Source organism: Streptomyces sp. NPDC028331, assembly GCF_055565775.1.
This window is the reverse complement of record NZ_JBVHTR010000025.1, coordinates 1-85,377: the sequence shown is the minus strand read 5'-3', so window position 1 is coordinate 85,377 and position 85,377 is coordinate 1. Positions and strand designations below refer to the sequence as shown.

Genomic DNA, 85,377 nt, shown 5'->3' with positions numbered 1-85,377 from the left:
CAAGAAAAAAAAAAAAAGGAGAAAAAGAGAGAAAAGAGGGGGGGAGGGACCCCCCCCCCCCCCCCCTCCACCCCCCCCCCCCCCCCCCCCCCCCCCCCCCCCCCCGCTGCCGTGTGCGCCGTGTGTGCCCTGTGCGCCGGACGGGCCGGTCGGTCGTCGGCGCCCGGTCGTCGGCGTCCAGCCGTCCGGATCCGGTCGTACGCGTCCGGCCGTCGGCGTCCTACCGTCCGGGTCCAGTCGTCCTGACCCGGTCGTCAGGATCGGTCGTCGTGCGCGCGCCTGGCCGCGACCGGGCCGCGACCGGACCGGCCGCACCGCCGAACCAAGCGATGGCCGGTTCAGCCGCTCGCGAGGAGCTGCTTGACCACGGCGGCGACGCGGCCGCCCTCCGCCTGGCCGGCCACCTTCGGGTTCACGATCTTCATGACCTGGCCCATGGCACGCGGGCCCTCGGCGCCCGCCGCCTTCGCCTCCTCCACGGCCTGGGCGACGATCTGCCGCAGCTCGTCGTCGGACAGCTGCTTGGGCAGGTACGCGGCGAGCACCTCGCCCTCCGCCTTCTCCCGCTCGGCCTGTTCGGCGCGCCCGCCCTGCGCGAAGGCGTCCGCGGCCTCCCGCCGCTTCTTCGCCTCACGGGTGATCACCTTGGTGACCTCCTCGTCGGAGAGCTCCCGCTTCTCCTTGCCCGCGACCTCCTCCTTGGTGATCGCGGCGAGCGTCAGCCGCAGCGTCGAGGAGCGGAGCTCGTCACGCTCCTTGATCGCGGCGTTGAGGTCTTCCTGCAGCTTCGACTTGAGCGTGGTCATGCCTCTGATTGTCGCAGGTGCGGTGGGACGGCTGCCCGCACATTTCCCGGGGCACGACCGGCCACCGGGGCCGTCGGTGGCGCCCGGCGCCGACCGCCCTCGGGCGACCCCCAGACCGGGAAGTCCACAGGTGGGCGTCGCGGCTGTCCACAGGTGTGCGTCGAAGTCGTCCACAGGTGAGCGCGGGGCCGGCGCCGGTTCTGACACGATGGTCGTATGCGCGCGCGATACGGAGTACCCCTGGGAATCACGGCGGTTGCCGCCGCCGGACTGCTCTACTCGGCCGGGTTCGAGGCCCGTTCCTTCCGGCTGCGCCGGGTGACGGTCCCGGTGCTGCCCCCGGGGGCGCACCCACTGCGCGTGCTGCAGGTCTCCGACATCCACATGGTGAGCGGGCAGCGCAAGAAGCAGCGCTGGCTGCGCTCACTGGCGGGCCTGCGCCCCGACTTCGTGATCAACACCGGGGACAACCTCTCCGACCCCGAGGGCGTGCCGGAGGTGCTGGACGCGCTGGGCCCGCTGCTGGAGTTCCCGGGGGCGTACGTCTTCGGTTCGAACGACTACTACGGCCCCAAGCTCCGCAACCCGGCCCGCTACCTGGTGGAGAAGGTGAGGGGCCACCACGGCCTGAACGGCAACCCGCCCGCGGTCGGCGCCATCCACAACCCGTGGGAGGAACTGCGCGACGGCTTCGACGCGGCAGGCTGGCTGAACCTGACGAACACCCGGGGCACCCTCAAGATCGACGGCCTGGAGATCGAGCTGACGGGCCTGGACGACCCGCACATCAAGCGCGACCGGTACGCGCGCGTGGCAGGCGGCCCGTCCTCCTCGGCGGACTTCTCGATGGGCGTGGTCCACGCACCGTATCTGCGCAGCCTGGACGCGTTTACGGCGGACGGTTACCCCCTGATCCTGGCCGGCCACACCCACGGCGGCCAGCTCTGCATCCCCTTCTACGGTGCCCTGGTCACCAACTGCGACCTGGACACGGACCGGGTCAAGGGCCTGTCCCGGCACACGGCGGAGGGCCGGACCGCGTACCTGCACGTGTCGGCGGGCTGCGGTACGAACCGCTACACGCCGGTACGGTTCGCCTGCCCGCCGGAGGCGACGCTGCTGACACTGGTGGCGAGGGAGGCCGAGCCCCAGGCGTAAACCGACCCATACCCCACCCGGAGTATCCTGCATCGCCCGTTATGCCCCCATCCGCTTAGCGTGAAGGCATGATCGCGCCGATACCCAAGGAGATCCCGGAACTCCCCGCGGTGCCGGGCAAGCCGACGCTGGCGCCGTCCGTCGTCCCCTCCGCGGCCGTGGTGGCTCCCGTACACCGTCCGAAAGCAGCCCGCTACCGCCTGCTGGTGGCGCTGACGGCCGCGGCGGCGGTGGCCATGGACCTGGCCCTGGGCAGCCCCGCCCGCGTCCTGAGCTACTTCACGATCCAGGCCAACCTGCTGTTGGCCGTGACCTTCACCCTCTCGGCGTGGCGGGCCCGAACGGCCCGCCGCCCGCTGCCGCCGCTGATCACCGGCGGCACGCTGTTCTACGCCCTGATCGCGAGCCTGGTCTACCACGTGCTCCTGGTGCACGAGCCGGGCCCCTTCTCGATGACGGACCGGCCCACGATCTGGTCCGCGCTCTCCGGCCAGGTGCTCCACACCGTGACACCGATCGCGGCCCTGCTGGACTGGCTGCTCCTGACCCGCCCGGCCCCCCTGGCCCTGCGGCACGCGACGCGCTGGCTCCTCTACCCCCTGGCCTACCTGATCTTCTCCCTGGCCCGCGGCGCACTGCTCCCACCGACCGCGCAGGCGCGCTACCTGTACCCGTTCCTGGACGTGGCCCACCTCGGCTACAGGAGCACCCTCGCCAACGCGCTCCTGCTCGGCCTGGCCTTCTTCGGCCTGGCCCTCCTCCTGATCACCGCCGACCACGTCCGCCCCGACCCGACGCGCCGCCGCCCGAAAACCGGATTTCGTCTCCAGCCACCAGTGGGCTAAAGTAAACGACGTCGCCGCGACAGCAGCGACACCGGGGTGTAGCGCAGCTTGGCAGCGCGCTTCGTTCGGGACGAAGAGGTCGTGGGTTCAAATCCCGCCACCCCGACAGCCGTAACAGCAGGTGAGGCGCCTACTAGTCGCTAGTAGGCGCCTCACCTGTTTGGTCTGCGTGTCCAATTGCGTGACCACTGCTTTTCGCGTGTCTACGGGCGCCGCTCCTGCGCTCCGAAGATCTTGTCCATGACCACAGCCACAGTCTGGATCACGGGCCGGATCTGCTTCCGGTAGACCTCCTCGGTCATGGCGGTCCCGGCCGTCTCGCATACCTTCCTCGGCCCGGCCGTCGAGTCCGGCACCCGCTCAGGGGTCGGCGTGGCCGCTTTTCACCGAGGCCCGGTGGCCGAGTCGGTGGGGGCCCAGCAGCCGATCAGGATGCCTCCATCGCCGCGCGCGCCGATTCGACAAACCTCCCCTGGCACCGCAGATACGCCTCCCTCACTTCGTCGAAGCGGGCTCGCGCATCCGCGTCACCGCGGGTGATGTGCCACAGGCACCGGTTGACCTTCAGCGCCGCGTCCAGGACGGCCTGGGCCGCTGTGGCGGTCGCGGACGGCCCTTCCAGAACCACGACACGGACGCTGTGCATCAGATGCGCGTAGGCTTCGCGTAACTCCGTACGCAGGTCCTCAAGGCGCGTCAGCTGCTGGTCCGCACTGGAGCTCTCGTGAAACGCGTCCAGGACCCTGCGGTACAACTCACCGATGACATGGGCGCGTTCCATCAGCTCAAGGTACGCGGCCCGCCGCAACTCCCGCACACGTCCGCGGTGCTGGGCCTGTGCCGAAGCTTCGGCCTGGACCCGGGCGGCCCGCACGTTCCCCAGGTTGGTCACCCAGCTCGCGAAGACGGCCGTGCCGCCGGTGAAAGCTGCGACCCACATCGCACTGTCCCCCACGGCGATCAGTGTCGTTGAGGTGCCGAACGGCTGTCGAGGGCGTCGTTGGACCTGCCCGGCGGATCCTGTCGGAGAGGCGGGCGCTGGCACGCACGTTTGCCGCGTTGTCACGGCCGCCCACGTTCGGCGCTGCGGGTACGGCTCCGCCGTCCTCTCCGCTGCCGAAGAGTTCGTCGCCCGCGAGAGCTGGACCTCTCTCGGCTTGAATGTCGCCGGGGACAATGAGGCAGCCATTGCCCTGTATCGCCGCACCGGCTATGCCGTGTCGTCGGTGTCCCTGCGCAAGACCGTGCAGCAGGCACCCGGCACCAACGGCTGACACCGGCAACCGCGACAGCACCGGCCGACGCCGGACCCCGAAGGACGTACCCCCGAGACGCCCGCCGGTTGGCCGGTGGCCACGGAGCCCGGTGATCGGCGGTCCGCACGGAAACGGGCCGGGCGGATCCGCGGTCAGAACAGCCACACCCCGAAGGCCGCGACCGTCAGGCCGACGGCCAGGAAGACGCCCGTCGTGACGGTCAGCGGAAGCAACTGCTTGCGCCGACGCGGTGGGTCGAGGCCGCGCCATGCGCTGCGCACCGCGTATGCCCCGACGAGCGCGATCACACAGCCGAACACCACGGCCGTCAGCCCGAAGAACTCGGCCCAGGTGTAGGGGTGGTCCGGGTTCGGCGTCCACACCGCGGCGAGGTCGGCGGCGCTCGGTACTCTCACTCCTCTCACCCCTCATCAGGTCCTGGAGGCCGGACTCCATTGCTCTGGGCGTGCCCTCGGCCATCTCGCACGGGCGACGGCGCAGGCCCACGCGGGTGAGCCGGCGCCGCGCCTGACCTCAGACCTCGATACGAGCGACCTTACGGCCCACCTTGAGGTACAGCTCGGCACCTTCCAGGGGTCCGACCTCGCCCACGACCCCACCGAGCGTCTGCTGAACGGCAGCCTCCGTGAGCGGCGTGGGCTGCTGATTCCCGTTCGATTCCCGGATCAGACGGAGACCGTTCTGCTGAGCCACACGCCGCACGGCGGAGATGCTGGGAGCGAAGTCCAGCGTGCGGCTGATCAGCACCCCGAGCGTGTCCTCGGCGTGATCCTTCAGGGAGACCACGGGAAGGTGCCGGGTATCCCGGAAGGAGCGCTTGGAGAAGCGCGCCGTGAACTCCGCGCGGGCGGCGGCAGCGGCGTGCAGGCCGTGCAGCGCGGCCACCACCTCGCCGGCCAGGATGCGCTTGACCGCCATGGGGTGTGCGGTTCCCGCCTCCAGTCGCCTGGCGACGACGCGGATCTCGTCGTCCGTCCACTCGGTGAGCAGTTGCAGGTACGGCTCGGTCAGGTGGTCGGGGATGGACATCAGCCGGCCGTAGACCTCGTCCGGCGGCGCCGTCAGCGCCACGTAGTTGCCCTTGCTCTTGCTCATCTTGGCGCCTGTGCCGTCGGTGCCCTCGATCAGCGGGGTGGTGACGACGACCTCGGGGGTCTGGTCCGAGATCTCCATGACCTTGCGGCACATCTGGAGGTTCAGCAGCTGGTCCACGCCGCCGAGTTCGACATCGGCGTCGATGGCCACCGAGTCCCACGCCATGACGACGGAGTAGACGAACTCGGCGACGGACAGCCCGTGGCCCTCGGCGAGCCGGGTACGGAAGTCCTCGCGCTGGAGCGACATGGAGACCGGCACCCGGGCGAGAACCCCGACGAGTTCCGGCAGGGTGACCTTGTTCAGCCATTCACCGTTGAAGCGCAGGTCGGCGCGCTGGAAGTCGATGAACGGCGCGACCTGCCGCTGGTAGCCGCTCAGGTTGCGCTCGATCTCCTCGTCGGTGAGGGGCGGTCGCTCCGAGGACCGTCCCGACGGGTCGCCGATCTTCGCCGTGACGTCGCCGATGATGAAGACGACGTGGTGACCCATCCGCTGGAAACGGCCGGCGATGATGATCGGCACCGCATGGCCGAGGTGCACATCGGGCGACGTGGGGTCGATGCCGTACTTGATGACCAGCGCACGGCCCGCCGCCTGCGCGGCTTCGATCTTCTCGGCGAGCACTGCGGCCGAAGGGATCAGGTTGACGGCGCGCCCCTCGACCAATGCCGCCTGCTCCTGGGGAGAGAGGTCGGAGAGGTCCAGGGAGCGCCTGGCTATTGTCTCGCCGAGCAGCGCCGCGACCGTATAGTCCGCGCCCAGGTCCGCTCCACCGAGGATGTGCATGACACGGGAGACGGACTCACTCAAACGGCTCATAGCACCTATACGTTCCTGGCTCGGACAAGTGGCCTGGCCAGTATGGGATTGAAAGCGCCCCGCCGCGAGTGAGTTCTCCGGCCGGCCCGCTGCGCGCGTCAGGTCGGTGGAGGCGGCACCCTGGTGTCGCCCCCACCGGTGGGCGTGCGTCAGGCGACGTGCAGGGTCAGTGCGGCGGTGTGGAGCTTGCCGCCCGTCTGGAACTGCAGGAACAAGCGCCAGTTGCCCGCCTTGGGCAGCATGGCGTGGAACGACAGGTCGGGCCCGCCGTGGTCACCGTCGGCCTTCGTCTCCGGGTGCAGGTGCGCGAACGCCTGGTCGCCCTCGTGGAAGGCCGTCAGGTGCGCGTAGGTGTCCAGGTAGGGCTGGAGATCGGTGACGGGCTTGCCGTCCCTGCTGATGCCGACCGTCATGGGGTGCGCCATGCCGGCCATAAGGTCCGCCTTGACCGTGACCGTGTAGCCGTCGACCTGTGTGCTGTCGGCGGCTGCCGGGAGCGTGGAGGGCCGGGCGGCGCCGGGGACGGTGAGGGTGCGGCCGAGCACGAAGTCGCCGCCTTCGCCCCTCCCCTTGTCGGGGGTGAAGGAGGCGAACATCCGCCAGGTGCCCGGCTTCAGCGCGGCCAGGTCGGCGGTCCAGGTACCGTCTGCGGCCATCGTGGGGTGCAGGTGCTGGAAACCGGTCAGGTCCGAGCGGATGGCGTAGAAGTGCATCCGCTTCGTCTGGTCCACGGCGAAGCCGGTGACCGGCTTGCTGTCCGGGCCGGTGATCCGGAACGTGTACCGGCCGGGCCTGCCCGCGGGCAGTTCGCCGACGGTCGAGGTGAGCGTGTAGCCGTCCTTGCCGTCGGCGAGACCATCGCCGGAGGCCATGCCCCCGTGATCCATACCCGGCATCGACGAATGGTCCGTCCCCGGCATCGACGAGTGGTCGACGCCCGCCGTGTCGCCGGGCGACGACGTCGCGGACGTGTGCGAACCGTGGTCCATGCCGGGCATCGACGAGCCGGAGGACCCCTTCGACGAACCGCAGGCGGCCAGCGCCACCGCGAGGACCACGGACGTGCCGGCCGCGGCCAGGGCACGGCGGCACAGGGGGAACCGAGAGGTGAAAGACATGATGTGAGAGCCTTCGAGGCGTGCACGCCGCATGGGCGCGCAGGTGATCAGGACACGTGGCCCGGCACCGAAGAACGGGCCGGGCAAGGTCCTGTCACGTCCGCGCGATGCAGACCCTCAGCAGCAGCTCCCGCCCGCCACCCGGCGGCCCGCGCCGACCGACCCTTCCGGCAGCCGGCCACCGTCCGGCTGCCGTCCACAGGCAGAACACCGCGGTGACGAGGGCAGGCAGGAGCAACACGGTCGGGAGCGGGTTGCGGTCCCGGGCCGGAGTCGCCACGCAGACCGTGCCGTGCCCGTCCGGCGCCGCCTGCGGCGCGGCATGCGGTGAGCCCGGGACGGTCGCCGGGGCCATCCCGGCCGCGGCGTGTGCGCTCTGTGCGGCTTGCCGGCCGTGCCCCACCGGGGCGGGCGTCGACGTGGTGTCGTGACAGCCGCCGGCGGCACTGGCCGGTGCACCGTGCATGAGGAACAGTCCGAACAGCACCGCGCACACCGCGACCAGGCGGGCGACAGCCCGTCCGCGTCCGTGCTCGGTCTCCGTCACTGCCCCGTCCTCACTGACCGACTACACCGCCGGGGCGACAAGCACACCGGCGCGAGAAGTACGCCGGCGCGACAAGTGCGCCGTGTGACAAGTACGCCGGTCTGACCATACCCCATACCCCCACCCGGTACCCTACGGCGATGCCTCGGTCGGCCGGGCGCCGGTCGCGGCGGCCGTCGTCGCGACGGCGTACAGGCCGGAATCGGCGATTCCCCTGGTCAGCGGAGTGCCGCGGTCAGGAGGCTGCTCCCGTCAGGCCGAGGAACTCGCTGCGGGAGCGGGCGTCGGAGCGCAGCAGGCCGAGGAGGGTGGAGGTCATGGTGCTGGATCCGGTCGCCTGAACGCCCCGCAGGGTCATGCAGCAGTGTTCCGCCTCGATCACCACGCCGACGCCCTTGGGCTCCAGATGGGTCTGCAGCCAGTCGGCCACCTGTTTGGTCAGGCGTTCTTGGACCTGCGGGCGGCAGGCGAAGTGCTCGACGACGCGCGCCAGCTTGGACAGGCCGAGGATCCGGGCGCCGGGCAGGTAGCCGACGTGGGCGGTGCCGACGAACGGCAACAGATGGTGTTCGCAGACGCTCCGGACCGGTATGCGACGGGCCAGGACGAGTTCGTCGTAGCCCTCGTCGTTGGGGAAGGTGGTCAGGTCGAAGGGGCGCGGGGTGAAGAGTTCCGCGTAGGCGCGGGCCATCCGGCCCGGTGTGCCGCGCAGGCTCTCCGAGGCGGTGGAGATGCCGAGCGCGGCGAGGAACTGGCCGGCCGCTGCTTCCGCGGCGGCCAGGTCGATCCCGTCGGGCTCGTGGACGACCCGCAAGGCGGGCCGCCCGGGTATCGCCTCTTGCTCGACGAGGGGGTCCATGCGGGCGGTGGTGCGGTTCCGGCGGTCGGTCATGTCAGCCGCTCCCGACGCCCAGAGCGGTGAGCAGCACCAGGACGAGGGTGACCACGGCGAGCAGACCGTGAGCCAGCACGACCGGCACCGGGAAGTGCCGTTCGGCAGGGACGGCACCTTCGGCTCCCGGGCCGGTGGCGGCCGCTGTCGCGGCGGCCGTGGCACGGTCGCGGTGGACGGGGATCCAGCGGGCCAGCATCACGAAACCCAGCAGCGCGACCGGCAGCAGCAGGCCGAACGAGGCCCAGGCCAGGGCGCTTTCGTCGGCCACGACGTAGACGATCCACACCACCAGTCCGATCGCGGCCAGGGCGAAGTGGCCGAAGACCACGGGTGCGGGCAGGCGGCTGGTGCCGGTCTGCTGCTGGCGGATGCCGCCGCGTTGGATCCAGGTGCCGAGCAGGTAGAAACCGCCGAGTGCGGTGATCACCCAGGTGATCAGTGCGGCGATGTCCATGGGGGACTCCGAGGGGACGGGGTGAGGGCAGCCGGAGGACACCGGCCGTCAGGGTGGGTCTGGGGGCGGGTCACACGGCCGAGCGGGTGCCGCTCCGGCTGCGGCCGGGTGTGTATCCCTCGGCCTGCGTGTTCTCGTCGGCGACGCGTACGCCGTAGCGGTAGGCGAGCTTGCCGCCGAGGAATCCGGAGACGCCGAGCGCCGCCACACCGGCCGCGGACAGGATCAACCTGCCGATGCCGACGCTTCCGCCGGCGGCGTGATCGCCGTAGCGCCACAGGAAGTTGACGACGTAGGCGGCGGTCACCAGCAGGTTCAGCGTCATGTGGACCAAGGCGGTGCGAAAGGCCGGGGTGCCGGCCGGGATCGCGAACAGGTCGAGGAATCCGACCATGGCCGCCAACAGCGCACCGATCACGCCGACCGCGATCAGCCACTGCGAGGACTGGGCCAAGAAGCCCGGACGGTGCACGACGTGGGATGCGATGTCGAACACCAGGCTGGTCACCCAGGCGCCGATCGGCACGGTCACCAGGATCGGGTGGAACGGGTGGCCGTACGGGCCGGCGAGCGAGGCGCTGACGGGGCGCTTCGCCTGAAGCTGTGACTCACTGGCCATCGCAACCTCCCACTTGTTTCACCAACAAACCTTGGTGTTATTCGGGAGTGGCGTCAAGACATGCAGGACAGCGGGCCGAAAGAACACTTGTGCCCGCGCAGGTGGGAGTTACCGTGGTGCCGTGGCTTCTGATCCGACTGCGCAGGCCGACGGTGCCGACAGCGCCATCGACTCCGTCAGCGTCCTGAGCGAGGACTCGCGCCGGCGCATGTTCACCTTCATCCGGCGGGCCGGCCGCGCCGTCACGCGGGACGAGGCCGCCGCCAGCGTCGGCATCTCCCGCAAGCTCGCCGCCTTCCACCTGGACAAGCTCGTCGACGCCGGCCTGCTGCGGGCGCGCTACGAGACGCCCGGCGGGATCCGCAAGGTCGGCAGGCAGCCCAAGGTGTACGAACCCACCGACGCCCAGATCACCGTGAGCATCCCCGATCGGCGCCACGAACTCCTGGCCGACCTGCTCCTGGACGCCGTCCTCACCGAGGGCGCCGACGAAACCGCCGCGCAGGCGGCGATGCGGACCGCCGAGCACCGCGGCCGGCGGTTGGGCGAGGCCGCGCGGGACGAGACCCGCCCTGGCCGCCTGGGCCCCGAGCGCGGCCTGACCGCCTGCGAGCGGCTGCTGGACCAGTACGGCTACGAGCCCGTCCGGGAAACCCCGACCCGGCTCCGGCTGCGCAACTGCCCCTTCCACCCGCTGGCCGCGAGGGCCCCGGAGCTGGTGTGCGGCATGAACCAGGCGTTCCTCTCCGGCTACCTGCACGGCTTGGAGGTCAACGGGGTACGGGCCGTCCTGGCCCCCGAGCCTGGGGAGTGCTGCGTGCGGCTGGGCCCCGGCGACCCCGACCCTGCCGACGACACGGCGCGGGACCGCTGACGCGACGCCGGACGCCTGCCCGCGCGGGCCGCCGCCGAGGTGCACTCACCTGGAAGCACAGGACGGCGAGGCAATGACTTGGCCAAGCTTTCCCGAACCGGCCCCCCGGGGATTGTTAGGTAAGCCTTCCCTGACTTAACTTCTGTGCGTTCCTCTGCACGTCAGACCGGAGAGTCCCCATGTCCAGCGCCAACATCGCACTGCTCGGCGCCATAGCAGGCTTCACCATCTACCTCGGTCTCCCCCTCGGCCGCCTCCGCACCCCCACCCCGCGCCTCCGCGCCGGGCTCAACGCCGTGGCCATCGGCATCCTGGTCTTCCTCGTCTGGGACGTCCTCACCCACGCCTGGGAGCCGACCGACGAGGCGCTGAGCAAGCACGACTGGGCGACCGTCGCCTCCGGGGCCGCCACACTGGCCGTCGGCCTGACCATCGGGCTGGCCGGACTCGTCCATTACGACGCCTGGATCGCCCGCCGCCGTGCCGCCGGATCCCGGCAGGCCGGACCGGGTGCCGCCGTCAGCACGGACCCGGCACTGCGGACACGCAGCCAGGCCGGTTCGCTGGCACTGATGATCGCCACCGGCATCGGTCTGCACAACTTCGCCGAGGGCCTGGCCATCGGAAACTCCGCGGCCCAGGGCGAGCTGTCCCTCGCCGTGCTGCTGATCACCGGCTTCGGCCTGCACAACGCCACCGAGGGATTCGGCATCGTCGCCCCGCTGGCCGCCGAGGGCGAACGACCGTCCTGGCCCTCGCTGCTTCTGCTCGGCCTCATCGGTGGCGGTCCCACCTTCCTCGGCACGCTCGTCGGCCAGCACCTCGTCAACGACACGCTGTCGATCGCGTTCCTCGGCCTGGCCGCCGGCTCCATCCTCTACGTCGTCATCGAACTGCTGGCCGTCGCCCGCAAGAGCGGACTGAAGACGCTCACCACCTGGGGCGTCCTCCTGGGACTGCTGCTCGGCTTCGCCACCGATGCCGTGGTCACGGCTGCCGGCGCCTGACGCCCGGGCAGCTCCGCGACACGTCACGATCGCCCGCGTCCGGCCCCGCTGCCGTCCCGGCCCCACCGGCGTGGACGTACCCACCGGCAGCGGCGTCCGCCAGGAGACGGGCTGCCACGTCGACGTCCGCCGCGGTGGTCCAGCGGCCCAGGGAGAGCCGAAGGGCCGACAGCGCCCGTTCGTCGTCAACACCCATGGCCCGCAGCACCGGTGAGGGCGTGTGGCTGCCGCTGTGGCAGGCCGAACCGGTGGAGAAGGCCACGTCGGGCACGGCGGCCAGGAGTTCGTGGCCGCGGATGCCGTCGATGCCGATGTTGAGGGTGTTGGGCAGGCGGGATTCCGCGGGGCCGTTGAGGTGGACGCGGCCCGGCAGCGCCTCCGTCAGCCGCGCTTGGAGGCGGTCGCGCAGGTGCCGGACGCGGTCGTGGCCGCCGGCCGCCAGTTCCCCGGCGGCGAGTTCGGCCGCGGCGCCCAGGGCGACGGCGAGGGCGACGTTCTCGGTTCCGGCGCGCAGCCCGCGCTCCTAGATCGGACCGCCCTCGAGTCCAGCGGGTACGGGGATCATGCGGCATTCTCCGTTCCGACGACTGGGCTCGGCCAGCCGCCACTTCGGGCTTCCGCCCATCCGCCCCATCCGCCGGGTTGCCCCGCGGTCGCACGCCTGATGCCTGGCCGCCCTGCGCTCCCGCGCCGAATTTTGCGCCATGCAAACAAACCCAGCCGGTAATCGCCCAGGTGAACTCAGAGAGCCACGCGAGAGCCACGCGAGAGTCACGCGAACGACGCACGGATCACCTAGCCGCATTTGGCATGTTGCAATCTTTACCTATGGCAAAGGTTCGGTGGCGCCCTACAGCCGTACCTCCTGACGTCCACGCGATCCACGTCGCTCGCACCGGGAGGCACCGTGCCCTTTTCGCGCACCACCGTCGGAACCGTCGTCGTGGGCGGCGCGCTGAGCCTGACCCTCGCCGCTCTCGTGTACCCGAGCATGCTCGGGCTCCAGAACGTGTCCACCAACGCCTCGCGCGTGATCGCCAACACGCCGTACGGCCCGCTCACGGAGGCCGACCGCAACTTCGTCGTCTTCGTGCGCTCCGCGGGACTGTGGGAGTACCCCTCCGGAGAGCTGGCTCTCAAGAAGGGGACGACCCCGGCCGTGCGCACCGCGGGCCAGCACCTGGTCATCGGTCACGCGGCGCTCGACGCGGCCTGCCGCAGGATCGCCCCCCAGCTCGGCGTCACCCTGCCCAACCAGCCCACCCCACAGCAACAGGGCTTCCTCAACAAGCTGACATCGGACACCGGCAAGCAGTTCGACTCCGACCTGGCCAACATCCTGCGCATCACCCACGGCTCGATCTTCAACACCATCGCCAAGATCCGCTCCACCACCGAGAACACCCTCGTGCGCCAACTGGCCGACCAGGCCAACGACGTGGTGCTGGACCACATCACACAGATGGAGAAGACCGGGCTGGTCAACTTCGACCAGGTCAACTTCCAGGAGACCACCCCGCCGAAGCTCCCCTCCAACCAGGTCACGCCACCCGTGCCCCAGCCGGGAGATCCGGTCGTGGTCCTCACACCGCCTCCGGGGGTACCGACGGACGGAGTGCCGACGGGCCCGTCCGTGAATGCCCCTACGGCCTCCCCGAGCGCGGGATGACGGCCACCGAGGGAGTCGTCAGCCTTCGTGCGCCAGCGGCGCGCCGTCCACCACCCAGCCCAGCGGGTGCGGCTCCGGGTCGTCCGCCGTGGGCGCCGGGGGCTCCGCGCCCGCCTCGTTGAAGGCGCCCAGGGCCTCGATCAGCGCGAGCCGTTCCGTCGGGCGGAGCCGTTCGACGATCGCGGCGATCTCGGCACGGCGCCGGGCGGTGACGTCCTCGACGATGCGCCGTCCTTCCTCGGTGAGCTGCAGCAGGGTCTCGCGCCGGTTGTCGGGGTTGGCTCGCCGGTCGGCGAGCCCCGCCGCGATGAGCCGGTCGACCATGCGCATGGCCGTGGACGGCGCCACCTGGAGCAGGTCGGCCAGCGTGACCAGTTTGGTGGCACCCCGGGTGGACAGCACGACCAGCATCCGGAACTGCGGGACGGTCACCCGCTCCTCGACCTCGGCGAGGGAACGGGCGGAGATCGCCACCAGCAGCCGGGAAGCCGTCAGTACCGCCCGGGTCACCGCGTCGACGTCGTCCATGGCCCCTGCGGGGTTCTTGGGTTCCGGCATGCGTCCTTTCTACCGTGTCCGGTTCGAGGGCCTGGTGCCGGTCACACGGTCGTCGTCCTCGGCGCCGCCGGCCGCGACGAGGGGCAGGACGGCCGGGCTGCCGCCACTGCGGCGGTGCGTACGGCGAGGAGGGCGGCGCGGCCCCGGTCCGGGTCCCGAGGGGGATCGAGTGCCCGTGCCTGGGAACCGTGCCTGGATGGGTGCTCTCCTCGCGCTGGCCTCGGCGGTCTGCTACGGCGCCGTCGACTTCGCCGGCGGAATGCTGTCCCGCCGCGTTCACTTCACCGTGGTCACCTTCCTCGGGCAGGTCGGGGGGCTGCTGTTCGCCCTGGTGGCCGCCTTTCTGGTGCCCGCCGAGACGGTTCGGCCCGCGGATGTGGCGTGGGGAGCCCTCTCGGGCATGGGCAGTGGAACCGCCATGCACTTCCTCAACCGCGGGCTGAGCCGGGGGGCCATGAGCATCGTGGTCCCGGTGAGCGCCGTCACCGGGGTCGCGCTGTCGGTGCTGAGCGGTGTGCTCTTCCTGGGCGACCAACCGACGCCGCCGGCCTGGCTGGGGATCTCCCTCACGCTGCCCGCCCTGTGGCTCGTCTCCGGCGGCACGCGCCCCGGCCGAGACGGGGACGGCGACGACGACGGCGACGGGAGGCAGGCGTCGGTGGACGGGCTGATCGCCAGTTCCGGGGTGGCCCTGCAGTACATCGGGCTCGCTCAGGCCGCCCCGGCGAGCGGTCTGTGGCCCGTGGCCGCCGGGCGTCTCGCCGCCGTCCTGCTCCTGTCACCGAGCGCCTGGCGCCGGGCTCCCCGGTTCCGGCAACCCGCGCGGCGGCTGGGCGAGGCGGTCCTCGTCGGGGCGGGGGCGAGCTTCGGCCTGATCCTGTTCCTGTGGGCGACCCGTCGGCAGATGATGGCCATCGCCGTGGTCCTGGCCTCCCTGTACCCGGCGATCCCGACGGTCCTCGGGCTTGCGGTACTGCGCGAGCGGGCCACCCGGGCGCAGATGGTCGGCCTGGTGGGCTCGGCCGTCGCCGTCGTTCTGCTCACCCTGGGGTGAGGACCGCCTTCGCGCCCGGCTTCACGCGCGGCGCAGTGCCACGAGGACGACCAGGAGCACGGTGGCGCCGGCGCTCGTCCCGTGTGCCACGACGGCGGCGAGGGGGAAGTGGCGTTCGGCGGTGGTGCCGCCGTGCGAGTGCCGTCCGGAGCTGGGCAGCCAGCGCAGCAGCATCATGAAGCCGAAGGCGGCCACGACCAGGACGACCGCGCACGCCGTCCAGGCCGAGGCCCCGACCCCGCCCACGAGGTACACCGTCCACGCCGCGAGCCCGGCCACGGCGAGCGCCACATGGCCCACGACGAGCCACAGGGGCAGTCGCGTCACGCCGGGCGTGCGCTGCCGCAGCCCGCCGTGACGGATCCACACGGTGGCGAGGTAACCGCCCAGACCGGCGGTCAGCAGCCACGCGCACAGCACGAAGACCCGCATACACTCCCCCTCTTGTTCCCCTCTTCACCGGCCCGGGCCCGGCATGCGTGCCTCAGGACACCGCACCGAACGGGGGCAGCCCGGACATCCATCCAACTATTCACCCTTTGGGGTGAATCAGGGCTTGCGCACGAGGGGTTCACGCCGCCGATGCGCCGACGCGCGGCACGACCACTCCGATGCGACCGGGACCATCGGGGAGGCTTTCTTACCTTTTTTCCTGAAATCGCCATCCAACCCCCGCCGCCACGCGTATCCGATACAAGGCATGTCTCAGCAGGAGGAACACAATGGCGATCTTCAGAGATCTCTTCCCCGCCATGCGTCGCGACCGCGACGACGACACGTCCGAGCGTGACGACAGCAGGCACGGTCACGGCCACCGTCACGATCACGATCACGGTCATGGGCACGGGCACGGGCACCACGACCACGATCACGACCACGACCACGGCGGCTACTGAAGGACGAGCGGACCGGTGAACGGAGGACCCGGGACCGGTCCGCCCCAGAGTCGATCCCCCGGGGACGCGAGCCATGGTGCGGCTTCTGCGGCATGCCCCGCGGCCCCTGCTGTCCGTGGGCGAGGACGACGGTGCCGTCGTCGCCGCAGCGCCTCGGCTGTCCCCGCGTGAGGTGTTCCGGCGGTTCTGGCCGTACACCCGCGGCCGGCGGCGCTGGCTCGTGCCCCTCGTGCTGTTCAGCCTGATCGGCCCCCTCATCGACGCGGCCGAGCTCTGGCTGTTCAAAGTCGTGGTCGACGAGGTGCTCGTACCGAGGGACCTCACCCCCCTCGTCTGGATCGCACCCGCCTATCTCGGCCTCATCGTCGGCTCCGGTGTGCTGGGATTCGCCGACGACATGACGTCCACGTACGTCAGCGAGCGTTTCCTGCTGACCCTGCGCGCCGACGTGTTCCGGCACGTCCAGGGGCTCTCGCTCGGGTTCTTCGAGCGGCGGCGGCTCGGGGACGTGCTCTCCCGGGTCACGGGAGACGTGGACGCCGTCGAGACGTTCCTGCTCTCGGGGGTGGCGGACGGCCTCTACCACGTCCTCCGGCTGGGCGTCTTCCTCGGTCTGCTCTTCTACCTCCGCTGGGACCTGACGCTCCTCGCGCTCGTCATCGTGCCGCTGTTCTGGCGCGCGGCCCGTCACTTCTCCCGGCTGATCAAGGATGCGTCCCGGGAGCGCAGGCGCCGCAGCGGTTCGCTCAGCGCCGTCGCCGAGGAGGCGCTGGGCAACGTGGTCCTGGTGCAGGCGTACAACCGGCAGGAGTGGGAGGCGCGCCGCTTCGAGCGGGAGAGCCTCGGCAGGTACCGCGCCGCCCTGGCATCGGCCCGGATCCGTGCCGTCTACCGGCCGCTCGTCGAGGTCATCGAGGTGTCCGGCGCCCTCGCCGTCATGGGCCTGGGCACCTGGAAGCTGGCCCAGGGGCAGCTCACGCTCGGCGGACTGCTGGTGTTCCTCGCGCTGATCGGCAAGCTCTACAGCCCGATCCGCGACCTGTCCCGCCTCGGCACCAGCTTCTACGCCGCCTCGGCCTCCGCCGAACGCATCGTCGAACTGCTGGACCAGCGCCCCCAGGTCACCGAGTCCGCCGGCGCACGGCGGATCGGGCGGGCGCACGGCGACATCGAGTTCGACGGCGTGTCCTTCCGCTACCCCGGCACACCGCACCAGGCGCTGTCCGCCGTGTCGTTCCACGTCGCCCCCGGCGAGACCCTGGCGCTGGTCGGAGCGAGCGGCGCCGGCAAGTCCACGGTCGCCAAGCTCCAACTGCGTTTCTACGACCCCGATCGCGGCGCCGTCCGTCTCGACGGAACGGACCTGCGCGACCTCGCCCTGTCCGACGTACGGGAGAGCGTCGCGGTGGTCCTCCAGGAGACGCTCGTCTTCCACGGCACCGTGCGGGAGAACATCGCCTACGGCCGGCCCGGCGCGACGGACGCGGAGATCGTCGCGGCGGCGCGCGCGGCGGACGCCCACGAGTTCGTCCAGCAGCTCCCCGAGGGCTACGACACGATGGTCGGCCAGCGCGGCCGCACGCTGTCCGGCGGGCAGCGGCAGCGCCTGGCGATCGCCCGCGCGATGATCAGGGACGCGCCCGTGCTGCTGCTGGACGAGCCGACCACCGGCCTCGACGTCCGCTCCGGCCTGAGGATCATGGACCCGCTGCGGCGCCTCATGGCCGGGCGGACGACGGTCGTGATCTCCCACAACCTGCTCACCGTCCGGGACGCCACCCGGATCGTGGTGCTCGACCACGGCCGGGTCGTAGAGTCCGGCACCCATGACGACCTGCTGCTGCGCGACGGTGCGTACGCCCGGCTGCACCGGATCGCCGCCGTGTCCGCCGCACCGCCGGGGACGGTGCCGTCGTGACCGGCCCGCCCCCTCCCCTGCCGCCCGGCACCCGCCCCGTCCCGGGCTACGAGATCCTGGCCCACCTCACCCGCACGGGATGGCTGGACGTCTACGACGCGTGGAGCGAGGAGCGGGCCTGCCGGTGCGTCGTCAAGATGGTGCGCGCCGACCGCCGCGCCGAGGCGGGACTGGGCGACCGGCTGCTGCGGGAGGGGCGCCTGCTGCGGGACTTCACCCATCCTCATCTGGTCCGCGCGTACGACACCTTCGACGCGCCCGAGCCGCTCGTCGTCCAGGAGGCGCTGACCGGGGAGACGCTCTCCCACCTCCTCGACCGGCTACGGCGCCGCCCGGCCGCCGACGACGTGGCGCTCCTCGGGGTGCAACTGTGCTCCGCGGTCCACTATCTGCACGGCCGGGGCCTGCTGCACCTCGACCTCAAGCCGTCCAACGTCGTCGTCGACCGAGGTCACGCGAAGGTCCTCGACCTCAGCGTGGCCCGGCCGCCCGGAGTCGCCCCGCCCGGCGTGGGCACCCTCTCCCACCTCTCACCGGAGCAGGCGCGCGGGGGCCTGCTGACGGCCGCGGCCGACGTGTGGGGCATCGGCATCACGCTGTACGAGGTGGCGAGCGGCGACGTGCCGGCCGGGGCACGGGACCGCTGCCGTGCCCGACTGCGGGCGCCCGCCCCGCCGATCGCCACCCGACGGCGGTTGCCCCGCGCCCTCGCCGCGGCCATCGACGGCTGTCTGCGCACCGATCCCTCCGCCCGGCCCACGGTCCCCGAACTGGCCACCGCCCTCCGCGACGCCCGCACCTGAAGCGCCGCCCTACGCCAGACCGGCCGCGCCGAACTGAGCCGTGGCCAGCACCGTCCCGTCGGGCGCCGTCAGCCGGGCGCCCGCCAGTGCCGAGGGGTCGAAGGAAGCGGGGCCGCCCCAGTAGCCGTAGCCGTTGTGCAGGGTCAACTCGCCGACGCGCACCGTCCCGCCGTCGTGCCGCACCAGCAGACAGGTGACCTTGCCGTTGTATGGCGACCCGGCGTCGGCGAGGTCGACGGACATGTAGACCCAGCCCGGGGACCCGGGGTGGGCGTAGATCTCACCCGCCGGCTTCCCGAGGGCCCGGGCCGAGACCAGTCCGGCCCACAGCATGCCCGAGGGTGCCTCGGCGGCGTTGGAGGGTCCGGCCGTGACGTCCTCGATCGCCGTGCCGACCGCCCAGCCGCCGAACCCGAGGGCGACGGCGAGCACGGCCGCCGCGGAGGCGAGCCGCAGCCGGACCCGACGGCCGCGCCGGCCCCGCCGCACGATGCCGGCCTCGCGTCCATGCGTTCGCCCTTCGGGCGCCGCCTCGCCACTCGCCGGCTCTGCGCCGACCGGCACCTCCTGAGCCGGCGCTCCCCGAACCGGCCCCCCTGGAGCCGGCGCCTCCTCGGCCCGCGCCGCCTCGGCACGCCCGTTCCGGGTCTGCGCACCCTGCGCCTGTGCGCTCCGCGTCAGCGCCTGGGCCACCCGGGTCTCGAACCCGACCGGAGGCTCCCCGCACGGCAGCAGTCCGATCAGCCGGTCACCGGCGAGGGTGAGCTGCGCGATGTACTCACGGCAGTCCGCGCATTCGTCCAGATGCGCGACCGCCCCGGCACGCTCACGCGCGGGAAGGACGCCGAGGGCCAGCTCGGCGCCGATGTCCCGCAGCTTCTCGCAGGTCACGTCAGTGGGCATGGTCGCTCCGCTGGGGAGTGGCGAGGGTGGTGCGCAACTTGCCCATCGCCGTCCTGATGCGTGTCTTGGCGGTGCCCAGCGGGATGTGCTCCCAGTCGGCGATCTGCTGGGCCGTCATGCCGTAGATGCCCGCCATCACCAGGGCACGGCCCTGCTCACGCGGGAGCTGCGCCACCGCGGCCCGCAGCCGCGAGGACGCCTCGTCGGCCAGCGCGTAGTACTCGGGCGTCTCGCTGACGACGCCCAGGATGGCTTCGAGGTCGTCGGGGGCCACCGGCTCCGGACGCCGGGACCGGACGGCGTCGATGGCGAGGTTGTGGGCGATGGTGGTCAGCCAGGTCGTCACGGAACCCCGGCGCGAGTCGTAGATCTGCGCATGGCGCCACGCCCGTTCGAACGTCTGCTGGGCGATGTCCTCGGCGAGCTGCGGGTCCCCGGTGACGGCGACGGCGACACCGAAGACCTTGTGCTGGAACCTCCGTACGAAGGTGACGGCGAGCTCCGGATCACCGGTGGCCAGCCCGGACAGCAGAGCCTCGTCCGGGAGGCGGCCCACAGGGAACCGAAACCTCTGCATACCGGTATATACGGCCCGCTCGCACCGGGGGATTGCCCGGCCGCGCCGGGGGCTCGTCCGGCCGTCACGGAAGGTCATGTCCGTGTCCGTGTGTCCGTGTGTCCGTGTGCCTGTTCGCATGCGTATGCGGGTGCGTGGCCGCGGCCGTGGCCGTGGCCGTGTCAGCAGCGGGAGCCGAGGGGGAGAGCCCTCCGGCAGGCGGTGCGCGCTTGCCGTACGGCGGCGCCCCGGCTCACCGCCCGCAGGCGGTTCCCGGTTCCGCGGAGCCTCCCGCGCCGTCCTGCGCGCGCAGTTCGACGCAGCACGCGTCGGGCTGCGGGGTGAGGACCGCTGTGGTCTTGTCGCTTCCGAGGCCGTGCAGGTAGCCGGCCAGAAAAGCCTGGTTGACGGCGCAGACCAGTTCGGGGGCCTTGGCCGCCAGGGGGTGGAAGGGGCAGTTGCGCAACCGCAGCAGGGTGGGCGCGGCGCGCTCCGGCTCGAAGCCGAACTCCTCGAGCGTGTCGGCGGCCAGGCTCAGCCCCCGCTCCGCGCCGAGCCGTCCGGGGCGCACCCGTGCGCGTTCGGCGCCGCCCAGGGACTCCCCGCGCCGGTACGCCACGCGGAGCGCGGCGTCGCGGGCCGACTCGGCGTCGGTCTCGGTCAGGACGGCCTCGGTCAGGACGTCCGCGAGCATGCCGTAGCGGCGCTCGGGGATGCTCACCGCGATGGCCCCGGCCACCGGCTCGTAGACCTTGGGCCTGCGGCCGACCTTGCGGATGCCCGCGGGGGATCCGTAGTGGGCCTGGAGCAGCCCGGCCGTGACCAGCTTGTCCAGGTGGAACGCCGCCAGCTTGCGGGAGATCCCGACACTGTCGGCCACCTCCTCGCGCGTGACCGGGCGCCGCTCCTGCCGAATGAACTCGAACATACGGCGGCGCAGATCGTCGCCGAGGGCGGCCAGGCTGGTCAGGGAGGCGTGATCCAGTCCCACACCCCCATCGTATCGCCCATCGGTTTGGGTGAAATGGACCGTCCGGCCCGAGCGCCGGCGGCCGCGATGTCGGCGCCCCCGAATGGGGTATTGTCCCGATATGGCCATGGGTGGGGACTATGAGCCGAAGGACAGTGCCGCCCCGCCGGGCGATGCTCTCGGGGAGCTGGAAGTCGCCCTGGACGCGGTTCTGGCCGCCACGGTCCGCCGCACCGGAGCCTCCATCGGCGGCGTCTACCTGATCGAGGAGGCCGAGCCGGTGCTGCGGCTGGTGGCCGTGTGCGGGATGCCGCTGGAGTTCACCTCCCCGTGGCGGCGGCTGTCGCTCGCCGCCCCCGTCCCGGTCGCCGACGCGATCCGCGAGGACCGTCTGGTGTGGGTCGGGGACCAGAGCGAGATGGCCCGCCGTTACCCACGGGTCGCCGCGGTCCTGCCCTACAGGTTCCCGCTCGCCACGCACCCCGTGAACGGCAAGCGCCGCTGCTGGGGCGGGCTGGTGCTGATGTGGCCCGCCGACCACGCCCGGAAGCCCACCTCCCGCGAACGCCGCCACATCACCTCCAGCGCCCGCCGCCTGGCCCGACTCCTGGACGACGCGCCGCGCCCGCCCACGGTGCCCGACCAGCCGCGCGTCGTCCCCGTCGACTCCCCGCACCATCCCGCCTACGCCGGACTCGCCGCCGTCGACTACGCCGAACGCCTCCCCTGGGGCGCCCTCGCCCTCGATCTCGAGGGCACGATCACCTTCCTCACCAAGACCGCCGCCCACCTGCTCGGCCGTGACGCCGGCCGGCTGCTGGGCACCCGGCCCTGGCAGTCGCTGCCGTGGATGGACGACCCCGTGTTCGAGGACCACTACCGCACCGCCGTGGTCAGCCGCGCCGCCCTGTCCTTCACCGCCCTGCGCCCACCGGACCAGTGGCTGAAGTTCGAGCTGTACCCGGACGCCAGCGGCATCAGCGTCCGTATCACCCCTGCCGGGGAGCAACCGACGCCGAGCACCCGTCCCCAGCCGGTCGCGGTGACCCCGACCGGCCGTTTGTACCAGCTCGTCCACCTGGCCGCCGCGCTCACCGAGACGGTGGGCGTGCGCGACCTGTTCGAACTGATCGCCGAGCAGATCCTGCCGGCCTTCCGCGCCCAGGGGGTGATGCTGTCGGCCGCCGACGCCGGCCGTCTGAAGATCCTCGGCGCCTACGGCTACGCACCCGAGGTCGTCGAAGGCCTCGACGGGCTCAGGATGGACACCGACGTCACCCCCGCCGGACAGGTCCTCGCCACCGGCACCCCCGCCTTCTTCGCCAACCCCTCCGAACTCGCCCGGGGCTACTCCGATGCGCCCTTGATCAGCGGCAAGCAGGCCTGGGCCTTCCTCCCCCTGATGATCACCGGGCGACCGGTGGGCTGCTGCGTCCTCTCCTACGACCGGCCCCACGCCTTCTCCGCCGACGAACGGGCCGTCATGACCTCCCTGGCCGGGCTGATCGCGCAGGCCCTGGACCGCGCCCGGCTGTACGACGCCCAGCACGGCCTCGCGCACGACCTGCAGCAGGCGCTCCTGCCGCGCGCCCTGCCCGCCGTGGCCGGACTCGACGTGGCCGCCCGCTATCTGCCCGCGAGCCGGGGCGTCGAGGTCGGCGGCGACTTCTACGACCTGCTGCGCCTGGACGCCACCACCGCGGCCGCCGTCATCGGCGACGTGGAGGGGCACAGCATCGCCGCGGCCGCCCTCATGGGCCAGGTGCGGACCGCCATCCACGCGCACGCCACCGCCGGCGCGCCCCCCGACCAGGTCCTGGCCTGCACCAACCGGCTCGTCACCGACCTGAGCTCCGACCTGCTCGTCTCCTGCCTCTACGCCCATCTCGACCTGGCCCGGCAGGAGATCGCCGTCGCCAGCGCCGGCCATGTTCCGCCGCTGCTGTGCCACGGCTCCCAGGCCCGCCTGCTGGAGGTGGAGCCCGGGCCGCTGCTCGGCGTCGACGTCGGCTTCCGGTACCCCGTCAGCCGCGTGCCGCTCCCCGAAGACGCCCTGCTGGCCTTCTACACGGACGGCCTCGTCGAAGTCCCCGGCAGCGACACCACCCGGACCACCGCCGCCCTGGCCCGGTACCTGGCCGACGTCCGCGACCACGCGCTGGAGGACCTGATCGACGGCCTGGTCCACCACATCTGGCCCACCGGCCGGCACACCGACGACATCGCCGTCCTCCTCCTGCGCAGGACCGGTGGACAGGCCGGCGGACAGGCCGATGGGCAGGACGGTGGACAGGCCGACGGGCAGGACGGTGGACAAACCGGCGGGCAGACCGGTGGACGAGCAGGTGGACAGGCCGGAGGACAAGCCGGTGGGCAGCCGACCTCCGCGTGAGGCTGCGGGCCGACGGCCGACGCCGCCGACGACGTCGGCCCAGGTACCGACCGCGGCCACCGGTCCGGTTCGGTCGGTTCAGGGGCCGGCCTCCGCCGCTCACTCCTCGTCCGTGGTCTCCGTCGCGCGGGTCCGGCCGGGTTCCGGCGGCTCGGCGTGCTCGGCCCGGATGTGCAGGATGTCGCCGATGAACAGGTCGTAGACCAGGACCCCGACCACACCGCCGACGAGCGGCCCGACGATCGGGATCCACCAGTAGTCGCTGAAGGAACCGGGGAGCGTGCCGGGCAGCGCGAGGCTCTGCCAGCCCGCCACCCAGGTGAACAGGCGGGGGCCGAAGTCCCGGGCGGGGTTGATGGCGTACCCGGCGTTCGCTCCGTACGAGATGCCGATGGCGGCGACCGCGAGGCCGATGATGAAAGGCCCGAGATTGGCCCGCACCGCCGTGTTGCGCAGGTCGATGACCGCCACGATGAACATGACCAGGAAGGCCGTACCGACGATCTGGTCCACCAGCGGGCCCCAGGTGCCGCCGTGGAAGAACGACGCGGGGAACGTGGCGAAGATCGAGAAGGTGGCGAGCGTGTGCCCGTTCGTCTTGGGGCCCGTCATGGCGTGGTCGAAGGTGTTGATCGCGTCGTGGTAGACGGCGTACACCAGCGCCGCCCCGACGAACGCGCCTGCCACCTGCGCGAACCAGTACGGCAGGACCTTGGCCCAGGGGAACCGGCGGCGCACGGCGAACGCCAGCGTGACCGCCGGATTGATGTGGGCGCCGCTGACCCCGCCCGCGACGTAGACGCCGAACGTCACGGCCAGGGCCCAGCCCCAGGCGATCAGGAGCCAGTCGCCGGCGCCCAGGAAGAACGTGGTGGGTCCCGCGGTACGGCCGGAGCCCGGCAGCGCGGCGACGGTCATCGCGACCGAACCGCCTCCGAACGCGATGAGGACGAGCGTGCCCAGGAACTCCGCGAGACATTCGCCCAGCAGGCCCCCTCGGCGCCTGAGGCGGGAGGGTCGGATCAGGGGCGGGATTTCCACAGCCATGATGGCCCCCTCAGGGACTGGTCCGGCCGGTGACGGCTCGTTCGGCCGGTGACGGCTCGTTTCCAGGGACGCGGTCGAGGACGCCGGTCGAGCACACCACGAGTATGACTCAAGGGCACCGACGCCGCTCCGCACGGCCGTCACCGTCACCTGTGCGGGCGAGGGACCCACCCGCACGGGTGAAGGAATCGCCCGGACGGCGGAGCGACCGCCCCGGCGGCAGAGGCTCCCCGGCGGCGGAGGTACCGCTGAGCCGGCCCGGTGACGTCCCGAACGGGCATCACCTCACCGGCCTCTGTGGAACCAGCGCCACCCGTAGGGCAGTCTTTCTCCTCGTGGGGGCAGGGATTCCGCAGCAGACCGGGTCGGGGGACGGCGTCCCGCACATGGTGGTGTGCGGGGACGACGGGCTCGCGCACCGGCTGGCCGCCGAGCTGCGCGGGTCGTACGGCGAGCACGTGACGCTCGTCGTCCCGCCCGCCGTGCGGGTCGCGCCCCAGCCGGTGGTGGGCCGGGCCCGCGCCTCGGCGCTGCTCGACCGGGTCTCCGCCGCCGTCACGCGCGCGGCGGGCAACGGCAACGGCACGGACGCGCGCGCCACCGGATCCGGCGGCGGCCGCAGCCCCGAACCCGCCTCCGGCATACGGCTGGTGGAGGCCGCCGAGGCGTCCGAGGCCGTGCTCGCGGAGGCCGGCGTGGACCGGGCGGCGGCGCTGGCGCTGGTCTACGACGACGACGAGACCAACATCCGGGCCGCGCTCACCGCCCGCCGCCTCAACCCGCGGCTGCGGCTCGTCCTGCGCCTGTACAACCGGCGGCTCGGGCAGCACATAGAGGCGCTCCTCGACCAGGCGGCGGCCCTGGCGTCCGGCGGAGCCGGTGACGCGGAGGCGTTCGACGCGTCCACGACCGTGCTGTCCGACGCCGACACCGCCGCGCCCGCCCTGGCCGCGACCGCCGTCACCGGCACCACCAAGGTCGTGCAGACCGACGGGCTGATGCTGCGGGCCGTCGAGCGCCCGCCGCCGCGGCCCGGCCAGGTCGCCGACCCCGGGCTGTGCACCCTGGCGTTGCTGTCCCCGACGGCCAACCACCCTTCCGGAGCCCACGGCTCCGACGCCGGCGGCGAGCAGGGCCCCCAACTCCTGCCCGACGAGGAAACGGTGTCCGAGGCCACCGGACGCGGCACCATCGTCCTGGAGACCGTCTCCTACTCCGGTCCCGCGCTGCCCGCCGGGCGCAGTGTCGTACCGCTGGGCTCGCTGTTGTCGCGGCGGCTGCGCTGGTCGGTCGCCGGGCTGGTGGGCTGTGTGGTGGGGCTCGCCATCGCGTCGATGGCGGTCACCGGCGAACCCCCGCTGCGCGCCACCTACCTGACCCTGCTGGACCTGTTCGCGATCGACGACCCGGCCATCGGGCAGCCCGTCGGACGGCAGATCCTGCAGCTGCTGTCCTCGTTGGTCGGGTTGCTGCTGCTGCCGGTGCTGCTGGCGGCCGTGCTGGAAGCCCTCGGCACGTTCCGCAGCGGGACCGCGCTGCGCAGACCACCGCGAGGGCTGTCCGGACACGTGGTGCTGCTCGGCGTCGGCAAGATCGGCACCCGGGTCATGACGCGGCTGCGCGAACTGAGGATCCCGGTGGTGTGCGTGGAGGGCGACCCGGAGGCGCGCGGCCTGGCGACGGCCCGGCGGCTGCGGGTGCCGGTCGTGCTCGGAGACGTGACCCAGGAGGGCGTGCTGGAAGCCGCCAAGATCCACCGGGCGCATGCGCTGCTCGCGCTGACCAGCTCCGACACCACGAACCTCGAGGCCGTCCTGTACGCCCGCTCGCTGCGGCCCGACCTGAAGGTCGTCCTGCGCCTGTACGACGACGACTTCGCGACCGCCGTCTACCGCACCCTGCGCGCCGCGCACCCGCACGCGCTGACCCGCAGCCGCAGCGTGTCCCACCTGGCCGCGCCCGCGTTCGCCGGGGCCATGCTGGGGCGGCAGATCCTGGGGGCGATCCCGGTGGAGCGGCGGGTGCTGCTGTTCGCCGCCGTGGACGTGGCCGGGCATCCGCAGTTGGAGGGGCGGACGGTGGCCGAGGCGTTCCGCGCCGGGGCGTGGCGGGTGCTGGCCCTGGACACCGCGGCGCCGGAGGAACGCGGCCAGGCGCCGGACCCGGAGACGCAGGCGCCCGACCGCGCCTCGGGCCTGGTCTGGGATCTGCCGCCCACCTACGTCCTGCGCCCTCAGGACCGGGTGGTCCTGGCGGCGACCCGGCGCGGTCTCGCGGAGCTGCTGGGCCGCAGGCGCCCGGAGCCGGCCGGGGCCTGATCGCGTCCCCGGGCGCGGATCCGGAGTTGTCCACAGGCTGTGGAGCCCGAGTTGTCCACAGGCTGCGGGCCTCCTCGGCGGGACGTCGGTCCGGCCAGGCACTATGGGGCCATGACTGAGAGCAACGGGTCCACCTCGCCCGAGCGCGGCGGGGACATGCCGGACTGGGAGAAGCGCTTCCGGGCGCCGCGGGTGTCGCTGCCGGACTGGGCGGAGGACGCGCCGCACCGCTCGCTGTTCGTCTCCAACGCGACGGGGACGTACGAGCTGTACGCCTGGGACCGCGTCACCGGCGAGCAGCGCCAGGTCACGGACCGGGCGAACGGCACGACGGACGGCGTGCTCTCGCCGGACGGCGAGTGGATCTGGTGGTTCGACGACACCGACGGCGACGAGTTCGGGATCTGGAGACGCCAGCGGTTCGCGCCCGGTGCCTCCGGTGCGGGCTCGGGGACCGGCTCGGGGACCGACGAGCCGGCGGCGCCCGGCCTTGAGCCGTCGTATCCGGCGGGGCTCGCGATCGGGCGGGACGGGCGGACGGCGGTCGTGGGCCGTTCGACCGACCAGGACGGCTCCACCGTCCATCTGGTGCGGGCGGGCCGGGATCCGGTGGAGATCTACCGGCACCGCGAGTCGGCCGGGGTGGGCGACCTCTCCCATGACGGCTCGCTGATCGCGATCGAGCACACGGAGCACGGCGACGCGATGCACTCGGCGCTGCGGGTGCTGCGGCCGGACGGTTCGACGGTGGCGGAGCTGGACGACACCAAGGGCGGCACGGTCGAGCTGGGCCTGGAGGTGCTGGGCTTCGCGCCGGTCGACGGGGACACCAGGCTCCTCATCGGGCACCAGCGGCGCGGCCGGTGGGAGCCGCTGGTGTGGGACGTCGCCTCCGGCGAGGAGACGGACCTGCAACTGGACCTGCCGGGTGACGTGGCCGCGGAGTGGTATCCGGACGGCTCCGCCCTGCTGATCGTGCACAGCTTCGAGGCGCGCAGCGAGCTGTTCTGCTACGACCTGGCGACGCGCGAGCTGACGCGGGTGCCGACGCCGCCGGGCACGGTGTCCGGGGCGACGGCCCGGCCGGATGGGACCGTCGAGTACCTGTGGTCGTCCGCGGCCGAGCCACCGGTGGTCCGGTCCACCTCGGGCAGGGTGGTGCTGGATCCGCCCGGGTTCAGGGCGCCCGGGTCGGTGCCGGTGGAGGACGTGTGGGTGGACGGGCCGGGCGGCCGCATCCACGCGCTGGTGCAGCGGCCGGCGGGGGCGAGGGGCCCGCTGCCGACGGTGTTCGACATCCACGGCGGTCCGACCTGGCACGACAGCGACTCGTTCGCCGCGGGCCCGGCCGCCTGGGTGGACCACGGGTACGCCGTGGTCCGGGTCAACTACCGCGGTTCGACGGGGTACGGGCGCGAGTGGACGGACGCCCTCAAGCACCGGGTCGGGCTGATCGAGCTGGAGGACATCGCGGCGGTCCGGGAGTGGGCGGTGTCGTCCGGGCTCGCGGACCCGGAGCGGCTGGTGCTGACGGGCGCCTCGTGGGGCGGCTACCTGACGCTGCTCGGGCTCGGCACCCAGCCGGAGCTGTGGACGATCGGGATCGCCGCGGTGCCGGTCGCGGACTACGTCACGGCGTACCACGACGAGATGGAGGCGCTGAAGGCGATGGACCGGACGCTGCTCGGCGGCACCCCCGAGGAGGTGCCGGAGCGGTTCGAGGCGTCGTCGCCCCTGACGTACGTCGACGCGGTGAAGGCACCGGTGTACATCTCGGCGGGAGTGAACGACCCGCGCTGCCCGATCCGCCAGGTCGACAACTATGTGAACCGGCTCGCCGCGCGCGGTGCGGTGCACGAGGTGTACCGGTACGACGCGGGGCACGGCTCACTGGTCGTCGACGAGCGGATCAAGCAGGTCCGGCTGGAGCTGGACTTCGCCAGGCGGCATCTGGGAGGTGCGCTCGGGGAGTGACCGGAACGGCGGCCGAGGCGTCGGCAGGGCGTGCGGAAGCGTCCGGTACCGCGGGCCCCAGCGGCGGGCCCGCGGTGGCGGCGCCGTACCGTGGGAGGCGTGTACCGGTTTCTGCTGACGCCCCGCTGGTGGGGGATCAACGTCTTCGTCCTGCTCGCCATCCCCTTCTGCCTCTTCATGGGGTCCTGGCAGCTGAGCCGGTTCGAGGCCCGCGTGCAGGACCACCGGCTGGCGGCCGAGCAGGCCTCCGCGGCCAGGAAGGAAGCGGCCCGGCCGCTGCGCGAGCTGCTGCCGGTGGACCAGAGCACGTCCGGGAAGCCGGTGACGGCCGAAGGGCGGTACGGGAAGCAGCTTCTGGTGCCGGACCGGAAGCTGGACGGCAGGCGCGGGTTCTACGTGCTGACCATGTTGCAGACCGACGGAGGCAAGGCGCTGCCGGTGGTGCGGGGCTGGCTGCCGGGTGACGCGGATCCCGCGAAGGCCCCCGCCCCGCCGGCCGGCGAGGTCACCGTCACGGGCGCCCTGCAGGCCCCGGAGAGCCCGGGGTCCAACGATGTGAGCGCGGCCGGCGGGCTGCCGGCCGGCCAGACCGCGGACATCAGCACGGCGACGCTGGTGAACCTGGTGCCGTACCGCCTGTACGACGCATGGATCACCCTGACGAAGGCCGACAGCGGGATGAAGTCGGTACCGGCGACGGCACCGGCCGGCAGCGGACTCGACCTGAAGGCGTTCCAGAACCTGGGGTACACCGGCGAGTGGTTCGTCTTCGCCGGCTTCACGGTCTTCATGTGGTTCCGCCTGCTGCGCCGCGAGGTGGAGTACGCCCGCGACGCACAGCTGGGCCTGGTGCACGACGGGCCGGACACCGGCACGGCGCCCGCCGCCGCGACCACGCCGGCGGCGGCCGAGGAGCCTGCCGGGGGCGAGGGGGGCGTCGGCGAAAGCCAGACGCCGGCCGCCAAGGCCTGACAGGGCGCGCATGCCCGACGTGGCCGACGAGGCCCGGGGAAACCTGGGACGGGACCGACCGGTCCCGGGCGAGGCCGGCCGACGGCGGGCTGCCGCCGCGGGTCAGGACCCCGCCAGCATCCCCGTGCGGTAGACCGTGCCGGCGCAGGCGTGCGCGATGGTGGTCGAGGAGGTCGCGGGGCCGGTCGCCGGGGTGAGGGAGACGGTCACGCTGCCGTCGGTCACGCCGTCCTCCGTCATGAGCTGGGGTGACGTGCCGCTGCTGTCCGGGCTGGAGCCGCCGCCGCTCGTGCTCGGGCTCTGCGACGGGCTGGGGTCGGGTGAGGCGCCGTCGCCCCCGGTACCGCCGCCCGGGGTGGGGCAGGTCTCGGAGGGGACCCAGGCGAACCTGACCTCGTACGCCGCCCCGGGCTTGAGCACCAGGGAGGTGACCTGCTGCCCCGGGTCGGGCAGCCCGGTGGCCGGATCGCCCGCGACGTGGTTCACCACCGTGATCTTGGCGGCGTCCGCCGCGCCCTGGGCGGTCGTGGTGACGTTGTCGCTGCCCGAGACGGTGCAGCTCGTCTTGGACGCGTTGGTGACACGAAACGTGCCGTAGACCGTGCCGGTGGAGTCCGGGGCGCCCGTGGTGGCGGTGGCCCGGCCGAGCTGGGCCGCGGTACACGCCGGTGCCGTCTGCGCGGAGGCCGAGGGATTCGTCCCGCCGGTGGCCCCGTCGGCCGTCCCCTTGCCCTTGTCCTCCTTGCCCTTCGCGCTGCCCGCGCCCGTCTCCCTGGACGTCCCGGCCGAACCGGCGGAGCCGCTGGAGCCGCCGTCCGGGCCCTTGCCCTGCCCGGCGCCGCCCTGGGCCTCGGAAGCCTGGCCGGCGATGGACGGGTCGGCGTTCGAACCGGTGGCGTTGGAGACGTGGACGAGGGCCGGGATCGCGGTCCCCATGAACAGGGCGGCGGCCGCCATGCCGACCACGGCCTGCCGCTTGCGGGCCCGCCGGGCGGGCACCGCACGCCGCAGACGGTCCAGGCCGCCCTCGCGCGGCTCGATGTCGCGCACGGCCTGGTGCAGCAGCCGCCGCAGCGCCAGTTCGTCGGAACCGAGCCCCTCGGGCACCCCGTCGCCGTCCCCGGCAGGATCCTCGCCCCCGCCGCCGGAGCCCGCCCCGGCACCGCCGCCCCCGAGCGCCGCCAGGAGCCGGTCCCGCCCCGCCCCGAAGCCCTCACCGGCACCGTTCGCGTCGCGGCCGGAGCCCTCGGCGAAGTGATCCGCTGCGGCGTGGTCCCGCCCGGTGTCCGGACGGTCCTGGTCGTCGGGGCGGTGGTTCACGGTTCCGTTCCCAGCGTGCTGCTCGTGGTCGTCCTCGACGGGCTCGATCCGCTCCGTCGGCTCATGCCACTCGTAGGGCTCGTGTCGTTCGTGGGAGTCGCGCCCCCAGGGGGCGGCGCGCCGCTCCTCGTACTTGCTCATGCCGATGCCCCCATGGCGACACGGAGCGCCGCGATGCCGCGCGAGCCGTACGCCTTCACCGAGCCCAGCGATATCCCCAGCGTCTGCGCCACCTGGGCCTCGGTCATGTCGGCGAAGTAACGCAGCACCAGGACCTCGCGCTGACGGCGCTGCAGGCCCTTCATCGCCTTGATCAGCGAGTCGCGCTCCAACTGGTCGTACGCGCCCTCCTCCGCGCTCGCCATGTCCGGCATCGGCTTCGTCAGCAGCTTCAGGCCGAGGATGCGGCGGCGCAGCGTGGAGCGCGACAGGTTGACGACGGTCTGGCGGAGGTAGGCGAGCGTCTTCTCCGGGTCGCGCACGCGTTTGCGCGCGGAGTGCACACGGATGAACGCCTCCTGGACGACGTCCTCGCAGGACGCGGTGTCGTCGAGGAGGAGCGCCGCCAGACCCAGCAGGGAGCGGTAGTGGGCGCGGTAGGTCTCGGTGAGGTGGTCGACCGAGGTGCCGGCGGCCGTCGTCTCCTCAGCGTCCTCGCGCTGGTTCGGGATGCGGGCGGGCCGCGCTGCGGGCATGGGGGCGATCACCGGCATGCCGCCGGGCATGCCGGGGCGGCGGGGAGGGCGGAGAGCCACGCCTCTCGCCTGTACCGCGGTGAATTCGAGTACCTCTGCCACGCCAGTTGGACACGTCTGCCCCCGCCGGGGTTGTACGCGACAGGCATCACGTTTCCTGCAGGCAGCACATCCGTCTGCACGTCTCCTCCTGCGCCCCCCAGCACACCGGACCGTGCGTCAAGTGCCCTCATGCGTACCAGCTCTTCCCCTATGCCCCGTGTGTGGTGGCGCCCAGCCCCCGGAAGGCGACCGCAAAGACGCTCCCCGCCCTGCGCGCGGTTGCGGGGGGCGGGGAGTGAAATCTTCGAACGCCGAGAGACTTCGATCAAGCGGGCCGGACCACGGGATGGTCCGTGCAACCCACAAAGATCCTACAAACGTTTCAGCCAACGGCCAGAGGTTTCCGGCCGTCGGCTGACCGGTGCCGCCGCACTACGCGGTGGCGCCCAGTTCTTCGGCCACCAGCTCGGCGATCTGCGCGGTGTTCAGTGCGGCGCCCTTGCGCAGGTTGTCGCCGCAGACGAAGAGTTCCAGCGCCGTCGGGTCGTCCAGCGCACGCCGCACCCGGCCGACCCACGTGGGGTCGGTGCCCACCACGTCCGCGGGCGTGGGGAATTCGCCCGCCTCCGGGTTGTCGCACAGGACGACACCGGGCGCGGTGGCGAGGATCTCGCGCGCCCGGTCGACGGTGACCTCGCCCTCGAAGCAGGCGTGGACGGTCAGGGAGTGCGTGGTGACCACCGGCACACGGACGCAGGTGACCGCGACGCGGAGCTGGGGCAGCCCCAGAATCTTCCGGGACTCGTCGCGGACCTTCATCTCCTCCGAGGACCACCCGTCCTCGCGCGGCGACCCGGCCCACGGCACGACGTTCAGCGCCACCGGCTCCGGGAACGGCCCGGTGTCGTCGCCCACCGCACGCCGTACGTCACCGGGCTTGGTCCCCAGCTCCGTGCCCGCCACCAGCGACAACTGCTGCCGCAGCGTGTCGATGCCCGCGCGGCCCGCGCCGCTGACGGCCTGGTAGGAGGACACGACGAGTTCACGCAGCCCGAACTCGGCGTGCAGCGCGCCGAGGGCCACGATCATCGACAGCGTCGTGCAGTTGGGGTTGGCGATGATGCCGCGCGGACGCACCCGGGCGGCGTGCGGGTTGACCTCCGGCACGACCAGCGGGACATCGGGGTCCATGCGGAACGCTCCGGAGTTGTCCACCACGATCGCGCCGAGCGCGGCGGCGACCGGCGCCCAGTGCGCCGCGACGTCGTCCGGCACGTCGAACATCGCCACGTCGACGCCGACCAGCGCCTCTTCGGAGAGCGCCACGACCTCGACCTCCTCGCCGCGCACGGCCAGCTTGCGGCCGGCCGAGCGCGGCGAGGCGAGCAGACGGATCTCGCCCCAGATGTCCGCGTGCTGGGACAGGATCTCGAGCATGACCGTGCCGACGGCACCGGTCGCACCCACGACCGCGAGCGTCGGCTTCGTCCCCCCGCGGGGGAGCCCGGTCATCGCCCGGTGCCTCCGTAGACGACCGCCTCGTCGCTCTCGGAGTCCAGGCCGAACGCCGTGTGCACCGCGCGGACCGCCTCGGGGACGTCGTCCCTGCGCGTGACGACCGAGATGCGGATCTCGGAGGTCGAGATCAGCTCGATGTTCACGCCCGCGTCGGACAGCGCGGTGAAGAAGTCGGCCGTGACGCCCGGGTTGGTCTTCATGCCGGCGCCCACCAGCGAGATCTTGCCGATCTGGTCGTCGTAGCGCAGCGAGTCGAAGCCGATCGCGGTCTTCGCCTTCTCCAGGGCGTCGATCGCCTTGCGCCCCTCGGCCTTCGGGAGCGTGAAGGAGATGTCCGTCAGGCCGGTCGACGCGGCCGACACGTTCTGCACGACCATGTCGATGTTGATCTCGGCGTCGGCGATGGCGCGGAAGATCGAGGCGGCCTCGCCCGGCTTGTCCGGCACACCGACGACCGTGATCTTGGCCTCGGAGGTGTCGTGCGCGACACCGGAGATGATGGCCTGCTCCACCTTCTTTTCCCCTTGCTGCTGTGTCTTCGGAAGGACTGGCTCGCTGCTGACCCACGTGCCCTGCAGCCCGCTGAAGGAGGAGCGGACGTGGATCGGGATGTTGTAGCGGCGGGCGTACTCCACACAGCGGTGGAGCAGCACCTTGGACCCGGAGGAGGCCAGCTCCAGCATGTCCTCGAAGGAGATCCAGTCGATCTTCCGGGCCTTCTTCACCACGCGCGGGTCGGCGGTGAACACGCCGTCGACGTCGGTGTAGATCTCGCAGACCTCGGCGTCGAGGGCGGCGGCGAGGGCCACCGCCGTGGTGTCCGAGCCGCCCCGGCCGAGCGTGGTGATGTCCTTCTTGTCCTGACTGACGCCCTGGAAACCGGCGACGATCGCGATGTTGCCCTCGTCCAGCGCGGTCCGGATGCGGCCCGGCGTGACGTCGATGATCCGGGCTTTGTTGTGGACCGAGTCGGTGATCACGCCTGCCTGGCTGCCGGTGAACGACTGGGCCTCGTGACCCAGGTTCTTGATCGCCATGGCCAGCAGGGCCATGGAGATCCGCTCTCCGGCGGTCAGCAGCATGTCGAACTCACGCCCGGCAGGCATCGGGGAAACCTGCTCGGCGAGATCGATCAGCTCGTCCGTCGTGTCGCCCATCGCGGAGACCACGACAACCACCTGGTTGCCGTTCTTCTTGGCTTCCACGATCCGCTTGGCGACGCGCTTGATGCCTTCGGCATCGGCTACGGAGGAGCCTCCGTACTTCTGCACGACAAGGCCCACGTGCGCTCCTCGCTCAGTCCGTCTCTTTCCGCCCCTGCACAGACGCAGGTGCGGTCGGCTCAGTCTATCGAGCGGCCGAATTTCCCTTCCGGGATACCGCATGGTGAGATGTCCCGCTCATGCGGGGATCATCCCGGTTTTCTTCGGACGTACGACGGCCGTACGCCGGTTTTTCACCGCCGCTTTCCGCCGGGCCCGAGGCCGCTCAGCACGGCATCTGCCCAAGCCCCGGGCCGGTACGCGAAACGTGCCGCGCATCACAGAACCGGGGGCCCCGGCCTCACGCACTGTCATGGACGCGTGACGCCGGAGGCACGAGGATGCCGGACTGTGGCGGGTGCGTGGGCGGGAGACGTGATGCTGGCCGGGATCGTGCTGCTCGGCGGGTGTGTGCAGTGGCTGACCGGGATGGGGTTCGCGCTCGTCGCCGTGCCCGCGCTCGTGCTGCTGCTCGGCCCCGCCGAGGGCGTCGTGCTCGCCAACTGCGCCGCAGGGGCCATCAGTGTCGTGGGCATCGCCGACGGGTGGCGCAGGGTGCGGGTCTCGGTGATGGTGCCGCTGTGCGTCGCCGCCGTGGTCACCGTGCCCGCCGGGACGTGGGTGGCCCGGCGGCTGCCGGAACCCCTGCTGCTGGCGTCCATGGGCGCGCTGGTCACCGTCGCGGTGACGCTGGTCATGCGGGGCCTGCGGGTGCCAGCCCTGCGCGGCGGCCGGGGGGCCGTCGTCGCCGGGGGCCTGGGCGGGTTCATGAACTCGGCCGCCGGCGTCGGTGGACCGCCCGTCTCCCTGTACGCGCTGAACGCCGACTGGAGCGTGCGGGAGTTCGTGCCGAACGCGCAGTTCTACGGCGTCGTCGTGAACGCGGTGTCCGTGGCGTCCAACGGACCGCCCCGGCTCGGCGCGCCCGTCTGGGTCCTCACCGTCCTCGCCATGGCGGCGGGGGCCCTGATCGGCAGGGCGCTCGCCGGACGCGTGCCCGAGCGACGCGCCCGGGCCCTGGTCCTGCTGCTCGCGCTGGCCGGAGGCCTGAGCGCCCTCGCCAAGGGGCTCGCCGGGCTGGCGTGAGCACCCGGCGCCGGCCTACTTCACCGGCCGCAGCCCCAGCGGGTCCGCGATCTCCTTGGCCATGACCTTGCCGGCCTCCTCCGCGAGGGCCTCGTCGCCGAGGTCCTGGTCGGTGTCCAGGCCGTCCAGCTCCTCCAGGGGCTGGTTCAGGCGGACGTGCGCGACCACGGACTGCAGGGCGCGGAGCGTGGCGGAGGCCGTGGCGCCCCAGTTGGAGAAGTACGAGAACTGCCACCACCACAGGGCCTCCGTGGTGCGCCCGGCCCGGTAGTGCGCCATGCCGTGGCGCAGGTCCGTGATGACGTCCGCCAGGTCGTCGGAGATACGGGCCGGGACCGGGGCCTTGCGCGGCTCGTACGGGTCGAAGACCTCGGAGTAGACGTCGACCGGGTCCAGCATGGCGGCGAGCCGTTCACGCAGCTCGTCCACGTCCGGCTCGGGGCCCGGGTCGGGCTCGTAGCGCTCGTCGGGGACGATGTCCTCGTGCGCACCCAGGCGGCCCCCGGCCAGCAGGAGCTGGGAGACCTCCAGCAGAAGGAACGGAACGGCCGAGTCCGGCTCGTCGCCCTTCGCGACCTCCGTGACGGCGACCAGGAAGCTCTCGACCTGGTCCGCGATCTGGACCGCGAAGTCGTCCGGGTCCTGCGTCGTCGCGTGCAGCGTGGCGTCAGACATCTAGGAGTCGTCTCCCCTCGAAGGCGCGGCCGAGGGTGACCTCGTCCGCGTATTCCAGGTCGCCACCCACCGGGAGGCCGCTGGCCAGGCGGGTGACCTTCAGGCCCATGGGTTTGATCATGCGGGCGAGATACGTGGCCGTGGCCTCGCCCTCCAGGTTCGGGTCGGTGGCCAGGATCAGCTCGGTGACCGTGCCGTCGGCCAGTCGCGCGAGCAGCTCGCGGATGCGCAGATCGTCCGGGCCCACGCCCTCGATGGGGCTGATCGCGCCGCCGAGCACGTGGTAGCGGCCCCGGAACTCACGGGTCCGCTCGATCGCGACGACGTCCTTCGGCTCCTCCACCACGCAGATGACGGACGGGTCGCGGCGGGCGTCGCGGCAGATGCCGCACAGCTCCTCCTGCGCGACGTTGCCACAGGTCGCGCAGAAGCGGACCTTCGCCTTCACCTCGAGCAGCGCCTGGGCGAGGCGGCGCACGTCCGTCGGCTCGGCCTGCAGGATGTGGAAGGCGATCCGCTGCGCGCTCTTGGGACCGACGCCGGGCAGCCGACCCAGCTCGTCGATGAGGTCCTGGACCACGCCTTCGTACAACGGACTGCCTTTCCTGGAGAGCTTCGGTACGTACGGTAGCCGGGCTCGGTTTCTTCGTACGTACGCTAGTTGGCGCTTGCCTTTCGCAGAAGGGACGGTCCGGTGGACGCCCTTCCGGGGCCTGAAGCCGCCGGTGGGCTCAGAACGGCAGGCCGGGGATGCCGCCGCCGAGGCCCTGGGCCAGCGGGCCGAGCTTCTGCTGCTGGAGGGCCTGCGCGTTCTCGTTGGCCGCCTGGACGGCCGCGACGATCAGGTCGGCGAGGGTCTCGGTGTCCTCCGGGTCCACCGCCTTGGGATCGATGACCAGGGCGCGCAGCTCGCCGGCACCGGTGACCGTGGCCTTCACCAGGCCGCCGCCCGCCTGACCGTCGACCTCGGTCCGCGCCAGCTCCTCCTGCGCGTTGGCGAGGTCCTGCTGCATCTTCTGGGCCTGCTGCAGCAACTGCTGCATGTTGGGCTGGCCACCACCGGGAATCACGATCAGCTCCTGCCTTCGTACCGTTCGGCTTCGGATGTGCGGATGTACGTACGGGATGTCAGGGCGGGGTTTGCCGCCTCGGCACGAGCCTACGTGGTCACCGGGACGCGCGCTGGGGTAGCCCGTCCGGACTCGGTTGCCACCCACGGCGGCACTCTTTCGAGTGAGTTTGCCGAGCGTCGTATACCCGAACAAGGCCCCCTTCCAGGCGGAAAAGCCGCGAAACCCGGTTGCCGGCCACCCGCCCGGCGGTAGGAAGGGTGCGGCGCTTCAGCACCATGCGTCACGAGCACACTGCGGAGGGTGCGCGAAGTGGGCATCACGGAATGTGCATCGCGGAACGTCATAGCCGTAGGTAGGGAGTGCCGGGTGAGTCAGCCGGAGATGCAGCCCGAGGGCCCGCTCCAGGACGGGCGGGGCGACGGAGCGGCGGGGCTGCGGCCGGGCGACCCGGGCGGCCCCGGCGCCCCCGGCGACCTCATGGGGCGGCCGTTCCCGCACGGCGACTGGGGGGAACCCGCGCAGCGCCTCGACGAGCTGTACCGGTGGGTGGAGCGGCGGGCGCTGGAGACGGCCGCCTGGTATCTCGCGAACCGGGTGTGGAAGCGGCGGGGGGCGCAGGCGCTGCGCGCGGGCGCGGCGGTGGGGGCCGTGTGCGGTGCCGCGCTGCCGCTGCTGGACCTGACCGGGGTGGCGGACGGGGTGGCGCCGTGGGCGTATCTGTCGCTGCTGGTGGGGGTGGCGTGTGTGGCCGGGGACCGGTACTTCGGGGTGACCTCCGGATGGATGCGGGACGTGGCCACGGCGCAGGCGATCGGGCGGCGGTTGCAGGCGCTCCAGTTCGACTGGGCGTCGGAGAGCGTGCGGGAGGTCCTCGGGCCGACGGAGGGGACCGCGGGCGAGGCGGCCGAGCGGTGCCTCTCGGTGCTGCGGCGGTTCTCCGAGGACGTCACGGAGCTGGTGCGGGCGGAGACGGCGGACTGGATGGCGGAGTTCCGCACGGGCTCGGCACCGCTGGCGATGCAGTCGTCGGGTGCGGCGGCGCCCCGCCCCGAGGGCACCCTGCCGGGGAGGTTCCCACCGCCGGGCGCGCGGCCCAACATGCCACGGCAGCGGCCGCCGGAGGCCAGGTGAACCGCCCTGTCTAGCCGGCCTTCGTGTAGGTCAGGGCCTCGCCGCTGGCCGTGTTCACGCGTTTGAGGCGGCCGTCCGGGAGGAGCGTCAGTTCCGTCGCGCCGCCCGGGGTGCAGGACGACGCCGGTCCGCCGGTGGTGACCGTGGACGGGCCGATCATCAACGGGCCGTCCGCGGTGGGCTTCTCGGCCAGCTCCGCCCGGAAGACGCAGTGGTACGTGTCGCCGTCGGCGGTCAGCGACAGCACCGGGTCGCCGACGTCGCCCTGCTGGACGACCAGGCGCCGGGTGTTGTGCCCGGTGGCGTTGTCGATCAACGCGGTCCAGGTGCCGAGGTAGGCGTCGGGGATTGCACCCGGGGAGCCGGAGCCGGCCGACGCCGGGGCCGAGGCCGACGGGGACGATCGACCGGCTGTGCTCGGGCCGGGGGTCGTGGGCGCGGCGGAGGTCCGCGACGCGGTGGTGCCCGTGCCCTCCCCGCGCAGCACCGCGTACACCGAACCGCCCGCACCGAGCGCGACGACCAGGGCGACGACGATCAGCACGGCGGTGAAACGGCCGCTGCGCCGCGGGGGCGCCGGATCGCCGTACGCGGGCGCACCGTACGGCGACGTGCCCCAGCCTCCGGGGGCGGGCGGGTGGGGGTGCTGCTGCGGCGGCCCGAAGACGCCGGGCGGAGGAGGGACCGCGCCGTAGGGAGCGCCGGAGGCGGGGGCGGGCCCAGGGATCGTGGGAGCCGCCGGGGGTGCCGGAACCGTGGGCGCGGATGCCGGAACCGTGGGCCCGTCGACGGCCTTCGTAGCCCCCGGCCCCTCTTCCTGCGGGCGCTCCGGACCCCGCGGGCTCACCGGGCTCCCCGGATCTTGCGGCCCAGCCGGAGCCTCCGTCCCCTCCGGATCCTCCCGGTCCTCCCCGTCCTCCCGAACCTCCGGATCCTCCGTGTCCAGCAACCGCACCGCAAGGCGCCCCAGTTGGGCGACCAGGGCGCCCGGCAGCCAGGGTTCGCGGCTGCGGCCCTCGCTGAGCGTGTCGTCGGCGCCCGTGCGTTCCAGGATCTGCTCCGGGGTCGGCCGCGCGGACGGGTCCTTGCGCAGGCAGTCCCGCACCAGGTCGGCCAGCCCCTCCGGCAGGCCCTCCAGGTCCGGGTCCTCCTGCGCGATGCGGAACATCAGGGCGTGCACCCCGCTGTTCGCGCTCCCGAAGGGAAGGGTGCCCGTGGCGGCGTACGCGAGCACGGACCCCAGGCAGAAGACGTCGCACGCGGGCGTGACGCGGTCCCCGCGCACCTGCTCGGGCGCCATGAAGCCGGGCGAGCCGACGAGCGCCCCGGTGCGGGTGTACCCGGCGCCCGTGACGGTCTCCAGTGCGCGGGCGATGCCGAAGTCGATGACCCGGGGGCCGTCGATGGTCACGAGGACGTTGGACGGTTTCAGGTCGCGGTGGATCAGCCCGGCGGCGTGGATGTCCCGCAGGGCGTGGGCGAGCCCGGCGGCCAGCACGCGCACGGACCGCTCCGGCAGGGCGCCGTGGTCCCGGGACACGACGGTCTGGAGGGTCGGCCCGGCGACGTACCCGGTGGCGACCCAGGGGATGTCGGCCTCGGTGTCGGCGTCGAGGACGGGCGCGGTCCAGTACCCGCCGACCTGCCGGGCGGCCCGTACCTCCTGCCGGAAGCGGGCCCGGAACTCCTCCTGCTCGGCCAGTTCCCGCCGCACGAGTTTCACCGCGGCCGTACGGCCCCGGTCCGACCGGGCCAGATACACGCTGCCCATGCCACCGGCCCCGAGCCGCCCCAGCAGCCGATAGGACCCCACTCGCTGTGGGTCACCGGCTCGCAGCCGTTCCATCGCCGCCTCACCTGCCCCCCTGTGCGTGCGACAGCCAGAGAATAGTGCCGTCCTCGCAGGAGTCGGCAGCGGCGATGTCCACGGTTCCGTAACAGGCCGCGGTGTGGCGCCCGGAACCCGACAACCTGTCGCGGATTGCCTCCCACCGCAGACATCCCGCCCATGTCCCGACCGCCCCGCCCGCTCCTAACCTCGCCGCATGATCCCTCAGACCGATCCCCAGGCCGGCGCCGCGGTCAAGGCCGCGGACCGTGCGCACGTCTTCCACTCGTGGTCAGCGCAGGAGCTCATCGACCCGCTCGCCGTCGCCGGTGCGGAGGGGTCGTACTTCTGGGACTACGACGGCAACCGCTACCTGGACTTCGCCAGCGGGCTCGTCTTCACCAACATCGGCTACCAGCACCCCAAGGTCGTCGCCGCGATCCAGGAGCAGGCCGCGACCCTGGCCACCTTCGCACCGGCGTTCGCCGTCGAGGCCCGCTCCGAGGCCGCCCGGCTGATCGCCCAGCGCACCCCCGGCGACCTGGACAAGATCTTCTTCACCAACGGCGGCGCCGACGCGATCGAACACGCCGTGCGGATGGCGCGCCTGCACACCGGCCGCCCCAAGGTGCTGTCCGCCTACCGCTCCTACCACGGCGGCACCCAGCAGGCCGTGAACATCACCGGTGATCCGCGCCGCTGGGCCTCCGACAGCGGTGCGGCGGGCGTGGTGCACTTCTGGGCGCCGTTCCTGTACCGCTCGCGGTTCTACGCCGAGACCGAGCAGCAGGAGTGCGAGCGGGCGCTGGAGCACCTGGAGACGACCATCGCCTTCGAGGGCCCCGGCACCATCGCGGCGATCGTGCTGGAGACCATCCCCGGCACCGCCGGGATCATGGTCCCGCCCCGCGGCTACCTCGCGGGCGTGCGCGAGCTGTGCGACAAGTACGGGATCGTGTTCGTCCTGGACGAGGTGATGACCGGGTTCGGACGCACCGGCGAATGGTTCGCGGCCGATCTGTTCGACGTGGTCCCCGACCTGATGACCTTCGCCAAGGGCGTCAATTCCGGCTATGTTCCGCTCGGCGGTGTCGCCCTCTCCGGGAAGATCGCCGAGACCTTCGCCCAACGGCCCTACCCGGGCGGTCTGACCTACTCCGGTCATCCGCTGGCCTGCGCCGCCGCCGTCGCCACGATCAACGTGATGGCCGAGGAGGGCGTCGTCGCGAACGCCGCCGTGGTCGGCGCACAGGTCATCGAGCCGGGGCTGCGGGCGCTCGCCGAGCGGCACCCGTCGGTGGGCGAGGTGCGCGGCGTCGGCATGTTCTGGGCGCTGGAGCTGGTCAGGAACCGTGAGACCCGGGAGCCGCTGGTGCCCTACAACGCGACCGGCGAGGCAGGCGCCCCCATGGCCGCGTTCGGCGCCGCCGCGAAGGCGCACGGTCTGTGGCCCTTCATCAACATGAACCGCACCCACGTCGTCCCGCCCTGCACGATCACGGAGGCGGAGGCGAAGGAGGGCCTCGCGGCCCTGGACGCGGCGCTGTCGGTGGCCGACGAGTACACGGTCTGAGCGGCCCCGATCCGCACGCAGGGCACTCCTGGGCCCCCCACCGCGTAAGGTGACGTGTCTCCGGCAGGAAGACGCACCGTACACGGATGGGGGATCCAGACCACGATGCCCGGCAATGGCGCCGTCACCCGTAGCACCCTGCGGCAGCAGATCGCGGACGCGCTCCGCGACGAGGTGCTGGCCGGCCGGCTGCAGCCGGGGCAGGAGTTCACGGTGAAGGAGATCGCCGAGCAGTACGGCGTCTCCGCGACCCCCGTCCGCGAGGCGCTGGTCGACCTGTCGGCGCAGGGCCTGCTGGACGCCGTCCAGCACCGGGGCTTCGAGGTGCGCGCCTACTCGCTGGAGGACTACCGCGGCATGATCGAGGCCCGCAGCCTGGTCACCGACGGCATCTTCCACCGCCTCGTCGAGAACGGCGCGCGCGAGCGCGGGACGGCCGCGGACGATCCGCGCCGCACCGCCGCCCTCGCCGCCGTGCGCCGCCGCGGCGAGGAGGCCGCGCGCGCCGCCGCCGCCGGCGACCTGAACGTCCTCATCGGGTACGACCTGCGCTTCTGGCGCGAGCTGAGCGCCCTGTACGGCAACCCCTACCTCGCCGACTTCCTGCACCGGCTGCGCGTGCAGTCCTGGGTGTGCGCGGTGCAGCACCTGCGCCGGGTCACCGATCTGAAGGGCCGGCTGTGGTCCGGGCACAGCGAACTCGTCGACGCCCTCGCCCGCCGCGACCCGGCCGGCGCGCACGCCGTGGTGGCCGCGTACAACGCGCACTCCCTCGCGCTGCTCGAGCGGCTCGCCGCCGGATGAGCACAGCGGAGGCCGCGGACGTCTTAGAGGACATGCCGGCCATCTCCATCGACCTGTCCGTCGTCGTCCCCGCCTACAACGAGCAGGAGCGGCTCGGGCCCACGCTCGACGCGATCACCGGGTATCTGCGCGAGAGCGAGAGCCGCTTCGGCGAATGGGAGGTCGTCGTGGTCGACGACGGGTCCACCGACGGCACCCGGGACGTCGTCGGCGCCGCATCCGCCGGCGAGGAGCGCGTGCGGATCGTCACGGGCGAGCGCAACCGCGGCAAGGGCCACGCCCTGCGCCTGGGCGTCCTCGCCACCTCCGGGCGCCGGGTGCTGGTCACGGACGCCGACCTGGCCGCCCCGATCGAGGAGCTGGAGGCCCTGGACAAGGCCCTGGCCGAGGGGTACGCGGCGGCGATCGGCTCCCGCGCGGTGCCGGGCGCGACCATCGAGCGGCCGCAGAGCCGTCCGCGCCGGCTGCTCGGACGCGCCGGGAACGTCCTCATACGCCGGACCGCGCTGCCGGACGTACGCGACACGCAGTGCGGTTTCAAGCTGTACGACGGCGACCGCGCCCGCGAGGCGTTCGCCGCCTCCCGGCTGAGCGGCTGGGGCATCGACGTGGAGATACTCCGGCACTTCCGGCGCTCGGGCTGGCCGGTGACCGAGGTGCCGGTGCGCTGGGCGCACCAGCCGGGCTCCAAGGTCCGCCCGTTCGACTACGCCCGCACGGCGGGCGAGCTCGCCCTGCTCGAGGTGCGCGCCCTCCGCCCGGCCGACGTCCTCGCGGCCGTCACGTTCCTGCTGATGGCGGTGGGCCTGTACGCGGGCCGCTGGGCGGACCCGGACCACCGCTACCTCTCCGACTCGATGCAGGACCAGAACCAGTGGGAATGGTTCTTCGCGGTGACGGCCGACAACGTGGCCCACCTGCGCAATCCCCTGTTCACCACCCTTCAGGGGTTCCCCGACGGCGTGAACCTCATGGCCAACACGGTCATGTTCGGCGTGACCGTCCCCCTGGCGCCGCTCACCCTGCTCCTCGGCCCCGCGGTCACCCTCGCCCTGGTGATGACGCTCGGCCTGGCCGCCACGGCCGTCGCCTGGTACCGGCTGATCGTGCGACGGGTGGTACGGCACCGGGGCGCGGCCTTCACGGGAGCCGCGCTCGCCGCGTTCGCGCCCCCGATGGTCAGCCACGCCGCCGCGCACCCCAACTTCGTCGTCCTGTTCATGATCCCGCTGATGATCGAGCGGGCGCTGCGGCTGTGCACGGCCGCGCGGGTGGTCCGGGACGGGGTGGTCCTCGGGCTGATGGCGACGTACCAGATCTTCCTGGGCGAGGAGCCGTTGCTGCTCGCGTCCCTCGGCATGGTGCTGTTCGCGGGCGCGTACGCGGTGGTGCGCCGGGACGTGGCGAAGGCCGCCTGGCGCCCGCTGCTGAAGGGGCTCGCGATCGCCGGAGCGGTGTGCCTGCCGCTGGTGGCGCTCCCCCTGTACTGGCAGTTCTTCGGCCCGCAGAGCTACCGGAACGTCTTCCACGGCCGTTTCACGGGAAACAGCCCCCTGTCCCTGCTCGCCTTCGCCAAGGACTCGCTGATCGCCGGGAACGAGGACACGGCGAACGCCCTCGCCCTGAACCCCACCGAGCAGAACGCCTTCTACGGCTGGCCGCTGGTGGCCCTCGCCTTCGCGATCGTCGTACGGCTGTGGGAGCACGCCCTGGTCAAGGCGCTCGGCTTCACCGCCCTCGCCGCCGCCCTCCTGTCCCTCGGCCCGCGCCTGCGGTTCCCCCTGTCGCACACGACGGTCCCCGGCCCCTGGGCGCTGTTCGCGCACCTGCCGCTGTTCGAGTCCGTCATCGAGGGCCGGGTCGCCATGATCTGCGCGCCCGCGCTCGGAGTGCTGCTGGCGGTGGCGATCGAGCGGCTGGCGCGCACCCCGCAGCCGGGCACCCAGTTCCTCGGCCTCACGGCGGTCGCGGCGGCGCTCATCCCGATCGTCCCGGCTCCGCTGCCGGCCGTCGAACGCGCCCCGGTGCCCTCCTTCATCGCGGACGGCACGTGGAGGTCGTACGTCCGCGGGGACGAGACGCTGGTGACCGTCCCGCTGCCCGACTCGGGCGACGCGGAGGCGCTGCACTGGCAGATCGCGGCCCACTTCGCGTTCAAGCTGCCCGGCGGGTACTTCAACGGCCCCTGGGGCAGCGAGCGCATCGGCATCTACGGCGCCAAGCCCCGTTTCACCGCCGCCATGCTGCGGGACATCAGCTTCACCGGTGTGAAGCCGACCATCGGCGACAACTGGCGGGCGCAGGCCCGCACCGACTTCGCCTACTGGAAGGCGGGGGTGCTGGTGCTGCCGCCGCAGGAGTACCAGGACGCGTTGCGTGAGACGGTGGACAAGCTGGTGGGGCGGCCCGGTAGGCGGGTGGGCGGGGTATGGGTATGGGACCTGCACGGCGTGCACGGCTGAGAGCGACCGGCGGCCCGCGCGCCCACTACGCTTCCTGCACCACACCGATAACCCGAGGAGCTTACTGTTGGCCTGTGACCTGTGGCTGGTCCCGCTCGTCGACGTGTTGTGCCACACCCCCGACAACCCGTTCGCCGAGGAACTCGCCCTCTACGACAAGGTGCTGGGCGAGGCCGGACTGCCGTCGGTGCCGGTGTACCAGTACATGCCGGGCCTGACCGGCGAGGTGGCCCCGGTCGCCGGGTTCGACTACGACGCGCTGCACTTCCTGCGCCGCGCCTATCTCCTCCAGGTGTGCGGCCTGGCCGTGACCCCGGTGGACGAGCTGGGCGGCGACTACGAGCAGTTGCTGGAGATGTTCGAGTCGACGGCCCAGCAGTCGCACCTGGTGTGGCACTACGACCACGCGGGCGCCTACGTCCCGGTGGACTTCCCGCAGCCCCTGTCGAACGACGAACTCCTCGCGGGCGGCGGCCCCCTGGGGTCGTCCCAGGCGCTGCTGCGGGAGCTGGAGTTCGTGGCCCCGTCGATCGGCATCGACCCGGCGAACCCGCCGGCCGCCCCGGACCCGCCGCTCGCGCCCACGGCCCTGGAGGAACCCGCGCTCCCGGCCCCGTACGACCCGAGCCCGTTCGCCCGCGAACGCCATGTCTGGCTGGGCCTGCACGCGGCGGCCACGCGGAGCCTGGCGCAGGGATCGATGATCGTCTTCAGCTGAGGCCGGGGAGGGGCCCAGGGCGGCGCCCCTCCCCGCTCGTCGTCAGCTCTCGACGATGCGGATGGTGCGGATGCCCGTACCGCGGTACCGGATGGGCGTCCTGGTCAGAACGGGACGGCCGCGCGGCCACTCCACCGTGGGCAGGGCGAGGTGAAGCACGTGCGCGCCGCTCCAGTCCGGCTGCTGCTTGCCGTCGTCCTCCGCTTCTCCGGCGGCCGCTGTCCGCAGGCGCTTGCCAACGGCGGTTGCCGCAGCGAAGTCGAGCGCCTCGACGTTGATGGACGGCAGCGCGCCTAGGTGCTCGGCGACTCCCGCCCGCTCCCGTTCGGCGGCAGCCAGGCTGAGCGCCGGGATGTACACGCGCAGGGCGGGATCCTTCTCGGCCTCGACGACCAGGCGGGAGGCCATGCCGTTCCCCGCGCCGAGCGCGAGCGCGGCCGTGTCGTCGAAGATGACGGCACGCGGCAGCGGGTACTGGCCCTGCTCCCTCACTGGACCTCCCCAATGCGCCCGGCCTGCAGGTCGGCCCACAACTTCTCGCCGGCCTTCTCGTCCTCCTCGGTGTACGGCCTACCGAGGAAGTGCTCCTCGACGTACGTCTTCGTCTCCTCGTACCGCTTGCGCAGTTCTTCCTTGGTGGGCGTGGCCCCGGCCAGCTCCGCCACGAGGTCCCGCATGCTCATCCCGCGATCCCGGGCCAGTTCCTGAAGGCGGTCTCGGACGGCGGAGTCGACCTTGATCGTGGTATCAGCCATGAGCAAAGTATACCGACGGTATACCGCCTCAGGGCATTCGAGTGTGAGGGTCATCGACACTCCGTTCTTCTCTCAGTGGACCCGGCGGCACGGTTGTGCGGCCGGGAGTCTGTGCCTACGCGGGCGCTGCCTGCCCCCGCAGCAGGGCCCAGGCCAGTGCGCCGCCCCTTCGCGCGGCCTCCCGGTAGGCGGACGCGCCGGGTGTGCGCGCCTCGACCTCAACGGTCGTGACCGGCCCGGGCGTCGGCGGCGCCGGGCGCTTGCGGCGCAGTCTGTTCTCGATGAGGGCGCGCGGTGAGTACACGCGGGACGGCAGCCCGTCCGTCAGGGCCGCCCGCACTTGAGCGCTGGTCGCCCCGGCGTCCCACCACTCCTCCACCAGCGGCGCGAGCCGCAGCGCGTCTGCGGCACCGAGCGTGAGCCGGGGGTGTGTGCTGCCGAGCGAGCCGAGCAGCTTGGCGGCGAGCGCGGTGCGCTCGCTCGGAGCGGCCGGCGGCGGCAAGGACGGCGGCGGGGAGGGAGGTTCTTCTTCCCTGGTCTTTTCCCCCGAAGGGGGAGCGTCCGACGGCGCGATGTCCGACTCGCCGGAGGCCGGGTTCTGGGATTCCTCCGATTCACCCGACGGTGGCTCGTCGTCGTACGGAGTGTCGAACACCTCGTAGACGGTGATGAGTTGGCCCGTCGCCCGGCTCTTGTGCACCACCCGCCGCAGGTACCGGGATTCCTCCAGCTCACGCAGGGCGGCGGCGATTCGCGCCCGCCCCTCCTTGCGCTGCTCCGCGAGCGTGCGGATGGTGACGCGGGCGTCGTTCGGCAGGCTCAATAGGTACGTCAGTACGCCCACCGCGCACCAGGAAATGCTGCGGTCGCGGAGGAGAGCGTTGGAGAAGACGGAAAAGGCGCGCGTGGGCGTCGTACGATGAATACGCATCGGGAGGTGTAGCTCCGGGTGTCGAGCCCCCGGGTGTTGGCGCACCGCGGGGGCGTTCTTCTTGCTTGGCCTGTTGGCGCGACTCTATGGGCACGCAAAGCGACGAATGCAAGCTCAACTGGCTTTTTCAGGGCGGTAGTTCGCGTATTTCACTCCGGGGAGTGAAGGGCGGTCCGCAGGAGCAGCGTGTGGACGAGGTCCCCAGATGCTGTCGGCCGGTAACGCCAACCCAGGGGCCAGGTCAGGCCGTCCAGGGCCGGGATCGGGATGTACGAGATGCGGTTCGGGCCGGCGGTGAGGCGGGTGACTCCGTCGGGCCAGGAGCGGTGGGACGTGCTGCCGACGGGGACGAGGAAGTAGACGGCGCGTCTGCCGTTGTCCTCCTCGATGACGGGACCCGGGGCTCCGCCCGTCATGCGGGCGAGACGGTCGGCGAGGGCGAGGGCGCGGCCCCGGTCGCCGTCGATGCGGAGGGCGTCGATGCGGAGGGCGTCGAACCGGACGCCGACCTTGCGGAGTTGGATGCCGGTGGTGGGGATCCAGTCCAGGTCACTTTGCGTATTCATGCGGCCAGTTTCGGCAGGGGGCTAGCGTCTTCCATAACTCTGTGTCGACCGGTGGCAACGGTCGGAACCCGGCCAGGGCTGCTTGCGACCGGTTGAGTTCGGTTGAGTTCGGGGGTGACCGCAATGGCGCGGGCCGTGAACAAGACGGAGGCGGGCGGGACGGCGCATCTTCAGGCGGACCCGTCGTCACCGTCTCCCCCGGCGCATGGGGCGCGTTCCTCAAAGGTGTCCGTATCCCTTGAGCCCCCAGAAGGGGTGAACCGGGCATACGTACCGCATACGGGCGGTGACCCGAGGGCATGCCCCGGCCATGCGTCACCTCGTCATCGCCTCTGCCCTCTTGGCGGCGCTCGGCCCGGCCGCCGCCCCGCCCGCACATGCCGCTGCCGCCGTACCGCCCGGGCATGTGTACTTCTGGCCCGACCCCAACCAGATGGGACCCGGTGGCGCCTGGGACTACGCGCCGCCCGGGTACCGGGAGGCGGACCCCCGGGTGAAGCGGCACGCGTACTCCTTCGACTCGCACGCCTCCGTGACCGTGTACGCGATCAGCTACCAGCCCGGCGGCTGCCTGGACCGCGCGATCTACCCGGACGACTACTCCAACAACTGGGCGTGGGCGACGAAGTTCGACGGGGTCAGTGACTCCACGATGGGGTGCCAGCCGGGCTGATCAAGCAGATGCCTCCGCGTACGACGGCCGTTGCCGTGCTCCTCGTCCTCGGAATGCTCCTCACCGGCTGTGCGGAAACGGGGCCCGCACCACCCGGCCCCTCCCCCGACGACGTCATCAAGGCCGCCACCCAGAAGCTCACCGACGACTGCCTCGCCCGCCAGGGCCTGACCCCGCCCCGCCCGGGGCAGTCGACGCCCTCTTCCGCCGAGCAACGCCGCGTCTCCGACGCCCTGTTCGGATCGGGCGAGGCGGAACTGTCACTTCGACTCCCCACGGGCTACGTGGTCCGCGCTCACACCGACGGCTGCCTCGCGGCGGCCCAGCAGCGGCTCTACGGCGACCAGCGCCGGTGGTTCCGTACGTCGGTGATCGTGAACAACCTTCAGCCCGAGGCCGAGAAGACCCACCGTTCCCTGGCCGAGGTGCGCTCCCGGCACCGCGCCGAGATCGCCGAGTGGCAGCGGCTGCGTGCCCATGCCCTCGCCGAGGCCGCCTCTCTCCTCACCGCGAAAGGAAATCCTTCAGCATGAACAAGCGCCTGGCCGCTCTGCTCGCCGCCACCGCCCTGTCCGCTGCGGCCGTGCTCGCCACCTCCGCCTCCGCACAGGCGGTGCCCTGCGGCAGCGGCAACTTCTGCGTGTGGACGGAAGCGAACTTCCAGGGCCTGAAGATCGAGCACAGCGGGGACGACCACTGGTGGGAGGGGGACATGGCCTGGCACGACTCCTCGTGGGCGAACCACGGCATCTCCGGTCCGGGCGTCAAGGACCATGTCAAGGTGTACTCCGCGCGCGAGCTGCTGGGCCACGTGACGATCTGCCTGGCCCCGGGCCAGGAGGTCGGCTACAACGCCGCCGCGAACGACAAAGGCGCCTCACACACCTGGACGACCGGCTGCTGACAGCGGTGACGCCTGCCGCCCCGCTCACCCGATAGCCGGAAAAACCGCACCACTTTCTCCAGATCTGTTGCACTTTCCCGGCCCGGTACCACCCCCGCCCTTGCCATGCTGCCCGGCGTGAGCCGATCGACCCCCTCCGTCTGGCAGCCCGGGACGGGCACGGTGTACCGCGCGACCCTGGACGCGCTGTCCCAGTACGGCCCACGGCGGGTCGGCGTGACCCACGTCGCCCGCCTGGCCCGCTGCAACCGCTCCTACCTCTACCGGAACTGGGCCGGCGCTCAGGTCCTGATCCGGGACGCCACACTGACCGAGCTGCGGCGCCTGCTGCAGGTGGCCCGCGAGGCACCCGGCCCGCCGCCACCGCCACGGTGTCTCGCCGTCCACGTCGTGGTGCGTGCGGCGCGCCTGCTGCGAGAGCACCCGGTGGTGAGGACCATGGCCCTGACCGCCCCGGACCTGGTGCACGCCGCGGTACTGCGTCCGGCGACCGTGTGGCACCGGGTGGCCTGGGACTGGCTGCGCCGGCACGTGACCGGGCACCTGCCCGAGGGCACTGCACAGGACACGGTCACACTCGCCGTCCTCACCACCGCCCTGCCCTACGCCCTCACACCACCGCCCGAGGTCCCGGATCCCGCCGCCGAGCGTGAGGCCGTCGACCGCAGGCTGAGCCTTGCCCTCCACGCCTGCCTCGGCCTCCCGCCCGCCTGCCCCGACTGTGCGGACACGCCTCCCGGTAAGGGCGCAGCGGATGAAGGGCTCGCGGGCGCGTTCAGCTGATCCCCGGATCGTCGGGCACAGCCACTTCCACCTCCCGCAGCCGCTCCCCGTCCGCGATCACGTCGATGTCCGTGATCAGACCGTCGGCGAAGGTGAAACTCAGCACCAGGCGCAGCCGGCCCGCCTCGAGCATCGCCAGGCCGAGGCGGCCGTCGACCAGGACGGCGGCGGTGAAACGAGCCCGGCCCACGGACGCCATCGCGCCCTTGGCCACCGGGTGGGCACCGGCGATGCGGATCGGCTCGGGGGTCGGGACCACCGAGCGGTCGGCGCGAAGCACCACGTCGGGGTGGAGCAGCGCCAGCAGTGCGTCGAAGTCGCCGGCGCGGGTCGCGGCCAGGTAGGCCTCGACGACCCGGCGCTGCCGGGGCAGGTCGGCCGCCGGCACCGGGGTCCCCCTGACCCGGCGGCGGGCCCGGCTCGCCAACTGCCTGGCCGCGGCCGGGGTCTTCTCGAGCATCGGGCCGATCTCGTCGAACGGCACCGCGAACATGTCGTGCAGCACGAAAGCGAGCCGCTCGTCGGGCGTCAGGGTGTCCAGGACGACCAGCAGCGCAAGGCCCACCGAGTCGGCGAGCAGCGCCTCCTCCTCCGGGTCGACGACCGCACCCGTGACCGGCGCCCCGGCCGCTTCCAGCGGCTCCTCGCGCCGGTTCTCGCGCGAGCGCAGCATGTTCAGACACACCCGGGCCACCACGGTCGTCAGCCACGCGGCCGGGTTCTCCACATCGGCCGTGTCGGCGCGGTCCGCGCGCAGCCACGCCTCCTGAAGGGCGTCGTCGGCCTCGCTGAGCGATCCGAGCATCCGGTAGGCCACCGCCCGCAGCCTGGGACGCTGCACCTCGAACCACTCGGTTGCCAAAGGAAGTTCGGGCACCGTGTCACATTCCTTCCGGGCGGCGGGTCATCTCAGTAGATCACCCACTGCGTGACGGAACCGACCGATTGAGGAGAAGACCATGGACACGACTACCGCACCCGTCCTGGTCACCGGCGGCACCGGCACGCTCGGCCGCCATGTCGTCCCGCTGCTGCGGGAGGCGGGCCGCGAGGTCCGGGTGCTGAGCCGGCACCCGCACGACCCCGCACAGGGCATCGAGTACGTCACCTGCGACCTGCGGACGGGTGAGGGACTCGACGCCGCGGTGGCGGGCGTGAAGACCGTCCTGCACCTCGCGGGCGGGCCCAAGGGCGACGACGAGGCGACCCGGAACCTGGTCCGGGCCGCGCGGGAGGCCGGGGTCCGGCACCTGGTGTACATCTCGGTCATCGGCGCGGACCGCGTCCCCCTCGCCTGGCTGCGCTCCAAACTGGAGGCGGAGCGGGCGATCGCAGGGTCGGGGATCGCATGGACGACGCTGCGGGCCGCCCAGTTCCACGACCTGGCGCTGCTCATGGCCGAGAAGGTGGCCAAGCTGCCGGTGATCCCGGTGCCCGGCGGGATGCGACTCCAGCCGGTCGACGCCCGGGAGGTGGCCGCCCGGCTCGTGGAGCTCACGCTCGGCGAACCGGCCGGCCTGGTCCCCGACCTGGCCGGACCGGCGGTGTACGACCTCGCAGACCTGCTGCGCACCTACCTCACGGCACACGGCAAGCACCGCCCGATGCTCCCGGTCCGTATGCCCGGCGCGGCCGGCCGCGCCTACCGGTCCGGGGCCAACCTGACCCTCGAGGGTGCCGACAAGGGCACCCGGACCTGGGAGGAGTTCCTGGCGGAGCGGACCGACACCTTGCTCGGGACGGCCTAGAACACCGGCGCGCCGGTCCTCGAACAATACGGCTCGGACAGGAGGACTTCGTCTGAAGTGCGCGCGGCGAGTACCCGCGGGGCGCGGCCCGCCCTGTGGAAGGACGACGGGCGGGCCCGGTGTGATTCAACCCACCTGTTCTTGCCATGGGGGAAATGCCCACCTACGTTCGACGGCATGTCCCCCCACGGCCCCGCATTCCACTTCGCCCTCGATCTCGGCGCGCACGAGATGCTCAGGCGTACCCACGTCATGGAGACTCTTGGGCCCGACTGGGACCCCGCGGTGGCGCTGCGCGGCGAGGAGGAGGCGCGTGCGCTGCTGTACTCCGGTCTGGACGCGGAGCAGCAGCGCGTCTACGACGAGCTGGTGGCGGCCGGCGTGCTCCCCGCGGGACCCGGCGATGCTGCCGCTTGATCCGCAGGCCGACATCGGCCGACGCGCCTGGGGCGTGGACTGCCCGCACTGTGACGACCGGCGCGGGTGGCGCTACATGCTGTCCAACTCCGGCAGCCTGCTGCACCTGCAGTGCCCCGCGTGCCACCACGTCTGGAACCACGAGACCCACTTCGGCGCCACCCGTTCGACGCCCTGACGCGCCCGGCTCAGCTCTGCGGCAGGGGCCAGCCGAGCTGGGCGAACAGCCCCAGGCGGTCGCTCACCGCGCGGATCTCGGTGATCCGGCCCGCGCGCAGCGTGAAGATCCAGATCGCCTCGATCTCGAATGACCGCCCGGTCGGCTCGGGCATCCGCGGGTGGGCCCCGCTGTGGACGCCCCGCTGGGTGACGCGGGCCACCACCCGATCACCCTCGCCGATCAGCTCCTCCACCCGGGCGGTGAGCGGAGCCAGCGCCTCGGACTGCTGGCGCAGACCCTCGAACGCCGCCCCCGGCTCGTCCGCCTCACCATGGATGATCTTGTTGTGGTCCACGACGTCCGCCGCCATGTACTGCGGCAGATCTTCGAGCCGGCCCTCGCTGACGGCCTCGAAGAAGCCCTGGACCACCTTCTTGCCGTCGTCCACCACTGCGCTCACAACTCCCCCAGTCCTGAGGAACGCCCCGCTCAGAAGACCGGCGTTCCCGCCTGCGTCAGCTTCCAGTTGGTGACGGCGAAGTCGGCCGGGTCGAGGGTCTTCTTCGCGGTCACGTAGTCGATCATGAGCTGGCGGATCTCGTTTGTCGAGCTGTACGCGATCGGCGCCGAGGCGATGTGCGGGTAGCCGGAGCCGCCGTTGGCGCGGTAGTTGTTCACGGCGACGACGAAGACCTGGTCGTCCTTCACCGGCGCACCCTTGTAGGAGAGGTTCTTGATGCGCGAGCCCTCGGGCTGCGCGATGTCGATCTCGTAGTCGACCCCGGCGGCGGTGTCGTACATGTAGTCCCAGAAGTTGTTGGCGTTGGTGAGGGTCGCGGTGTCGACCTTCGTGCCGGACGGGACCTGGTGGTAGTACTTCGCCGCGTACTCCAGGTAGTCCTTGAGCTGGGCGCCGGTCAGCTTCTTGCCGTAGAGGGTGTTGTCGTAGATGTAGAGCCCGGCGATGTCCTTGATCGTCACGTTCCCCGCGGGGATGTCCGCGGTCCGGCTGAAGGGCGCGGCGACCGAGATCAGCGGGAGTGCTGCGTCGGCGGAGGACAGCCCGGAGGCGACCGTCGCCATCTGCACCTGGTGGATGAAGTCCATGATGGGGACGTCCTTCCAGCAGGACTCCGCCGCCGACAGGTCCGCCGTGCAGGTGCCGACGGCCGTGTTGACGTACTTCACCACCAGCTCGTGGTCGGCCTCCAGGAGCCGCTTGATCTCCGGGTCCTCCTCGACCGTGTTGGGGTTGAGGGTCTGGGCCTTCTTGCCGGTCACCTTCCACTGCCCGCAGTGCAGTTCGAGCTCGAAGTCGAAGACGCTCAGGCGGTAGCCCCAGCAGTACGGCTCGGAGAGGAGGACCTCCTCGCCGGTCTCCTCGTTCTTCACCGTGTAGGAGGGGACCTCGACGTGGGTGTGGCCCACCAGGATCGCGTCGATGCCCGGCACCTGCTCGGCGACGAGGTTCGACGCGTTCTCCACGTACGGGAGTTCGTCGCCGTACGAGGACGAGCCGTCGAGGCCGGAGTGGTCGGTCAGGAACACCACGTCACAGCCCAGTGCGCGCAGGCGCGGGACGTACTTCTTGGCCTGCTCGACCAGGCCCGGGAAGACCATCCTGCCGCTGACGTTGTCCTTGTCCCACAGCGCGATACCGGGGTTGGTGAGGCCGAGGATGCCGACCTTGATGTCCGGGGCGCCGGGTACGCGGATGTGTTTCACCGTGTACGGCCGGAAGGCGGGGCGCAGGGTCTTGGCGTCGAGGGCGTTGGCGCCGAGCAGCGGGAAGCGGCACTGGCTCTCGAACTTCCGCAGCACGTCGATGCCGTAGTTGAACTCGTGGTTGCCGAGCGCGGCGGCGTCGTAGCGCATGTGGTTCATGGCCACGGCCATGGGGTGTCTGGGCCCCTTCTTGCCGTCGGTCCCGGTGATCGGGTCGACGCGCGCGAAGTAGTAGGCCAGCGAGGTGCCCTGGATGATGTCGCCGGCGTCGACGAGGAGGACGCGGTCCTCGCCCTTCGCCTCGCGCTGCTGCTTGATGAGCGTGGCCACGCGCGCGACACCGACGGAGTTGCCGGCCTTGTCGCTGTAGGCGGCGTCCTTGTAGTAGTCCCAGTCGAAGACGTGGCTGTGCAGGTCGGTGGTGCCGAGGATGGAGAAGGACCAGGTGCGGGGCGTCTTCTCGGGCTTGTGGTCGGCAGCCTCGGCCGTACCGGTGCCGACCGCTCCCGCAGCGGCGACCGCCGCCGAGGTGACGGCCGACTTCTGCATGAACTCGCGTCGGTTCATGGGACTGACGGGCATACGGGGCTCCTGGAAGTGGAGGAGGAAGAGAGATTGCACTACCCGCGTAGATAGTTCCGGTCACTTCTTCTGCGCGAAACCAGGAGCAGCCCATGGGCCGGTCAAGGATGTCCATGACCGGCCCAACTGGACGGGGATATAAGGGACTTACAGGAAGGAGTTGATCTCGATGGTCTCGTCGCGGCCCGGGCCCACGCCGATCGCGGAGATCGGGGCGCCGGACATCTCCTCCAGCGCCTTGACGTAGTTCTGCGCGTTCTTCGGGAGGTCGGCGAAGGTCTTGGCCTTCGTGATGTCCTCCTGCCAGCCGGGCAGCATCTCGTAGACCGGCTTGGCGTGGTGGAAGTCCGTCTGGGAGTAGGGGAGTTCCTCGACCCGCCTGCCGTCGATCTCGTACGCGACGCAGACCGGGATCTGCTCCCAGCCGGTGAGGACGTCGAGCTTGGTGAGGAAGAAGTCGGTCAGGCCGTTGACCCGGGTCGCGTAGCGGGCGATCACCGCGTCGAACCAGCCGCAGCGGCGGTCGCGGCCCGTCGTCACGCCCCGCTCGCCGCCGATGCGGCGCAGCGCCTCGCCGTCCTCGTCGAACAGCTCCGTCGGGAAGGGGCCCGAGCCGACGCGGGTGGTGTACGCCTTGAGGATGCCGATGACGCGGCTGATCTTCGTGGGGCCGACGCCGGCGCCGGTGCAGGCACCGCCCGCGGTCGGGTTCGACGAGGTCACGAACGGGTACGTGCCGTGGTCGATGTCCAGGAGCGTGCCCTGGCCGCCCTCGAACAGGACGACCTTGTTCTCGTCCAGCGCCTGGTTGAGGATCAGGACCGTGTCGGCGACGTACGGCTTGATCTTCTCCGCGTAGCCCAGCAGTTCCTCGACCACCTGGCCGACGGCGATCGCACGCCGGTTGTACAGCTTGGTGAGGATCTGGTTCTTGACGTCGAGGGCCGCCTCGACCTTCTGGGTCAGGATCGACTCGTCGTACAGGTCCTGGACCCGGATGCCGACGCGGTTGATCTTGTCGGCGTAGGTCGGGCCGATGCCGCGGCCGGTCGTGCCGATCTTGCGCTTTCCGAGGAAGCGTTCCGTCACCTTGTCGACGGTGACGTTGTACGGGGTGATGACGTGTGCGTTGCCGCTGATCAGCAGCTTCGACGTGTCGACACCGCGTTCGTTCAGACCGCTCAGCTCGGAGAGCAGGACCGACGGGTCGACGACGACGCCGTTGCCGATGACGGGCGTACATCCGGGCGACAGGATTCCGGAAGGGAGGAGGTGGAGCGCATACTTCTGGTCACCTACGACCACCGTGTGGCCGGCGTTGTTGCCGCCCTGGTAGCGCACGACATAGTCCACCGAGCCGCCGAGCAGGTCGGTGGCCTTTCCCTTGCCTTCGTCACCCCACTGAGCACCGAGCAGCACAAGTGCGGGCACGCGCGTACACCCCTTCCGGGCGGGGCATGTCCAAGGTCGGGGGCGTGGGCGTAAGGTTCACCGCCGCGTGCCACAGCGACCGCCGTTGGTCGCCAACCGTCGGACCGGATGCCCCGGAATAGACGAAGCCCCTGGCGCAATAGCGCAAGGGGCTCTTGCACAAAGATGCTACCCGAGGAAGCGAGGCAGGACCGAGGTGGCGACTTCCGACCAGCTCCTGGTGGTCATCGACCCGGTCGCCCGTCACAGCGACGGTGAGTCGGTACGGATCGCGAAAGACGTGCTCAGCGCGGGTGCGGCCGCCAAGGTGTGTCTCCCGGACGGGCCCGAGGAATTCGCCCGGGCACTGGATCGGCGCGGGTCGCGCAGACCGGTGGTCGTCGGCGACGACCGGGCGCTGCTGCGGGCGGTGACGCTGCTGCACCGGCGCCGTGAGCTGGGCACGACGGCCCTGTCGCTGGTGCCGGTGGGCGCCGCGCAGTCGCTGGCGCGGTCGCTGGGGGTGCCGGCGGGGGCGGTGGCGGCCGCGCGGGCCGTCCTGGACGGGGTCGAGCGGTGGCTGGACCTGCTGGTGGACGACAGCGACGGGGTGGTGCTCGGGGATCTGCGGATCCCTCCGGTTCCGGCGCGGGAGACGGCGGGGGCCGAGCCGGTGCCGGCCTCGTCGGCGGGCTCGGGGCTTCCGTGGCTGCGGTCGTGCCAGTCGCTGGTACGGACGCTCGCGGCGCGTCCCGCACGGGGGGTGCCGTCACCCCGTCCGGGGGGCCCCGGGCCGTCCCGGCTGCGGGTGGAGGTGGACGGGGAGACGCTGGTGGACCTGGACCAGCCGGTGGAGGGGGTGTCCGTGACGCCGGGGGATCCGGGAGTGGCCGAGGTGGAGGTACGGCCGGTCTCGGTGGGCGCGGAGGCGTCACCGCTGCTGGCGGTGGGGCGCAGGGTGACGGTGTCGGGGGCCGACTTCCGGTACCGGGCGGATGCCGTGGTGTCGGGGCCGGTGCGGACGCGGACATGGGTGGTGCGGGAGGGGGCGTGGGGGCTCACGCTCCCCGCACGGGCACGAGATCTCCGGGGCGGGGCCTGACGGCCCGACGCGGTGGTCAGCCGATCTCCACGGTCAGACCCTTCAGGCCGCGGATCACGAAGTTCGGCTTCCGCTCCGGCTCCGCCGCGCAGCGCAGCGTCGGGGCCTGCTCCAGCAGCGCCGTCATGGACGCCGCCAGCTCGATACGGGCCAGGGGCGCGCCGATGCAGTAGTGGATGCCCGCGCTGAAGGAGATGTGCGGGTTGTCCTTGCGGGTCAGGTCGAGCCTCTCGGGGGCGTCGAACACGGCCGGGTCATGGTCCGCGGAACCGAACAGCATGGCGATCTCCGCGCCCCGCGGGATCACCGTGCCGTCGATCTCGATCTCGTCCAGCACCCAGCGTTCGAAGAGCTGGAGCGGGGTGTCGTAGCGCATCAGCTCCTCCACCGCCGAGGGGACGAGCGTGTGGTCCGCGCGCAGGGCCGCGAGCTGGTCCGGGTGGCGGAACAGCGCCCACCAGCCGTTCACCGTCGCGTTCACCGTGGCCTCGTGTCCGGCGTTCAGCAGCAGTACACAGGTCGAGACCATCTCCTGCTCGGTGAGCCGGTCGCCCTCGTCGTGGGCCGCGATCAGGCCCGAGATCAGGTCCTCCCCCGGCTCCTTGCGGCGCTCCTCGATCAGCTCCCGGAGGTAATCCGAGAACTCGACGGACGCCCGCACCGCCTTGCGTGCCGTCTCCTCGGACGGGTTCAGCTCGTACATCCCGCAGATGTCCGCCGACCAGGGACGCAGCAGCCCGCGGTCCGCCTCGGGGATGCCCAGCATCTCGGCGATCACCGCGACCGGCAGCGGCTCGGCGACGTCCGTCAGCAGATCGCCGCCGCCCGCCTCCACCAGCCGGGACACCAGCTTGCCGGCGAGGCCGTGCACATACGGCTTGAGCTGCTCCACCGTCCGCGGTGTGAACGCCTTCGACACCAGGCGCCGGATCCGGGTGTGGTCCGGCGGCTCCAGGTCGAGCATGCCGTGGTCGTTGAGCGTGTGGAACGGCTCGTGCTCGGGCGGCGGCGCCGTCCGCCCGAAGTCCTCGTGCGTGAACCGGTGCTGGTAGGTCCGGCCCAGCCGCCTGTCCCGCAGCAACGCCGACACGTCCGCGTGGTGCGGCACCAGCCACTGACCGGTGGGCTCGAACCAGTGCACGCGGCCGCGCGCACGCAGCTCGGCATAGGCGGGGTACGGGTCGGCGACGAACGCCGGGTCCCAGGGGTCGAACGCGAGAGCGGAACGAGCTGCCATGCCCGGACGCTAACCGAGCGGACGGCCGCTGACCAGGGGGTCCCGCGCCGAAGGGCGGATCACCCCGGCGTCACCAGTCTCGCCTCGTACGCGAACACCGCCGCCTGGGTGCGGTCGCGCAGGCCCAGTTTCACCAGGATGCGGCTGACGTGCGTCTTGATGGTGGACTCGGCCACCACCAGCCGCTCCGCGATCTCCGCGTTCGACAGCCCCTGGGCGATCAGGACAAGCACCTCCGTCTCCCGTTCCGTCAGGTCCCCGTACGCCGCCCGGGCCGCCGGCAGGAGCGGCGGCCGGTCCGCGAGGCGCGAGAACTCCGTGATCAGCCGACGGGTGACCGAGGGCGCCAGCAGGGCCTCACCCGCCGCCACCACCCTCACCCCGTCGGCGAGCTGCCGTGCGGAGGCGTCCTTGAGCAGGAAGCCGGAGGCTCCCGCCCGCAGCGCCTGGTACACGTACTCGTCGAGGTCGAAGGTGGTCAGCACCAGCACCTTGGCCGAACCGTCCGCGGCGACGATCTCCCGGGTCGCCTCGATACCGTTCAGCTCCGGCATGCGGATGTCCATCAGCACGACGTCCGGGGCCAGTTCACGGACCCGCTCGACCGCCTCCCTGCCGTTGACCGCCTCCCCGACGACCTCGATGTCCGGCATCGCCCCGAGCAGCACCGAGAAGCCCTCCCGGACCATCATCTGGTCGTCGGCGATCAGTACGCGGATGGTGCCCGTCGTCACGCGGTGCCCTCCGCGGTGCCCACGGGGAGGAACACCGTCACCTCATAGCCTCCGTCGTCCGTCTCCCCCACCGTCATCTCCCCGTTCAGCATCGAGACCCGCTCGCGCATGCCCGTCAGGCCGTGCCCCGCGCCGTGCGTCGACTTGGTGAGCGTGATCTGCGGCGCCGGGCCGTTGACGACGCGCAGGCCGAGACCGCCGAGCACATAGCCGATCTCCACCCGTGCCGTGGCGCCCGGTGCGTGCCGCAGCGTGTTGCTGAGGGCCTCCTGGACGATCCGGTACGCGGACAGCTCGACGCCCTGCGGGAGCTCCCGCACCGCGCCCGTGACCACCTTGTCCACGCTCAGCCCCGCCTCCCGCACGTTCGCCAGCAGGGCGTCCAGGTCGGCCAGGGTGGGCTGGGGCGCGTCGGGGACCTCGTAGTCCTCCGCCCGTACGACGCCGAGGACGCGGCGCAGCTCGGTCAGCGCCGCCACCGCGTTCTCCCGGATCGTGGCGAAGGCCTTCTCCAGTTCCGGCGGCGGGTTCTGCACGCGGTAGGGCGCGGCCTCCGCCTGGATCGCGACCACCGACATGTGGTGGGCCACCACGTCGTGGAGCTCGCGGGCGATCGTCGTGCGCTCCTCCAGCAGGGTGCGCCGGGAGCGCTCGTGCGCCGTCTCGGTCTGCTGGGCGGTGACCTCCTGCTCGGCGTCGCGGCGTATGTGCCAGACGGTGACGGACAGCAGGGAGATCGCGGAGACCACCAGCATGGGCGGGGTGTTGGTGTCGAAGCTGTTCTCGCTGAAGAGGCTCTCGGCGAAGAAGCCGTAGAGCGCGGTGATGACCCACATCCATGCCGCGGTGCGCGGCCGGCTGCGTATCGCCACGACCGTCACCACCACCAGGTGGGAGACAAAACTGCCGGGCGGCCACGGCCCCGCCGACCAGTCGGGGCTCAGGGCCGCCGAGGCGAGCGTCGCCGCCAAGGACAGCCAGAAGGCTCCGACCGGGCGGACCAACGTCAGCAGCACCGGCGCCAGGGCCAGCAGACCGCACAGCAGGGCGGCCCCTCCGCCGTCGCCGGTCGTCAAGGCACCGAACATCGCCACCAGGCCGGCCCCCACCACCACGGCGTGCCGTTTCCAGGCTGCATACGTCCGCAGGCGACCGGACGCCCGCCCGGCCGGCGGAGCGCCGGCGCCGCTGCGGGCCAGCGGGCGGTAGGCGAAGGCGTCGTGGAACAGGTCCTGCCGCAGCCCGCGCAGGGCGTCCACGGCCAGCCGGTACTCCGGGCTGCGCGGCGTGTATGGCGCGTACGCACCGTCCGGTGGCGTCTGCCTCTTGGTCGTCTCGGTCACGTGGAAAAGGTAGGCCCGGACAGCGGGCACGGTCGTCACCAGTGAGGGGGGTCCTCGGGAATCCTCCTCAAGTACTACGGGTACGGTCGGCCCCCGGCCAGGTCGCCCCGCGCCCGCCCGGACGTCAGTAGCCCGACGGCCGCACCAGCCCCGACTCGTAGGCGAACACGGCCGCCTGGGTGCGGTCGCGCAGGCCCAGCTTCACCAGGATGCGGCCCACATGGGTCTTCACGGTCTGCTCGGCGACCACGAGGCGCTCGGCGATCTCCGCGTTCGACAGGCCCTGGGCGATGAGGGCGAGGACCTCGGTCTCCCGCTCGGTGAGGTCGCCGACGCGCTCCTTCAGCGGCGCCCGGGGCGTGCTGTGCATCCGGGAGAACTCGGCGAGCAGGCGCCGGGTGATGCCGGGCGCGAGAAGCGCGTCGCCCGCCGCCACCACCCGTACCGCCTCGGCGAGCTGATCGGCGGAGGCGTCCTTGAGCAGGAAGCCGGAGGCGCCGGCGCGCAGGGCGTCGTAGACGTACTCGTCGAGGTCGAAGGTGGTCAGGACCAGGACCTTCGGGTGCGGGGTGGCCTCGGTGATGCGGCGGGTCGCCTCGATGCCGCCGAGCTCGGGCATGCGGATGTCCATCAGGACGACGTCCGGGGCGAGTTCGGCGACCTTGGCGATCGCGTCCTTCCCGTCGACGGCCTGGCCGACGACCTCGATGTCGGGCTTGGCGTTGAGCAGCACCGTGAAGCCCTGCCGGACCATCATCTGGTCGTCGGCGATCAGTACGCGGATGGTGCTGCTCGTCATCGGTTCTCTTCTCCTGTCGGGTCGGCGGCAGCGCCGTCGGGCGGGGCGTCCTCGGGGCCGGGCAGGAAGCACGCCACCGCGAAGCCGCCGTCGGCGGTCCCGGTCGCGAAGAGGGTCCCACCGAGCATCACGGCCCGCTCCCGCATACCGAGCAGTCCATGGCCCGCGCCCGGTGACGGCGGAGCCGGCCGGGTGGGCCGGGAGTTGGCGATGTGCAGCTGAAGTCCCCGCGGGACGTAGGTGAGTTCGACGCGGACGGTGGAGCCGGGGGCGTGCCGCAGCGCGTTGCTGAGGGCCTCCTGGACGATCCGGTACGCGGACAGTTCCACACCGGGTGACAGCGGGCGCACCTTGCCGACGATCTCCGTCCGCACCTCCATGCCGGCGGCGCGGGTGTTCGCCACCAGGGCGTCGAGCCGGTCGAGGGTGGGCTGCGGGGAGTCGGGGGCGGCGCCGGTACCGCTGCCGCTTCCTATGCCGTAGGGGTCGGCGGGGTTCTCCGAGCGCAGGACGCCGAGGACGCGGCGCAGTTCGGTCAGGGCCTCCAGCGCGTTCTTGCGGATGCCGTCCAGGTTCTCCCTCAGCTCGTCGGAGGGGTTCTCCACCAGGTGGGGGGCGACCTGGGCCTGGATGGAGATGACCGACATGTGGTGGGCGACCACGTCGTGCAGTTCCCGGGCGATGCGGCTGCGTTCCTCCAGGAGGGTGCGGCGGGCGCGTTCCTCGGCCGTGACGACGGTCAGTTCCACGAGCTGCGTACGGGCCTCGCGGCGGCCGCGCAGTGCCGTGCCGACGAGGACGGCGACGGTGAAGGCGAACAGTTCGGCCGGGCCGGTCCGGTCGTGGGGGCCTGCGCCCTCGGCTTCCCCGGTCAGCAACGACGTCAGGACGGTCAGCACCCAGACGGCGACGGTGACGCGGGTGGGGGCCCGCAGGGCGAGCAGGAACAGCACGAGGGTGCACGCGACGATGCCCGATCCCGTCCAGGGCCACGGCGGAGCGTCCCAGGGGGAGGACATGAGGGCGTAGGTGGCCGCCCGGCCGATCTGCGAGACCAGCACGTGGGTCCCCAGTGTCATCCACCAGGCGGGCAGCGGGCGCCACAGAGCAAGTGCCACGGCACCGCCCTGCGCGAGGCCGATCACCGCACCGAGCCAGAGCGTCAGGCGGTAGCTGTCGATCGCCTCACCCCCGCCTCCGAACGCCAGGCTCAGGGCCATCGCGCAGACCAGCACGTGGGGCGCCCGGCGGAGCAGCCGGGGGCGGGACAGCGGCGGGAGCGGATCGGCGGCGAACGTGCACAGGTCGTCCCGGAGGACGCGCAACTGCCGGCGGAGCGCGGTGCGGAGGGAGGAGCCGCGCGAGCCCAGGGGACGGGCGGAGCGGGACTCCGGCTCGGGCGCCGCGGTCTCGGGGGACGCCTCGCGGCCCGGCGTGCCGAACGCACCGTCGGCCGGGTCTTCGTGCCGTGCCTCCTTCATCCGGCTCACCCTAGGCACCGCCGGACGTCTTCGCCCGAGTGCGGGGGAACCTGTGGACGAACACCACGCGGGAACGGCGGCCACGGGGCCTGCGCGGTCCCTGTTCGTAGGTGCGGAAGGCGGACCAGCACACGGTGAGGGCCAGGGCGAAGACCGGGAGCCAGGCCAGGCGGGCCGCCACCCAGGTCAGGCTGTCCGGGGTGGTGTGCAGGCCCGGCAGGCGGCCCGCGAGGAGGCCCGTCGCGGTGGTCGCCATCAGGGCCGTCTGGTGCCAGAGGAAGATCGTCATCGCGGAGAGGTTCACCAGGGCCACCGCCGCCCAGGCCAGGGGGCGGCGCATCGTGTGGCGCAGCCGTTCGCGCAGCAGCAGTGCCAGTCCGCACTGGGCCAGGCCGAAGGTGACGGCGGCCAGGGTCGGCGGGTTCAGGTTGGAGACGGGCTCGCCCGGGACCCCGACCATCGACGCCGGGTAACCCGCCCACACCACCAGAACCGCGGTCGCCGCCGCGCCTCCCGCCAGCAGGACCCAGCCCGCGCGGCGGCGCTCCAGCTCGCCCCGCGTCCACGCCGCGCCCAGGGTGTACGGCACGAGCCAGCCCGCCGGCAGGTTCACCCAGCCGAGCCAGGACGCACCGCCGAGGCCGAAGCGGACGATGTCCACATGGAGGACGACGGCCAGCGGCCACAGCGGGTTCAGCCGCGTCAGCAGCGGGGTGGCGGCCGTCAGGGCCCCGAACACCAGCAGGAACCACATGGGCGACAGGGCCAGCTTCACCAGGGTGTGGACGGTGCCGGTGTCCGCCCCGGTCGCGAACAGGCCGCACGCCACGACCGTCCACAGCGTCAGGACCGCCGCGACCGGCTTGAACAGCCGGGACAGGCGGGTGCGCAGCCACTGCCCGTAGGTGACACCCCTGGCCCGCGCCGAGGCGTAGCCCTTCGTCGCGACATGGCCGCCCACCAGGAAGAAGACGGCGAGCGTCTGGAACACCCAGGAGATCGGGGCCAGCCACGGCATGAAGTGCAGCGGGCTGGCGGTGCGCAGTGCGCTGCCGTCCGCGACCAGGGCGGTGACCAGCCAGTGCCCGAGGACGACACCGAGGATCGCCAGGGCCCGCAGGGCGTCGACCGCGCGGTCCCGGTCGGACGGGGTGGCCAGGTCGGTGCGGTGGGCCGCGGTGCGTATCGCGTTCAGGGTCTGCTGCCGCACGGTCGTGTCACGCACGGGTCACCTCCGACGTCTTGCCGAGGACGATCCGGGTCAGGTTGGCCAACGAGGCCGAGCCCGGCTTGAAGTAGTCGCTGTGGCCGCCGCCGCCCGCGCTGAACACCCGGGCGCCGTAGGCCGGGAAGACGGGATCCGTGCCCAGGCCGACGGTCGTGCCGAACAGGTCCGCGCGGAGGTGGGGCACCTCCGCGATCCAGTCGTCGGCGCCGCGGGCCGCCCAGACGCGGGCGTGGGTGTCCAGGTCGGTGACGGAGTCCGCGCCGGTGCCGGGGCTGCCGACCAGGACGATGTCCCGGGCGTCGACGGCACCGGCCGCGCGGGCGCACACCGCCGTGCCGTAGGAGTGGCAGATCAGGGAGATGCCGGGCGCAGGGCCGAACGCGTCCCGAAGCTGCCGCACGAACCGCTCCAGAGCCGGGGCGGCCTGGGCGGCGCGGGACGTGGTGAGCACGGCGGTGCTGAGCATGCGGGGCGTGTCGTAGCCGAGCCAGGCGATCACCGCCGTGTCCCGGCCGGTGCCGTGGTGCAGGGCGAGCGCGGTGGCGCGGAAGCGGCCGTAGGTGTCCAGCGTGGTGTCGGAACCCGGCACCAGGACCGCTATGTGCTTCGCCGTGGCCAGGTCGCCGAAGACCTCGGTCACACGGCCCGTGCCCCGGCCGTCGAAGGCCAGCAGATCGCGGGCGGGGGAGGCCAGTGCACGCTCGACCGCCGCCCTGCTCCGGTCGCCGTGGGCCGCCGCCATGCGGGACGCCTCGGCGGCATCCGCGCGGTTCGCCTCGAACGTCCCGGTGAGCGTGGTCGCCGAGAGCGGGGCGGGCGCCGCCGGCGGCGGGGCCGGGATCCGGGGCCGCGCGGCGGCCGACAGGGGCACCACGACGGCGACCGTGACCAGGACGGCGAGCAGGGTGCGACGGACGCGGCCGGGACGCCTCCGGCGCAGGCCCCGCCGTTCGCCGCCACTCCCGTTCGGGCCCCGCCGTTCGCCGCCGCCCCCGTTCGGGCCCCGCCGTTCGCCGCCGCCCCCGTTCGGCTCCCGACCGGTCGCGTACGTGACTGCGGCCGGGCTCCTCCCCCGGAACCCCATGACGTCCTCCCCTTCCGCCGCCCCGCTGAAGAGACGGTCACGGGAAGGAAGTTACGGAGCGTCACCCGTCGTCGGCGTCATGCCGCAGAGCTCACTTGGGAGGTAGCTCTCAGGTACTACGGGTATGACCGGGTCCACCGGAGAGGGGGCGAGGACCGGGTACGGCCGGGGCGGCCCCGGCTACCACGCCAGTTGCGCGATCTCCTCCGCCACCACCGCGCACGCGTCCGCCGCCGGGTCGATCAGGGGGAAGTGGCCGACGTCCTCGAGGAGCGTGAGGCCGACGACCTCGCCCGCCTTCGCCGCCGCCTCCGCGTACGCCTCGGCGACCGCCTGCGGGACCACGACGTCCGTCCGGCCCTGGACCAGGGTCGTGGCGATACCGGTGGGCAGCAGCAGCGCCGGGTCCGCGTACGGTCTGCGCTCCTCGAACCGCTCCCTGCCGCCGAGGAGCTGGACCGCCGCGCCGCCGCACACCTCCAGCTTCTCGGCGACGTGGAAGTCCGCGATGGGGGCGAGCGCCACGACACCGCGCAGCGGAGCCGGGCGGTCCGAGCGCCACGGGGAGTCCGGCGGCAGGACGTGGCGGGCCGCGGCCCACAGCGCGAGGTGGCCGCCCGCCGAGTGCCCCGTGATCACCGTGCGGCGCGGATCGGCCTGCGGCAGCGCCTCGCGCACCAGCCCGGGAAGGGCGTCGAACGCGGCCGCCACGTCGTCGAACGTGTCCGGCCAGCGGCCCGCCACCGGCCCCGTGCCGCCGCCCGCACCGGAACCCGCGTCCCCGGACCCGTCGGCCTGGGCCGGGATGAGGGCGCCCCGGCGGTACTCGACGCTCGCCACTGCGAAGCCCCGGCGGGCCAGGAAGTCCGCGAACGGCGAGACGTGCCGGCGGTCGTACGGCGCACGCCACGCTCCGCCGTGCAGCAGGACGACCAGGGGGACGGCTCCCGGGGCGGCCGCCGCCCCGGCCGGTTCCGTCTGCCGCGGGGCGTAGAAGTCGATCACCTGGTCGGGGTGGTCGCCGTAGGCAGCGGTGGAGTCGGGGTCCACCGGGGGGTGCGAGAAGGCGGACGCCTCTTCGGCGGCATCGCGGTGGGCGGCGTCGTCCGGCATGCTCCAACCTCTCAGCGGCAGAAAGGGATTCGTGCGCGGCGGCCGGAGGATACCGGTCGCTGGCGGGGACGGTATCAGGCGGGTGACGTGCGTCAGCACGGGGTTGTCACTCTCGGTGAGGAGCAAAACGGTTCTGCTGTGCCGCCACGTTACCCACGGCTCAGGCCCCGTCGGGGGCGGGTGCGCGCCTCCACGGGGGCGGGTGCCCCGCCCCCGTGGAACCGCCCGTCAGGCCACCACCTCCGCCAGCACCCGGGCCGCCCGCTCGACGTCCCCGAAGCCCACGTACAGCGGCGTGAAACCGAACCGCAGCACGTCCGGCGGCCGGAAGTCGCCGACCACCCCGGAGGCGATCAGCCGCTTCATCACGTTCCCCGCCTCCGCGCAGCGCAGAGCGATCTGGCTGCCGCGCTCGTCGTGCGCGACCGGGGTCAGGGACTCGACCGTGCCGGGCCGGACGTAGGCCGCCACGCATTCCAGGAAGAAGTCCGTCAGGGCCAGCGACTTGGCGCGGACCGCGTCGATCGAGACGCCGTCCCACACCTCCAGCGCCGCCTCCAGGGCGAGCATCGACAGGATGTCCGGGGTCCCGACGCGTCCGCGCAGGGCGCCGGGGGCCGGTTCGTAGGCGGTCCGCATGCCGAAGGGTTCCGCGTGCGAGTTCCAGCCCGGCAGCGGTGAGTCGAAGCGGTCCTGCAGCTCGCGCCGCACATACAGGTACGCGGGCGAGCCGGGCCCCCCGTTGAGGTACTTGTAGGTGCAGCCGACCGCCAGGCCGACCCCGTGTTCGTCCAGCCCCACGGGCAGCGCGCCCGCGCTGTGGCACAGGTCCCAGACCGCGACCGCGCCCGCCGCGTGCACGGCGGCCGTCAGACCGGGCAGGTCGTGCAGCCGGCCGGTGCGGTAGTCGACGTGGTTCAGCAGCACCGCCGCCGTACGGCCGGACAGCGCCCCGGGCACCTCCGCCGGGGCCACCGGGCGCAGCGTGCAGCCGGTCATCCGTGCCGCCGATCCGGCGATGTACCCGTCCGTCGGGAACGTCGTCGCGTCGACCACGATCTCGTCCCGTCCGGCGTCCGTCTCCCGGGCCATGCGCACCGCCGCCACCAGCGCCTTGAAGACGTTGACGCTGGTGGAGTCGCCCACCACGATCTGCCCGGGCGCCGCCCCGACCAGCGGGGCGATGCGGTCACCGATCCGCTCCGGCGCCGTCCACCAGCCGCTCTCGTCCCAGGAGCGGATCCGCAGCCCGCCCCACTGGCGCCGGACGACGTCCGCGACCCGGTCCGGGACGGCGGCGGGCAGCGCGCCCAGCGAGTTGCCGTCCAGGTAGACGCCCTCATCGAGCACGAACCTCGCGCGCAGCGGCGCGAGTTCGTCGGCGGCGTCCAGTTCCTTCGCCCTCGCCGTCAACTCGGCCGTCGGTTCAGACATGGGACCGCGCCGTCCACAGCTCGGGGAACACGTTCTTCTGCGCGCGCTTCTCCAGCCAGGCCACCCCGGCGGAGCCGCCCGTGCCGGGCTTGGCGCCCATCGCGCGCCGGGTGGCGAGGAGGTGGTCGTTGCGCCAGCGCCACACCAGTTCCGCCACATCGGTCAACGCCTCGCCCAGCCGGGCGAGTTCGTCGTCCGGGTCCCCCGAGTAGACGGCCGCCCAGACCGACTCCACCTCCTCCGACGGCTCGTAGCGCTGCGAGACGTCGCGCCGCAGCACCTCGTCGGGGACGGCGTGCCCGCGACGGGCGAGGAGCCGCAGCACCTCGTCGTACAGGCACGGCTCGTGCAGCGCCTTCTCCAGTTCGGCGTGGACGCGGGGCGCGCCCCGGTGCGGCACCAGCATGGACGCGGACTTGTCGCCGAGCAGGAACTCCATGCGGCGGTACATCGCCGACTGGAAGCCGGAGCCCTCGCCGAGGGCGCTGCGGTAGGAGTTGAACTGGGCGGGCGTCAGCTGCGCCAGGGGCCGCCAGGACGCGTTCAGCGCCTGGAGTTCCCGTACGGACCTCTTCAGCGCGTCGATCGCCACCGGCACCCGGTCCTCGCGCAGGGCGCGCGCCGCGGTCTCCCACTCGTGGACGATGACGGTGAACCACAGCTCCATCACCTGGGTCGTGACCAGGAAGACCATCTCTCCGGGGTCGTCGGAGAGGGTGTGCTGGAGGTGGGTGAGCACGTCCGCCCGGACGTAGTCCTCGTACGGGGTCGTGCCCTGGAAGTCGAGATGCGGGGTCTCGGGCTCGGAAACCTCGGGGGAGGGAGGAGTCCGGTGAGCCTGTTGGGACATCGCTGTCTCCTGTATGTACTCCGGGTAGCGGTCCGCCCCTGCCGATGCCGGCACGGGGGCCCCGGTCCCCACAGGCATCCTGCGCAATGCACCCTGGCACCGCAAGGCCCGCCTGGTCACAGGCGGGCCTGCCGCTCGCAGGAGGGCTCAGCCCAGCGTCTGGGCCGCCGTCGGCGAGGAGTCCTTCAGGAACTGGGTGCAGCGCTCGTACTCCTCCTGCTCGCCGATGCCGTGCGCGGCGCGGGCGAGGGCGTGCAGGGCGCGCAGGAACCCACGGTTGGGCTCGTGCTCCCAGGGGATGGGTCCGTGGCCCTTCCAGCCGTTGCGCCGCAGGGCGTCCAGGCCGCGGTGGTAGCCCGTACGGGCGTACGCGTACGACTCGACGACCGAGCCCCGCTCGAACGCGTCGTCGGCGAGCTGCGCCCAGGCGAGGGAGGAGGCGGGGTGGCGGGCGGCGACCTCGGCGGGCGCCGTTCCGCCCGCGAGGAGCTCGCGCGGCTCCGGGTCGTCGGGGAGGTGCGTCGGGGGCGGGCCCCCGAGAAGGTTCTCGTGAAGGGTCATGAGATCAGTGTGCGCCATGGGCCCACGGCGGATCGCGGCGGTGGGGCGGGGGCCGGGGCGGCGGAGCCGAAGCCGGGGCGGCGGGGCAAGGCACCAGGTCGGTGGGGCGGGGCACCGGATCGACGGCGCACGGGACCGGATCAGAGGGGCGGGGCACCGGATCGACGGCGCACGGGACCGGATCAGAGGGGCGGGGCACCGGATCGGCGGCGCACGGGACCGGATCGGTGGGTCACCCCGCCGGGTCGGGGTCGGCGGCCGTGCGGCCGCGGCGTGGCTCGAGCGGTGGGGCCGTCACGGAGCAGTGCGTGCGGCACTGGGGGTGGCGGCACTCCGGGGCCGGGCGGCGCACGGTCGTGAAGGCGAGCACCGCGCCTGCCGCCAGAACGCCCGCGCACAGCGGCATCGCGCGGCGGAAGGCGGCCTCGAACGCGTCCGGCACACGGTACGCCTCCGGGCCCATCCCGGTGAGCAGGGGCAGCGCGGCCACGGCGATCAGGCCGGCCGCGCGGGCCGCCGCGTTGTTGATGCCGCTGGCCAGGCCGGCCCGTTCGGTGTCCACCGAGGCGAGCACGGTGGCGGTCAGCGGGGCCACCAGGGTGACCATGCCCGCGCCCATGACCAGCACGGCGGGCAGGACGTCGGCGGGGTACGAGGCGCCCTTGCCGACGCGCAGCATCAGCAGCATGCCCGCCGCGCAGAGCAGGGGGCCGACGGTGAGCGGGATACGGGGTCCGATGTGCTCCGCCAGGGCGCCGGAGCGGGCCGAGAACAGGAGCATCAGGACGGTGGTGGGCAGCAGGGCGACACCGGCCGTGAGCGGTGAGTAGCCGGAGACGACCTGGAGCTGGAGGGCGGTGAGGAAGAAGAAGCCGCCGAAGGCCGCGTAGACGCAGAAGGTCACCAGGTTGACCGCCGTGAACTGGCGGGAGGCGAAGATGTCGAGCGGCATCATCGGGTCGGGGCGGCGCCGTTCGACGCGGACGAAGGCGACACCGGCGGCGAGACCCGCGACCGCGGTGAGGGCCACCGGGAGCGAGCCGCCGTGGGCCTCGATGAGGGCGTACGTCACCAGGGCGAGGGAGAGGGCGCCGAGGGTGGCGCCGAGGACGTCGAACCGGCCGTGGGTGCCGCCCTCGGCGGACTCGGGGACGTGCCGTACGGCGATGGGGGCGCACAGGAGGGCCAGCGGGACGTTGAGGAGGAAGACCCAGCGCCAGCCCGGCCCGTCCACCAGCCAGCCGCCGACGAACGGGCCGACGGCGGCGCCGATACCGCCGAAGCCGGACCACAGGCCGACCGCCCTGGCGCGGTCGTCGGGGTGGAAGGTGGCCTGGATGAGGGCGAGCGAGCCGGGGGTGAGGAGGGCGCCGCCGACGCCCTGGAGGGCGCGGGCGACGATGAGGATGCCGGGGGTGGGCGCGAGGCCGCAGAGGAGGGAGGCGGTGGCGAACCAGACGACGCCGAGCACGAAGATCCTGCGGCGGCCGTAGCGGTCGCCGAGGGCGCCGCCGAGCAGGATGAGACCGGCCAGCGTGAGCAGGTACGCGTTGACGGTCCACTGGAGGGCGGAGAGGCTCGCGTCGAGGGCGTGGCCGATGCGGGGGAGGGCGACGTTGACGACGGTGGAGTCCAGCAGGGCCATGCTGGAGCCGAGCACCGTGGTCAGGAGGATCCACTTCCCCTGCGGGGAGGCGAGCCTCACGGCGGGGGGCTGCTGCGGGGTGACCGCCATGCTGGGATCATCCCGCGTCGGGTGCGATTGAGCCAGGTCTGCGGTGCCCCGGGGTTGGCCGGGCGGTCCGGGGCGCGGGTGCCCCGGGGGGTCCGCAGCCCGGCCGGTGCGGGGTGCCGCTGCGCCCGCCCGTGCCGCCCTGGGGGTCGGCACGGCGGCTACGACGGCACCCCGGCTGCCGTACTACTTGATCTTCGTGCCCGTGGACCGGAGGTTCTGGCAGGCCTCCAGGACGCGCTTCGACATCGACGCCTCCGCCAGCTTGCCCCAGGTGCGCGGGTCGTAGGTCTTCTTGGAGCCGACCTCGCCGTCGACCTTCAGGACGCCGTCGTAGTTCTTGAACATGTGGTCGGCGACCGGACGCGTGAACGCGTACTGCGTGTCCGTGTCGATGTTCATCTTCACCACGCCGTTCTCCAGCGCCGTCAGGATCTCCTGCTCGGTGGAGCCGGAACCGCCGTGGAAGACGAAGTCGAACGGCGACTCCTTGCCGAACCGCTCGGCCACGCCCTCGTTCAGCTCCTTCAGCAGCTCGGGGCGGAGCACGACGTTGCCCGGCTTGTACACGCCGTGCACGTTGCCGAACGAGGCGGCCAGCAGGTAGCGGCCCTTCTCGCCCAGGCCCAGGGCCTCGGCGGTGCGGAGCGCGTCGTCGACCGTCGTGTACAGGCTGTCGTTGATCTCGTGGGAGACGCCGTCCTCCTCGCCGCCCGTCGGGGTGATCTCCACCTCAAGGATGATCTTCGCGGCGGCGGTGCGGGTCAGCAGCTCCTGGGCGATCGCCAGGTTGTCGGCCAGGGTCTCGGCGGAACCGTCCCACATGTGGGACTGGAACAGCGGGTTCTGGCCGGCCTTCACGCGCTCCTCGGAGATCGCGAGCAGCGGCCGTACGTACCCGTCGAGCTTGTCCTTCGGGCAGTGGTCCGTGTGCAGCGCGATGTTGACCGGGTACTTCTCGGCCACGATGTGCGCGAACTCGGCGAGGGCCACCGCGCCGGTGACCATGTCCTTGCTGTACTGGCCGCCCAGGAACTCGGCGCCACCCGTCGAGATCTGGACGATGCCGTCGCTCTCCGCCTCCGCGAAGCCGCGCAGGGCCGCGTGCAGGGTCTGGGAGGAGGTCACGTTGATGGCCGGGTAGGCGAACTTGCCTGCCTTCGCCCGGTCGAGCATCTCGTTGTAGACCTCGGGGGTTGCGATGGGCATCTGTCCGCTCCTTGTATGTGCGGGGTGCGTTCTGCGTACTACGGCCCTGACCTAGGGAGTGACGTCATCGTCGGCCCCATCTTTCCAGACGGGACCGGATGCTTCGAACACCCTGTCCAGCCTGTGGATGACCCCGTGTCCTAGTCCAGCCCCAGGTCGTCCTTCGAATACGCGAACAGGTAAGGGACACCGGCCTTTTCGGCGATCGCCTCGGCCGCCCCCGTCGCCCGGTCGACGATCGTCGCCACCGCGACGACCTCGGCGCCGGCCTCCCGCAGGGCGTCGACGGCGGTCAGCACCGAGCCACCGGTGGTGGACGTGTCCTCGACGGCCAGCACGCGGCGGCCCGCGACCTCCGCGCCCTCGATACGGCGCTGCAGGCCGTGGGCCTTGCCCGCCTTGCGGACGACGAAGGCGTCGAGCGTCTTCCCGCGCGCGGCGGAGGCGTGCAGCATCGCGGTGGCCACCGGGTCGGCGCCCAGGGTCAGGCCGCCGACCGCCTCGTAGTCCAGGTCGGCGGTCAGGTCGAGCATGACCTGGCCCACCAGGGGGGCGGCCACGCCGTCGAGGGTGATGCGGCGGAGGTCGATGTAGTAGTCGGCTTCCTTGCCCGACGACAGGGTCACCTTGCCGTGCACCACGGCCTTGTCCTTGATCTGCTGCAGCAGCTCGCCGCGAACGTCGCTCATGGCAGCCAGCTTAGAGCCCCTCTTGTTCGGGACTCTCAGAGCCGGCGCCACGTCCACGTGGTCGTGGCCTCCAGGGGCTCGATGGGGGTGACCAGGCGCGGAAGGGTGTTGAGGCCGTTCGGGGGGCCGGTCTGCGGTTCCACGCACACCGCCTCCCGCTGCTCGTCGTAGACCACGACCCACTCCTCGCGGCTGGTGACCTTCAGCTCGAGCTGCCCGGGCCAGGTGAGGGTGACGTCGACGCCGCCGGGCATGCCGAAGCAGTCGTCCCAGGGGCCGGGCTTGGGGTCGACGCGGTTGCCGGTGGGCAGGTGGTCGTCGCCGCGCTCCTCCTGCCAGGCGGGGTCGAAGTCGACCCGGACGTCCTCGCCGCCGAGGCTGCGGTGGAACCAGGGGTGCCAGCCGATCTGGGCCGGGAAGGAGTCGTCGTACGTCTCCACGGACATGGTGAGCGTGAGGGCGTCCTCGGTGAGCGTGGCGAGCTGGGTGACGCGGCCGGCATGGGGCCAGGGGGCGACCAGGTCATAGGTGAGGACGGCCTCGGTGGGCTCGGCGCGGGCGACGCGCCAGGAGCCGTCGCGGACCGTGCCGTGGATGGCGTGCGGCGGGGCGTTCAGGGGCATCTGCCGGACGGTGCCGCCGTCGCGGAACCTGCCGTCCCGGATGCGCCCGCACCAGGGGGCCATGGGGAAGCAGCCGAACCGTTCGCCCTGCCGCAGCAGTTCGGTCCCGCCGATGCGCAGACTCCTCACGCGTCCGCCGTTCCCCGGCGCCAGCACCACTTCCGCGTCTCCCGCGGCCAACGTGATCTCGTCGTCACTCACGAGCCCGACCCTACTGGGCCGATCAAGGAGGCGGGTGGTGACGTCGGCACGGCCTGCGTCAGCGTCGCCGCCGCAGCAGTCGGCCCGCCATGATCGCCGATGCCACGAGCAGGGCCGCCGCCGGGGCCGCCCAGCGGAGGGTGACGGTGGCCGCCGCGGCTTCCGGGGGCGGGACGGGGGCGTAGCGGCCGCGCGGGGGCGCGTGGTCGACCTCCTCGGCGCTGCGGCCGATCATCGTGCGGCGGGCGTGCGCCGCCTCCGCGGGCGGTTCCTGGTCGAAGGTGTCGGGCGTGAGGCCGGGTTCGCTCTCGCCGGCGAGGGGGTCGAGGGACGACGGGGGGACCTCGGGAACTTCGGGGAGCTCGGGGAGCTCGGGGAGCTCGGGGACCTCGATGTCGCCGGCCGAGGCGGGTTCCTCCTCGGGGCCCGGCTGCTGGGACGGCGGTTCGGCGCTCTCCCGCGGGGCCTCCCCCTGAGGAGCCACCTCTTCGGCGGCCTCCTCGTCAGGGACCTCCCCGTCGGCGGCCGCCGCCTCAGAGGTCTCCCCGGCCGCCTCCCCCAGGTTCTCCGCGAACCGCCCCAGCAGCCGCGTCCCCGCCGTCGCCACCGTCTCCCCCGGCAGATCCGCGATCCGGCCGTCGGCCGTGGCCGTTCCGGTGAACGTGACCGTGGTGCCGTCCTCGGCCGGGGTCAGGCGCAGGGACAGGGAGAGCTTCGCCGTGCCCGTGCCGCGGGCCTCGGCGCCCTGGCCCTCCACGGTGAACGAGCCGTCGTCCCGCCCCTCGACCCGCAGGGTGCCGCGGTAGGTGATCGTGTGGCCGCCGACGCGCACCTTCAGGCGACCGGTGACGGGGTCCGTGCCCTCGTCCTGCTGGAGCCCGGGGATCGCGCCCGCCACCCGGGCCGGGTCGGCCAGCGCCTGGCGCAGCCGCTCGGCGGACACCGCGACGAACACCTCATGCTCCATGTCTGACGAGCCTACCCATCGGCGCGCGAACCTCACCCGTACAGGACGGGATTCGCACGTCCGTGGGGCCGGGAGCCTCAGTCCTGGTACCTCGGGTGCAGCAGCGTCGAGGGGAGCAGCCCCGGCACCCAGGTGCCCGCCGCCGCCCGCGCGTCCGCCCGCAGGGACGCCCGGGTCAGCGTGCGCAGGTGCGGGGCGCCCGGGTCCAGGGTCAGCGCGGGCCGGGTACGGGCGGCGAGCACGAACCCCCAGTCGTGCGGCGCCCGGGCCGCCTCTGCCGTGCGGCCGGGGGCGCGGCCGTCGACGCGGTACGGGACGGTGCCGAGGCCGACCGCCCGCAGCGTCGCCTCCACCGTCCAGAACACGCGCGGCCGGGCGGTCACCGGTCCGGCGTGCACCGCCAGCCGTCCGCCGGCCGCGAGCACGCGCCGGGCCAGGCCGTAGAACTCCTGCGAGTACAGCTTCGTGCTCGTCGTGTCGCAGGGGCCGGGCAGGTCGGCGATCACCACGTCGTACGTCCGCCGGATATACCGCAGCCAGCGGAACGTGTCCTCCGTACGGACATGGACGCGCGGGTCCGCGAAGGCGTGGCGGTTCAGCGCGGACAGGGCGGCGTCGTGGCGGGCGAGCCCGACCAGCGCCGGGTCGGGGTCGATCACGTCGACCCGCCGTACCCCCGGGTGCCGCAGCACCTCGCGCGCCGTGAGGCCGTCGCCGCCGCCGAGGACGAGCACACGCGCGTGCGGGCCGCCGCTCATCGCGGGGTGCACCAGTGCCTCGTGGTAGCGGACTTCGTCACGGCCGTCGACGCGGAGCCGGCCGTCTAGGAACAGGTCGACGGGGCGGCCGGGGGTGCCGCCGGTCAGCACCACCTCCCGGCCGCCGCCGGTGTGCAGCGCGACCCGTACGTGACCGCCGTACACCGCCTGGCGCGCGACCCGCTCGAAGTCGTCGGCGAGGACGGCCGCCGCGGCCAGCACGGCCAGGACGAGGAGGTTGGCGGCGAGCAGCAGGCGGCGCCCGCGCCGGGACAGGTCGCGCCGGAACAGGCCGAGCACCAGGGCGCCGCCCGCGACCGCGTTGACCGCGCCGGTGAGCAGTGCGCTGGTGAGCTGGCCGAGGTGCGGCAGCAGCAGGAAGGGGAAGGCGAGGCCGCCGACGAGCGCGCCCACGTAGTCGGCCGCGAACAGGTCCGCGACCGCGCCGCCCGCGTCCTGGCGGCGGATGCGCTGGATCAGCTCCATCAGCAGCGGCACCTCGGCGCCGGTGAGCAACCCGATCGCCAGGGAGAACGCGACCAGCAGACAGCGCGGGCCGCCGGAGCGGACGCCGCCCCAGTCGCCGGCCCAGGCGAAGGCCGCGTACAGGGCCATGGCGCTCAGGCCGCCGACGAGCGCGAGCGCCGCTTCCAGCGCGCCGAACCCGGCCGCGGCGCGGCAGCGCAGCCGCTTGGCGGCGAGCGAGCCGACGCCCATCGCGAACACCATCACCGACAGCACGACCGAGGCATGGGTGACCGAGTCCCCGATCAAGTAGGAGGCCAGCGCGACGAGTTCGAGTTCGTACACCAGTCCGCAGGCCGCGCAGACGAACACGCCCGCGAGGACCAGGAACCGTCCGGTGCCCGGGCGTACGGGCAGCCGCGCCTGGTTTCGGCCGCCGCCCCAGGACGGAGCGGCGCCGGGTGGTGCGGGCGCGTGCGGTTCGATCACGTCCGGAACGCTACGTCACGCGTGCGCTGCGCCCTGTCACCCACACGTGTGGCGCCGGATTGTTGATGGTGAGCGGCCATGGCCGATCGGGCCCCGATCGTCCTCACCTGCCCGACGGGACCGGCGTCTCCCTGGCGTCGTCGCGGCGTTTCGCCCGCTGCCGCAGCCCGACCCGGGTCCGGGTCGCCACCAACTGGCCGTCCTGCGGGTAGGCGTGCCAGGTGCGCCAGTGGATCTGGCCCTCGTGGTGCTGGGCCAGCATCGCGGTGAACGCGTGCGGGCTGCCGGGGAAGACGCCGGCCAGGCCGTTGGGGTGGTCGGAGACCAGGGCCAGCAACTCCTGGGCACGGCCTGCGAAGGAGCCGGGGGACAGCACCTCGACGCGGGCGGCGAACTCGTACTCCCAGTCGCCGACCCGCTTGGCGACGCCCAGGGGCAGCGGGGTGCTGGAGCCCGCGATGCACGCCACCGTCTCCGAGCAGAGGCCCCGCTCCTCCTCCAGGAGCACCTGGTGGGACGCGCCGAGGAGGCGCAACTGGAGCTGCGCACCGGCGAGTTCGAGGTCGAGGGTGGCGAGTGCGGGCAGCGGCTCGCGGCCCAGCGTCCAGGCCAGGTCGGCCGCGCGCGTGTCGGTGTAGGAGGTGTTCAGGGTCGTGAGCATGGATCGGCTCCGCTAGCACGCAAAGTGAGAAGTGGGGATCCGGGGCACCCCGGTTGTGGCGCCGGGGACGAGGCCGGCTCAGCCAGTCGGGTAATGCGTCCGGTCGGCCCGGTGGGGAGGGACTCCTGCCGGACAGGTGTCCGAAGGGCGTCCGCGGGCTGCGTTGGTGTGTTGAGAGGGAATCATGAACTGTGGTTGTGGCACAGCGTTTTTACCCAAGTTCGTAGGGTTTCCATCCCCGCGAGGGCTCCCCAGCGCAACTGTTCAACTACCCGCGTGCGCCTGGAGTGTTGACGTGGGAGCCGTGCGCCCCCCTGCGACGTACCAATGCGCGCACTTCCCACGTACAGCGCCGTCGACATGCGCCGTCGCGCTCCCTCCGGAGAGGGAACCGCGGTCCTGTGCTGACGCCGGGCTCCTGTGTGCCGAGTGACCGCCGGGACGGAATCCCGGCGGTCACTCGTTTCCCCCTTCCCGGCCCGGATGAGTGCGGAGCTCGACTGCCCCGTGTCAGTTGCCTCCGCCGCATCCGCCCCCGCCGCACGACGAGTGGCCGCCACAGGAGTGGCCCCCGCAGGAGTGACCACCGCTGGAGTGGCCCCCGCCGCACGAGTGGTGACCGCCCGAGTGGTGGCCTCCGGAGTGGTGGCCGCCCGACGAACCGCCGTCGGCTCCACCCACCCACCAGCTACTGTCCCCGCCGCCCCCGTGGCCGCCGCGCCCCCCGCCCGCCCGCGCCCGCGCCCCGGAGCGGCCCCCCGACCGCACCGCCCCCTTCCTCGAGCGACGCTGTGCCGACGCGAGCAGCGAGACCACCACGATGCAGACGATCGCCAGAAAGATGCCGGTGACCATGGCGCCGTCCCCCTTTCCGCTCCCCCGAAGCGACCCCCCGTGGGCGCCTCTTTCTCCGTGAGTGGTGGGGGGATGCCCGCGGTGGTGAGCGGCCAAAGCAGAGTTGAGGAAGTTCTGAGGGTCGACGCATGGAAAAGGCCCCTGACCTGCACAGACGGGCAGATCGGAGGGCGCGCGCGAGCTGGGGAGAGTGGTGGGTGGGGAAGTGGGCGGCTGATCAGTCGCGCTTGGGCCAGATCGGGCCCTGGTCGGTCCAGACGACGCCCTTGTTGCGGCACAGGCAGAAGGGGTGGCCGAACGGGTCGGTGTAGACCTGCCAGCCGTAGCCGTTGGGGCCGACGAAGTCCTGCCTCAGCGTCGCGCCGAGGTCGAGGACGCGGCGCTGTTCGGACTCGATCTCGTCCACTTCGAAGTCGAGGTGGAACTGCTTGGGGTGCTCGCTGTCGGGCCACTGCGGAGCGCGGTAGTCGTCCACCCGGATGAATGCCAGCTCGATCTCGCCGAACTGGATGCCGGCCCAGTCCTCGGAGCTGCCTTCCTTGATCGGACGGCCCGTCACCTCGGAATAGAAAGCCGCCAGCCTCATCGTGTCCGGGCAGTCGATGATGAAATCGGTGAGTCGCAGCATCACGCGATCGTGTCACAAGCTCACACCCGACTTCGAGGAGCACCGGCGCAGGTGCTCATCGGCGAAGCATTGTTGAGGAAGTCCAGAGCTTGGGCGCAGGATGGCGGCCATGACCTCCAGCGCACGCCCCTTCCTCAACCGCCGGCTCGCCGAGTTCGGGACGACGATCTTCGCCGAGATGTCGGCCCTGGCGGTGAGCACCGGGTCCATCAACCTCGGGCAGGGCTTCCCGGACACCGACGGCCCCGAGGAGGTCCGGGAAGCCGCCGTACGGGCGCTGCGCGACGGGCGCGGCAACCAGTACCCGCCCGGGCCCGGCGTCCCCGAGCTGCGCGCCGCCATCGCCGCGCACCAGGAGCGGCGGTACGGGCTCGCGTACGACCCCGACACGGAGGTCCTGGTCACCGCGGGCGCGACGGAGGCGATCGCCGCGGCGCTGCTGGCACTGCTGGAACCGGGCGACGAGGTGGTCGCCCTGGAGCCGTACTACGACTCGTACGCCGCCTGCATCGCGATGGCGGGCGGCCGGCGCGTACCGGTGACGCTGCGGCCTTCCGAGGGCGGCTTCCGGCTGGACCTGGACGAGCTGCGCGACGCCGTCACCGACCGCACCCGCCTGCTGCTGATCAACACCCCGCACAACCCGACCGGGACCGTGCTCACCCGGGAGGAGCTGCGGGCGGTCGCCGAGCTGGCCGTCGAGCGCGACCTGCTGGTCGTCACCGACGAGGTGTACGAACACCTGGTGTTCGACGAGGCGGAGCACGTGCCGCTGGCGACCTTCCCCGGGATGCGCGAGCGGACGGTGACCATCGGGTCGGCCGGGAAGACGTTCTCGTTCACGGGGTGGAAGGTCGGCTGGGTGACGGCGGCGCCGGGGCTGGTCGCGGCGGTGCGGTCGGCCAAGCAGTTCCTGACGTACGTGGCGTCCGGGCCGTTCCAGTACGCCGTCGCGGAGGCGCTCGCGCTGCCGGAGGCCTACTTCGAGGGGCTGCGGGCGGATCTGCGGGCCAAGCGGGACCTGCTCGCGTCGGGGCTCTCGGCGGCGGGCTTCGAGGTGTTCCGGACGGCGGGCACGTACTTCATCACGACCGACGTCCGCCCCCTCGGCGAGAGCGACGGCTTCGCGTTCTGCCGTGCCCTGCCGGAGCGCGCGGGCGTCGTCGCCATCCCGAACGCGGTCTTCTACGACCACCGCGAGGCCGGCGCACCGTTCGTCCGCTTCACGTTCTGCAAGCGCACGGAGGTCCTGGAGGAGGCGGCCCGCCGCCTGAAGACACTGGCGTCCTGACCCGCACCGGCGCCCCGCCGCGGCCCGGCGCGCCGACGGGCGACACCGCCCGCCCCCCGCCTCCCGTGCGCCAGGCGGCGTGTCAGGCGTGGGAATTCGTCGGCACGCGGAGGCGCAAGGTCGCAAATCCGGCATGATCGACGCATGGTTCCGGTGTGACCCACGCCAGCACCATCCCGGCCCCGGCCGCCGAGCGCCCGGGCCACCGTGACCCCGTCCCCACGGCCTGGGGCGGGCGACGGCCGCCCGCCACGGCCCTCGCCGTCCTGGGACTGTTCCTCGCCGTCCGGCTGTCCGGTGTGCTCGTGCTCGCCGTGGCCGCCCGGGCCGCGGGCAAGAGACCGCTGCTCCTGCTCGGGCGCTCCTGGGACTCCGTCTGGTACCTGCGCATCGCCGCCCACGGCTACGGGTTCACCCAGCACAACCGCACCGGCGTCCACAGCGACCTGGCGTTCTTCCCGCTGTACCCGGGGACGGTCCACGCCGTCACCAGGATCGCCCCGCTCGGCGGTGGCGCGGCGGGCCTGCTGGTGTCGTGGACGGCGGCCGCGATCGCCGCATGGGGCATCCACCGGATCGGGCTGCGGCTGTACGGGCCCGCGGTGGCCCTCGTCCTCGTTCTGCTGTGGGGCCTGCTGCCGCACTCCGTCGTGCTGTCGATGGCGTACACGGAACCCGTCATGGCCGCGTTCGCCGCCTGGTCGCTGTACGCGGTCCTGACCCGCCGCTGGGTCTGGGCCGGCGCGCTGGCGGCGCTCGCGGGCCTCGCCCGGCCCAACGGCGTCGCGGTGGCCGCGGCGGTCCTCGCGGCGGCGGCCCTGGAGGTGTGGCGGCTGCGCGGACGCGGAGTTTCCCACAGGCTGTGGACGGGCGCGGCGCTCGCCCCGCTCGGCTGGTGCGGCTACGTCGTGTGGGTGGGCCGCCGCCGGGGCGACCCGCTCGGCGGCTACTTCACGGTGCAGCGGCTGTGGGGTTCGCGTTTCGACTTCGGGCGGGGCGCCCTGGGCTTCACCGAGCACATGCTGCTGCACGGCACCCGGCTGCTGTTCCCGATGGCACTGGTGATCGTCGGCGTGAGCACCGTGCTGTTCGCCCTGCTGGTCGTGGACCGGGCCCCGCTGCCGCTCGTCGTCTACAGCGGCGTGCTGCTGGTGATCGCGCTCGGCGGCTCCGGGTTCTTCGAGTCCAAGCCGCGTTTTCTGCTGCCGGCGTTCCCGCTGCTGATCGTGGTGGCGCGGGCGCTGGTGCGAACGGCGCGAGCCCGGCCGTGGCACGCCGCCGTGGTGGCGGGCGCCCTGGCCGGGCTCTCGTTCGTCTATGGGGCCTATCTGGTGGTGCTGGCCCGATCTCCCCTCTAGTGCGGGCGGACCGCCGCGGCACTGGACGGGTCCGACGGGGGCTACTCCCCGTCGTCCTCGGGCTTCTCCGCCTCGTCGACCTCTTCCGCGAGGCCGAGCTGCTCCACGAGCCACCGGTCGAACTCGATGGCGGCCCGCACCCAGCTCACGGTCGAGGAGACGAAGTGCTCCAGGCTCACGCCCGTGCCGATCAGCATCTGCGCCTCGCCGATGAGGCGGACGGTGCCGTCGTCGTGGGTGTGGCTGTAGACCTTGGGCCACAGCGTGCGCCGGTTCCAGTCGTCGATGGACTCCAGCAGCTGCGGCTTCTCGTCGATCTTGTGGGGCCGGTCGTAGAACGTCCGCACCGAGAAGACCTGCTGATCGCCCTCGCCGCGGAACATGAAGTACGTACGGAACTGCTCCCACGGCGCGACGAGGTCACCCTCTTCGTCGACGAGGTGCTTGAGCTCCATCTGGTCCAGGAGCTGCTTCACGAGGTCCTGATCCGGAACCACGGGGCCCGCCGGCGGCTGCGGCTCTGGCTGGCCCCCGAAATTCGGAATCGAGGACGGGTCGATGCTCACCGTGTTCTTCCCTTCGTACGGATTCCGCCATCCTCCCTCATGCGGGGAGGGGCGTGGCAACCCCCGGCGGGTCGTGTCCGCCCGCGGCTGACAGGATCCGGACGGTCGCGCAGATCCGGTACCCGTGCCGGCGCCCGGGGAACGTCCGTACGCAGGTCTTCCGGCGGAAGGACGGCCCGCCCCGGACGCGGGGCGGGCCGTCGGGAGCGGTGGCCGCGGGTCAGAGGGTCTTGCCCGTCGCCGGCCCCACCAGCAGGCCCTCGCCGAACCGGTCCACCCGGACCGTGTCGCCGTCCTTGATCTCTCCCGCCAGGATCTCCTTGGCGAGACGGTCGCCGATGGCGCTCTGGACCAGGCGGCGCAGCGGGCGGGCGCCGTACGCCGGGTCCAGGCCCTCCTCGGCGAGCCAGGCCAGCGCCTCGGGGGTGACCTCCAGGGTCAGGCGCCGCTCGCGCAGCCGCTTGGCCAGGCGGTCGATCTGGAGCTGCGCGATGCGCTCCAGCTCGGACTTGGTCAGCGCCGAGAAGACCACCAGGTCGTCGAGCCGGTTGAGGAACTCCGGCTTGAAGGAGGACCGGACCACCTCGAGGACCTGCTCCTTCTTCTCCACCTCGCTGGTGAGCGGGTCGACCAGGAACTGGCTGCCCAGGTTCGAGGTCAGCACCAGGATGGTGTTGCGGAAGTCGACCGTGCGTCCCTGACCGTCGGTCAGCCGGCCGTCGTCCAGCACCTGGAGCAGGATGTCGAAGACCTCGGGGTGCGCCTTCTCCACCTCGTCGAGCAGGACGACGCTGTACGGGCGGCGGCGCACCGCCTCCGTGAGCTGACCGCCCTCCTCGTAGCCGACGTACCCCGGCGGTGCGCCGACCAGCCGGGCGACGCTGTGCTTCTCGCCGTACTCCGACATGTCGATGCGGACCATGGCCCGCTCGTCGTCGAAGAGGAAGTCCGCGAGCGCCTTGGCCAGTTCGGTCTTGCCGACGCCCGTGGGGCCGAGGAAGAGGAACGAGCCGGTCGGCCGGTCGGGGTCGGAGATGCCCGCGCGGCTGCGGCGGACGGCGTCGGACACGGCCCGTACGGCCTCGCTCTGGCCGATGAGCCGCTTGCCGAGCTCCTCCTCCATGCGCAGCAGCTTCTGCGTCTCGCCCTCCAGGAGGCGCCCGGCGGGGATGCCGGTCCAGGAGGCGACGACGTCCGCGATGTCGTCGGAGCCGACCTCCTCCTTGACCATGGTGTCCTTGGTGGCCTCCTCCTCGGCCTCGGAGGCGGCCTCCAGCTCCTTCTCCACGGCCGGGATCTCGCCGTACAGCAGCTTGGAGGCGGTGTCGAAGTCACCGTCGCGCTGGGCGCGCTCGGCCTGGCCGCGCAGGTCGTCGAGCTTCTCCTTCAGCTCACCGACGCGGTTGAGGGACTGCTTCTCCTTCTCCCAGCGGGCGGTCAGGCCCCGCAGCTCCTCCTCCTTGTCGGCGAGGTCGCGGCGCAGCTTCTCCAGGCGCTCACGGGAGGCCGCGTCGGTCTCCTTGTCGAGGGCGAGCTCCTCCATGCGGAGCCGGTCCACGGCACGCTGGAGTTCGTCGATCTCGACCGGGGACGAGTCGATCTCCATGCGCAGCCGGGAGGCCGCCTCGTCGACCAGGTCGATGGCCTTGTCGGGCAGGAAGCGGGAGGTGATGTAGCGGTCGGACAGAGCGGCGGCGGCCACCAGGGCGCTGTCCGCGATCTGCACCTTGTGGTGGGCCTCGTAGCGGCCCTTGAGACCGCGCAGGATGGCGATGGTGTCCTCGACGGTCGGCTCGCCCACGAACACCTGCTGGAAGCGGCGCTCCAGCGCGGCGTCCTTCTCGATGCGCTCGCGGTACTCGTCGAGCGTGGTCGCGCCGATCATGCGCAGCTCGCCGCGGGCCAGCATCGGCTTCAGCATGTTGCCGGCGTCCATCGAGGAGTCGCCGCCGGCGCCCGCGCCCACGACGGTGTGCAGCTCGTCGATGAAGGTGATGATCTGGCCGTCGCTCTGCTTGATCTCGGAGAGCACGGCCTTCAGCCGCTCCTCGAACTCACCGCGGTACTTCGCGCCCGCGACCATGGCACCGAGGTCGAGCGCGACCAGCCGCTTGTTCCGCAGCGACTCGGGCACGTCGCCCTTCACGATCCGCTGGGCGAGCCCCTCCACGACGGCGGTCTTGCCGACGCCGGGCTCACCGATGAGGACCGGGTTGTTCTTGGTACGGCGGGACAGCACCTGCACGACGCGGCGGATCTCCTGGTCCCGGCCGATGACCGGGTCCAGCTTGCCGTCGCGCGCGGCGGCGGTGAAGTCGGTGCCGAACTTCTCGAGGGCCTTGTACTGGCCCTCCGGGTCCGGGGTCGTCACCCGGCGTCCTCCCCTGGTCTTCTGGAACGCGTCCAGCAGCTTCTTGGCGTCCGCTCCCTGCCGGGAGAGGACGTCACCGGCGGCGCCGCCCTTCGCGGCGATGCCGATGAGCAGGTGTTCGGTGGACAGGTACTCGTCGCCGAGGTCCTTGGCGCGCTTGTCCGCGTCCGCGATCACGGCCAGCATGTCGCGGTTGGGCTGCGGCGGCGCCACGGTCGAGCCGGTCACGCTGGGCAGCCCGGCGAGCAGGCGCTCGGCACCGGCCCGTACGGAGGCCTGGTCGGCGTCCACGGCGGCGAGCAGGTCGATGATGTTCTCGTTGTCCTGCCCCTCGAGCAGCGCGAGGAGCAGGTGGGCGGGGGTGAGGTCCGGGTGGCCCTCGGACACGGCCCGTTGGGTGGCCGCGTTGATCGCGTCCCGGCTCCTGTTGGTCAGCTCGGCGTCCACGTGTCCGTTCTCCTCCTGCGGGTCAGCCGCGCTCAGCTGTTGCCTTCCACTGTGACTACGTCAACGTACACAAAGTTGAGTCTATTCCACTCAAGGCAGCGCTCGGGAGAGGGAACGGCTAGGTTCCGGTTTCATGGCCACGCACTCCCAAGACCCCGGCGCACCCGATGCCGAGTACCTCAGGTTCTGGCGGGAAAGACACCTGTGCACGCTCACGACCCTGCGCCCGGACGGCAGCCCCCATGTCGTGCCGGTCGGCGTGACGTACGACCCCGAGGCACGGCTGGCCCGGGTGATCGCCAGCAGGACGAGCGCCAAGGTCGGGCACGTGACGGCGGCGGGGCCCCAGGGGGCGCCGGTCGCGGTCTGCCAGGTGGACGGGCGGCGGTGGGCCACGCTGGAGGGGCGGGCGCGGGTCTCGGCCGACCCGGAGCGGGTCGCGGAGGCGGAGCGGCGCTACGCCGAGCGCTACAAGAGGGTGCCGACGCCGAACCCGTCACGCGTGGTGATCGAGATCGCGCTCTCCCGGGCGATGGGACGCGGCTGATCGCCGGGCCGGCCGCAGTGACCGGTTCCGGCCACGGTCGGATCCGGGCGATGTCCCACGATGTCCCCCCAAAACTGCAGCGGGGGGGGGGGGGGGGGGGGGGGGGGGGGGGGGGGGGGGGGGGGGGAGGGGAGGGGGGTGGGGGGGGGGGGGGGGGGGGGGGGGT

General features: G+C 72.4%; 84 protein-coding genes, 1 tRNA gene and 1 pseudogene. 32 read left to right on the top strand and 54 right to left on the bottom strand.

All coding sequences use genetic code 11. The features are described from left to right. Positions 1-338: 338 nt before the first annotated feature. A complete protein-coding gene (locus ACZ4SW_RS29945; RefSeq protein WP_103837934.1) occupies positions 339-806 on the bottom strand; it encodes a GatB/YqeY domain-containing protein in 468 nt (155 codons plus the stop codon). Positions 807-1,022: 216 nt separating this feature from the next. On the opposite strand from ACZ4SW_RS29945, the gene ACZ4SW_RS29940 reads away from it, so the two are divergent. The 3 genes from ACZ4SW_RS29940 to ACZ4SW_RS29930 all read left to right on the top strand — a co-directional run bounded on the left by ACZ4SW_RS29940 (position 1,023) and on the right by ACZ4SW_RS29930 (position 2,915). Continuing rightward, positions 1,023-1,964 (top strand): metallophosphoesterase, encoded by a 942-nt coding sequence (locus tag ACZ4SW_RS29940; protein ID WP_468251808.1) that lies wholly within the window; start codon positions 1,023-1,025, stop codon positions 1,962-1,964. A 68-nt stretch (positions 1,965-2,032) separates the two neighbouring features. Then, a complete protein-coding gene (locus ACZ4SW_RS29935) occupies positions 2,033-2,809 on the top strand; it encodes a Pr6Pr family membrane protein (RefSeq protein WP_468251807.1) in 777 nt (258 codons plus the stop codon). Between the two features lie 32 nt (positions 2,810-2,841). Continuing rightward, positions 2,842-2,915, top strand: a tRNA-Pro gene (locus ACZ4SW_RS29930). A 97-nt stretch (positions 2,916-3,012) separates the two neighbouring features. On the opposite strand, the pseudogene ACZ4SW_RS29925 reads toward ACZ4SW_RS29930, so the two are convergent. Both ACZ4SW_RS29925 and ACZ4SW_RS29920 read right to left on the bottom strand, forming a co-directional pair. Continuing rightward, positions 3,013-3,123: pseudogene (locus tag ACZ4SW_RS29925) on the bottom strand (site-specific integrase); the annotation flags it as partial. Between the two features lie 113 nt (positions 3,124-3,236). Continuing rightward, positions 3,237-3,701 carry a hypothetical protein gene (locus tag ACZ4SW_RS29920; protein WP_468251806.1) on the bottom strand — a complete coding sequence of 155 codons (465 nt, stop codon included), beginning with the start codon at positions 3,699-3,701 and terminating at the stop codon, positions 3,237-3,239. Between ACZ4SW_RS29920 and ACZ4SW_RS29915 the strand changes: the two genes are divergently transcribed. Then, positions 3,694-4,083, top strand: a complete 390-nt coding sequence (locus ACZ4SW_RS29915; protein ID WP_468251805.1) for a GNAT family N-acetyltransferase — start codon at positions 3,694-3,696, stop codon at positions 4,081-4,083. The genes ACZ4SW_RS29920 and ACZ4SW_RS29915 overlap by 8 nt on opposite strands. Positions 4,084-4,217: 134 nt before the next feature. On the opposite strand, the gene ACZ4SW_RS29910 is transcribed toward ACZ4SW_RS29915, so the two are convergent. From ACZ4SW_RS29910 to ACZ4SW_RS29880, 7 genes are all read right to left on the bottom strand, one after another. Next, positions 4,218-4,481 carry a hypothetical protein gene (locus tag ACZ4SW_RS29910; RefSeq protein ID WP_468251803.1) on the bottom strand — a complete coding sequence of 88 codons (264 nt, stop codon included), beginning with the start codon at positions 4,479-4,481 and terminating at the stop codon, positions 4,218-4,220. 118 nt (positions 4,482-4,599) lie between these two features. Continuing rightward, positions 4,600-6,003, bottom strand: coding sequence for a tyrosine--tRNA ligase (gene tyrS, locus ACZ4SW_RS29905; protein WP_468251802.1), 1,404 nt, complete (start codon positions 6,001-6,003; stop codon positions 4,600-4,602). 149 nt (positions 6,004-6,152) lie between these two features. Beyond that, positions 6,153-7,121, bottom strand: coding sequence for a hypothetical protein (locus ACZ4SW_RS29900; protein ID WP_468251800.1), 969 nt, complete (start codon positions 7,119-7,121; stop codon positions 6,153-6,155). Between the two features lie 94 nt (positions 7,122-7,215). After that, on the bottom strand, positions 7,216-7,668 hold the full coding sequence (locus ACZ4SW_RS29895; protein ID WP_468251799.1) for a hypothetical protein: 453 nt from the start codon (positions 7,666-7,668) through the stop codon (positions 7,216-7,218). Positions 7,669-7,903: 235 nt separating this feature from the next. Further along, positions 7,904-8,560 carry a GTP cyclohydrolase I FolE gene (gene folE, locus ACZ4SW_RS29890; RefSeq protein WP_468251798.1) on the bottom strand — a complete coding sequence of 219 codons (657 nt, stop codon included), beginning with the start codon at positions 8,558-8,560 and terminating at the stop codon, positions 7,904-7,906. Position 8,561: 1 nt separating this feature from the next. Continuing rightward, positions 8,562-9,017 carry a hypothetical protein gene (locus tag ACZ4SW_RS29885; RefSeq protein WP_468251796.1) on the bottom strand — a complete coding sequence of 152 codons (456 nt, stop codon included), beginning with the start codon at positions 9,015-9,017 and terminating at the stop codon, positions 8,562-8,564. A 70-nt stretch (positions 9,018-9,087) separates the two neighbouring features. After that, positions 9,088-9,636, bottom strand: coding sequence for a DUF2231 domain-containing protein (locus tag ACZ4SW_RS29880; protein ID WP_468251795.1), 549 nt, complete (start codon positions 9,634-9,636; stop codon positions 9,088-9,090). Between the two features lie 121 nt (positions 9,637-9,757). Between ACZ4SW_RS29880 and ACZ4SW_RS29875 the strand changes: the two genes are divergently transcribed. Both ACZ4SW_RS29875 and ACZ4SW_RS29870 read left to right on the top strand, forming a co-directional pair. After that, a complete protein-coding gene (locus ACZ4SW_RS29875) occupies positions 9,758-10,510 on the top strand; it encodes a helix-turn-helix transcriptional regulator (RefSeq protein WP_468251793.1) in 753 nt (250 codons plus the stop codon). A 179-nt stretch (positions 10,511-10,689) separates the two neighbouring features. Next, positions 10,690-11,517, top strand: a complete 828-nt coding sequence (locus tag ACZ4SW_RS29870; RefSeq protein WP_468251791.1) for a ZIP family metal transporter — start codon at positions 10,690-10,692, stop codon at positions 11,515-11,517. On the opposite strand, the gene ACZ4SW_RS29865 is transcribed toward ACZ4SW_RS29870, so the two are convergent. After that, on the bottom strand, positions 11,498-12,031 hold the full coding sequence (locus tag ACZ4SW_RS29865; protein ID WP_468251851.1) for an aminotransferase class V-fold PLP-dependent enzyme: 534 nt from the start codon (positions 12,029-12,031) through the stop codon (positions 11,498-11,500). The two genes, ACZ4SW_RS29870 and ACZ4SW_RS29865, sit on opposite strands and share 20 nt — an antisense overlap. A 393-nt stretch (positions 12,032-12,424) precedes the next feature. Here ACZ4SW_RS29865 and ACZ4SW_RS29860 point away from each other — a divergent pair, with 393 nt between their 5' ends. Further along, a complete protein-coding gene (locus ACZ4SW_RS29860) occupies positions 12,425-13,186 on the top strand; it encodes a DUF4142 domain-containing protein (protein WP_468251788.1) in 762 nt (253 codons plus the stop codon). An 18-nt stretch (positions 13,187-13,204) separates the two neighbouring features. Here the strand turns inward: ACZ4SW_RS29860 and ACZ4SW_RS29855 are convergent, their stop codons facing one another. Then, complete coding sequence (locus ACZ4SW_RS29855; RefSeq protein WP_468251786.1) at positions 13,205-13,744, bottom strand: MarR family winged helix-turn-helix transcriptional regulator; 540 nt, start codon at positions 13,742-13,744, stop codon at positions 13,205-13,207. A 196-nt stretch (positions 13,745-13,940) separates the two neighbouring features. Here ACZ4SW_RS29855 and ACZ4SW_RS29850 point away from each other — a divergent pair, with 196 nt between their 5' ends. After that, complete coding sequence (locus ACZ4SW_RS29850) at positions 13,941-14,798, top strand: EamA family transporter (RefSeq protein WP_468251785.1); 858 nt, start codon at positions 13,941-13,943, stop codon at positions 14,796-14,798. A gap of 21 nt (positions 14,799-14,819) precedes the next feature. Here ACZ4SW_RS29850 and ACZ4SW_RS29845 read toward each other — a convergent pair whose 3' ends face one another. Next, a complete protein-coding gene (locus tag ACZ4SW_RS29845; RefSeq protein ID WP_468251783.1) occupies positions 14,820-15,230 on the bottom strand; it encodes a hypothetical protein in 411 nt (136 codons plus the stop codon). A gap of 290 nt (positions 15,231-15,520) precedes the next feature. On the opposite strand from ACZ4SW_RS29845, the gene ACZ4SW_RS29840 reads away from it, so the two are divergent. From ACZ4SW_RS29840 to ACZ4SW_RS29830, 3 genes are all read left to right on the top strand, one after another. Further along, a complete protein-coding gene (locus ACZ4SW_RS29840; RefSeq protein ID WP_468251781.1) occupies positions 15,521-15,694 on the top strand; it encodes a hypothetical protein in 174 nt (57 codons plus the stop codon). Positions 15,695-15,767: 73 nt separating this feature from the next. After that, positions 15,768-17,612 (top strand): ABC transporter ATP-binding protein, encoded by a 1,845-nt coding sequence (locus tag ACZ4SW_RS29835; protein WP_468251780.1) that lies wholly within the window; start codon positions 15,768-15,770, stop codon positions 17,610-17,612. Further along, positions 17,609-18,415 carry a serine/threonine-protein kinase gene (locus ACZ4SW_RS29830; RefSeq protein ID WP_468251778.1) on the top strand — a complete coding sequence of 269 codons (807 nt, stop codon included), beginning with the start codon at positions 17,609-17,611 and terminating at the stop codon, positions 18,413-18,415. Before ACZ4SW_RS29835 ends, ACZ4SW_RS29830 begins: the two co-directional genes overlap by 4 nt. Before the next feature lie 9 nt (positions 18,416-18,424). Here the strand turns inward: ACZ4SW_RS29830 and ACZ4SW_RS29825 are convergent, their stop codons facing one another. The 3 genes from ACZ4SW_RS29825 to ACZ4SW_RS29815 all read right to left on the bottom strand — a co-directional run bounded on the left by ACZ4SW_RS29825 (position 18,425) and on the right by ACZ4SW_RS29815 (position 20,865). Next, a complete protein-coding gene (locus tag ACZ4SW_RS29825) occupies positions 18,425-19,318 on the bottom strand; it encodes a hypothetical protein (protein ID WP_468251777.1) in 894 nt (297 codons plus the stop codon). Next, on the bottom strand, positions 19,308-19,895 hold the full coding sequence (locus tag ACZ4SW_RS29820; protein ID WP_468251775.1) for an RNA polymerase sigma factor: 588 nt from the start codon (positions 19,893-19,895) through the stop codon (positions 19,308-19,310). The genes ACZ4SW_RS29825 and ACZ4SW_RS29820 overlap by 11 nt, the downstream gene beginning before the upstream one ends. Positions 19,896-20,127: 232 nt before the next feature. Then, positions 20,128-20,865 (bottom strand): helix-turn-helix transcriptional regulator, encoded by a 738-nt coding sequence (locus ACZ4SW_RS29815; protein WP_468251774.1) that lies wholly within the window; start codon positions 20,863-20,865, stop codon positions 20,128-20,130. 106 nt (positions 20,866-20,971) lie between these two features. Here ACZ4SW_RS29815 and ACZ4SW_RS29810 point away from each other — a divergent pair, with 106 nt between their 5' ends. Next, positions 20,972-23,236: a SpoIIE family protein phosphatase gene (locus ACZ4SW_RS29810; RefSeq protein ID WP_468251850.1), complete on the top strand. Its 2,265-nt coding sequence runs from the start codon at positions 20,972-20,974 to the stop codon at positions 23,234-23,236. 99 nt (positions 23,237-23,335) lie between these two features. Here the strand turns inward: ACZ4SW_RS29810 and ACZ4SW_RS29805 are convergent, their stop codons facing one another. After that, positions 23,336-24,283, bottom strand: a complete 948-nt coding sequence (locus ACZ4SW_RS29805) for an MIP/aquaporin family protein (protein WP_468251772.1) — start codon at positions 24,281-24,283, stop codon at positions 23,336-23,338. A gap of 386 nt (positions 24,284-24,669) precedes the next feature. On the opposite strand from ACZ4SW_RS29805, the gene ACZ4SW_RS29800 reads away from it, so the two are divergent. The 3 genes from ACZ4SW_RS29800 to ACZ4SW_RS29790 all read left to right on the top strand — a co-directional run bounded on the left by ACZ4SW_RS29800 (position 24,670) and on the right by ACZ4SW_RS29790 (position 29,547). Then, positions 24,670-26,601, top strand: coding sequence for an NAD-binding protein (locus ACZ4SW_RS29800; RefSeq protein WP_468251848.1), 1,932 nt, complete (start codon positions 24,670-24,672; stop codon positions 26,599-26,601). A gap of 111 nt (positions 26,602-26,712) precedes the next feature. Continuing rightward, the gene (locus tag ACZ4SW_RS29795) at positions 26,713-28,575 is read left to right on the top strand and encodes a S9 family peptidase (protein WP_468251771.1); all 1,863 of its coding nucleotides are present in this window, start codon (positions 26,713-26,715) and stop codon (positions 28,573-28,575) included. A 99-nt stretch (positions 28,576-28,674) separates the two neighbouring features. Beyond that, a complete protein-coding gene (locus ACZ4SW_RS29790) occupies positions 28,675-29,547 on the top strand; it encodes an SURF1 family protein (RefSeq protein ID WP_468251769.1) in 873 nt (290 codons plus the stop codon). Between the two features lie 102 nt (positions 29,548-29,649). Here the strand turns inward: ACZ4SW_RS29790 and ACZ4SW_RS29785 are convergent, their stop codons facing one another. The 4 genes from ACZ4SW_RS29785 to ACZ4SW_RS29770 form a co-directional block, all read right to left on the bottom strand. Next, complete coding sequence (locus ACZ4SW_RS29785) at positions 29,650-31,008, bottom strand: hypothetical protein (protein ID WP_468251768.1); 1,359 nt, start codon at positions 31,006-31,008, stop codon at positions 29,650-29,652. Then, positions 31,005-31,664 carry a SigE family RNA polymerase sigma factor gene (locus ACZ4SW_RS29780; RefSeq protein ID WP_468251766.1) on the bottom strand — a complete coding sequence of 220 codons (660 nt, stop codon included), beginning with the start codon at positions 31,662-31,664 and terminating at the stop codon, positions 31,005-31,007. Before ACZ4SW_RS29780 ends, ACZ4SW_RS29785 begins: the two co-directional genes overlap by 4 nt. Before the next feature lie 372 nt (positions 31,665-32,036). Beyond that, entirely contained in the window at positions 32,037-33,116 is a 1,080-nt protein-coding gene (locus ACZ4SW_RS29775) for an aspartate-semialdehyde dehydrogenase (RefSeq protein WP_468251765.1), read from the bottom strand. After that, a complete protein-coding gene (locus ACZ4SW_RS29770) occupies positions 33,113-34,405 on the bottom strand; it encodes an aspartate kinase (RefSeq protein WP_468251763.1) in 1,293 nt (430 codons plus the stop codon). The genes ACZ4SW_RS29775 and ACZ4SW_RS29770 overlap by 4 nt, the downstream gene beginning before the upstream one ends. 357 nt (positions 34,406-34,762) lie before the next feature. On the opposite strand from ACZ4SW_RS29770, the gene ACZ4SW_RS29765 reads away from it, so the two are divergent. Next, entirely contained in the window at positions 34,763-35,470 is a 708-nt protein-coding gene (locus ACZ4SW_RS29765) for a TSUP family transporter (RefSeq protein ID WP_468251847.1), read from the top strand. A gap of 15 nt (positions 35,471-35,485) precedes the next feature. Here the strand turns inward: ACZ4SW_RS29765 and ACZ4SW_RS29760 are convergent, their stop codons facing one another. The 3 genes from ACZ4SW_RS29760 to ACZ4SW_RS29750 all read right to left on the bottom strand — a co-directional run bounded on the left by ACZ4SW_RS29760 (position 35,486) and on the right by ACZ4SW_RS29750 (position 37,215). Beyond that, positions 35,486-36,145, bottom strand: a complete 660-nt coding sequence (locus ACZ4SW_RS29760) for a DUF5063 domain-containing protein (protein WP_468251762.1) — start codon at positions 36,143-36,145, stop codon at positions 35,486-35,488. After that, complete coding sequence (gene recR, locus ACZ4SW_RS29755) at positions 36,138-36,737, bottom strand: recombination mediator RecR (protein ID WP_103837909.1); 600 nt, start codon at positions 36,735-36,737, stop codon at positions 36,138-36,140. Before recR ends, ACZ4SW_RS29760 begins: the two co-directional genes overlap by 8 nt. 139 nt (positions 36,738-36,876) lie before the next feature. After that, positions 36,877-37,215, bottom strand: coding sequence for a YbaB/EbfC family nucleoid-associated protein (locus ACZ4SW_RS29750; RefSeq protein ID WP_103837908.1), 339 nt, complete (start codon positions 37,213-37,215; stop codon positions 36,877-36,879). 369 nt (positions 37,216-37,584) lie between these two features. On the opposite strand from ACZ4SW_RS29750, the gene ACZ4SW_RS29745 reads away from it, so the two are divergent. Continuing rightward, a complete protein-coding gene (locus ACZ4SW_RS29745; protein ID WP_468251760.1) occupies positions 37,585-38,349 on the top strand; it encodes an SLATT domain-containing protein in 765 nt (254 codons plus the stop codon). A gap of 10 nt (positions 38,350-38,359) precedes the next feature. Here the strand turns inward: ACZ4SW_RS29745 and ACZ4SW_RS29740 are convergent, their stop codons facing one another. Then, positions 38,360-40,195, bottom strand: a complete 1,836-nt coding sequence (locus ACZ4SW_RS29740; RefSeq protein ID WP_468251759.1) for a serine/threonine-protein kinase — start codon at positions 40,193-40,195, stop codon at positions 38,360-38,362. Between the two features lie 199 nt (positions 40,196-40,394). Between ACZ4SW_RS29740 and ACZ4SW_RS29735 the strand changes: the two genes are divergently transcribed. The 4 genes from ACZ4SW_RS29735 (at position 40,395) to ACZ4SW_RS29720 (ending at position 45,734) form a co-directional block, all read left to right on the top strand. Next, positions 40,395-41,750, top strand: coding sequence for an aminotransferase class III-fold pyridoxal phosphate-dependent enzyme (locus ACZ4SW_RS29735; protein ID WP_468251757.1), 1,356 nt, complete (start codon positions 40,395-40,397; stop codon positions 41,748-41,750). 105 nt (positions 41,751-41,855) lie between these two features. Next, entirely contained in the window at positions 41,856-42,554 is a 699-nt protein-coding gene (locus tag ACZ4SW_RS29730; RefSeq protein WP_468251755.1) for a GntR family transcriptional regulator, read from the top strand. Beyond that, positions 42,551-45,016 (top strand): dolichyl-phosphate beta-glucosyltransferase, encoded by a 2,466-nt coding sequence (locus ACZ4SW_RS29725; protein WP_468251754.1) that lies wholly within the window; start codon positions 42,551-42,553, stop codon positions 45,014-45,016. The genes ACZ4SW_RS29730 and ACZ4SW_RS29725 overlap by 4 nt, the downstream gene beginning before the upstream one ends. Positions 45,017-45,083: 67 nt before the next feature. Continuing rightward, positions 45,084-45,734: a hypothetical protein gene (locus tag ACZ4SW_RS29720; RefSeq protein ID WP_468251752.1), complete on the top strand. Its 651-nt coding sequence runs from the start codon at positions 45,084-45,086 to the stop codon at positions 45,732-45,734. A 42-nt stretch (positions 45,735-45,776) separates the two neighbouring features. On the opposite strand, the gene ACZ4SW_RS29715 is transcribed toward ACZ4SW_RS29720, so the two are convergent. The 4 genes from ACZ4SW_RS29715 to ACZ4SW_RS29700 form a co-directional block, all read right to left on the bottom strand. Next, positions 45,777-46,226: a PIN domain-containing protein gene (locus ACZ4SW_RS29715; protein WP_468251749.1), complete on the bottom strand. Its 450-nt coding sequence runs from the start codon at positions 46,224-46,226 to the stop codon at positions 45,777-45,779. Next, positions 46,223-46,489 carry a cupin domain-containing protein gene (locus ACZ4SW_RS29710; protein WP_468251748.1) on the bottom strand — a complete coding sequence of 89 codons (267 nt, stop codon included), beginning with the start codon at positions 46,487-46,489 and terminating at the stop codon, positions 46,223-46,225. The genes ACZ4SW_RS29715 and ACZ4SW_RS29710 overlap by 4 nt, the downstream gene beginning before the upstream one ends. A gap of 115 nt (positions 46,490-46,604) precedes the next feature. Then, positions 46,605-47,420, bottom strand: a complete 816-nt coding sequence (locus tag ACZ4SW_RS29705; RefSeq protein ID WP_468251746.1) for a hypothetical protein — start codon at positions 47,418-47,420, stop codon at positions 46,605-46,607. 149 nt (positions 47,421-47,569) lie between these two features. After that, the gene (locus ACZ4SW_RS29700) at positions 47,570-47,986 is read right to left on the bottom strand and encodes a hypothetical protein (RefSeq protein WP_468251745.1); all 417 of its coding nucleotides are present in this window, start codon (positions 47,984-47,986) and stop codon (positions 47,570-47,572) included. Positions 47,987-48,296: 310 nt separating this feature from the next. On the opposite strand from ACZ4SW_RS29700, the gene ACZ4SW_RS29695 reads away from it, so the two are divergent. From ACZ4SW_RS29695 to ACZ4SW_RS29680, 4 genes are all read left to right on the top strand, one after another. Then, positions 48,297-48,659 (top strand): hypothetical protein, encoded by a 363-nt coding sequence (locus ACZ4SW_RS29695; protein ID WP_468251743.1) that lies wholly within the window; start codon positions 48,297-48,299, stop codon positions 48,657-48,659. An 8-nt stretch (positions 48,660-48,667) separates the two neighbouring features. Next, positions 48,668-49,192: a hypothetical protein gene (locus ACZ4SW_RS29690; RefSeq protein WP_468251742.1), complete on the top strand. Its 525-nt coding sequence runs from the start codon at positions 48,668-48,670 to the stop codon at positions 49,190-49,192. Next, positions 49,189-49,563 (top strand): peptidase inhibitor family I36 protein, encoded by a 375-nt coding sequence (locus tag ACZ4SW_RS29685; protein ID WP_468251741.1) that lies wholly within the window; start codon positions 49,189-49,191, stop codon positions 49,561-49,563. The genes ACZ4SW_RS29690 and ACZ4SW_RS29685 overlap by 4 nt, the downstream gene beginning before the upstream one ends. Before the next feature lie 117 nt (positions 49,564-49,680). After that, positions 49,681-50,346 (top strand): hypothetical protein, encoded by a 666-nt coding sequence (locus ACZ4SW_RS29680; protein ID WP_468251739.1) that lies wholly within the window; start codon positions 49,681-49,683, stop codon positions 50,344-50,346. On the opposite strand, the gene ACZ4SW_RS29675 is transcribed toward ACZ4SW_RS29680, so the two are convergent. Then, positions 50,339-51,223, bottom strand: coding sequence for a sigma-70 family RNA polymerase sigma factor (locus ACZ4SW_RS29675; RefSeq protein ID WP_468251738.1), 885 nt, complete (start codon positions 51,221-51,223; stop codon positions 50,339-50,341). The two genes, ACZ4SW_RS29680 and ACZ4SW_RS29675, sit on opposite strands and share 8 nt — an antisense overlap. A gap of 82 nt (positions 51,224-51,305) precedes the next feature. Between ACZ4SW_RS29675 and ACZ4SW_RS29670 the strand changes: the two genes are divergently transcribed. The 3 genes from ACZ4SW_RS29670 to ACZ4SW_RS29660 all read left to right on the top strand — a co-directional run bounded on the left by ACZ4SW_RS29670 (position 51,306) and on the right by ACZ4SW_RS29660 (position 52,689). Continuing rightward, positions 51,306-52,094: an SDR family oxidoreductase gene (locus ACZ4SW_RS29670; protein WP_468251736.1), complete on the top strand. Its 789-nt coding sequence runs from the start codon at positions 51,306-51,308 to the stop codon at positions 52,092-52,094. Positions 52,095-52,271: 177 nt separating this feature from the next. After that, positions 52,272-52,511: a DUF6400 family protein gene (locus ACZ4SW_RS29665; protein ID WP_468251735.1), complete on the top strand. Its 240-nt coding sequence runs from the start codon at positions 52,272-52,274 to the stop codon at positions 52,509-52,511. Further along, positions 52,498-52,689, top strand: a complete 192-nt coding sequence (locus ACZ4SW_RS29660; RefSeq protein WP_200422276.1) for a hypothetical protein — start codon at positions 52,498-52,500, stop codon at positions 52,687-52,689. The genes ACZ4SW_RS29665 and ACZ4SW_RS29660 overlap by 14 nt, the downstream gene beginning before the upstream one ends. Positions 52,690-52,699: 10 nt before the next feature. Here the strand turns inward: ACZ4SW_RS29660 and ACZ4SW_RS29655 are convergent, their stop codons facing one another. The 3 genes from ACZ4SW_RS29655 to ACZ4SW_RS29645 all read right to left on the bottom strand — a co-directional run bounded on the left by ACZ4SW_RS29655 (position 52,700) and on the right by ACZ4SW_RS29645 (position 56,409). Continuing rightward, positions 52,700-53,131: an ester cyclase gene (locus ACZ4SW_RS29655; protein ID WP_200422275.1), complete on the bottom strand. Its 432-nt coding sequence runs from the start codon at positions 53,129-53,131 to the stop codon at positions 52,700-52,702. A gap of 29 nt (positions 53,132-53,160) precedes the next feature. Continuing rightward, on the bottom strand, positions 53,161-54,978 hold the full coding sequence (locus tag ACZ4SW_RS29650) for a bifunctional metallophosphatase/5'-nucleotidase (RefSeq protein ID WP_468251733.1): 1,818 nt from the start codon (positions 54,976-54,978) through the stop codon (positions 53,161-53,163). A gap of 147 nt (positions 54,979-55,125) precedes the next feature. Then, positions 55,126-56,409: an adenylosuccinate synthase gene (locus ACZ4SW_RS29645; protein WP_468251732.1), complete on the bottom strand. Its 1,284-nt coding sequence runs from the start codon at positions 56,407-56,409 to the stop codon at positions 55,126-55,128. Positions 56,410-56,605: 196 nt separating this feature from the next. Between ACZ4SW_RS29645 and ACZ4SW_RS29640 the strand changes: the two genes are divergently transcribed. Further along, complete coding sequence (locus ACZ4SW_RS29640) at positions 56,606-57,490, top strand: diacylglycerol kinase (protein ID WP_468251730.1); 885 nt, start codon at positions 56,606-56,608, stop codon at positions 57,488-57,490. 16 nt (positions 57,491-57,506) lie between these two features. On the opposite strand, the gene ACZ4SW_RS29635 is transcribed toward ACZ4SW_RS29640, so the two are convergent. The 19 genes from ACZ4SW_RS29635 to ACZ4SW_RS29545 all read right to left on the bottom strand — a co-directional run bounded on the left by ACZ4SW_RS29635 (position 57,507) and on the right by ACZ4SW_RS29545 (position 78,631). Next, a complete protein-coding gene (locus ACZ4SW_RS29635; RefSeq protein ID WP_468251729.1) occupies positions 57,507-58,727 on the bottom strand; it encodes a cytochrome P450 in 1,221 nt (406 codons plus the stop codon). A 59-nt stretch (positions 58,728-58,786) separates the two neighbouring features. Then, positions 58,787-59,461, bottom strand: a complete 675-nt coding sequence (locus tag ACZ4SW_RS29630; RefSeq protein WP_468251727.1) for a response regulator — start codon at positions 59,459-59,461, stop codon at positions 58,787-58,789. Beyond that, positions 59,458-60,804 carry a sensor histidine kinase gene (locus ACZ4SW_RS29625; RefSeq protein WP_468251726.1) on the bottom strand — a complete coding sequence of 449 codons (1,347 nt, stop codon included), beginning with the start codon at positions 60,802-60,804 and terminating at the stop codon, positions 59,458-59,460. Before ACZ4SW_RS29625 ends, ACZ4SW_RS29630 begins: the two co-directional genes overlap by 4 nt. Positions 60,805-60,928: 124 nt before the next feature. Then, positions 60,929-61,603 (bottom strand): response regulator, encoded by a 675-nt coding sequence (locus tag ACZ4SW_RS29620; protein WP_468251725.1) that lies wholly within the window; start codon positions 61,601-61,603, stop codon positions 60,929-60,931. Then, a complete protein-coding gene (locus tag ACZ4SW_RS29615) occupies positions 61,600-63,084 on the bottom strand; it encodes a sensor histidine kinase (protein ID WP_468251723.1) in 1,485 nt (494 codons plus the stop codon). Before ACZ4SW_RS29615 ends, ACZ4SW_RS29620 begins: the two co-directional genes overlap by 4 nt. 10 nt (positions 63,085-63,094) lie before the next feature. Beyond that, the gene (locus tag ACZ4SW_RS29610) at positions 63,095-64,309 is read right to left on the bottom strand and encodes an acyltransferase family protein (RefSeq protein ID WP_468251722.1); all 1,215 of its coding nucleotides are present in this window, start codon (positions 64,307-64,309) and stop codon (positions 63,095-63,097) included. After that, positions 64,302-65,396, bottom strand: coding sequence for an alpha/beta hydrolase (locus ACZ4SW_RS29605; protein WP_468251721.1), 1,095 nt, complete (start codon positions 65,394-65,396; stop codon positions 64,302-64,304). Before ACZ4SW_RS29605 ends, ACZ4SW_RS29610 begins: the two co-directional genes overlap by 8 nt. Before the next feature lie 180 nt (positions 65,397-65,576). Further along, the gene (locus ACZ4SW_RS29600) at positions 65,577-66,509 is read right to left on the bottom strand and encodes an alpha/beta hydrolase family protein (protein ID WP_468251719.1); all 933 of its coding nucleotides are present in this window, start codon (positions 66,507-66,509) and stop codon (positions 65,577-65,579) included. A 228-nt stretch (positions 66,510-66,737) separates the two neighbouring features. After that, the gene (gene kynU / locus ACZ4SW_RS29595) at positions 66,738-67,943 is read right to left on the bottom strand and encodes a kynureninase (protein ID WP_468251718.1); all 1,206 of its coding nucleotides are present in this window, start codon (positions 67,941-67,943) and stop codon (positions 66,738-66,740) included. Beyond that, a complete protein-coding gene (locus ACZ4SW_RS29590) occupies positions 67,936-68,793 on the bottom strand; it encodes a tryptophan 2,3-dioxygenase family protein (protein ID WP_468251717.1) in 858 nt (285 codons plus the stop codon). Before ACZ4SW_RS29590 ends, kynU begins: the two co-directional genes overlap by 8 nt. A gap of 147 nt (positions 68,794-68,940) precedes the next feature. Beyond that, positions 68,941-69,354, bottom strand: coding sequence for a DUF3151 domain-containing protein (locus ACZ4SW_RS29585; RefSeq protein ID WP_468251715.1), 414 nt, complete (start codon positions 69,352-69,354; stop codon positions 68,941-68,943). Positions 69,355-69,586: 232 nt separating this feature from the next. Continuing rightward, positions 69,587-71,089, bottom strand: a complete 1,503-nt coding sequence (locus tag ACZ4SW_RS29580) for an MFS transporter (RefSeq protein ID WP_468251714.1) — start codon at positions 71,087-71,089, stop codon at positions 69,587-69,589. A gap of 183 nt (positions 71,090-71,272) precedes the next feature. Beyond that, positions 71,273-72,295, bottom strand: a complete 1,023-nt coding sequence (gene fbaA, locus ACZ4SW_RS29575; RefSeq protein WP_468251712.1) for a class II fructose-bisphosphate aldolase — start codon at positions 72,293-72,295, stop codon at positions 71,273-71,275. A gap of 140 nt (positions 72,296-72,435) precedes the next feature. After that, positions 72,436-72,984, bottom strand: a complete 549-nt coding sequence (gene pyrE, locus ACZ4SW_RS29570; protein WP_468251711.1) for an orotate phosphoribosyltransferase — start codon at positions 72,982-72,984, stop codon at positions 72,436-72,438. A gap of 35 nt (positions 72,985-73,019) precedes the next feature. Continuing rightward, complete coding sequence (locus ACZ4SW_RS29565) at positions 73,020-73,808, bottom strand: aldose epimerase family protein (RefSeq protein ID WP_468251709.1); 789 nt, start codon at positions 73,806-73,808, stop codon at positions 73,020-73,022. A 58-nt stretch (positions 73,809-73,866) separates the two neighbouring features. After that, the gene (locus ACZ4SW_RS29560; RefSeq protein WP_468251708.1) at positions 73,867-74,775 is read right to left on the bottom strand and encodes an SRPBCC family protein; all 909 of its coding nucleotides are present in this window, start codon (positions 74,773-74,775) and stop codon (positions 73,867-73,869) included. 77 nt (positions 74,776-74,852) lie between these two features. Beyond that, positions 74,853-76,487, bottom strand: coding sequence for a polyamine aminopropyltransferase (locus ACZ4SW_RS29555; protein ID WP_468251707.1), 1,635 nt, complete (start codon positions 76,485-76,487; stop codon positions 74,853-74,855). Positions 76,488-76,590: 103 nt separating this feature from the next. Beyond that, positions 76,591-77,148 carry a DUF2617 family protein gene (locus ACZ4SW_RS29550; protein WP_468251705.1) on the bottom strand — a complete coding sequence of 186 codons (558 nt, stop codon included), beginning with the start codon at positions 77,146-77,148 and terminating at the stop codon, positions 76,591-76,593. A gap of 1,072 nt (positions 77,149-78,220) precedes the next feature. Further along, positions 78,221-78,631 (bottom strand): VOC family protein, encoded by a 411-nt coding sequence (locus ACZ4SW_RS29545; RefSeq protein ID WP_468251704.1) that lies wholly within the window; start codon positions 78,629-78,631, stop codon positions 78,221-78,223. A 100-nt stretch (positions 78,632-78,731) separates the two neighbouring features. Between ACZ4SW_RS29545 and ACZ4SW_RS29540 the strand changes: the two genes are divergently transcribed. Together ACZ4SW_RS29540 and ACZ4SW_RS29535 are read left to right on the top strand one after the other, a co-directional pair. Then, positions 78,732-79,922, top strand: coding sequence for a pyridoxal phosphate-dependent aminotransferase (locus ACZ4SW_RS29540; protein WP_468251702.1), 1,191 nt, complete (start codon positions 78,732-78,734; stop codon positions 79,920-79,922). Positions 79,923-80,077: 155 nt separating this feature from the next. Continuing rightward, positions 80,078-81,280: a mannosyltransferase family protein gene (locus tag ACZ4SW_RS29535; protein WP_468251701.1), complete on the top strand. Its 1,203-nt coding sequence runs from the start codon at positions 80,078-80,080 to the stop codon at positions 81,278-81,280. Between the two features lie 41 nt (positions 81,281-81,321). Here the strand turns inward: ACZ4SW_RS29535 and ACZ4SW_RS29530 are convergent, their stop codons facing one another. Both ACZ4SW_RS29530 and clpB read right to left on the bottom strand, forming a co-directional pair. Continuing rightward, a complete protein-coding gene (locus tag ACZ4SW_RS29530) occupies positions 81,322-81,846 on the bottom strand; it encodes a YbjN domain-containing protein (protein WP_200422242.1) in 525 nt (174 codons plus the stop codon). Between the two features lie 220 nt (positions 81,847-82,066). After that, positions 82,067-84,664 (bottom strand): ATP-dependent chaperone ClpB, encoded by a 2,598-nt coding sequence (clpB, locus tag ACZ4SW_RS29525; RefSeq protein ID WP_468251699.1) that lies wholly within the window; start codon positions 84,662-84,664, stop codon positions 82,067-82,069. Positions 84,665-84,797: 133 nt separating this feature from the next. On the opposite strand from clpB, the gene ACZ4SW_RS29520 reads away from it, so the two are divergent. Then, positions 84,798-85,211, top strand: a complete 414-nt coding sequence (locus tag ACZ4SW_RS29520; protein ID WP_468251698.1) for a pyridoxamine 5'-phosphate oxidase family protein — start codon at positions 84,798-84,800, stop codon at positions 85,209-85,211. Positions 85,212-85,377 lie beyond the last annotated feature (166 nt).

Excerpts from the sequence above, each read along its gene's own strand:
- ACZ4SW_RS29945 (WP_103837934.1), bottom strand. The coding sequence starts at position 806 with ATGACCACGCTCAAGTCGAAGCTGCAGGAAGACCTCAACGCCGCGATC.
- ACZ4SW_RS29940 (WP_468251808.1), top strand. The coding sequence starts at position 1,023 with ATGCGCGCGCGATACGGAGTACCCCTGGGAATCACGGCGGTTGCCGCC.
- ACZ4SW_RS29935 (WP_468251807.1), top strand. The coding sequence starts at position 2,033 with ATGATCGCGCCGATACCCAAGGAGATCCCGGAACTCCCCGCGGTGCCG.
- tyrS (WP_468251802.1), bottom strand. The coding sequence starts at position 6,003 with ATGAGCCGTTTGAGTGAGTCCGTCTCCCGTGTCATGCACATCCTCGGT.
- ACZ4SW_RS29900 (WP_468251800.1), bottom strand. The coding sequence starts at position 7,121 with ATGTCTTTCACCTCTCGGTTCCCCCTGTGCCGCCGTGCCCTGGCCGCG.
- folE (WP_468251798.1), bottom strand. The coding sequence starts at position 8,560 with ATGACCGACCGCCGGAACCGCACCACCGCCCGCATGGACCCCCTCGTC.
- ACZ4SW_RS29885 (WP_468251796.1), bottom strand. The coding sequence starts at position 9,017 with ATGGACATCGCCGCACTGATCACCTGGGTGATCACCGCACTCGGCGGT.
- ACZ4SW_RS29880 (WP_468251795.1), bottom strand. The coding sequence starts at position 9,636 with ATGGCCAGTGAGTCACAGCTTCAGGCGAAGCGCCCCGTCAGCGCCTCG.
- ACZ4SW_RS29870 (WP_468251791.1), top strand. The coding sequence starts at position 10,690 with ATGTCCAGCGCCAACATCGCACTGCTCGGCGCCATAGCAGGCTTCACC.
- ACZ4SW_RS29855 (WP_468251786.1), bottom strand. The coding sequence starts at position 13,744 with ATGCCGGAACCCAAGAACCCCGCAGGGGCCATGGACGACGTCGACGCG.
- ACZ4SW_RS29850 (WP_468251785.1), top strand. The coding sequence starts at position 13,941 with ATGGGTGCTCTCCTCGCGCTGGCCTCGGCGGTCTGCTACGGCGCCGTC.
- ACZ4SW_RS29845 (WP_468251783.1), bottom strand. The coding sequence starts at position 15,230 with ATGCGGGTCTTCGTGCTGTGCGCGTGGCTGCTGACCGCCGGTCTGGGC.
- ACZ4SW_RS29840 (WP_468251781.1), top strand. The coding sequence starts at position 15,521 with ATGGCGATCTTCAGAGATCTCTTCCCCGCCATGCGTCGCGACCGCGAC.
- ACZ4SW_RS29835 (WP_468251780.1), top strand. The coding sequence starts at position 15,768 with ATGGTGCGGCTTCTGCGGCATGCCCCGCGGCCCCTGCTGTCCGTGGGC.
- ACZ4SW_RS29825 (WP_468251777.1), bottom strand. The coding sequence starts at position 19,318 with ATGCCCACTGACGTGACCTGCGAGAAGCTGCGGGACATCGGCGCCGAG.
- ACZ4SW_RS29820 (WP_468251775.1), bottom strand. The coding sequence starts at position 19,895 with ATGCAGAGGTTTCGGTTCCCTGTGGGCCGCCTCCCGGACGAGGCTCTG.
- ACZ4SW_RS29810 (WP_468251850.1), top strand. The coding sequence starts at position 20,972 with ATGGGTGGGGACTATGAGCCGAAGGACAGTGCCGCCCCGCCGGGCGAT.
- ACZ4SW_RS29805 (WP_468251772.1), bottom strand. The coding sequence starts at position 24,283 with ATGGCTGTGGAAATCCCGCCCCTGATCCGACCCTCCCGCCTCAGGCGC.
- ACZ4SW_RS29800 (WP_468251848.1), top strand. The coding sequence starts at position 24,670 with ATGGTGGTGTGCGGGGACGACGGGCTCGCGCACCGGCTGGCCGCCGAG.
- ACZ4SW_RS29795 (WP_468251771.1), top strand. The coding sequence starts at position 26,713 with ATGACTGAGAGCAACGGGTCCACCTCGCCCGAGCGCGGCGGGGACATG.
- ACZ4SW_RS29785 (WP_468251768.1), bottom strand. The coding sequence starts at position 31,008 with ATGAGCAAGTACGAGGAGCGGCGCGCCGCCCCCTGGGGGCGCGACTCC.
- ACZ4SW_RS29775 (WP_468251765.1), bottom strand. The coding sequence starts at position 33,116 with ATGACCGGGCTCCCCCGCGGGGGGACGAAGCCGACGCTCGCGGTCGTG.
- ACZ4SW_RS29765 (WP_468251847.1), top strand. The coding sequence starts at position 34,763 with ATGCTGGCCGGGATCGTGCTGCTCGGCGGGTGTGTGCAGTGGCTGACC.
- ACZ4SW_RS29760 (WP_468251762.1), bottom strand. The coding sequence starts at position 36,145 with ATGTCTGACGCCACGCTGCACGCGACGACGCAGGACCCGGACGACTTC.
- ACZ4SW_RS29740 (WP_468251759.1), bottom strand. The coding sequence starts at position 40,195 with ATGGAACGGCTGCGAGCCGGTGACCCACAGCGAGTGGGGTCCTATCGG.
- ACZ4SW_RS29735 (WP_468251757.1), top strand. The coding sequence starts at position 40,395 with ATGATCCCTCAGACCGATCCCCAGGCCGGCGCCGCGGTCAAGGCCGCG.
- ACZ4SW_RS29730 (WP_468251755.1), top strand. The coding sequence starts at position 41,856 with ATGCCCGGCAATGGCGCCGTCACCCGTAGCACCCTGCGGCAGCAGATC.
- ACZ4SW_RS29725 (WP_468251754.1), top strand. The coding sequence starts at position 42,551 with ATGAGCACAGCGGAGGCCGCGGACGTCTTAGAGGACATGCCGGCCATC.
- ACZ4SW_RS29710 (WP_468251748.1), bottom strand. The coding sequence starts at position 46,489 with ATGGCTGATACCACGATCAAGGTCGACTCCGCCGTCCGAGACCGCCTT.
- ACZ4SW_RS29705 (WP_468251746.1), bottom strand. The coding sequence starts at position 47,420 with ATGCGTATTCATCGTACGACGCCCACGCGCGCCTTTTCCGTCTTCTCC.
- ACZ4SW_RS29700 (WP_468251745.1), bottom strand. The coding sequence starts at position 47,986 with ATGAATACGCAAAGTGACCTGGACTGGATCCCCACCACCGGCATCCAA.
- ACZ4SW_RS29695 (WP_468251743.1), top strand. The coding sequence starts at position 48,297 with ATGCGTCACCTCGTCATCGCCTCTGCCCTCTTGGCGGCGCTCGGCCCG.
- ACZ4SW_RS29690 (WP_468251742.1), top strand. The coding sequence starts at position 48,668 with ATGCCTCCGCGTACGACGGCCGTTGCCGTGCTCCTCGTCCTCGGAATG.
- ACZ4SW_RS29685 (WP_468251741.1), top strand. The coding sequence starts at position 49,189 with ATGAACAAGCGCCTGGCCGCTCTGCTCGCCGCCACCGCCCTGTCCGCT.
- ACZ4SW_RS29670 (WP_468251736.1), top strand. The coding sequence starts at position 51,306 with ATGGACACGACTACCGCACCCGTCCTGGTCACCGGCGGCACCGGCACG.
- ACZ4SW_RS29665 (WP_468251735.1), top strand. The coding sequence starts at position 52,272 with ATGTCCCCCCACGGCCCCGCATTCCACTTCGCCCTCGATCTCGGCGCG.
- ACZ4SW_RS29660 (WP_200422276.1), top strand. The coding sequence starts at position 52,498 with ATGCTGCCGCTTGATCCGCAGGCCGACATCGGCCGACGCGCCTGGGGC.
- ACZ4SW_RS29650 (WP_468251733.1), bottom strand. The coding sequence starts at position 54,978 with ATGCCCGTCAGTCCCATGAACCGACGCGAGTTCATGCAGAAGTCGGCC.
- ACZ4SW_RS29635 (WP_468251729.1), bottom strand. The coding sequence starts at position 58,727 with ATGGCAGCTCGTTCCGCTCTCGCGTTCGACCCCTGGGACCCGGCGTTC.
- ACZ4SW_RS29620 (WP_468251725.1), bottom strand. The coding sequence starts at position 61,603 with ATGACGAGCAGCACCATCCGCGTACTGATCGCCGACGACCAGATGATG.
- ACZ4SW_RS29615 (WP_468251723.1), bottom strand. The coding sequence starts at position 63,084 with ATGAAGGAGGCACGGCACGAAGACCCGGCCGACGGTGCGTTCGGCACG.
- ACZ4SW_RS29605 (WP_468251721.1), bottom strand. The coding sequence starts at position 65,396 with ATGGGGTTCCGGGGGAGGAGCCCGGCCGCAGTCACGTACGCGACCGGT.
- ACZ4SW_RS29600 (WP_468251719.1), bottom strand. The coding sequence starts at position 66,509 with ATGCCGGACGACGCCGCCCACCGCGATGCCGCCGAAGAGGCGTCCGCC.
- kynU (WP_468251718.1), bottom strand. The coding sequence starts at position 67,943 with ATGTCTGAACCGACGGCCGAGTTGACGGCGAGGGCGAAGGAACTGGAC.
- ACZ4SW_RS29590 (WP_468251717.1), bottom strand. The coding sequence starts at position 68,793 with ATGTCCCAACAGGCTCACCGGACTCCTCCCTCCCCCGAGGTTTCCGAG.
- ACZ4SW_RS29585 (WP_468251715.1), bottom strand. The coding sequence starts at position 69,354 with ATGACCCTTCACGAGAACCTTCTCGGGGGCCCGCCCCCGACGCACCTC.
- ACZ4SW_RS29580 (WP_468251714.1), bottom strand. The coding sequence starts at position 71,089 with ATGGCGGTCACCCCGCAGCAGCCCCCCGCCGTGAGGCTCGCCTCCCCG.
- fbaA (WP_468251712.1), bottom strand. The coding sequence starts at position 72,295 with ATGCCCATCGCAACCCCCGAGGTCTACAACGAGATGCTCGACCGGGCG.
- pyrE (WP_468251711.1), bottom strand. The coding sequence starts at position 72,984 with ATGAGCGACGTTCGCGGCGAGCTGCTGCAGCAGATCAAGGACAAGGCC.
- ACZ4SW_RS29560 (WP_468251708.1), bottom strand. The coding sequence starts at position 74,775 with ATGGAGCATGAGGTGTTCGTCGCGGTGTCCGCCGAGCGGCTGCGCCAG.
- ACZ4SW_RS29550 (WP_468251705.1), bottom strand. The coding sequence starts at position 77,148 with ATGCTCACGACCCTGAACACCTCCTACACCGACACGCGCGCGGCCGAC.
- ACZ4SW_RS29545 (WP_468251704.1), bottom strand. The coding sequence starts at position 78,631 with ATGCTGCGACTCACCGATTTCATCATCGACTGCCCGGACACGATGAGG.
- ACZ4SW_RS29540 (WP_468251702.1), top strand. The coding sequence starts at position 78,732 with ATGGCGGCCATGACCTCCAGCGCACGCCCCTTCCTCAACCGCCGGCTC.
- ACZ4SW_RS29520 (WP_468251698.1), top strand. The coding sequence starts at position 84,798 with ATGGCCACGCACTCCCAAGACCCCGGCGCACCCGATGCCGAGTACCTC.